This window comes from Pseudomonas sp. A214 (genome assembly GCF_900156295.1).
Lineage (GTDB): Bacteria > Pseudomonadota > Gammaproteobacteria > Pseudomonadales > Pseudomonadaceae > Aquipseudomonas > Aquipseudomonas rhizophila.
On the sequence record NZ_LT707062.1, the window covers coordinates 4447153 to 4561159 of the forward strand.

Below are 114007 nucleotides of genomic sequence, written 5' to 3' on the forward strand. Positions count from 1 at the left end.
CTGCTACGACGCGCCGTGCGTGAACGCCTGTCCGAGCGAGATCGACATCCCTTCGTTCATCCGCAACATCCATCAGGACAACGTCCAGGGCGCGGCGCAGAAGATTCTCTCGGCCAATATCCTCGGCGGCAGTTGTGCCCGGGTCTGCCCCACGGAGATCCTTTGCCAGCAAGCCTGCGTGCGCAACAACGCTCAAGAGTGCGCGCCGGTACTGATCGGCCTGTTGCAACGCTACGCCGTGGACAACGCCCACTTCAGCGAACACCCGTTCAAACGCGCCGCCGCCACCGGCAAGCGCATTGCCGTGGTCGGCGCGGGTCCTGCGGGGTTGTCCTGCGCTCACCGCAGCGCGATGCACGGCCACGATGTGGTGGTGTTCGAGGCCCGGGAAAAGGCCGGTGGCCTCAACGAATACGGAATCGCCAAATACAAGCTGGTGGACGATTATGCCCAGCGCGAACTGGACTTTCTGCTGGGCATCGGCGGCATCGAAATCCGCCATGGGCAAAAGCTGGGCGAAAACCTCAGCTTGAGCGACTTGCATCAGCAATTCGACGCTGTGTTCCTCGGCCTCGGCCTGGCCGCCAGCAAACAACTGGGCCTGAGCGATGAACAGGCGCCGGGGCTGCTGGCCGCCACCGAGTACATCCGCGAACTGCGCCAGGCTGACGACCTTAGCCAGTTGCCGCTGGCCGACCGCTGCATCGTCCTCGGTGCCGGCAACACCGCCATCGACATGGCCGTGCAGATGGCCCGTCTCGGTGCCCGGGACGTCAGCCTGGTGTACCGGCGCGGCCTTGAGGACATGGGCGCCACCGGCCATGAGCAAGACATCGCCAAGGCCAATCAGGTGCGTCTGCTGACCTGGGCCCAACCGCAACAAGTGCTGCTGGACGAGGCCGGGAATGTGCGGGGCATGCGTTTCTCCCGCACCCACCTGGAGAACGGTCGGTTGGTCACCGGCGCCGACACCTTCGACCTGCCCGCTGACGGGATTTTCAAAGCCATTGGCCAGGCCTTCGATGACCACGCGCTGGCGGACCCGCTGGCCCGTGAACTCAAACGCCAGGATGGACGGATCCTGGTAGACGAGCATTTGCGCACCAGCATCGCCGGCGTGTATGCCGGCGGTGACTGCACCAGCCTGGACCAGGACCTGACGGTGCAGGCCGTGCAGCACGGCAAGCTTGCCGCCGAGGCGATCAACGCTCAACTCATGCTCAACGTGGAGGCTGCGTAAATGGCCGATCTGTCGATTGTCTTCGCCGGCATCAAAGCCCCCAATCCGTTCTGGCTGGCCTCCGCGCCGCCGACCGACAAGGCCTACAACGTGGTGCGTGCCTTCGAGGCCGGTTGGGGTGGCGTGGTATGGAAAACCCTTGGAGAGGACCCGGCGGCCGTGAACGTGTCGTCGCGTTACTCGGCCCACTTCGGCGCCAATCGCGAGGTGCTGGGCATCAACAACATTGAGCTGATCACCGACCGTTCGCTGGAGATCAACCTGCGGGAAATCACCCAGGTGAAAAAGGACTGGCCGGACCGGGCGCTGATCGTGTCGTTGATGGTGCCGTGCGTGGAAGAATCCTGGAAACGCATCCTGCCCCTGGTTGAAGCCACGGGTGCCGACGGTATCGAGCTGAACTTCGGCTGCCCCCACGGCATGCCCGAGCGGGGCATGGGCGCAGCCGTCGGCCAGGTGCCGGAGTACGTCGAGCAAGTCACGCGCTGGTGCAAGAGCTATTGCTCGCTGCCGGTGATCGTCAAGCTCACGCCGAACATCACCGACATCCGCGTCGCTGCTCGCGCGGCCCATCGGGGCGGCGCCGATGCAGTGTCGTTGATCAACACCATCAACTCCATCACCAGCGTCGACCTGGACCGCATGGTCGCCCTGCCCATCGTCGGCAGTCAGAGCACCCACGGCGGCTACTGCGGCTCGGCGGTCAAGCCGATCGCGCTGAACATGGTCGCGGAAATCGCCCGCGACCCGCAGACCCAGGGCTTGCCGATCTGCGGCATCGGTGGCATCGGCAGTTGGCGCGACGCGGCGGAGTTCATCGCCCTGGGCAGTGGCGCCGTGCAAGTGTGCACGGCGGCGATGCTCCACGGTTTTCGTATTGTCGAAGAGATGAAGGACGGTCTGTCACGCTGGATGGACGACCACGGCCACGCCAACCTGCAGGCATTTTCCGGTCGCGCGGTGGGCAACACCACCGACTGGAAGTACCTGGACATCAACTATCAAGTCATCGCGAAGATCGACCAAGCGGCCTGCATCGGCTGCGGTCGCTGCCACATCGCCTGTGAAGACACGTCCCACCAGGCCATCGCCAGCCTCAAGCAAGCGGACGGGACGCACAAATATGAAGTGATCGATGAAGAGTGCGTAGGCTGCAACCTCTGCCAGATCACCTGCCCGGTGCAGGACTGCATCGAGATGGTGACGGTGGAAACGGGCAAGCCGTTCCTGGATTGGAACCATGATCCGCGTAATCCCTATCATGTAGCGGTCTGAAATTTGCGGTGTCTGGCCGGGCGCCATCGCGAGCAAGCTCGCTCCCACAGAGGATCGTGTCGTTCACAGATTTTGTGTACGCCAGAAATCCACTGTGGGAGCGAGCCTGCTCGCGATAGGGCCATCAGCCTCAACACAGATCTCAAGGCTCCAACCCAATCCCCCGCAAGATCACACTGGTCACCGTCTGCACTGCCCGCTCAAACTGCATGTCGGACAGTGGCTGGTGATCATTGAGGATGTTGATCTGGTGGTCGAAGTCGGCGTAGTGCTGGGTCGAGGCCCAGATCATGTAGAGCAGGCTTGAAGGCTCTACGGGGAGGATGCGTTTGTCCTCCACCCACTGGCGGATTTTTGCCTCTTTCATCTTGGCCCAGTCATAGAGGCTGGCATCCAGCGCCTGGCCCAGGGTCGGGGCGCCGTGGATGATTTCGTTGGCCCAGACCTTCGAGCCGTAGGGCCGGCTACGGGAGTGGTTCATCTTGGCGCGGATGTAACTGCTGAGCACCACCCGCGGGTCATCGAACATCTCGAAGCACAAGGCATCCTGCTTCCAGACCTCCAACAGATCGAACAGCACGGCGCTGTACAGCTCGCTCTTGGTGCTGAAGTAATAATGCAGGTTGGATCGGGGCAGTTGCACCTCGGCAGCGATGTCGGCCATGGCGGTGCCGCCGAAGCCCTTTTCGGCAAAGACCTTTTCGGCGGCCAGCAGGATTTTCTCGACGTTACTGCGACGAATCTCGATCTTGTGATTGCCCATGAGGGCTCCCTGACGACAGCGTTGGTCAAGACTAGCATTCACCCACTTCTGAAAACACCGGCGCTGCTTGTGGGAAAGCTTCTGTGGCGAGGGAGCTTGCTCCCGCTCGGCTGCGCAGCAGTCGTAAAACCGGCTGGCGCGGTATCCCTGGAAAACCGCGCCAGTTCATTTTGGGGCTGCTGCGCAGCCCAGCGGGAGCAAGCTCCCTCGCCACAAAAGCAGGTTCGGGTTGGCCTCTGGGGGTGTTCTTCAAAGGCCAGTTTCAAGGGGTGAGTCAGCTAGTGCGCTTCGACGTTATCCAGCACACGGTTCGCCAGCAATCCGCTCAATTCGATCAATTGCTGGATGCCCAGGGCGATGTGGCGCCTGGGACCTTCCAGGTCGAAGGCCAAGTCACTGACCATGGCATTGGCCGAGGCCAGGTTTTCGCTGAGGTTGGCGAGCAGGGTTTCGGTGTCGACGCCATTGGCGACGGTGAACAGTTGGCCGGGATCGGCCTCGGATTTGCTGGGTTTGGGCTTGAGGTAGTGGTCGAGGATGCGGTCGGCGGCTTTGTCGAACGCCTTGGAATTGGATGGATCTGTACCGGGTGGGTTGGGGGTTACTTTGAACATAGGTGAATCTCCAAATCGAAAAATGGAGCCATCACTCTCGCTACCAAACGAAGGGTGGCGGCCATACGCGGGTTGGTAGACCGGTGACTTGGAGAACCGGCGCGTCCGAAAACGCCCTGCGCATGACCGCCATAAAACAGATACCAAAACGGACTGTATGACAGGGGCTATGCGTCAAGTCAAAAGCCGGGCTACCAAACCCGATCACTGATTCAATCAGCGACCCGGAAACGATAGAACCCTGCCCCCCAGGCGCACAAGCCGGCGGATTCTGGCGCAGTTGTAGGCAACGGCGCAAGACAACGTAGCCCGACCCCGAACGATCCTACATCTGGATAAACACAAACCCGTTTGGACCCGGCATAGGGTTAAACAACACACCCTCGCCACAAGAGCCTTCTTGTTTGATCGTTCCCACGCTCCTGCGTGGGAATGTCGCCAGGGACGCTCCGCGTTCCGCTTCTGGAAGGTGACGCAGAGCGTCACTGGATGCATTCCCACGCCGAGCGTGGGAACGATCAAAAACACCGGCGCTGCTTGTGGGAAAGCTTCTGTGGCGAGGGAGCAAGAGCTCCCTTAAGACTTCCAATCGCCAGCATTCGACTAATGTCTTAGACCAGTCATCGCACAACCAAGCACCCTCCCCGCTACTCTCAAACCACGCTTCGACACGGCGCCACGGCCTGCAATCTTGAGCTCGGCCAGCGCCAGCCATTGAAACGTCTCATTTTGAGCACATCCGAGTTGGACAATTCCGATAATGGCCAGTTGACAACGAGGAGCAGCTTCCAAATAATCCACCTCATGTTGTACGACGACGTATGACAAATAAAAACAACAAAAAAGTAGGGAGCGTCATAGTGAGCACACGTGTCCGTTTTTCGCCCAACCACCGTCAAAATCGCCGTACCTTTCTCAACGCCAGCCCCGCCCTGGTCCTTCTCGGTTGCAGCAGCCTTGCCGCGTTCCTGCCAATGTCCGCCAGCGCCGAAGGCTTCGTCGATGACGCCAAGGTCAATCTCAACCTGCGCAACTTCTACATCAACCGCAACTTCACCAACCCGGCTAACGCCCAAGGCAAAGCCGAGGAATGGACCCAGAGTTTCATTCTCGACGCCAAGTCCGGCTTCACCCAGGGCACAGTCGGTTTCGGTGTAGACGTGCTGGGCATGTACTCGCTCAAGCTCGACGGTGGTCGCGGCACTGCCAATACCGCCTTGTTGCCGGTGCATGACGATGGCCGCCCGGCCGATGACTTTGGTCGCCTGGGTGTCGCACTCAAGGCCAAGGTGTCGAAAACCGAGTTGAAGGTGGGCGAATGGATGCCGGTGCTGCCAATCCTGCGCTCTGACGATGGCCGCTCCCTGCCGCAGACTTTCCGCGGTGGTCAAGTCACCTCCACCGAGATCAATGGCCTGAGCCTGTACGGCGGCCAGTTCCGCGCCAACAGCCCGCGTAACGACGCGAGCATGGAAGACATGTCGATGAACGGCCGCGGTGCGTTCACGTCCGACCGCTTCAATTTCGGCGGCGGCGAATACGCCTTCAACGACAAGCGCACTCAGGTCGGCGTCTGGTACGCGGAACTCTCGGACATCTACCAGCAAAAATATTTCAACCTGACCCACAGCCAGCCCATCGGTGACTGGACCCTGGGCGCCAACCTGGGCTACTTCATCGGCAAGGAAGAAGGCAGTGCCCTGGCGGGCGACCTGGACAACAAGACCGCCTTCGCCATGCTCTCGGCCAAATACGGTGGCAACACCTTCTACGTCGGCCTGCAAAAACTCAGCGGCGACGATGGCTGGATGCGCGTCAACGGCACCAGCGGCGGCACCCTGGCCAACGACAGCTACAACTCCAGCTACGACAACGCCCAGGAAAAATCCTGGCAAGTGCGCCACGACTTCAACTTCGCCGCCGTCGGCGTACCGGGCCTGACCCTGATGAACCGCTACATCAGCGGTGACAACGTACACACCGCTACTGTTAATGACGGCAAGGAATGGGGTCGCGAAAGCGAACTGGCCTACACCGTACAAAGCGGTGCGTTGAAGAGCCTCAATGTGAAATGGCGTAATTCAACGATGCGTCGGGATTACAGCAACAACGAGTTCGATGAAAACCGCTTGATCGTCAGCTACCCGATCTCGCTTCTTTAAGCCGGGATCGGTCGCCATGGTCGCTTTTCAAAAGGGCCATGGCGACGCGACAGCCAAAGGCAGGGACGCCGTTGTAGAGCGATTCGTCGATCAAACGTTGACAAGGTAGCGGTAGGATAAGGATATTCCCTCTCGGTCGTACGACAACTTATAACAACTGATACCTCTCACCGTTTGCTCAGGTAATTTCATGACTACGACACACATTCGCCACCCCTTCAATCGTCTGCTGCTGACCGGTGCTGCCGGCGGCCTGGGCAAAGTCTTGCGTGAACGCCTCAAGCCTTTCGCCCGCCACATTCGCCTGTCGGACATCGCCAACATGGCCCCGGCCATTGATGAAAGTGAAGAAGTGGTGCCGTGCGACCTGTCTGATAAACAGGCGGTGCATCAACTGGTGGAAGGCGTCGATGCCATTTTGCATTTCGGCGGTGTTTCGGTAGAGCGTCCGTTCGAAGAAATCCTCGGCGCCAACATCAGCGGCGTGTTCCACATCTATGAAGCCGCCCGCAAGCATGGCGTCAAGCGCGTGATCTTCGCCAGTTCCAACCACGTCATCGGTTTCTACAAGCAGGACGAGGTCCTCGACGCCCTATCCCCTCGCCGTCCGGATGGCTACTACGGCTTGTCCAAGTCCTACGGCGAAGACATGGCCAGTTTTTACTTCGATCGCTACGGCATCGAAACCGTGAGCATCCGCATTGGCTCGTCGTTCCCCGAGCCACAAAACCGCCGGATGATGAGCACCTGGCTGAGCTTCGACGACCTCACCCAACTGATCGAATGCTCGCTCTATACCCCGAAAGTCGGCCACACCGTGGTGTATGGCATGTCCGCCAACCGCGACGTCTGGTGGGACAACAGCCAGGCCGCGCACCTGGGCTACCAGCCCAAGGACAGCTCCGAAATCTTCCGTGACAAGGTCGAAGCGCAGCCGATGCCGGCCGCCGATGACCCGGCCAGGGTCTACCAGGGTGGCGCCTTTGTCGCAGCCGGCCCGTTCGACGACTGATTCGCCTGTTTTTCATGGGATACGAACGAACCAAGGAATCGCCATGCAAGCCGAATTGATTGTCGATGCACGCAACGCCGTCGGTGAGAGCCCAGTGTGGGTTCCCGAGGAGAACGCCCTGTACTGGGTGGACATTCCCAGCGGTGGGTTGCAGTGCTGGAATGCCGGAACCGGACAGCTCAAAGGCTGGGAAACCCCCGAAATGCTCGCCTGCATCGCCCGTCACCAGGACGGGGGTTGGATCGCCGGCATGGAGAGTGGTTTCTTTCGCCTGCACCCCTTTGATGACGGCAGCCTGGACAGCGAATTGTGCGCCAGTGTCGAGCACGCCCGCACCGACATGCGCCTCAACGATGGCCGTTGCGACCGCCAGGGCCGTTTCTGGGCCGGCAGCATGGTGCTGAATATGGGGGCCAACGCCGACCAGGGGCGGATGTACCGCTTCGATGGCGGACAGCGCGGGCCGGTCGAGGCACAACTGAGCGGGTTCATCGTGCCCAATGGCCTGGGCTTCAGCCCGGATGGGCGCACGATGTACCTCTCCGACTCACATCCGTTGATCCAGCAGATCTGGGCTTTCGACTACGACATCGACAGCGGCACGCCCTCCAACCGACGGCTGTTCGTCGACATGATGCCCCTGGCCGGACGCCCGGACGGCGCGGCGGTGGACGCAGAAGGTTGCTATTGGATCTGCGCCAACGATGCCGGCCTCATCCATCGTTTCACCCCGGATGGCCGACTGGATCGCTCTTTGGCGGTGCCGGTGAAGAAACCGACGATGTGCGCCTTTGGCGGCAGCCGTCTGGACACCCTGTTCGTCACCTCGATCCGCCCTGGCGACGACACTGATCCGCAGTCCCTGGCCGGGGGCGTGTTTGCCCTCAACCCCGGCGTCAAGGGCCTTGCTGAAACGGCTTTCGGAGGATCGAAACCCGCCGCCAACTGACCTGCATTGCCGCTTCATTCGATAGACATAAAAACAACAACACTGGAGATTGACCATGAATTTCAAACGCACGCTTCTGATCGCAGCCCTCCCCCTGGCCTTCCTTGCGCAAGCGGCACAGGCTCTTGAGATCAAGTTTGCCGATATCCATCCTGATGGCTATCCAACCGTGGAAGCGGAAAAAATCCTTGGCAAGACGCTGGTCGAGGAAAGCAAAGGCCAAAAAGACCCGTTCACCTTCAAGATGTATTCCGGCGGTGTGTTGGGCTCGGAAAAAGAAGTCATCGAGCAGCTTCAGGTCGGTGCCGTCCAGATGGCCCGCGTCAGCCTGGGCATCGTTGGGCCGGTGGTGCCGGACGTAAACGTCTTCAACATGCCATTCGTGTTCCGTGACCAGGCACACATGCGCAAGATCATCGACGGTGAAATCGGCCAGGAAATCCTCGACAAGATCACCAACTCCGAATTCAACCTGGTGGCCCTGGCCTGGATGGACGGCGGTACTCGCAACCTCTACACCAAGAAACCCGTGCACAAGCCCGAAGACATGCATGGCATGAAAATTCGTGTCATGGGCAACCCGATGTTCATCGAGACCCTCAACGCCATGGGCGGTAACGGGATTGCCATGGACACCGGTGAAATCTTCAGTGCTCTGCAGACCGGCGTGATCGACGGTGCGGAAAACAACCCGCCGACCATGCTCGAGCACAACCACTACCAGAACGCCAAGTACTACAGTTTGACCGGCCACCTGATCCTGCCGGAGCCGGTGGTGATGTCCAAGTTCACCTGGGAAAAACTCACCCCCGAGCAGCAAGCCCTGGTGAAAAAAGCGGCCAAACAATCCCAGCTGGACGAGCGCGAATTGTGGGACAAGAAGACTGCCGCCAGTGAAGAGAAACTCAAGGCCGCGGGCGTTGAGTTCATCACCGTCGACAAGAAACCCTTCTATGACGCCACCGCACCGATCCGGGCCAAATACGGTGCACCGTACGCCGACCTGATCAAGCGTATCGAAGCCGTTCAGTAACACCTCTCAATCTGTACTTGAAAAGGCCAGGTGCGCCCGATGTCACGGGCGCGCCCGGTTACGGTGGAACCCGATGAAGAATTTGCTGCTGCGCATCAACGACAAGATTTACATGACTTGCATCTGGGTCGCCGGCCTCTCTGTCCTGGCAATTGCTCTGATGATTCCCTGGGGCGTGTTCGCCCGCTACGTGCTGGGTACCGGCTCAAGCTGGCCGGAACCCACCGCGATTTTGCTGATGATCGTGTTCACGTTCATCGGCGCCGCCGCCAGTTACCGCGCTGGTGCGCACATGGCCGTGGACATGCTCACCAACCGCCTGCCCCCTCACTTGAAAACCGCGGCATCGGTGTTTTCCCAACTGCTGATGGCGGTGATCTGCATCTTCATGATCAGCGGCGGCACCAAACTCTGCCTGTCCACCTGGAACCAGTACATGAGCGCCCTGCCCACACTGCGGGTCGGCATCACGTACATGCCCATACCGGTCGGTGGTTTTCTGACCCTGATTTTTGTCCTGGAAAAACTCTTGCTCGGTGATCAGAGCAAGCGCCGGGTCGTGCAGTTCGACCTGGTCGAAGAAAGTGAAGGTGCCGCTTAATGGACGCTCTGATTCTGCTGGGCAGTTTTTTCCTGTTGATCCTGATCGGCATGCCGGTCGCCTACGCCCTGGGTGCCGCTGCGCTGATCGGCGCGTGGTGGATCGATATTCCATTCCAGGCCGTGATGATCCAGGTCGCGGGCGGGGTGAATAAATTTTCGTTGCTGGCCATTCCGTTCTTCGTCCTGGCCGGTGCAATCATGGCCGAGGGTGGTATGTCTCGCCGGCTGGTGGCCTTCGCCGGTGTGCTGGTGGGTTTCGTGCGCGGCGGTCTGTCACTGGTCAACCTCATGGCCTCGACGTTCTTCGGTGCCATTTCCGGATCCTCAGTGGCCGACACCGCCTCGGTGGGTTCGGTACTGATCCCGGAGATGGAACGCCGCGGCTACCCGCGGGAGTTCTCCACCGCAGTGACCGTCAGTGGTTCGGTACAAGCCCTGCTGACCCCGCCCAGCCACAACGCGGTGCTGTACTCCCTGGCAGCCGGCGGTACGGTTTCCATCGGTGCGCTGTTCATGGCCGGCATCGTGCCGGGCCTGCTGATGAACGCCTGCCTGATGGTGCTGTGCCTGATCTTCGCGAAGAAGCGCAACTACCCTAAGGGCGAAGTGATTCCCCTCAAGCAGGCACTGAAAATCTGCCGGGAAGCCATGTGGGGCATGATGACCATGTTCATCATCCTCGGCGGCATCCTCTCGGGTGTTTTCACCGCCACCGAATCGGCCGCCATCGCTGTGCTCTGGGCATTCTTCGTGACCATGTGCATTTACCGCGACTACAAGTGGAGTGAGTTGCCGAAACTGATGCATCGCACGGTGCGTACCATCTCGATCGTGATGATCCTGATCGGCTTCGCCGCCAGCTTCGGCTACATCATGACGCTGATGCAGATCCCGGCGAAAATCACCACCCTGTTCCTGACCATCTCCGACAACCGCTACGTGATCCTGATGTGCATCAACGCGATGCTGCTGGTCCTGGGTACGGTGATGGACATGGCGCCGCTGATCCTGATCCTGACCCCGATCCTGATGCCGGTGATCATGGGCATCGGCGTGGACCCGGTGCAGTTCGGCATGATTATGCTGGTGAACCTGGGTATCGGGCTCATTACTCCGCCGGTGGGAGCAGTGCTGTTCGTCGGCTCCGCCATTGGCAAGGTCAGTATCGAAAGCACCGTCAAGGCCCTGCTGCCGTTCTACGGCGTGCTGTTTCTGGTGTTGCTGGCCGTGACCTACATTCCGGCGATCTCGCTGTGGTTGCCGCGTCTGGTGTTGTAACCCTATAAATGAGCAAGCCCCCTTGTGGCGAGGGAGCTTGCTCCCGCTGGACTGCGAAGCAGGCCCATAGGTTTTTGACTCCGGGCGTCTGCTGCGCAGCCGAGCGGGAGCAAGCTCCCTCGCCACAAAAGCATGCACACAAGAGTCGTCCCGAAGTTTTTCCAACCCAGCAGACAAGCCAACATGACCCCGCCTCTTCTCCAACTCGAAGACGAACAGACTCGCCTGACCCTGGCCCCGCACCTGGGTGCCAGCCTGGTCAGTTGGACGTTGCGCGGCAGCGGCCAGCCGCTGTTGCGCCCGCCCGCGCCCCAGGCCGTGGAAAACGGCCTGCCCGGTAAGCTCGGCTGCTTCCCGCTGATCCCATGGTCGAACCGGATCGCCCAGGGCGGTTTCGATTGCCCCGGCGGCTGGCTCGGTCTGGACGCCAACAGCCCCAACGACCCGTTCCCGATCCATGGCAGCGCCTGGCAACAACCGTGGCAAGTGATAGAGCAAAGCGCCCAGGAAGCCTTGTTGCAACTCGACAGCCAACATCCATTCGCCTATTGCGCCAGCCTGCGGATTCGCTTGAGCGGCGGTCAGTTACAGATCGCGATGCACGTCACCCACCTGGCCGAACAGGCCGCGTGGCACGGGCTGGGTTTGCACCCGTACTTCCCGCGCACTGCTGGCACACGCCTGCAAACCCGTGCGACCGAAGTCTGGATGTGCGATGAGAAAAAACTGCCAACCACGTTGGGCAGCGTTCCTCGAATCTGGGACTTCCAACAACCCCGCTTGCTGCCGGACACACTGGTGGACAACGGCTTTGGCGGCTGGGACGGGCATTGCCTGATCCAGCAACCGGACCTGGGTTATGAGCTGGAATGCCGAGCCAGCGGCAGCGAATACTTCCTGCTGTACTGTCCCGTGGGCCTGGATTTCTTTTGCATCGAGCCGGTCAGCCATCCGGTCAATGCCCACCACCTGCCAGGGCGGCCAGGGTTGCGCTTGCTGGAGCAAGGGCAGTCAGTGACGCTGGGGTTTTCGATGCAGTGTCGACTCCTGTAACCCCTCCAGACAGGTTTCTCTCCCGCTCGGCTGGGCGTCAGGTCCCCAAGGTCAAACCGTTGGCCGGCAGAGGCAGCGCCGTCTTGTAACGCACCTGCTTGAGCGCAAAGCTCGAACGGATATTCGCCACCCCCGGAACCTTGGTCAGAAAGTCCATCATGAACCGCTCCAGCGACTGGATCGACGGCACCAGCACGCGGATCAGGTAATCCGGGTCGCCTGCCATCAGGTAGCACTCCATCACCTCCGGTCGGTCGGAGATCGCCTCTTCGAAGTGCTGCAACGCCTCCTCCACTTGTTTTTCCAGGCTCACGTGGATGAACACGTTGACATGCAGGCCCAGCAAATCGGCATCCAGCAGCGTGACTTGCTCGCGTATCACCCCCAGCTCCTCCATGGCCCGGACCCGGTTGAAGCAAGGCGTGGGCGATAGATTGACCGACCGGGCAAGCTCGGCGTTGGTGATGCGGGCGTTTTCCTGAAGGCTGTTCAGAATGCCGATGTCGGTGCGATCCAATTTACGCATGAGACAAATAATCCTGTTTTTTATCGTTGTGCAGATTTTTTATCTGCAAATGATCTGAACAGCAACCCAACAGAGAAAAATATTCTTCTGCGTCGAGCCTATGATTGTTGTAGGACAATTTTCCTTACCCGGGAAAGTTCGTCAGCTAGCGCGCCCACTACAAGAAATTCACAAGATCGAGCGTAGAAAGCCATGAACCCAGCGTATGAACCGCTACGCCTGCACGTCCCCGAACCCTCGGGCCGTCCCGGCTGCCAGACCGACTTCTCCTACCTGCATCTGAGCGATGCCGGCACGGTGCGCAAACCCTCCATCGACGTTGAACCGTCCGACACGGCCGACCTGGCCCGCGGGCTGATTCGCGTGCTCGATGACCAGGGCAATGCCCACGGCCCATGGGCCGAAGACGTGCCTCTCGAGATCCTGCGCAAAGGCATGCGCGCCATGCTCAAGACGCGCATCTACGACAACCGCATGGTGGTCGCCCAGCGCCAGAAAAAAATGTCGTTCTACATGCAGAGCCTCGGCGAGGAAGCCATCGGCAGCGGCCAGGCCCTGGCGCTGAACATCGATGACATGTGCTTCCCCACCTATCGCCAGCAAAGCATCCTGATGGCCCGTGAGGTGCCGTTGGTGGGCATGATCTGCCAACTGCTGTCCAACGAGCGCGATCCGCTCAAGGGCCGGCAGTTGCCGATCATGTACTCGGTCAAGGACGCCGGTTTTTTCACCATCTCCGGCAACCTCGCCACGCAATTCATCCAGGGCGTGGGCTGGGGCATGGCCTCGGCGATCAAGGGCGACACCAAGATCGCCTCGGCCTGGATCGGTGACGGCGCCACCGCCGAATCGGACTTTCACACCGCCCTGACCTTCGCCCACGTCTACCGGGCGCCAGTGATCCTCAACGTGGTCAACAACCAGTGGGCGATCTCCACCTTCCAGGCCATTGCCGGCGGTGAAGCCACCACCTTCGCCGGACGCGGCGTCGGCTGCGGCATCGCTTCGCTGCGGGTGGATGGCAACGACTTCATGGCGGTCTACGCCGCTTCGCGCTGGGCCGCCGAACGCGCCCGCCGCAACCTCGGCCCGGCGCTGATCGAATGGGTGACCTACCGCGCCGGCCCGCACTCCACTTCCGATGATCCGTCCAAATACCGTCCCGCCGACGACTGGAGCCACTTCCCGCTGGGCGACCCGATTGCGCGCCTCAAGCAGCACCTGGTGAAAATCGGCCACTGGTCCGAAGAGGAACATGCCGCCGTCACCGCCGAACTCGAAGCCGAGGTGATCGCCGCGCAGAAGGAAGCCGAGCAGTACGGCACCCTTGCTGGCGGGCAGATCCCAAGCGCCGCGACCATGTTCGAAGACGTCTACAAAGAGATGCCGGAGCACTTGAAGCGCCAGCGTCAGGAGTTGGGGATCTGACATGAACGATCACAACAACAATATCCAGCTGGACACCGCCATGACCACTACCACCATGACCATGATCCAGGCCCTGCGCTCGGCCATGGACGTGATGCTCGAGCGCGACGACAACGTCGTGGTGTTCGGCCAGGACGTGGGCTACTTCGGCGGCGTGTTCCGCTGCACCGAAGGCCTGCAGAATAAATACGGCACCTCGCGGGTGTTCGACGCGCCGATTTCCGAGAGCGGTATCGTCGGCGTGGCCGTGGGCATGGGCGCCTACGGGTTGCGGCCGGTGGCCGAGATCCAGTTCGCCGACTACGTCTACCCGGCCTCGGACCAGATCATTTCCGAAGCGGCGCGCCTGCGCTATCGCTCGGCCGGCGAGTTCACCGCGCCGATGACCCTGCGCATGCCCTGCGGCGGCGGCATCTATGGCGGCCAGACCCACAGCCAGAGCATCGAAGCGATGTTCACCCAGGTTTGCGGCTTGCGCACCGTCATGCCGTCGAACCCTTACGACGCCAAAGGCCTGCTGATCGCCTCCATCGAAAACGATGACCCGGTGATCTTCCTCGAACCCAAGCGCCTGTATAACGGCCCGTTCGACGGCCACCACGACCGCCCGGTAACCCCATGGTCGAAACACCCGTCGGCGCAGGTGCCGGACGGTTACTACACAGTGCCGCTGGATGTCGCCGCCATCACCCGCCCGGGCAAGGACGTGACCATCCTCACCTACGGCACCACGGTGTATGTGTCCCAGGCCGCCGCCGAAGAAACCGGCATCGACGCCGAAGTCATCGACCTGCGCAGCCTCTGGCCGCTGGACCTTGAGACCATCGTCAAATCCGTGAAAAAAACTGGCCGCTGTGTGGTCGTCCACGAAGCCACCCGCACCTGCGGTTTCGGCGCCGAGCTGGTGTCGTTGGTGCAAGAACACTGCTTCCACCACCTGGAAGCGCCCATCGAGCGTGTCACCGGTTGGGACACCCCCTACCCGCACGCGCAGGAATGGGCGTATTTCCCAGGGCCGTCCCGTGTGGGCGCGGCGTTGAAACGGGTCATGGAGGTCTGAATGGGCACGCACGTTATCAAGATGCCGGACATTGGCGAAGGCATCGCCGAAGTTGAACTGTCGGTGTGGCACGTCAAGGTTGGCGACATGGTGGTCGAAGACCAGGTGCTGGCCGATGTCATGACCGACAAGGCGATGGTGGACATCCCCTCGCCAGTACACGGTCGGGTGATCGCCCTGGGTGGCGAGCCCGGCGAAGTCATGGCGGTGGGCAGCGAACTGATCCGTATTGAAGTCGAAGGTGCCGGCAACCTCAAGGAATCGGCGCAACCCGCCGTCGCCGCGCCAGCGCCGAAACCCGCGCTGGTGGCAACGCCTGAGCCGACGATAGAACAACCCGCTGCGGCGCCACGCCCCGCGCCGCAAGCGCCGGTGGCCCGCGATCCGGACGAGCGGCCGCTGGCCTCCCCGGCCGTGCGCAAACATGCGCTGGACCTGGGCATTCAATTGCGCCTGGTCCAGGGCAGTGGCCCGGCCGGGCGTATCCTGCATGAAGACCTCGAGGCCTATCTGGCGCAGGGTTCAGCGACCCCGGCCAAAGGCGGCTCGGGTTATGCCGAACGCCACGACGAACAGCAGATCCCGGTGATCGGCATGCGCCGCAAGATCGCCCAGCGCATGCAGGAAGCGACCCAGCGCGCCGCGCATTTCAGCTACGTCGAGGAAATCGACGTCACCGCCCTGGAAGAGCTGCGGGTGCATTTGAATGAAAAGCACGGTGCCCATCGCGGCAAGCTGACCTTGCTGCCATTCCTGGTCCGCGCCCTGGTCGTGGCCCTGCGGGACTTCCCGCAAATGAACGCCCGTTATGACGACGAGGCCCAGGTCATTCACCGTTCGGGCGCTGTGCATGTCGGCGTCGCCACCCAGAGCGATGTGGGCCTGATGGTACCGGTGGTGCGTCACGCCGAAGCCCGTAGCTTGTGGGACAGCGCGGCAGAAATCTCGCGTCTGGCAACCGCGGCCCGCAATGGCAAGGCCAGCCGCGATGAGCTGTCTGGCTCGACCATCACCCTGACCAGCCTCGGTGCGTTGGGCGGCATCGTCAGCACCCCAGTGCTGAACCTGCCGGAAGTGGCGATCGTCGGCGTGAACAAGATTGTCGAACGGCCCATGGTGATCAAAGGCCAGATCGTGATCCGCAAGATGATGAACCTCTCCAGTTCCTTCGATCACCGAGTGGTCGACGGCATGGACGCGGCGCAATTCATCCAGGCCCTGCGCGGCCTGCTCGAACAGCCCGCCACGCTGTTTGTGGACTAATCATCAATGGAGCAGGCCATGCAAACTTTGAACACCACGCTGCTGATCATCGGCGGCGGCCCCGGTGGCTATGTGGCGGCGATTCGCGCCGGTCAGTTGGGCATCCCGACCATTCTGGTGGAGGGCCAGGCGTTGGGCGGAACTTGCCTGAACATCGGCTGCATCCCGTCCAAGGCGTTGATTCACGTCGCCGAGCAGTTCCATCAGACACGGCACCACAGCCAGGGCTCGGCCCTGGGTATCACGGTGTCGGCGCCAAGCCTGGACATCGGCAAGAGCGTGGAATGGAAGGACGGCATCGTCGATCGGCTGACCACCGGCGTCGCGACCCTGCTGAAAAAGCACAAGGTCCAGGTCATTCACGGCTGGGCCAACGTCGTCGATGGCAAAACCGTTGACGTCGGCGACACGCGCATCCAGTGCGAACACCTGCTGCTGGCCACCGGATCGAAAAGCGTCGAGCTGCCGATGCTGCCGATTGGCGGGCCGATCATTTCCTCCACCGAAGCCCTCGCCCCGACCTCGGTGCCCAAGCACCTGGTGGTGGTGGGCGGTGGCTACATCGGCCTGGAGCTGGGCATCGCCTACCGCAAGCTCGGCGCCGAGGTCAGCGTGGTCGAGGCCCAGGAGCGGATTCTGCCGGCCTACGACGGCGAACTGACCCAACCGGTGCACGAGGCGCTCAAGCAGTTGGGCGTGATGCTGTACCTCAAGCACAGCGTCGAAGGTTTCGATGCCCAGGCCAGCACGTTGCAAGTGCGCGATCCCGCTGGCGAGACGCTGAACCTGGAGACCGACCGGGTGCTGGTGGCCGTTGGTCGCAAACCTAACACCCAGGGCTGGAACCTCGAAGCGTTGGACTTGGCGATGAACGGTTCGGCGGTGAAAATCGACAACCGTTGCCAGACCAGCATGCGCAATGTCTGGGCCATCGGCGACCTGAGCGGCGAACCGATGCTCGCCCACCGGGCCATGGCCCAGGGCGAAATGGTTGCCGAGCTGATAGCGGGTCAGCATCGCGAGTTCAACCCGACGGCCATCGCAGCGGTGTGCTTCACCGATCCGGAACTGGTGGTGGTCGGCAAAACGCCGGACGAGGCCAAAGCCGCCGGGCTCGACTGCATCGTTTCCAGCTTCCCGTTCGCCGCCAATGGCCGGGCCATGACCCTGGAATCGAAAAGTGGCTTCGTGCGGGTCGTGGCACGGCGGGACAATCACCTGATCGTCGGTTGGCAAGCGGTTGGCGTTGGTGTGTCGGAGCTGTCCACCGCGTTCGGCCAGTCCCTGGAAATGGGCGCTCGCCTGGAAGACATCGCCGGCACCATCCACGCCCACCCGACGCTGGGCGAGGCGGTGCAGGAAGCGGCGTTGCGAGCGTTGGGGCATGCGTTGCATCTGTAAAAGTTGTGGGTGAATAACCTTGTGGCGAGGGGATTTATCCCCGCTGGGTTGCGCAGCAACCCCAAAACCTGTCACCGCCGGGCGTCAGATATCTGAGCTAATGGGGCTGCTTCGCAGCCCAGCGGGGATAAATCCCCTCGCCACAGGCTGCGAAACAGCCCCGGAATGAAGTATTGTTGTCCCCATCCAAAAAACGTCAGAAGCCTTGAACCGTTTCGACGGTTGTTAAGAAATAGAGGGTGTCATGGGTAACGAGAGCATCAATTGGGACAAACTGGGCTTTGACTACATCAAGACCGACAAGCGCTACCTGTCGCACTGGCGCGATGGCGCCTGGGACGCCGGCACCCTGACCGACGACAACGTGCTGCACATCAGCGAGGGCTCCACCGCCCTGCACTACGGTCAGCAGTGTTTCGAAGGCCTGAAGGCCTATCGCTGCAAGGACGGTTCGATCAACCTGTTCCGCCCTGACCAGAACGCCGCCCGCATGCAGCGCAGCTGCGCGCGCCTGCTGATGCCGCAAGTCGAGACCGAGCAGTTCGTCGAAGCCTGCAAGCAAGTGGTCCGCGCCAACGAGCGCTTCATCCCGCCTTATGGCACTGGCGGCGCGCTGTACCTGCGCCCGTTCGTGATCGGCGTGGGTGACAACATCGGCGTGCGCACCGCCCCCGAGTTCATCTTCTCGATCTTCTGCATCCCGGTCGGCGCCTACTTCAAGGGCGGCCTGACCCCGCACAACTTCCTGATCTCCAGCTACGACCGTGCCGCCCCACAAGGCACTGGAGCGGCCAAGGTCGGTGGCAACTACGCCGCCAGCCTGATGCCCGGCTCCCAGGCCAAGAAGGCCAGTTTCGCCGACTGCATCTACCTGGACCCGATGACCCACTCGAAAATCGAGGAAGTCGGCTCGGCGAACTTCTTCGGCATCACCCATGACAACAAATTCGTCACCCCCAAATCCCCTTCGGTCCTGCCGGGCATCACCCGCCTGTCGCTGATCGAACTGGCCAAATCGCGCCTGGGCCTGGAAGTGATCGAAGGCGACGTGTTCATCGACAAACTGTCGGACTTCAAGGAAGCCGGCGCCTGCGGTACCGCTGCGGTCATCACTCCGATTGGCGGCATCAGCTACAAGGACAAGCTGCACGTGTTCCACAGCGAAACCGAAGTCGGCCCGATCACCCAGAAGCTCTACAAAGAGCTGACCGGCGTGCAGACCGGCGACGTGGAAGCGCCGGCTGGCTGGATCGTCAAGGTCTAAGCAGCGCTCATGTGGCGAGGGAGCTTGCTCCGTCGCCACATGGGTTTGTCTCCCTTACTCCCGCCGCAAAACCAGCCATCGCCCCCAACGCTGGCGAAACCATCCGTAACCGCTGACCAGCAGAATCCCACTCAATACCAAAGCCGCGCCAACGATGAAGTTCGGCTCCAGCGGTTCATCCAATAACCAGACACCAAAACCGATGCCAAACAGCGGCGTCATGAACGACAGCACCCCCAACTGCGAAGCCAGGTAGCGGCGCAGCAGGGAAAACCAGATCAGAAAACTGGCGAAAGACACCAGCAACACTTGAAAGGCCAGGCTGGCCAGCAGTTGCGGTGTGGGGTTGATCGACGTTTGCCCCAGCACCACCGACATCCCTACCAGCAGCACCCCGGCGCCGACCAATTGGTACAACAACGTCTGGCTGGCGGGCAGGTTCGTCAAGCGTGAACAACGCACTGTCACCGTCGTAGCCCCCCAGAGCGCACCGGCCAGCAGCCCCATTCCATCACCCAGTAACGAACTGCCGTTCGCCGCCCCCGTCCCTCCGCTGAACGCCACAACAATACCGCCGAATGCCACGGCGATACCCAGCCATTGCAGAGGTTTTAGACGTTCGCTCGGCAGTTTCCAGTGCAGGCCCAGAGCGGCGAACATCGGCGCGGTGTAGAGGAAAATCACCATGTGCGAAGCCGTCGTATGGCGTAGGCCTTCACCCACCATCACGAACTCCAGGGCAAACAACAGCCCCACCAACAGGCCGGGACGCCAACTGCCATCGGCCAGGGACAGGCGTTCACCGCGCGCCAGCACCAACAGCCAGACCAGTACCGCAGCGATGGCCGAGCGCACGCCCAGTTGCAGCATCGGCGCCATGTCGGCGGCGCTGGCCTTGATCGCGACTTGCTGGAAACCCCAGATGGCACAGAGGCCCGTCATCAGGGCACTGACCTGGCCATCCAGGGCGCGGCGGGTGGTCATGGGAAAGGTCCTTGGGCAGAAATGGATGAAAGGATTGTCTGCCTGACACCTTTGCTGGATATAGTGATTACCCGACAAGCCATCCCGGTAATCCGCCATTACGGTCGATATGCAGCCTCCAGCTCAACATCTGAAGATTCCTCCGTTCGACGCGGCCCTGCCCTCGCCGATTTTCTTTCGCAGCGCCTGCATGCCGGCCCACGCCACTTACCCTCGGCACCGGCATGCCTGGGGAGAGTTCGTCTACTCCTACAGTGGGGTGATGGAAATCGAGATCGCCCAGCACCATTACCTGGCACCACCGCAGTACGGCATCTGGTTACCGCCGGACATGGAACACGTTGGGTTCAATCGGCATGAAGCCTGTCATTGTTCGTTGTACCTGGCGGCCGAACTGTGCGCTGCGCTGCCGGCCGTACCTTGCGCGCTGACCTTGAGCCCGCTGATCCGCGCGTTGCTGGAAGAGCTGCGCAGCGACCCGCCGAGCCAACCTCAGACGCCCGAGCAGCAGCGCTTGTTGCAGGTGCTGGTGGACAAGCTGATCCAGGCGCCCCATGCCGGCAGTTACTTGCCCTCCTCGGATGATCCACTGCTGGGCCCCGTGTTGCGGACCCTTGAGGCGAATCCCAGCGACCCACGCTCCTTGCCGCAACTGGCCCGCGCCGCCAACACCACCGAACGCACACTGATGCGCCGGGCCCAGCGGGACCTGGGCATGTCACTGGTGGAATGGCGCCAGCGCCTGAAGGTCATCGAGGCCCTGGCCCTGCTCGAACGTGGCCAGAGCGTGGAAACCATCGGCCTGGACCTGGGCTACAGCAGCGCCTCGGCGTTCATCAGCATGTTTCGCAAAATGATGGGCACCACGCCGGATGAGTATCGGCGCAGGCACATGGCTGGATAATGAGGGTGGTTCGGGAATGGCTATCGCGAGCAGGCTCGCTCCCACAGGGTCTGTCGGTGGCCATCGATCATGTGTTCAGCGCAGGTCCACTGTGGGAGCGAGCTTGCTCGCGAAGGACGTGGACCAGCTTGCATGGATGCTGGATGTGAAGGCCCCTTCGCGGGCAAGCCCGCTCCCACAGGGTTTGTCGGTGGCCATCGATCATGTGTTCAGCGCAGGTCCACTGTGGGAGCGCGCTTGCTCGCGATGGCGGTGGATCAGCTTGCATGGATGTTGGATATGAAGGCCCCTTCGCGGGCAAGCCCGCTCCCACAGGGTTTGTCGGTGGCCATCGATCATGTGTTCAGCGCAATTCCACTGTGGGAGCGAGCCTGCTCGCGATGGCGGTGGATCAGCTTGCATGGATGTTGGATGTGAAGGCCCCTTCGCGGGCAAGCCCGCTCCCACAGGGTCTGTCGTTGGCCATCAATCATGCGTTCAGCGCAATTCCACTGTGGGAGCGAGCCTGCTCGCGATGGCGGTGGATCAGCTTGCATGGATGTTGGATGTGAAGGCCCCTTCGCGGGCAAGCCCGCTTCCACAGGGTCTGTCGTTGGCCATCAATCATGCGTTCAGCGCAGGTCCACTGTGGGAGCGAGCCTGCTCGCGATGGCGGTGAATCAGCTTGCATGGATGTTGGATGTGAAGGCCCCTTCGCGGGCAAGCCCGCTCCCACAGGATCTGTCGGTGGCCATCATGTGTTCAGCGCAATTCCACTGTGGGAGCGAGCTTGCTCGCGATGGCGCCAGCAGGTCCGACATCCATCTCGACATCGACACCCAATCGCGCCGCCATTTCCTTGCGCCCACTGGTCGTCAACGCCAGCGCCCGGCTATCCAGGTCCTGGATCACCCATTTGCGCTTGATCGCCACTTGCAGCAACGCCGCGCCCAAGGCGCCCCCCAGGTGCGGACGGCGCATGCTCCAGTCCAGGCATGGACAGGCAAATCGGCGTCGCTGACCGGCAAGCGCCTGGACATCAATGCCCAGCCCTTGGAACAGCGCTTCGCCGGAGTCACTCAGGCGATACCCTTTGCCTTCCACATCCACCAGCCATCCAGCCTCAAGCATCCGATCATGCATGCGCACCGCCAGCGTGCCGGCCATGTGGTCGTAGCAGGTGCGGGCGAATTGCAGGCGATCCGGGGTGCGCGCGGTGAAGGTCGGGGCGGCGTTCTGGCCGATCACCATCAACGCTTCCAGCGCCTGGGCAACCCGCTTATCCGCCAGGCTGTAATAGCGATGTCGGCCCTGGACGTACAAACGCACCAAGGCCAGTTCCTTGAGCTTCGCCAAATGGCTGCTGGCGGTAGAGGCACTGACGTCGGCGATGCTCGCCAACTCCGTGCTGGTTCGGGCATGGCCGTCCATCAACGCGCACAGCATTCGGGTGCGGGCCGGTTCGGCAATGGCCGCGGCGACCTGGGACACCCCAAGGTCATGTTGCTCTGCATTCATATTTCGCCCCCCGACGAATCGAGCCATGGCAGGACTTCAGATAGTAGCAACACTTTCAATCGTCGCGGGTCAGCACTTCCAGCAGCTCGATTTCGAAAATCAGATTGGCGCCCGGCTTGATGTGAGCGCCCATGGACCGTTCGCCATAGGCCAGATTCGCCGGCACCCACAGCTTGCGTTTGCCGCCGACCTTCATGCCCATCAGGCCGACGTCCCAGCCCTTGATCACCCGACCGGTGCCAATCACGCACTGAAAAGGTTTGCCTCGACTGTAGGACGAATCGAATTCGGTGCCGTCTTCCAGCGTGCCACGGTATTGGGTGGTGATCAGCGCGCCTTTGACTACGCTTTTGCCGTCGCCCTGCTCCAGGTCGATGATGTGCAGTTCTTCGTTCATGGGCTACTCCCGTGTGGTTCAGGCGCGGGTTTTCGCAGAAATCCGCGTGTCTGGCAAACTTTTGTGTGTTGGGTGCACAAGGGAACCGCAGCGGTCGCTTCGGTTCACATGGGTATCGACCCTGTATTTCAGATAAGGATGTTCTGATGATCGACTTTCGCCCGCTCCACGGCTTCATTCCTCCCTATATCCTCAACCGAATCATCGCCCACGGTTCCGAACATCAACGCTCCAGCGCCCTCGGCACCCTGACCCACGTACGCAATCTGCGGCACAACCCCGGTCCGCCGCACACCCCGCCCGCCGCCGCAGCGCTGCCCAGGCCCGGCAAGCCCGGCCAACCCCAGCGCAGCGTGCATGACGCACAAAACACCATGGAACTGCCCGGCCAGCCGGTACGCCTCGAAGGCCAGGCCGCCACTGGCGACCCGGCCGTGGACGAGGCCTACGATGCCCTCGGCGCCACCTACGATTTTTTCTGGAAAGTGCTGGGGCGCGACTCCATCGACAACAAAGGCTTCGCCCTGGTGGGTAGCGTGCATTACGGCCAGGACTACGAAAACGCCTTCTGGAACGGCGCGCAGATGGTGTTCGGCGACGGCGATGGCGAAATCTTCCAGCGTTTCACCCGCTCCCTCGACGTGGTGGCCCACGAGTTGGCCCATGGCGTGACCGAAAGCGAAGCCGGATTGATCTACGCCAACCAGTCTGGGGCGTTGAACGAGTCCATGTCCGATGTATTCGGGGTGCTGGTCAAGCAGTTCGTCCTCGAACAGACCGCCGACCAGGCCGACTGGCTGATCGGCGCCGACCTGCTCACTGACAAGATCAACGGTGACGGCCTGCGAAGCATGTCCAACCCCGGCACGGCCTACGATGACCCGCTGCTGGGCAAGGACCCGCAACCGGCGCACATGCGTGAATTCGTCATCACCCGCGAGGACAACGGCGGCGTGCACATCAATTCCGGCATTCCCAACCGCGCCTTCTATCTGGCGGCCACCACGCTGGGCGGATTTGCCTGGGAAAAGGCCGGCCGGATCTGGTATGAAACCTTGTGCGACAGAAGACTGGCCAACGACGCCTCCTTCAGCGACTTCGCCCGCTTGACCGTCGAGCACGCCCGCCAGCGCTTTGGCATCCGGGAAGTGCAAGCGGTGCAGAACGGCTGGGCTCAGGTTGGCGTCGATTTAACCGAGGAGCACTGATGAAACCCCTTCCAAACCTCGATGATCACGCCGTGGTGCGGCTGTCCCGCCAGGGCGGCGTGGCGGCGATGCCCGGCTTGACTCGCCCTCGGGAAATCGATTTCGCCCAGTGCGATCTCGACCAGCGCACGCGTATCTGTTCGGTACTGGAAGGGTGCCTGCCGCTGGACTCGGCGGCACCGGGGCGTGGCGACCAGCGTTTTTTCCGGATCGAGGTGCGCTATCGCGCCAACGACCAGGACGACGAAATGGTGCTGCAGGTGCCTGAAGACCAGGCACCCGGCGAGCTGGTTCGCCTATGGGACAAAGGCGAAGTGAGCTCAAAGGACTAGCGTGTGGCGGGGGTGATTTTCAGGATCCGGCCGGAGGCAATCACCACCATCACGTATTTGTCATGGATCTGCACCCATTGCGCGCCTTCCTCGGGTGCTTCGAGCCCCTTCTCCTTCCAGTTTTTAATGGCCTTGTCCGAGCGCTGATATTCAGAAGGCGTCCGGTCGGCCTCCACCAACCGGCGACCATTGTTGGGTGAATGTTCCACCGCATCTCCGGTGGCCTCGACCGCTTGCGCCACAGGGCCAAAGGCTCCGAGACCGGCGATCAGGACCAGGCTGGCGATCAGGGTAGGCTTGCGCATAAAAACTCCAGTGATTTCGAGAATACTGAAATCTCCGACTTCAACGGCGGCGAATCATTCCTTTTACTGTAGCGACGAATCCGTCGCCGACTGTACGGGGCGGTGATGCCGACAACCGGCGTAGGCTGGCAAAAAAGCCATTTATAAAAACCGGGGCTCGCCATGCACATCGCCATTCTGACCTTCGACGGCTTCAACGAACTGGACTCACTGATTGCCTACGGCATGCTCAGCCGTATTTCCCTGATCGGCGATAAGGAGTGGCGCGTGAGCATCGCTTCACCTACCCCGCGCGTCACGTCCATGAATGGTTTGACCATCGACGCCCAGATCGACCTGGAGCAGGCCTGCAAGGCCGACGCCGTGTTGTTTGGCAGCGGCATGAAGACCCGGGAAGTGGCCGACAACCCGGCCATCATGAGCCGGCTGCGTCTGGACCCGACGCGCCAGTTGCTCGGTTCCCAATGCTCCGGCACATTCCTGCTGGCACGCCTGGGGCTGCTCGGCCAAGCACCGGCCTGCACCGACACCACCAGTAAACCATGGGTCGTGGCGGCGGGTGTCAACGTGGTCAACCAGGCGTTCCACGCCAATGGCAATATCGCCACCGCCGGTGGCTGTTTCTCCGCCCAGTACCTGTCGGCCTGGGTGCTGGCGCGGCTCAAGGGCCTGGAGACCGCGCGGGAAGTGCTGCATTACTTTGCCCCGGTGGGCGAGAAAGAGGCCTATGTGGAACGGGGGTTGGGGCATATCCGCCAGTATGTGAGTGAAGTGGCGCAAGTCTGAGGCCGCGGGAAGAACAACGATGTCCCTGTGGCGATGGCTACACATTGGCAGCCACATCCCCTATAAAGTCCAACACACCTCACCGCACGGATCCCGCCATGAGCAACGCCACCACCTCATCCCCTGCCCTCAAGGAAATCTTCAACGCCACACGCCTTGAGTACATCGCCAGTGAAATGAGCGCGGTGTATCCGGCTTTCGATAGCCGGGTGTTCCTGGCCATGGCCAATGACGGGCTGAGCGAGTTGTCGGTGATGCAACGCATGGCGCGAGTCAGTGAGTGCCTGCATGCAGTTCTGCCCTTGGAGTACGAGGCGTCGCTGGATGTGCTGCGGGACCTTGCGCCCCGACTCAACAGCATGTTTGTCAGCATGTTCCTGCCCCACTACGTGGCGTCCTACGGTCGGCACAGCTTCGACCTGTCCCTGGATGCGCTCAAGTATTTCACCCGGTTCGGCTCCTCGGAGTTCGCCGTGCGGCATTTCCTGCGCGATGACCTGGCGCGCACCCTCAAAGCCATGCACGACTGGGCGCACGACCCCAACGAACACGTCCGTCGCCTGGCCAGCGAAGGCAGTCGACCGCGCTTGCCCTGGTCGTTCCACCTGGAGCCGATCCAGGCCAACCCCGACCTCGCCGCCGCGATCCTTGAGGCCCTCAAGGCCGACAACAGTCTGTATGTACGCAAGTCCGTGGCCAATCATCTCAACGACATCACCAAGCAGCACCCTGACTGGGTGCTGGACCGGATCGAAGGCTGGCCCCTGCAAGATCGCCATACCGCATGGATCGCCCGCCATGCTTTGCGCAGCCTGATCAAACAAGGCAATTCGCGGGCACTGGCGGTTATCGGCGTCGGCGGCAAGGCGCACATCCAGGTGCTGGACTTACAGGTCACGCCGGCGGTGATTCGTCTCGGCGAACCGATTACCTTGTCGTTCAAGGTGCAATCAACCCTCGAGCAGAACCAGCGCCTGGTGATCGACTATGCCATCGACTACGTGAAAGCCTCGGGCGGCACCTCGGCCAAAGTCTTCAAGCTCAAGACCTTCGACCTGCCTGCCCTTGAGTGCGTCAGCCTCAGCCGCTCCCAGCATATTCGCGAACTGACCACCCGCCGACACTACGCGGGCCGGCATGCGGTGCATCTGCTGGTCAATGGCGAACGGCTGGGGAGCACGGCGTTCGACATCGTTCCCTGAGCGGCCGCTCAGGCCAGCGCCAGCCGTTGTGCCTTGCGAATGTCCTGCAGGAAGCGCTCGGCCGGCAGCGGGTGGCCCAGCAGGTAACCCTGCAGCGAATCGCAACCCAATTGAGTCAGGAAATCCTGCTGCACGTCGGTCTCCACCCCTTCGGCAACAATCCGCAGCCCCAGGGCCTGGCCGAGGGCGACGATGGCCGAGACAATCGCCGCATCATCACTGTCGTGCTCCAGGTCGCGGACGAAACCGCGATCGATCTTCAGCTCGTTGGCCGGCAAACGCTTGAGGTACATCAGGCTCGAATAACCGGTGCCAAAGTCGTCGATGGACAAATCCACGCCCATGTCCGAGAGCTGCTGCAGCACGGTCATGCTTGCATCGGCATCGCTCATCGCCGTGGTTTCGGTGATTTCCAGGGTCAGGCTGTTGGCTGGCAGATGATGAATTTCCAGCGCCGTGGCGACGCTCTGCACCAGGCCCACGTGACAGAACTGCAAGGCCGACAGGTTCACCGCGATGCGCCAGTCGGTGTAGCCGAGCACGTACCATTCGCGCATCTGGCGGCAGGCCTCGTTCAACACCCATTCCCCGATGGGAATGATCAGCCCGGTCTTTTCCGCAAGGTCGATGAAGGTATCGGGCATCAGCAGGCCCTGGGTTGGATGCGTCCAGCGCAACAAGGCTTCAGCCCCCACCGGACGGCCGTTGGCAGCGTCGAACTTGGGCTGGTAATGGAGGCTGAACTGGCGCTGCTCGACGGCGATGCGCAGGTCTTGCAGCAGTTGCAGTTGCTTGCGGGCGTTGCTGTTCATCGAGGCATCGAAAAAGCTGTAGCCGTTCTTGCCGGCGCCCTTGGCGTGGTACATCGCCGCATCGGCATTCATCAGCAACTCTTCGGCGCTCTGGCCGTTGCCCGGATAAAGCGCGATGCCGACACTGGCGGATATCTGCAGGTCATGATCGGCCACCCGGAATGTGCGACCGATCAGCCCGACCTGGCGGGCCGCCAGGCGCAACGCATCGTCAGGCTCGGCCAGTTGCACCAACAGCACGAACTCATCACCGCCGATCCGCGCCAGGGTGTCCTGGCTGCGCAAGTCTTCCCGCAGGCGCAGGGCCACGTCGCGCAGCAACAGGTCGCCCATGTGATGGCCGAAAGCATCGTTGACCGGTTTGAAGCCATCCAGGTCGATGAACATCAAGGCGAAACAGCCGCCCTGCTCATGCACCCGATGCATGGCCTGACCGATACGATCGGCCAGCAGCACGCGGTTGGGCAATTCGGTGAGGGGGTCGTGCAGGGCCAGTTGCGTCAGCTCACGGTTGGCCAGGGTCAGCGATTGGGCCAGCTCTGCGGTCCGGGCCTCCAGGCGCGCATCGAGAATCGACGTGAGCAAGGCGATGGCCAGTACCGCCAACGTGGTGATCAGCACCAGATTGTCCAGACCCTTGCCACTCAAGCCGTCCAGAGCACCGCAAAAGCTGCCGTCGCTGAAGCGCGCTGCGGCCATGCCGGTGTAATGCATGCCGACAATGGCCAGGCCCATCACGACAGCAGCGCAGGCGCGGGCCAGACGTACATGGGGGATGTTCTGGCGCAAGCGAAAGGCGATCCACAACGCAGCCGCCGAAGCGCCGACCGCAATCACCAGCGAAGCCCCGAACAACGAGGGGTCATAATCAATACCCGGCTGCATCCGCAGCGCCGCCATGCCGGTGTAATGCATGGCGCTGATGCCGGCGCCCATGATCAACGCGCCGAAAGCCAGTTGCCACGCCGGCAATTGCGGTTGACTGACCAACCACAGGGCAAAGCCGCATGACAGGATGGCAGTCAGCAGGGACAAGGCGGTGATCGACACATCGTAGCCAAGCTCCACCGGCAAGGTGAACGCCAGCATGCCGATAAAATGCATGGACCAGACCCCGACGCCCATTGCCAGGGAACCGCCGGCCATCCACCAATGCGCCGCGCGCCCCTGGGTGGTCGCGATGCGTCCGGTCATGTCCAGCGCGGTGTAGGAAGCCAGTACCGCAACAAACAGGGAAATAGAAACAAGGGCCGGTGAGTAGCTGCCGATGAGCATGGTTTTTTCTCGTGACTGGAAAGCCGAACTGCTTCCATGCCCGGTTGAAAGGCGGCGATTGTACTCAATTGCGGTACGGGCGTACCGACCAAATATCAAAAAGCCATCAACCCTGGAATATTTGCGACGAAGGACATCTTGTCTCCGGATGACTGAAGGCACCTGCGTCACAGGCCGTTCGGCTAAGCTGTGGTGGGCCATTTTTTCAGGAGACCCATCCATGACCGCCCCAACCACCGCGTTAGTGGTAATAGACGTTCAGAACGACTTCATCCCCGGAGGCCAATTAGCCGTACCGGGGGGTGACGAAATCGTGCCATTGATCAACCGCCTGGGTCGTTCATTCAGGCAGGTCATCCTCGCCCAGGACTGGCATCCGGCCGGGCATGCTTCGTTTGCCTCCAGCCATCCGGACAAGCAACCGTTCGACCTCATTCAACTGCCCTATGGCGAACAGAAACTGTGGCCCGACCACTGCATACAGGGCACCCAAGGCGCCGCGCTGCACCCGGCCCTGGACCTGCCGCACGCGCAACTGATCATTCGCAAGGGCTGCAACCCGGACATCGACAGCTATTCGGCCTTCATGGAAGCCGACCGCCAGACACCCACCGGCCTGACGGGCTACCTCAAGGAGCGCGGCATCGACACGGTGTACATGGTGGGGCTGGCGCTGGATTTCTGCGTGATGTTCTCGGCGCTGGATGCCCGGGCGGCGGGGTTCAACGCGCTTGTGGTGCTCGACGCCTGTCGGGGCATTGATATCGACGGTTCGATGGAGGCGGCAATCCGGCGGATGCAGCAAGCGGGTGTGGCGCTGATTGAATCGAGCGCAATAAACGCCTGACCCCTCCCCCCAGCCTCACCGCGTTGGCAACCACAAGCGCAATCGCGCCCCACCCAGCGGCGAAGCTTGCGCCGTCAGCGTACCGCCCTGGGCTTGCAGGGCGCGACGGCTGATGGCCAGGCCCAGGCCAAAACCACCCGTGGCGCGATCGCGACTGCGGTCCAGGCGATAGAACGGTTCGAACACACGCTCGCGCTCGCTGTCAGGAATACCGATACCGTCGTCGTCGACCCAGATCTCGCAGCCCTGGACGCCGACCAGCACGCCGACCTGGATCCGCTTTTCGCAATAACGCATGGCGTTGCGCAACAGGTTCTGCAACGCCCGGGCCGTCAGGCGCGGGTCCAGCACGAAACGCTCCAGCGTGCCGTGCAGCAGCACATCGATCACCACATCCGGCGCCGCCAGGTCCTCGTCGACACTGCCCAAGATACTGTCGATGAACTCGTCCAGCGCCACCTCCACGCGTTCGGGCAGAAGCTCGGGGTTCTGCAGACGGCTGTAAGACAGCAACTCCAGCACCAACTCATCCAGCTCGCGGATGTGCGTCACCAACCCTTGCAGCCGTTCGCGACTGGCCGGCGGCAGGTCATCGGACAGCGCCAGGGCCAGGCCGAAATCGAGGCGGGTCAATGGCGTGCGCAATTCATGGGACACTGCATTGAGCAGATCGCGCTGCTGGTTGAGCAAGCGCTCGATGTCGCCGGCCATTGTGTCGAACACGTGGGCCAGGCTGCCGATGTTCGAGCTGGAGCCAATCTGCGTACGTTCGCTCAAATGGCCTTTGCCGAAGCGTTCAGCCGTGCGTTTGAGCCGTTCCAGATCGCGCCAATGCGGCCGCAACCAAAGCAGCAGGCAAGCCAGCATCGTCGCACCGATCAACACGTTGATGCTCCAATACAGCCAACTGACCTCGGTCGGGTCCGGGGGCACAATCATCTTGACCGCCGTGCGCTCATCCAGCGGCGCGGCCGCCAAGGTTCGCCAGGCCCATTCGCCCAGGCGCACCACGTTCTCGCCGCGCTGCAGACGCGCCTGCTCGTCGGCGCTGAAACCCTCATCCTCGATGGCCGCCAGTTCGATGCGCAGCGGCTCGAATTCCTTGTCCATCTGTGCCGCCAGTGCCGGCCACTGCTCGCTGGGCACGTTATGGAACTGCCGGACCATCAAGGTTTGCAGGCCACGGGAATAATCGAGGTTGTAGTTCAGGAAGCGCTCATGAAACAGCCGCACCACCAGCTCCGGCATCAGATAGATCGCGGCGCTGTAGGACACGATGGTGACCAGGTAAAGGCGAATCAGCAGCTTCCACATCGACTCAGCATTCCCACTCGGAACGGCTGAACAGATAACCCTTGCCCCACACGGTCTTGATCTTGCGGGCTTCGCCGGCGTTGTCGTCGAACTTGCGCCGCAGCTTGGAGATCGCCACGTCCACCGAGCGGTCGGTGCCGTTGAACTCGATGCCGCGCAGACGCTGCAGAATCTGGTCGCGGCTCAGCACCTCGCCGCAATGCCGGGCCAGTACCACCAGCAGGTTGTATTCGCCGCTGGACAGCTCCACCGCTTGCCCGCGCCAGGTCACGGTGCGTTCGGACAGGTCGATGCACAGGTTGCCCATGAGAATGCGATCGTTGACCGTCTGCGGCTCGGTAAGGCTGCTGCGGCGCAACAAGGTCCGAACGCGTGCCAGCAGGACCCGGGGTTCACAGGGCTTGCTGACGTAGTCATCGGCGCCCATTTCCAGGCCCAACACCTGATCATGGCTGTCGTCCCGGGCGGTGAGCATCAGAATCGGCAGGGTCGCCGAATCGGCCCGCAACAAGCGGCAGACCTGCAAGCCGTCCAGCCCCGGCAGCATCAGATCGAGGATCACCAGGTCCGGCGGATCGACCCGCGCCCGTTCCCGCACATGATCGCCACGGCTGAGCACACTGACCCTGTAGCCGTTGCGCTCCAGGTAGCTGGCGATCAGTTCAGAGAGGGCGGTGTCGTCTTCCACCAGGAGGATGTTGGGCATGGTGTTTCCAGAGTGCTGGGGCGCCTGGCGGATCGCCTTCGCGAGCAAGCCCCTCCCACAATGTTCATGTAAACCTCTGTGGGAGCGGGCTTGCTCGCGAAGGCGACATAACAGGCACCAAGGAATCAAGCTGCCAAGGATATACGCCCTCACCCACCCACGAGCAAACCCCTTACACAATTTCACACAGCACCTACAAAGCTTTACCGATGCGCCCCCCTCCCCCCCTAGCATGCAACGTTCACTGTCGGAGAAGCACCATGCCAAAGAACTCCCTCGCCACTCCAGGGCACAAGCACATTTAAGAGTCAGCCCGCCTGAGAGCTACTCAAAAAATCATAAATAAAAGTGCTTGTAAACTGTCAGGAATGACAGTTTACAAGCCTTTAAAAAACGCGTTCTCTAGAGTTCATCCAGCATTAGGGTCAACACGGCCTTTGGACACCTTAGTTCTAGCAACGGAGACCGAATCCATGAATGCTGCCACTTATCAATTGAGCTTTGCTCCCGGCAACTATGTCACCGCGTCAGCTTTCTCCACCAATGGTAAAGACTTCCCCGAGTTTGTCGCCACCTCTCGGCTGATCGAAAAGAAAAAGGCAGGTATCACGCGAACGGAAGCCGTGGTGATTACCGCCATTGATCGGGAAGAAAAAAAGACGAGGGCGACAATCACTTCCACTCGTGAGCTCATTATCATCATTCCGGCAAATTTCGAGCCGGGTAGCTATGAGTTGAAAACACGGGATGATGTGGGCTTCAGCCTCAAGGAGTCCACCACTATTTACGAAGGTATTTCCGGCAGCATTGAATTGGTACCGGCCTCGGAGGGGAACGTAAGGGGCAACTTCAATGTTGATCTAGAACTGCCGGGAACCAATGGACAAACCATGCTGCTCAAAGGCCAGTTCCAGGTGCTCAAGGCTTGATAGTTCGCTGCCAACACCACGTAAAAAGGGAAGCCGAAGCTTCCCTTTTTTACATGACTCAGAATGAGTAGTGAGCGCCCAGATTGAAACCGATGTCCTTGGTGACATTGTCACCTTTGCTGGTATCGAGTTCGGCATGCACCTGCCAACGATCACTCAATGTCCATGAGGCTCCCGCCGCCACTTCGAACCGGGTACCGGACAAGTCGTTGTTGAACTTGTTGTTGTTGACTCGAACTTCGTTGTGCTTGGCGAACTCCTGGACCACCGCGGTGCGAATATGCGGTTGCAGTACGCTGCCATCGTCCAGGGTCATACCCCGTCCCAGTGTCACACCCACTTTGCCCAGCATGGATCGCGTGGTGTCGGCGTCCGCCTTCAAACCATTATCGAGGTTGAAATCCTTGCCCTGCACTGTCGCCATCTGCCACTGAGTAAACGGCTCCACATAGTAGCCATCCTTGATATCGATGTGTTTACCAAACTCCACCGACGCACTGGCCCCCAGGTTGTTGTAGCCGCCCTTGGTCCTGGTGCCATCGCTCATCGTCACCTTGGCGTCGTTACGGAAATGGTTGAGCTTGGCGACGGTATCCAGGTAGTAACCGCTATCACCCAGCCAAGTGCCGTACATACCCAGGGAGGTGCTGTCGATTTCGCCTGAGCTGCCACGGCTCAAATCGAGGTTCGACTTGCTGTAACCGGCGAATACACCCAGCAACACACGTTCGCCCGCGATCTGCACCGGGGTATCGACCCCCAGGGAGATGCCGTGTTGATTCTGACTGTAGCCGTTGCCGTAAGCGTTGGTGGTGACGCTGTATCGGTTACCGAACGAACGAATCCAGCCACCCGTCTGGCCGCCATTGACCCGCAGATCGCCCATCCGGGTGTTCAACAACGCCATCTCGCCATAGATCACTGTGGGCGCAGTACCGAAGATGGCCATGACCGAACGGGTCGGTGTGCTGATCACATCCTTATCAGGTTGCAGATACCAGTCATCTCCGTTCTTCACCAAGCGGTAGGTATAAGCGCCGACATCCACGCGATCATTGACCAGATCGTACTGGGCGCCTGAGGCGACACTCTGCACCACCTTGATCGAGTCATCATTGACCGGATCAAGACCGGTGCTGGCGACCAACAGCTGATGATTGCCGGTAGCGCTGCCCGTGATATTCAGCAGGTCACTGATGCCCTGATTGAAGTCGGTGCCTATTTCGAACCTGCCATTACCCGCCAGATTGGCCACGTCCAGTTGGAAATATTGCTGATTGCTCCCCAGCCGAACGGTCCCGCCAGAGTTGAGCGTAAGATTGCTCACCGCCTGGCTGTCGGTCATCTGCCACAACGCCTGATTGCTGATGGCGAAATTGGATACGCCGCTCACCTGGCCGGTCAGGTTGGCGCCGTTATCCAAGGTCAGATTGGACACACTGTCGGCAGCGCCCATTACATCACCGACCATTACGCTGCGGTTGTTGATCGAGACATTGGCGACATCTTGTAAGTTGCCGGTGAGCGTAGAGGCGTTGTTGATCACCACATTCGAGGCGCCCAGCACGTTGCCCGTCATACTCGCCTGATTGTTGAGGGTCGCACTGGTGACGTTTTGCATATCACCGGTCAACGACGCCGCGTTTTGCAGGACGACGTTACCCGAACCACCCTCATCCACCACGATATTACCGGCCAAGGTACTGTTGTCGACGAGTAAATCAGCCGCGGCACCGGTACGCACTTCCAGCAACGTACCGTTCCCGCCGATCAGGGTTGAACCGTTGCGGACCTGGATGTTGGCCACACCTGGAATATTGGCCGGACTGTAGCCGACGACAATGGCCGAACCGCTTTGACCTTCTACCTGGGTACTGTCCAGCACGATCGACGACTGGATGACCGTTGACGCGTTGGCATCGGTGCCCACGATCAACCCGTTCAGGCCACCAGTGATCGTGCTGCCGCTGGCGGACAGCGCTCCCTCATGCAGACGTATCCCGAAACTGTTGGCGCCGGTGCCCTCCACCGTGGAGTCCTGAACGGTCAGGTCGCTGAAACGGTTGCCAGCGAGCCCTCCCACCAAGCCTCGGACCACACTGTTGTTACCCAGGGTGACCTGCGAGCCGCCAGCACTGTTGATATTACGTGCGGCTAATATGCCAATTCCCTGAGCACTGGTCACCGTGGAGTTATTCAACGTCGCACTGGCGTTGGTCAGCGCAATGCCCTGGGTCAGGCCATTCACTCCGTCAGGGGTGACCATGGAGTTGGTCAGGTTAACCGTGGCACCTGCAACGCCAGTGATGCCTAAGGTCGAGGCCCCCGAGCCTGTTAACGTGGCGCCGGTTTCAACGACCCAGGTTTCCACCGGGGTATTAACGTCGATAGCCTGACTTTGCCCAGCGGGAACAGTGCCAGCTTGGGCCAGCGATGGATTGATCAGCAGCGGCATGAACAACAAGGCCGACACGCTGGTAGCTGTCTTGCGATAGGAAAATACAGACTTAGACGACATATTAATGAGTCCTACAAGATGACATTCCTTCAGGAACGAATGTCCGACTCAATGAGCGCGAGCCGGAATAAAAAACGGTCGCCAGACTAGTGTTTATCTATTCATCGCTATGTAGGATAAATCCGCATATGCATACGACTTTTCCCATTTAAATGTGGGATCTCTACTTCTGAATCTACGGAATCTCGCTTCAACAGTTAAAGACGACAACAACTGTCGTCATTAACTGTTTGTATCTGCAGCGAGATCAAGTTGTAGTTGAAGCCACATCAAGGCGTCTCTGGACGCTCCACTTCGCAATACACGAGGCTGGAGTTCAGGAGGGACACGCGTAGGGTGGCCGCTGATTCGATACCATTGACCGTGTAAGCGATATGGGCATATCTAAAGGGAGGGCGTCCCCCTGCTCCTGGGCTCGGCAACTGGATCTCGCGTATTTTGGCGTAATCATCCAGCCTGAACTCCAGGTCGCCGGTCGGCGGCATGACCGCTGAATCCGTAATGCGAGTATTGGGAATGGCCGGCGCCCCCACTGCGTCGGTTTCGCGCCCTTCGAATACCAATGCCACCGTGGCACCCGATGGAATATTGGGGTCTCGCCGGATGCGGATTCGCAGATTGCGTGGCATATAGGGAGGCATGGGGCCATCAGGCACCGCCGGATGGTTGAGGCTCGGGCAATTGATCAAGGTCTCGATTCGTTCCGGCACCACCGAACCGTTTGCACCTCTGTATGCCGATTTGACAATTTGTGGGGCGGGCAAGTTGATGACGATAGCCGTTACATCAACTTTGGTCGTTGGCGTCTGTTTCATCACGTTGTCACTGCCGGGGTATTCGATGGTGATGTAGGCCTCACGGGCGTTGCCACCTGCCACCGTGCCGTTACCCTCAGTTCGAATCGTTTCCCAAGGTAATGTTGTTGTGACCGTCGTCGCCCCTACCAACACAGGAACTGGACCGCCAACCTGTTTGTCTTGGTAGTAGAACTTGACGATTTCACGGCCTGTGACGGGCCGATTGGTGTCAACCCAAACGGGCCAGTTCATGGCCGCGCCCAAACCTGCCTGATCCGGCCCCAGAGTGTTGGGAGCGGGGGGAGTGGTGCCTGCGCCTTGAACCACTACCGGAGCTATGTTGATGTTTTCCGGGTCCGGCAGATTGGGGTTTTCCGGTCCGGCATAGGAAAAGTCGAGGACCGCGAACTGCATGGGAGTCGAAACGGGATTGGGGGTAAGAGTTGCGCGTTCCAGTTCATACCAGTATTCGATCTCGGTTTCGTCGGTTTTATTTTCATCTCCGAAGAACGGAGCCAAGGTCGCGTAGTCCAGATCGAACGTCAATGTTGCAGTCGTGGGGGGAGTCGGGATGACCTGTTCGGGCAAAGCGGTTGGCCCGCTTTCGGTTGAATAGATATAGGGAATGATTCGATCACCACCAAGCGCGTGACGCGGAGGATCTATTTCCATAATCGCCCGGGTGCCGGGAGGCGCCACCGTCGAGAAAGTAATCGGCACGCCACCATCGGTGACCGGGATCCTTGGCACATCGAGAATCGGTGCCGGCGCCTTGACCCGATTGAAAAGAAAGGTGACTGGAGCGTGATTACTGATATTTCCCGGCAGGTCCGTAAGGTTGTAGGAATAATAATAGGTCCCGTCCTCCAACCCTTCCAAAAAAGTGCGGGGAATGTTGATGATCCCGGTAGCAGGCAAAGGGCCGCTAAACGCCGGCGTTTCTGCCTGCATCAAGTTGAAGGTCGTTGCTTTCGAAATGTAGAAAGTGACTTTATCGTCAAGTGCTTCGAACTTTGTATAGGCATTGGGGATAACGATGTTCAATCCGTTGGCATTGGCTGGGTCATTTAGCCAAGCGTCGTCAATGGTGGCGGAAACCGGGGTTATTGCTAGTGGGCGTGCCCCCTGTCCGTTCCCTGGACCTGGCTGCCGTTGGTAGGGCGCGGTCAAATCAACGAGGACGTCGGTAAATGGGCTCGATGTGTCTCTGTTACCGTCATCGTCTTCCAGAACAAACGCCATTTCGTACGCGGCGTAATCACCAGCGATATCGAATACATCGACCAGGCTATCGACCGGTACATCAAACTCTATCGGGAACGTCCAGACATCTCCTGCCTCATCGGCCCTTATTTTTTCTGCAACTATATAGGTGGTAACATAGGGGTCGGGGTCAGCGACTTCACCTCGTGGAAATAAATGAAGGGTTATCCTTGCCCCCCCTCTTACTTTATCGTCGATGTCCGCAAGCTCAACTTTTAGCTGTCGATCTGTCTTGAGCTGTTGATAGGTGAGCCGGCCATCCGCCAATTGACCGACAATCACTGGAGATTCGGCAAATACACCACCACCTGACTTAACCTGTGTGTTCATGTTTGTAGACTCCATCGATGATTGATTCATTGAATTGCCAACTTCATGAAACGCTGAGGCGCCCTCGGTATCTGAACCCAACCCCGCCACGCTACCTGGGCCACAGGGACGCGCCTCGCCCGGGATGATTCGATCGATCTTTACCAACCCAGGTGGTGATTTTCCCAATGCGTTGCCGTTTCGATACAGCATGTAACTGGCCAAAGCCGATGCATTGCGTTCCATCGGCTTTATGTACTGTTCATATTTATCGCTGCCCAATACGAAATCGAATCCCTGCGTGGACGTGGCCTCTTCCTGGGTCAATAACTTAGGCAAGCGCAGCGCTGTACCCGGGATCGGGCCTACACCATTGAGCGTGGTAAAACCCTCCCAATTCAGGACGCACTCATCATCCTTGGCGAACCGTCCTGGTTGAGCGGGAACATGAACGAATATGCTTTCCCATAACTTCGGCTGCGAAGAGCAATTGAGATAGCCCCATAACGTAGCGCTGGGAAAATCTGGTTCGGCCAGATTCACAGGAGTAGGCCGTTTGACAATGAACACTTGCGGGGAGGATGTATCCTCGTTTCCATCATCCCCCGTCGTCACCCGATAACGCAGGCGAATATCCCCCTCTATTTGAAGGTATTGCGGCGGCAATAGAACAAAATCCGGAAAGACCACCGGCACAGGAAAGAAGTTGCTGTAGAACCGTATTTCAATCGGGGAACCCGGCGGCACCACCCACACTTCCAGCAAGTCACTTTTACCGGTTGTCTGGGACGGAGCCTCCCACTCCGGAATGAATAGTTTCGCGCCCACGATGGAAGCTTCTGGCGGAAGCACGCTGTCTGCGCCGACCCCTTCAATACTCAAAGGTCTTGCCAGGACACCGATATTTCTTCCACTTTTACTTGACGAAGACATTCACAATTCTCCAAAGCCTGGATTGATCTGGCCTGGAGAAATTAGATGCGGATTTGCCGGTGACGCCTACTGTCAGATCTGACAGGTCTGACGGCCGTTCGTCGGACTGATCACCGTGGCCGCCTTTTGCCAGAGAAGACAATCAAGCTTGGGCTTGCTCCAGTGTATCCGCCGCGCAACGGGTGATCCGATGGCAGGCCTCCTTGAGTTGTGGCTGGCCAACCACCAGGCCAATCCGTATATGCCCCGCCGCGCTCGCCCCGAACGCCTCGCCCGCCAGCACCGCAACGCCAAAGCCGTCCAGCAGCCGCTCGGCAAATGCCTGGGCACCGAGGCCGGTCGGGCGTACGTCGACCATCACGAACATGCCGCCATCGGGCCGCACAGGCTTGAGACCGGGACAGCCATCAAGCATGGCGCACACCAGGTCCCGACGCTGGCGATACTCCTCGTGCATCTGCGCCACTTCAGGCAAGTCCTGCTCCAGTGCCACCTGGGCCGCCCGCTGGACGAAATCCGGCAGACCGAACAGCATGCACAACGACAGGTTGGCCAGATGTTCGGCGAGCGGTTCGGGACCGATCACCCAGCCGATGCGCCAACCGGTCATGGCGTGGGATTTGGACAGGCTGTTGATCGTCGCGGTGCGCTCGGCCATGCCCGGCAGGCTGGCCGGGCTGATGTGTTCGCCTTCGTACAGCAGGTCGCTGTAGACCTCATCGCTGATCAGCCACAGATCATGTTCGATGCACAACTGCGCCAATGCTTGCCAGGTGGACAGCGGCAGGCTGGCGCCGGATGGGTTGTTCGGGCTGTTGAGCAGCATCGCCCGGGTACGGGGGGTAATCAGCCGGGCGACGTCGGCCGGGTCAACCCGAAAAGCGTTTTCCGGGCGCACCGCCACCGGCAGCACTTTCGCTCCGCAGGCACCAAATACGGCTTCGTAAGTGACATACATCGGTTCTGCGATGATCACTTCATCACCGGGGTTGAGCAGACATTGCGCAACCGCATAGACCCCACACTGCGCCCCCGGCAACACGGTGACATGCCCGGCGCCTACCGGCTGGCCACAACGCTGGCGATGGCGCCGAGCAATGCTGGCGCGCAGGGTGTGCAAGCCGCGCACGTCCGAATAATGCGTGTCTCCGGCGCGCAGGCTGGTCACAGCGGCGTCGATGATGGCGCGAGGGGTGTCGAAATCCGGGTCGCCCACCGATAACAGCAATACATCCATGCCCTGCTCACGCATGGCCAATGCCCGGTCGTGAATCTGCCACGCGGCGGCGCCGTCGCCGGTGATGCGGCGGGTCAAATCTGAAAAGCGCATGTACCACTCCTGTTTTGCGCGAAGTCCAGCCTCAACCCTATCTCAAATTCAACGCCGTGGGAGCAAAGCTTGCTCGCGATACGGGCTACTCGATTCCTGGGAGACCGCAACGCCTGTATCGCGGGCAAGCCTTGCTCCCACTGGTCTATCGGGCGGCCACTCGCCAAAGCCGGGCGATGTCCCGGGCTCGCTCAGTCAGCAGGCGTGGCGCGTCGCCACAGGCCTCCTGCAGGGTCATCGGCCCGCTGACCAGGGCAAAGGCTGCTTCGATGCCGTGCTCATACAGCGCCTGATAACCCTCCCCCAGCGTGCCGGCGATGACCACCACCGGTACGCCATGCTGGCGGGCGATGCGCGCCACGCCAAAGGGGGTCTTGCCACGCAAGGTCTGGGCGTCGAAACGGCCTTCGCCGGTGATCACCAGGTCAGCGCCGTTGATCGCCTCGGCCAACCCGGTCAACTGGGCGACGACGTCCACGCCGGTGCGAAATTGCGCGCCCAGGAACGCCTTGGCGGCGAACCCCAGCCCTCCGGCGGCGCCGCTGCCCGGTTCGTCGCGTACATCCTTGTTCAACGCCTGGGCACAGTGTTCAGCGAAATGCCCCAGCGCCTGGTCCAGTTGCTGTACCTGCTCAGGGGATGCCCCTTTCTGCGGGCCGAAAATCGCTGAAGCGCCGTGAGGTCCGCACAACGGGTTATCGACATCGGCGGCAATCTCGAAACTGACCTGGGCCAAGCGCGGGTCCATCTTGCTCAAATCGATGCGAGCCAGTTCGGCCAAAGCCAGGCCACCGGGTGGAAGCGGTCGGTTGTGTTCATCCAGCAGCGCCACGCCCAGGGCCTGCATCGCGCCGGCACCGCCGTCGTTGGTGGCGCTGCCGCCGATGGCCAGGATCACGCGCCCGGCGCCTTCGTCCAGGGCGGCGCGAATCAGCTCGCCAGTGCCATAGGTACTGCTGGAACAGGCATCACGTTGCCCAGGAGGTACCAGCTGCAAGCCGCTGGCCTCGGCCATTTCAATGATCGCGGTGTGGCTGTCGGGCAACCAACCCCAACGCGCTTCGACGCTGTCCCCCAGCGGACCTTTCACCCAACTGCGCCGCCACTGCCCGTTGCAGGCCGCCAGCACCGACTCCACCGTGCCCTCCCCGCCGTCGGCCATCGGGCACTTGATCAACTGCGCATCCGGCCAGACCTGGGCCAGGCCTTGGGCGACAGCATCGGCCACGCCCTGGGCGCTCAGGCTGTCCTTGAACGAGTCGGGGGCGATGACTATTTTCATACTTATTCTCCGGTTCCAGTGCACGGCACGGCAGTTGAGCGCAATTGTTCAAGTTCACGCAATCGGGTTGCCATCAACCTCGTTGTCGAGGCTGATGGCCTCATCGCGAGCAGGCTCGCTCCCACAGGGATCCGGGCTAGCTGAAACCTGTGGCCCAGGCAGATCAGTGTGGGAGCGAGCCTGCTCGCGATAGCGGTCTGCCTGTCAAATCTCTATCGAGTGCGTGGGTTGTTGTCCGGAGTGTAAGGGGTCGAGCGTGGCCTGCGATCTTTTCGTTTGCCACGCCCGGTTGTTCTGGGGTTTGATTGGGCCTTTCCCATCGATAAAAGGACCTTGTCATGAGCTACCGCACGCTAGGCCATTCCGGGTTGCAAGTCTCGACATTGACTCTGGGCACCATGATGTTCGGCGAACAGACCAGCACCGAGGATTCGCTGCGGATCATCGACAAGGCCTGGGACCAGGGCATCAATTTCATCGACACCGCAGACGTCTACACCAACGGTCGTTCCGAAGAGATCGTCGGCGAGGCGATTGCCAGTCACCGTCATGAATGGGTGCTGGCCACCAAGGTCGGCTTCGGCCCACCAGATGGTGTCCCCAACCGCAGCGGCCTGAGTCGCAAGCACATTTTCAATGGCATCGAGGCCAGCCTGACGCGCCTGGGCACCGATTACCTGGACATCTATTACCTGCACCGCGAAGACCACAACACCCCGCTTGAGGTCACGGTGTCGGCCATCGGTGACTTGATTCGTCAGGGCAAGATCCGCTACTGGGGCCTGTCGAACTACCGTGGCTGGCGCATCGCCGAGGTGATTCGAATCGCCGATCGCCTGGGCATCGACCGGCCGGTAATCAGCCAACCGCTGTACAACATCGTCAATCGCCAGGCCGAAACCGAGCAGATCACCGCCGCGCAGAACTATGGCCTCGGCGTGGTGCCTTTCAGCCCCCTCGCCCGCGGGGTGCTCAGTGGCAAGTACGCACCGGACGTGGCACCGGACGCCAACAGTCGCGCCGGTCGCCAGGACAAACGCATCCTGGAAACCGAATGGCGGGTCGAGTCCCTGCGCATCGCCCAACAGATCCAGCAATACACCCAGGAACGCGGCGTGGGCATTGTCGAGTTCGCCATTGCCTGGGTGCTGAACAACCGCGCCGTCACCTCGGCCATCGTCGGACCGCGCACCGAGGAACAATGGGATGGCTACACCAAGGCGCAGTCGGTGACGATCACGGCCGAAGATGAAGCCTTCATCGATTCGCTGGTGACCCCGGGGCATGCCTCGACGCCAGGCTTCAATGACGTGGGCCACTTCGTACCGGGGCGTGTGGCGCGTACGTCATAACTTCGTCGACTCCGACGAACACTGTGGGAGCATGGCTTGCCCGCGATGGCCGCGCTGCGGTTCAAGGGCTGAACCGAGTTATCGTTCATCGCGGGCAAGCCTTGCTCCCACAGGCCATGCGCCACAGATAAATTTTCCAGTCACAAGTCCGGGTGTCGATGATCACCCTCATGAGAACCACTGTGTCCAAAGGCATCGTTCTATCGGTCTCGGCCTCTGTGCTGTTCGCCGTCATGTATTACTACACCTCCCTGCTCTCGCCGCTGACCGGCGTGGAAATCTTCGGTTGGCGCATGCTGCTGACGATGCCCTGCATGACGGTGTTCATGCTGGTGGCAAAGGAGTGGAACCTGGTAACGGCGCTCGGTCGGCGCCTGATCGCCACGCCGCGTCTGTTGCTCGGTGCCATGGCGTCTTCGGCGTTGATGGGCGCGCAGCTGTGGCTGTTCATGTGGGCGCCCCTCAACGGCTACAGCCTGGACGTGTCGCTGGGGTATTTTTTGTTGCCGCTGTCGATGGTTCTGACCGGGCGCCTCGTCTATGGCGAGCGCCTGTCCTACCTGCAGAAAATCGCCGTGTTCTTCGCCACCCTCGGCGTGGTCAACGAGTTGTACCAGGTGGGTGGGTTTTCCTGGGCAACACTGTTGGTGGTGGTGGGTTATCCGATCTACTTCATCCTGCGCAAACGCCTGGGGACTGACAACCTGGGCGGGTTGTGGCTGGACATGACCCTGATGCTGCCGCTGGCGCTCTGGTTCGTACACAATGGGGAGCAGGGTTTCGCTGTTTTCGACCAGTACCCTTGGCTGTCGCTGCTGATCCCGTTGCTCGGGGTGATCAGTGCTTCGGCGCTGGTGGCCTACATCGTTGCCAGCCGGTTGCTGCCGTTCAGCCTGTTCGGGCTGTTGAGCTATGTCGAACCGGTGTTGCTGCTGGGCGTTGCCCTGCTGCTGGGAGAAAGCATCCAGGCCAGTGAATGGCTGACCTACATTCCCATCTGGCTGGCCGTGGCAGTGCTGGTGCTCGAAGGGTTCAAGCATCTGATGCGCCAGCGACGCCGGACCTGAAACTTACACGGACCTTGTGGGAGCGAGCCTGCTCGCGATATCGGCGGCACATTCAACATTGATGTATCTGAAAGGTCGCGATCGCGAGCAGGCTCGCTCCCACATTGGGATCTGCTGGCCAATAAAAAACCCGTACGGCAGTTACGCCGCACGGGTTGTCTGTTGCCTCAGCTCTTACTCAGTAGCCAACACACCACGCCGCACCTGGTCACGCTCGATGGACTCGAACAACGCCTTGAAGTTGCCTTCGCCGAAGCCATCGTCGCCCTTGCGCTGGATGAACTCGAAGAACACCGGCCCCATCAGGGTTTCCGAGAAAATCTGCAACAGCAGACGCTTGTCGCCCTGTTCGGAAGCGCCGTCCAGCAAAATGCCCCGCGCTTGCAGTTCATCCACCGGCTCGCCGTGGTTCGGCAGGCGACCTTCGAGCATTTCGTAGTAGGTGTCCGGCGGCGCGGTCATGAAGCGCATGCCGATGCTTTTAAGCTGGTCCCAGGTCTTGATCAGGTCGTCGGTCAGGAAGGCCACGTGCTGGATGCCTTCACCGTTGAACTGCATCAGAAATTCTTCGATCTGCCCGGCGCCCTTGGACGATTCCTCGTTCAGCGGGATGCGGATCATGCCATCCGGGGCGGTCATGGCCTTGGAGGTCAGGCCGGTGTATTCGCCCTTGATGTCGAAGTAACGGATCTCGCGGAAGTTGAACAGCTTCTCGTAGAAGCCGGCCCAGTAGGCCATTCGCCCGCGATACACGTTGTGGGTCAGGTGGTCGATGATTTTCAGGCCCGCGCCCACCGGGTTGCGGTCAACGCCTTCGAGGAACACGAAGTCGATGTCGTAGATGGAGCTGCCTTCACCAAAACGGTCGATCAGGTACAGCGGCGCGCCGCCGATGCCTTTGATTGCCGGCAGGTTCAGCTCCATCGGACCGGTTTCGATGTGAATCGGCTGGGCGCCGAGTTCCAGGGCGCGCTTGTAGGCCTGTTGCGAATCCTTGACCCGGAATGCCATGCCGCACACCGACGGCCCATGTTCGGCGGCGAAGTACGAGGCCACGCTGTGGGGCTCGTTGTTGAGGATCAGGTTGATCGCGCCCTGGCGATACAGGTGCACGTCCTTGGAGCGGTGGCTGGCCACTTTGGTGAAGCCCATGATCTCGAAGATCGGCTCCAGGGTATTGGGTGTGGGGGATGCGAATTCGATGAATTCAAAGCCCATCAGGCCCATCGGGTTTTCGTATAGATCTGCCATGTTGGCGCCTCATCATGCTTATCAATTAACGGAGCGTTAGTTGCCGGCCATGCTGAGGGCACGCGGTGGCGCGCAGGAAATGCCGCGAACGGTGCGGGCGAGGAAATCGCCGTAGATCAGTTGAAACCCGAATATCTTCATTGTCGACCCAAGGCTCTTGCGGGCGAGGCTTCTGCTGCCAGAAGACGTTTATTCTTATATGCGTAACTCGATTCTACACAGCGTAACCATGTTTGTCCGCCTTCGGTATCAAATCGTCTTTTGCGGCGACCGCGCAAGGGGTTTGTTGCACAGGAAAATCCCCGTCAGGATCAGCCCCGCACCTACACCCATCAAGACGGTGAGCCGCTCGTCCAACAGCAGCGCCCCGAACAGCACAGCGGTCAACGGGTTGAGTGCGATGAACACGCCGGAACGGGTCGCGCCAATCCGACGGATGCCGTCGTACCAGGCTATATAGGCCAACGCCGACCCCAGCACGCCCAAGTACAGCAGGCTCAACCATTGCCGGATGTCCAGCCCGCGCAATGCTTCGACGCGAACTTCGCCTGCGGCCGCGCAGGCTAGCCACAACATCAAGGTGCCCAGCAGAATCGACCAGGTCACGGTTTGCAAAGGCCCGAGGCTTTCATTCAGGTTTTTGGAAAACAAGGAATAAATGCCCCAGCCCAGCACGCAGCCAAAAATCAGCAGATCGCCCAGCCAGCCCTGCCCTGCACTCTGTAGCAAGGACGGATCGCGACTGACGATCACCAGCCCCGCCCCGCCGATACACAGCACGATGCCCGCAACTTTCGCCCGGCTCAGCCGTTCCTTGAACAGCCACCAGGACGCCAGTCCTATCACCGCCGGATTCAAGGCCACGATCAACGAGGCCCGCGACGCATTGATGTACTGCAAGCCATAGAAGAAACACAGGTTGTAGAAAAAGATCCCGAAGAACCCCAGCGCCGCCAATTGCAGCCCTTGTTTGCGGTTGGGCCTGGCCAGCGGGATCCCGGCCAGACCGAGAAACAGCAACAGCGCGAGACTGGCCAACAGAAACCGCAGGCTGGCGGCGAGCAGCGGGGTCAGGGCATCGGAAAGGATCCTGCCGGCAACGAAGGTGCCGCCCCAGATCATGGTGACCATGGCCAGTTTCAGGTAGACCGGCAGGTCCGAAGGGGTTGGAACGGATTGTTCGAGGGTTTTCATGGTTTCACCACATTGAAATAAAACGACTACCCGTGGCGAGGGAGCTTGCTCCCGCTGGGCTGCGAAGCGGCCCTTTTCTATGAGCGCTTCGCACTCAAGCGGGAGCAAGCTCCCTCGCCACAGGAAAGTGCGCTTGAGATACTCTATTGTTCGCCTCATGCTTGATCATCGTAAAATGAGTATTCCCTCATGACCCTCACCCAACTCGAAATCTTCTCCCAGGTCGCCGAGCTACGCGGTTTCACCGCCGCGGCGACGCGGTTGGGCATCAGCCAGTCAGCGGTGTCCCACGCCATCAAATCGCTGGAGCAGGAGTTGGGCGTAGAGCTGTTCAGACGTCATCAGACCCTCATCGAACCCAGCGACATTGGCCGGCAGTTGCTGCTGCGCGCCCGGGCCATGCTCGGGCTGGCCAATACCCTGCGCCAGGAAGCCGCCGATGCGCGGGGCATGCGCCGAGGCACCCTGCGCATCGGCTCGTTCGGTCCGACTTCGTCGATGAAGTTGTTGCCCGCCATCCTGCAACGTTACCGGGCTCTGCATCCGGGGATCGAAGTGCACATCGACGAAGGGCCGGACCGGCAAGTCATCCAGTGGCTGGATGAACGGCGGATCGACGTCGGTTTCGTGGTGCTGCCCGAAGACCGTTTCGACACGTTCGCGCTGATGCAAGACCAGATGGTCGCCGTGCTGCCCACCGCCCATCCCCTCGCTGCCCAAGCCAGCCTGAGTCTCAAGGACCTGTGCAACGACCCGTTCGTGCTCACCGAGGCCGGTTCTTCTGAACTGGTTTCGCGCCTGTTCAACGCAGCCCGGCTCACACCGAACGTGCGCTATCGTTGTTCGCAGCTGCTCAGTACCCTGGATGTCGTCAGCCGCGGCGAGGCCGTGACCCTGGTGTCCGAAGGTTCACTGCCGGGCGGCGACAACCCACGGTTCGTCACGCGGCCATTGTCGCCACAGGTTCCGCGTCAGATAGGCCTGGCGGTACTGGACAGCCGACAGGCCTCGCCCGCTACCCTGGCATTTATCGAGCTGGCGAGGCAGTCAGTCTGATCACCGGCAACCGAATACACTATCGAAGCTGTTCCTCAAGCCCTCACAGGTTATGCAGATGCCATTGACCGCCACTCGTTTGCGCAAGCGGCCCCGTCGCAACCTGATCACGCTGCTCTGCGGCGTGCTGCCGATACTGTCAGGGCTGGGCATTCTGTACATGCAGGCGGAACGGACACTGGAGCAACAGAGCCGACAGACCAGCGAAGAGTTGATCGGGCAGATCGAACTGATGCTCGACAACACCGCCCTTGCGGCGCGCGAACTGCTGCCTCTGGCCGGCCAGCCCTGCGAAGCGGTGAAACTGGCCTTGCGCGAACAGGTGACGCGTCGCCCATTCGTCCGTTCGACCAACCTGGTGTGGGACAACATCCTCTATTGCAGTTCGCTGTTTGGCGCCTTCGAGGAAACGCTTGATCCGAACGCCTACCATCAGGGTACGTTGTGGCTCATGAACGGCAACCCGATCACCCCCGACACCGCGCTGCTGATCCACCGGCTCAATGAAGGGCGGCAAGGGGCATTGGCAACGCTGGACGGTTATCACCTGGCCAATGTCTTGCGTCTGATCGGCGGCGAAACCCGGTTGTTGCTGCAAGTCGGGCCAAACTGGCTGACCGCGGACGGGAAGGTCCGAGCAGCGCCCCTGCCCGCGCTGCCGGTCGCCCGCAGCAACCTGACCTCATCGCGCTATGCCTTCAATGTTGAAGCCGGCTTCGATGAGGGGGAAATCTGGCGCTACATGGCCCGTGAGTATCCGCCGCTGTTCAGCCTGCTGATCTTCTTCGGTGTCATCGCCGGAACACTCGGCCATTGGCTGCAAAAACGCGCCTCATCCCCCAGCCATGAGCTGCAACGCGCGCTTGAGGCCGGGGAATTCGTGCCGTATCTGCAACCGGTCGTGCAGGGCGACAGCAAACGTTGGGCCGGGGTCGAAGTGCTGATGCGCTGGAACCATCCCAAGGAAGGCCTGGTGCGGCCGGACCTGTTCATTCCCTTTGCTGAACACAGCGGTTTGATCGTGCCGATGACCCGGGCATTGATGCAGCAAACGATGCGCTTGCTATCGCCCTTGGTCCCGCAACTGGAAAGTCCCTTTCACGTCGGCATCAACATCACCGCTCGCCATTGTCAGAGTCTGGAACTGGTGCAAGATTGCCGCGAGTTCCTGGAGGCCTTCCCACCAGGGGTCATTACCTTGGTGCTGGAACTGACCGAGCGCGAGCTGATCGAACCGACACCCACCACTCACCAGCTGTTCCAGCACCTGCGTGAACTGGGGGTGAAGATCGCAATCGACGACTTCGGCACCGGTCATTCCAGCCTGGGCTACTTGCGCCAGTTCAACGTGGACTTCCTGAAAATCGACCAGAGCTTTGTTGCCATGATTGGCGTCGATGCCCTGTCACGGCACATCCTTGACAGCATCATCGAACTGTCGGGCAAGCTGGACTTGGGTATCGTTGCCGAGGGGGTCGAAACCGTTGAACAAAGCAACTATCTGGCCGCTCACGGGGTGAACTTTTTGCAGGGTTATCTATTTGGTCGCCCGATGAGTGGCGCGGATTTCATTGCGGCGGTGTCCGTCATTGAAAGCCCTGGTGCTACGTCCCTCCACGGACAACCACAGTCGGACTGATAAAATTCGCATCCCTTGTTACATAACGAAAAAGTTACGATTTACACCCGTGGGTTTCACTACTACAATTTTTTTACCTGTGGCTAATAGCAGGAGCGTCATTATCACCGAGTCGCTTCAAGGCACTTGGCTTATAGCTTTGTTTGCGGTTGGTATCAGCCAAATATTCTGATTGGAGTAACGATATTGTCCAGACTCGCTGAATTTCGTAAAGCAGAACAGGACCTTCAAGAGCGGCTCAAGCAGCTGGAAAAGCTGAAGAATGATGCCGGGCTCAAGAAAGAAATCGAATTCGAAGAGAAGCTCCAGGGACTGATGAAAACCTACGGCAAGAGCCTGCGAGACGTCATCGCGATTCTCGACCCGAACCCGGCCAAGGGGGGCCTGCCATCGACCCTGCCTGTCAAAACCCGCCGTGCGCGAGTGGTCAAGGTGTACCAGAACCCGCACACAGGTGAACTGATCGAAACCAAAGGCGGCAACCATCGAGGCCTGAAAGCCTGGAAAGAACAGTACGGTGCAAAAACCGTTGACGCCTGGTTGCGCAGCTGAGAAAGCTGGCCGAATGAAAAAAATCCCTGAGCCTGCTCAGGGTTTTTTATGGGGCAGGATTTCTGGATTAAGTAGTTCTAATACCGAGGGCTTTATAGTTTCAGGCTATTTCGTACCGACTGTATTTCATCCTGGTTTTCTACAAACTCCTGAGCCTGCCCCGCATAGGACAGCACATTAGCCCTGCCCTCCTTTAGTGCAGCCACGAGTGTCTGAGATAACACGTGCCGACCGTTTTGCGTGATCGTGCAAGTGGTCTCCAGTGCGGCAACGTCGCCCAACATCGAAGAATGAATCTTATTACAGACACTTTGATAACCGCTCTGATAAAAGTCCTTTTGAATTGATTTGCGCATTTCCAGTAACACGCCTTGCAAGTTGACTTGATGACCCGGCTCGATGGGTGTCGTGGTCAGTTCCATGACCATCACCGCCGTGCCCGCTGAATCACTCTTTGTCGCCCGTTGCCGGGTCGTTCCCGGCGCTGCCGACGAGGTGCCAGCATCAGAGGGCAATGGTTCGATGACCCAGCCTGGGGGCCAGGCGACCTGCGGTTCGGCGGCCTGGACAGCGACATTTGCCATCGAGGCCAGCAGCAGGACAAACAGCGAAAGGAACGGTCGAATCATTGCATTGCACTCAAGGACGATTCGTAAAGTCTGAAGCCCGCCGCCCAGGCAAGCAATAGCCAGAGGCGTTTGGCGATGCCGCGCCCCTTGCGTATCATGGGTGCACCTGCAAGGAAGCCGTTTAGCGCAAGCCCAGGACCGTCGCAGCAAAGTTGCGATGCCGTTTGCCCCACTTATTTTCCGGAGGGCCCATGAGCCTGCACGAACTCAACACTTTCCCTGGCGTCACCGCCCAACCCGATACCGCCACGGCCAAATTCGTCTTCAACCACACCATGCTGCGGGTCAAGGACATCACCCAGTCCCTGGATTTCTACACCCGGGTGTTGGGTTTTTCCCTGGTGGAAAAACGCGATTTCCCGGAAGCCGAATTCAGCCTGTACTTCCTCGCCTTGGTGGACAAGAGCCAGATTCCGGCCGACGCTGCACAGCGCACCGAATGGATGAAATCCATCCCCGGCATCCTGGAGCTGACCCACAACCACGGCACCGAAAGCGACCCGGCGTTCGCCTACCACAACGGCAACACTGACCCACGCGGGTTCGGCCACATCTGCATCTCGGTCCCGGACATCGTGGCCGCTTGCGAGCGCTTCGAAGCGCTGGGCTGCGACTTCCAGAAGCGCCTGAACGACGGTCGCATGAAAAGCCTGGCATTCATCAAGGACCCGGATGGCTACTGGGTTGAAATCATCCAGCCTGCGCCGCTGTAAGCGCCACCGTAGGGTGTGTGGGCAATAAAAATCCCACAGCCCCCTGTGGGAGCGAGCCTGCTCGCGATAGCGGCAGCGCATTCAACATTGATGTACCAGACAGTCTGCTATCGCGAGCAGGCTCGCTCCCACAGGGTAATGCGTGATCCCCAAAAAAAACCCCATGAGCACTGGGCTCATGGGGTTTTGTTTTTCCCGCTATCGGCTATCTGTTTATGCCGGCGCGGAGGTACGGATCAGATGGTCAAAGGCGCTCAACGAAGCCTTGGCCCCCTCGCCTACGGCGATCACGATCTGCTTGTACGGAACAGTCGTCACGTCACCGGCGGCGAACACACCCGGGATCGAGGTTTCACCGCGGGCATCGACAATGATCTCGCCGCGTGGCGACAGCTCGACGGTGCCTTTGAGCCAATCGGTGTTAGGCAACAGACCGATCTGCACGAAGATCCCTTCCAGCGCCACGTCCCGTACTTCACCGCTTGGGCGGTCTTTGTAACGCAAGCCATTGACCTTCTGGCCATCGCCCGTCACTTCGGTGGTCTGGGCGTTGGTGATCACGGTCACGTTCGGCAGGCTGTGCAGTTTGCGCTGCAATACCGCGTCGGCACGCAATTGCACGTCGAACTCCAACAAAGTGACGTGGGCTACGATACCGGCCAGGTCAATGGCCGCTTCCACGCCGGAGTTACCGCCGCCGATCACTGCCACGCGTTTGCCTTTAAACAGCGGGCCGTCGCAGTGCGGGCAGTACGCCACGCCCTTGTTGCGGTACTGCTGCTCGCCCGGCACGTTCATTTCACGCCAGCGCGCACCGGTCGCCAGAATCACGGTCTTGGCCTTGAGGCTCGCACCACTGGCGAATTTGATTTCGTGCAGCGCGCCATCCTTGCCTGGTACCAATGCATCGGCGCGTTGCAGGTTCATGATGTCCACGTCGTACTGCTTGACGTGCTCTTCCAGGGCGACGGCCAATTTCGGCCCTTCGGTTTCCTGCACCGAGATGAAGTTCTCGATGGCCATGGTGTCGAGCACCTGACCGCCGAAGCGCTCAGCCGCGACACCGGTGCGGATGCCCTTGCGGGCCGCATAGATAGCCGCCGAAGCGCCGGCTGGGCCACCGCCCACCACCAGCACATCAAAAGCCTGCTTGGCGCTGATCTTCTCAGCCTGGCGTTCGATACCACTGGTGTCGATCTTGGCGAGGATTTCTTCCAGGCCCATGCGGCCCTGGCCAAAGTTCACGCCATTGAGATAAACACTCGGCACGGCCATGATCTGGCGTTCGTCGACCTCGGCCTGGAACAGCGCGCCGTCGATGGCGACGTGGCGGATATTCGGGTTCAGCACCGCCATCAGGTTCAGGGCCTGGACCACGTCCGGGCAGTTCTGGCAGGACAGCGAGAAATAGGTCTCGAAGTTGAACTCGCCTTCAAGGGAGCGAATCTGTTCGATGACTTCGACACTGGCCTTGGAAGGATGACCGCCGACTTGCAGCAAGGCCAACACCAGCGAAGTGAATTCGTGGCCCATGGGGATACCGGCAAAACGCAGGCTGATATCGGCTCCTGGGCGATTCAACGAAAACGAAGGCTTGCGCGCATCGGTGCCGTTGTCGAGCAAGGTAATCTGGTCACACAGACTGGCAACGTCTTTGAGTAACGCGAGCATTTCCTGGGATTTCGCACCGTCGTCGAGGGAGGCGACGATCTCGATCGGCTGGGTGACCCGTTCCAGGTATGACTTCAACTGAGCTTTAAGATTGGCGTCCAACATACGGGCGATTTCCATTTTTTGAATTTCAGAAAAAACAACGCCCGAGCGAATCTCGCCCGGGCGTTTTTTGGGGCGAAGCGGCTTGCTTGATTAAGAGCGGATCGCCCTCGGATGACTCACAGACTTAGATCTTGCCGACCAGGTCCAGGGACGGAGCCAGAGTGGCCTCGCCTTCTTTCCACTTGGCTGGGCAGACTTCGCCCGGGTGAGCAGCAACGTACTGAGCAGCCTTGACCTTGCGCAGCAGCTCGGAAGCGTCACGGCCTACGCCGCCGTCGTTGATTTCAACGATTTTGATCTGACCTTCAGGGTTGATCACGAAAGTACCGCGGTCAGCCAGGCCAACTTCTTCGATCAGCACGTCGAAGTTGCGGGAGATGACGTGGGTTGGGTCACCGATCATGGTGTACTGGATCTTGCCAATGGCTGGCGAGGTGTTGTGCCAGGCAGCGTGAGCAAAGTGAGTGTCGGTGGAGACGCTGTAGATTTCGACACCCAGCTTCTTGAATTCAGCGTAGTTGTCGGCCAGGTCTTCCAGCTCGGTTGGGCAAACGAAGGTGAAGTCGGCCGGGTAGAAGAACACCACGGACCACTTGCCTTTCAGATCGGCATCCGAAACCTGGACGAATTCGCCGTTTTTGAAAGCGGTAGCGTTGAACGGTTTAACTTGGCTGTTGATGATAGGCATTGATGACTCTCCGTCAGGGGTTGAAAAGTTGATGACGTGAATCTTAACCACTCATCCCCCGGCAGGCTCATTGGCAAACCTGATGTGAATGATTGGTTTTGGCTATCAGCCGCTTAATAGATAGAAGAAAACCTAATATGGCGAGCGGGCTCGCTCGCCATAGGTGGGTCCCAAGGATCAGGACGCTACGGGAGTTCGCATCGTGACGAATTCCTCGGCGGCAGTCGGGTGTACGCCGATGGTCTCGTCGAAATCACGCTTGGTAGCGCCAGCCTTGAGCGCGATGGCAAGCCCCTGGACGATTTCCCCGGCATCCGGCCCGACCATGTGGCAGCCCAGCACTTTGTCCGTGCGGGCATCCACCACCAGCTTCATCAGCGTGCGCTCCTGGCAGTCGGTGAGGGTCAGTTTCATCGGGCGGAAGCGGCTTTCGAACACCTGGACTTCCTTCCCCTCCTCCCTGGCTTGCTCTTCGGTCAGGCCGACCGTGCCAATATTCGGCAGGCTGAACACAGCCGTGGGGATCATCCGGTAATCCACCAGACGATACTGCTCGGGCTTGAACAGCCGCCGCGCCACCGCCATGCCTTCAGCCAGGGCGACGGGGGTGAGTTGTACCCGACCGATCACATCACCAATGGCCAGGATCGACGGTTCAGCGGTCTCGTACTTTTCGTTGACCTTGACGAAGCCCTTCTCGTCCAGCGTGACACCGGTGTGTTCAAGGCCCAGATTGTCGAGCATCGGCCGCCGGCCGGTGGCGTAGAACACGCAATCGGTGGCCAGTATGCGACCATCCTTGAGCTCTACCTCCAGGCTGCCATCGGCCAGTTTTTCGATGCTTTTGATGTCCGCGTTGAATTGCAGATCCAGGCCGCGACGGCTCAGCTCTTCGGCCAGATGCTTACGTACCGCGCCATCAAAGCCGCGCAGGAACAGCTCACCGCGATACAGCAACGAGGTCTGCGCGCCCATGCCATGGAAGATTCCGGCGAACTCCACGGCAATGTAGCCACCGCCCACCACGATGACGCGCTTAGGCAGTTCCTTGAGGAAAAACGCCTCGTTGGAGCTGATCGCGTGCTCACGGCCCGGAATGTCCGGTATCACCGGCCAGCCGCCTGTGGCGATCATGATGTGTTCGGCGGTGTAGCGCTGGCCGTTGATCTCGACCTCATGGGGTCCGGTGAGCCTGGCGTGGCCCTCGTGCAACACCACGCCGCTGTTGACCAGCAGGTTGCGGTATATCCCGTTGAGGCGATTGATTTCCCGATCTTTGTTGGCGATCAGCGTGGCCCAGTCGAAACTCGCTTCTCCCGTCGTCCAGCCATAGGCCGACGCTTGCTCGAGGTCCTCGGCATAATGCGCACCGTAGACCAGCAGTTTCTTCGGCACACACCCCACGTTCACGCAGGTACCGCCCAGGTAGCGGCTCTCCGCCACGGCCACCTTGGCCCCGAAACCGGCCGCGAACCGCGCAGCCCGCACACCGCCGGAACCGGCGCCAATCACATACAAGTCAAAATCGTAGGCCATTTTCTCTCTCCTTCGGCAGGCCATCAGCATACCTGCTGTTTTCACGCGAGGCAGCGTTGCGATGGTTATGGGGGCGGGAAATGAAAAAGCCAGGCGAAATGGGTAACACCGATCAGTCGGGCCAAAACCTGTGGGAGCGAGCCTGCTCGCGATAGCGGTGGGTCAGCTTGTGGTGATGCTGGATGTGCCGGCGCCATCGCGAGCAAGCCCGCTCCCACAGGGGTTTTGTTGGAGTGAGAGCATTATCCAGACAAAAAAACGCCCCGAACCGGTCGGGGCGTTTTTCAAGGTGCGGCGCAGGCGATCAGTACGCCTTACCCGTCTTGTAGAAGTTCTCGAAGCAGAAGTTGGTCGCGTCGATGTAGCCTTCGGCGCCACCGCAGTCGAAACGCTTGCCTTTGAATTTGTAGGCCATGACGCAGCCGTTCTGGGCCTGCTTCATCAGGGCGTCGGTGATCTGGATTTCACCGCCCTTGCCTGGCTCGGTCTGTTCGATCAGGTCGAAGATGTCCGGGGTCAGGATGTAGCGACCGATGATCGCCAGGTTCGACGGTGCATCTTCAGGCTTTGGTTTTTCAACCATGCTGTGGACGCGGTAGATGTCGTCGCGGATCATTTCGCCGGCGATTACGCCGTACTTGTTGGTTTCCTGCGGATCGACTTCCTGGATCGCCACGATGGAGCAGCGGAACTGCTTGTACAGCTTGACCATCTGGGTCAACACGCCGTCGCCTTCGAGGTTGACGCACAGGTCGTCCGCCAGGACCACGGCGAAAGGTTCGTCACCAATCAGTGGGCGACCGGTCAGGATCGCGTGGCCCAGGCCTTTCATTTCGGTCTGGCGGGTGTAGGAGAACGAACATTCGTCCAGCAGTTTGCGGATGCCGACCAGGTACTTCTCTTTGTCGGTGCCCTTGATCTGGTTTTCCAGCTCGTAGCTGATGTCGAAATGGTCTTCCAGGGCGCGCTTGCCGCGGCCAGTAACGATGGAGATTTCCGTCAAGCCCGCAGCAAGGGCTTCTTCGACGCCGTACTGGATCAGTGGCTTGTTCACCACCGGCAGCATTTCTTTGGGCATGGCTTTAGTCGCTGGCAGGAAGCGAGTACCGTAACCGGCTGCTGGGAACAAGCATTTCTTGATCATATAAGTCCTTGAAAAGGCGGTGTGTACGAGTTTCGGCGCAGTCTAATCAGGCCGCAGGCACCTTACAATGCCCAAGCTGGCCAACCGATGCCATCATAGAGAAATAAAAAATGGCGGATAGTTCAATCATCTTTCATTGCGAGGGCCAAGCGGTCTCACTGTACGCTCATGGGCGCTGTTTGCGAGCATTTGACGTATCATGGCGCTCTTGATCCCGCCAATGAGGCAGTTAGATGTCGGCAACAAAAAACGCAAACGGTTATTCGGTCAGCCAGGACAAAGACGGTCAGTGGTGGATCATCAACTACCACGGTGAACAGGTCGCCGGCCCCTTGCCCAGCAAAGCAATGGCGGTGGAAGTGGCCGCCGTGTTTCAGGACGAGCGCGCTGCCCCGGCAACCAAAGAGCGTGAAACGGCTCCAGCGCGCAGCCCCCGTCGTAAAAAGTAACGAGACAAGCCTCAAGTAAATGTCGCCTGGACATGGAACGGGGCTTTGTTTATCTGTACCGAAATGGCCATTCGCTATAACCTCGCGCCAGCCCCTTCCTTCTCGATGACGATTCCATGAAAAAATTTCTGGCGCTGTTTGCAGTCCTGGCCCTGGCAGGCTGTGCCACAGCCGAAAAAACCTACCTGAACACCGGCGAACAAGGCCTGACCATCGATTGCTCGGGCGAAGCGAACTCCTGGGCCACCTGTTATGAAAAGGCTGACGCCTCCTGCGCCGGCACCGGCTACCGCATCGTCGGTACCGATGGCACGCCGCAAGCCAAGGAAAGCGACAAGACCCTGGGTGTGGATGTCGGCAACTTCACCAGCCGCAGCGTCCTGGTGGTGTGTAAATAAGCCCGTGGTCTGACTCTCAGATGTGGATCTCGGCGAACTTGATCCCCAGGCCGCGGATGATCTCGATCAGGTCATCGAGGCGGCTGAAGGATTCAACTTCGTCCTGGTCGTCCACCAGAAAAAAGCTGCGTCCTGCGCTTTTCTTGAAAAAGACGATCCACTCCCCCGGGGTCGCCGGGTTCTGAATCACATGGGTGGCGCAGATAAGACCTTCTGCATGGCGCTCACGCACCTGCTCGCGCTTCATCGACTGACTCCATAAATGACAATGCCGCCAACGTCGACCGTGGCGGCATTTTTTGTCGAGGGCAGCAGTTTATCCGATGCCCGGCCTGCTCGTCAGGCCGAGCCCTGGCTCAACCGGAAATGCAGGCGTTGGCCGCGTCCTGCACATCACCCGGACGCACGGGCACGTTGGACAGGCTTTCGTGCAGCTTGATGCTGCTGCCACTGGAGCGCTCGTCAATATCGAACACCGCCGCCGGCAGCGTCGACAATTTGCCGGGGACGATCAAGCGCACGCCATTCTTGTGAGGTTCCATTTGCAGCGGACCCCGGGTGCTGGCCAGCTTGTCAGCGACGCACTTGGCATATTCGTGGGGTTTCTTTCCGGAGATGACATTCATGGTGGGCGGCGTCTGGTTGATGTCCGATACCGATGCACATCCACTCATGGCCAATGCCAACACCCACACACTGCGCTTCATATGATTCCTCCGATAAAGATCCTCCGACAATGCAAACGCTGCTTTTCTCCAGCATCCTGCGTCTTTTTTTGCGCATCCTGCGATAAATGAACAAAGCGTGGGGCGCAGGCCGGATATTAGCACCCGGTGCTGATAAACTGCGCAGCATTGACCTTGCTATCGTTTTGATTTGGTAGAAAAAGCCCTTCTGGAGGCGCCCATGAAATTCATACACCAGCGCGAACACCTCAACGAAGACGATATCGTCGTCATCGAATGCTCTCAAATGTGCAACATCCGCTTGATGAACGACGCCAACTTCCGCAGCTTCAAGAACGGCGGCCGGCACACCTATCACGGCGGCGCGTTCGACACGTTCCCGGCCAGGATCACCGCACCGAGCACCGGTTTCTGGAACATCACCATCGACACCGTCAACCGCCGTGCCATCAGCGTCACGCGCAAGCCGACCCTGACCCACAAAATCAAAATCATCCGGCGTTCCAGCTCGAAACTGAGCTGAGCATCGCCCTTCAAGACAGGCAAAACCGTGGCCCAGACAACCAAATACGTCATCAAGTACAAGCTCAACGGCGAACGCCGCTTCGAATTCGCGCAACTGGAAACCGGCACAAAGGAAGAAGCCATGGCAGCGCTGCAGGCGATCCATGGCCAGACCGATGATGTGATCAGCGACGTCAGGGTCAGTAAACCGTTGTAAAGGTTTCGTAGGCTCTTTGTGGCGAGGGGGCTTGCCCTGATTGGCGGCGCAGCAATCGTCAAGCCGGTGTACATCGCCTGCCGGAAGATTGCATCCTCCCCTTTGGACCGGCTGCGCCAACCAGCGCAAGCAAGCGCCCTCGCCACTAAGAATGCTTGCCTTATCTCAAATGTTGCACCGCAGGAAAATAAGACGATTTAAGTTGAAGAGTACTTCCCCCGGCTAAGTCTCTCACGATCCCATGGGTCTGATTCTCATGCCCGCGTCTCGCCCAATACCAAGAATTCGGCCAACCCAGTATCGAGGGTAAATCGCCTTCGTGCCGGTAGTTCCCAATGAAAGCATCATAGACAGCTTCCTCGAGTACCCCACCCTGCCCCCACATGACACTGACCAGAAGTGAGACTACCTGCACGCCCGAAACGGTAATGGTATAGGACGCAGTGATGCCGTCCCCGTCGGTGACAGTGATTTGCGCCTGGCCATTGCCCGCGGCACGCACATACCCCGTATCCGCGTCCACCACAGCCACTTGCGGGTTCGATGACGAGTATTTGTGGGGAGGAACCCCACCTACCGCGACACGCGTGTAACTCGCGTTGCTGGAGGGGATTGGATTGTTGGGCAATCGATGGTCCGCAATGACGTAGTTCTGCGTGGCCATGACATAGGCGTCCCCAAAACTCAGAGGGAACGCCACGGTCAGGTCTCTTGCCGACGACACCTGACCGCTACCGTAGAGCGCTTTCGCGGTGAAACTGTGCTCACCGATGGCCAGACCGATGACGGCGAAGTTCCAGATACCGTTGCTGCTGACGTGGGCAGAGCCTTTGAAATCCACAACGTCAAAAATATCCACTCCTTTATCGCCACTGGCGGTGCCGCTGAGCATGACGGCCGTTTCCACAGTGCTTGTGCCATGCGGAATTTCAACTTCCTTGCCGTCCTTCACTGAGGTAATTTCTGGCGGAGCAAGTCGGTTCAGGTGAATATCCAGAAAATAAACTGACGACTGACTGGAGTTGCCCAATTGGTCGAGCACCCTGAACTCGACCTGTGCCCTGCGGTTGTCACCCGCTTCCTGGAATTTGTCGGTGAACAGTGTCCTCACCTCCGGGACCGGGGCGCCGTCGGCTATCTCCCATTCATCGGTCGCATCGCCCAGCAGAAACTGAATACGATCGTAGGGCCGCCGGTTGCTGTAGTCGAAACCGAACGTCACCCCTTGCGCCGCCCGCTCGGCGCTGACCCCTTCGTCGATTACATCGGCTGGAATCAGCAGTTCCAGGCCTTCCGGCGCAGGTTCACCCGGAGCACGCAGGTGATACAGGAAGGTCAAGTCATCCGAGACCTCGTCGCCGCCGCTGGCGCGGGTCACTTTGTAGTACAGCCGGTTGACGCCATGACGCAACCGCCTGTGGGGTACATACAAGCGCATGCGCAGGCTTTCCTCCCCCGGCCGGACTGTATCGCCTGTCACGGGAGCGGGCTCGTCATTGAGATACAAGTCAGCCCGATCATCCGCTTCCAATGTCCAGGAATGACTCTGGGCCAATACCCATGGATCAATCAGACATTCAAGGCCCTTGGGCTGGTCGTCGTAAAGGCTTTTGGGGATACCCACCTGAGCAATGCCGGCCGGTCTCACCGGGGTGACCCAACCCATGATGATCACGGGGTACAACTTGAATAGTTCGTTCAATGTGCTGGATTGGATATCCATCATGCTCTCCTGGTGGGTGACAATCGCGAGCCTCTCGGGAACGTCGTTATCACACTCCAGGGCGGGGGAACTGGCTACTGTCAGATCTAACAGGTGTCGTGACGTTTGAGACAAATGGTTGGGTTGAGCTCGGTCAAGGGACATTGACCGCAAGCCCCGGAGTGCCGCAGACCTGAGCGCCTGCCAGACTGACCGCACTCTATTTGCCAGGTCTTCGATCATGCTCCCGAGCCTTCATGCGCCCTCGCTGGCCCAACACGTCAACACCCTTGACTGGCCCTCCCTGGAACAAGACCTCGACCAGGACGGCAGCGCAATCATCCGTAACCTGCTTACGGCCGAGCAATGCAGGATGCTCAGTGGCCTATACGCCGAACCCAACCTTTTCCGTTCGAAGGTGATCATGGCCCGCCACGGATTCGGGCGCGGGGAGTATCAGTATTTTCGCTATCCGCTGCCCGACCTCGTCCAGCAGTTGCGTCAATCCTTGTATCCGCCGTTGGTACCGCTGGCCAATCGCTGGAACGAATGCATGGGCCTTGAGGTGCGCTACCCCTCCGAGCATCCGGCTTTCATTGAACGCTGTCACACCGCCGGGCAACGGCGTCCTACGCCGTTGTTGCTGCAATACGGCCCGCAGGACTACAACTGCCTGCATCAGGACCTGTACGGCGAGCACGTATTCCCGCTGCAGGTGGCGATTCTGCTGTCGGAACCGGGCCAGGACTTTACCGGCGGCGAGTTCGTTCTCACGGAGCAGCGCCCGCGCATGCAGTCACGTGCGCAGGTTATCGATCTGAAACAGGGCGATGCGCTGGTATTTGCCGTGCATCAACGGCCGGTCAAAGGCGTTCGCGGTTATTATCGGGTGAACATGCGCCATGGCGTCAGCCGCGTGCACAGCGGTAGCCGGCATACACTTGGAATCATTTTTCATGATGCGCAGTGACGACACCCCTATCACGCTGGACCTGTTCGCCGACGAGACGCCGACGACACCCGGCCTGACCGAACAGATCGGCGAGCAAGCGTTTGTGTTGCGCGGTTTCGCCCTGCCCTGGCTCGAACGTTTGCTGCCGGCCCTGGAAGCGGTGTTGCTGGCCGCGCCGTTCCGGCAGATGGTCACGCCTGGCGGTTTTACCATGTCAGTGGCCTTGAGCAGTTGCGGCGCGCTGGGCTGGACCACCGACCGCACTGGCTATCGCTACACGGCCCATGACCCACAGACCGGCGCCCCCTGGCCCGACATGCCAGCGGTGTTCCGCGAACTGGCCCAGGCCGCCGCCCGGCAGGCCCACTTCGAGCACTTCGAGCCCGACGCCTGCCTGATCAACCGTTACGTGCCCGGCGCGCGAATGTCGCTGCATCAGGACAAGAACGAACGCTGCCTCAGCGCCCCCATCGTCTCCATGTCCCTGGGCTTGCCGGCGGTGTTCCTGTTCGGCGGATTCGAGCGCAGCGACAAAAGTCTGCGCGTTCCACTGTTCCACGGCGACATCGTGGTCTGGGGCGGCGTGGACCGGTTGCGTTATCACGGCGTGCTGCCGCTCAAGCAAGGCCAGCATCCGAAGCTGGGCGCCCAGCGGATCAACCTGACGTTCCGCACCGCCGGGTAACCGTGCAGAATTCAACCGCAAGACCCGGAGTGTTGCCATCTCACAGGCTCGCTATCTTAGCCAAAACGGGCCAATGGACATAACGACCATGAACAGCACTTCGAACACCCTCACCGCTGAACAGGATCCTCGCTGGGCCGCCGTGCTCGCCCGGGATCCGCGCGCCGACGGGCAATTCGTCTATGGCGTGAAAACCACCGGCATCTATTGCCATCCCAGCAGCCTGTCGCGCCTGCCCAATCCACGGAACGTGGAATTTTTTGACACGCCGGAACAGGCCCAGGCGGCGGGGTATCGTCCCAGCAAGCGAGTGGCCAGGGACCAGACCCAGCTCGCCGCCCAACAAGCGGCCCGGGTCGCGGCCGCCTGCCGACAGATCGAGGCTGCCGAAGAACTGCCTGGGCTCAATGAACTGGCGCAAAGCGCAGGCTTGAGTCCCTTCCACTTCCACCGGGTGTTCAAGGCCGTCACCGGCCTGACACCCAAGGGTTATGCCGCCGCCCACCGCTCGCGCAAGGTGCGCGAACGCCTGAGCGATGGTGGATCGATCACCCAAGCGCTGTACGACGCCGGTTTCAATTCCAACAGCCGCTTTTATGAAGCCGCCGACAAAGTGCTGGGCATGAAACCCGCCGATTACCGCGCCGCCGGGCAGAACACCGACATTCGTTTCGCCGTCGGCCAATGTTCCCTCGGGGCGATTCTGGTGGCGCAAAGCGAACGCGGTGTGTGCGCGATCCTGCTGGGGGACGATCCGGACGCGCTGGTGCGGGACCTGCAAGACAAGTTTCGCCGCGCCAACCTGATCGGTGCCGACCGCGAGTTCGAGCAATTGATCGCCCAGGTGGTGGGCTTTATCGAGGCACCGGCCCTGGGCCTGGACCTGCCGCTGGACCTGCAAGGCACGGCGTTCCAGGAACGGGTCTGGCAGGCCCTGCGGGATATTCCGCCGGGCAGCACCGCCAGCTATGCCGAGATCGCCCAGCGCATCGGCATGCCTAAAGCCGTGCGCGCCGTGGCCCAGGCCTGCGGGGCCAACAGCCTGGCAGTGGCGATCCCTTGCCACCGGGTGGTGCGCAGCGACGGCAACCTGTCGGGCTATCGCTGGGGCGTGGAGCGTAAGCGTCAGTTGCTGGCGCTGGAGCGCTCGTCCGCGGACTGAACGCCGATGTAGATCGCCACCGAGTCGGGGCCGCTGTAGACCTCGAAATCGGTGGTGAAGCGGCGCAACGTCTGCGGGTTGTCCACGAAATATGCCCAGATCAGGCCCCAGGTCTGGATCACGCAATCGGGCATCGGCCCCTTGGCCGAAAACATCAGGTAATCCCCGCCTTCGATGTCCACGGCGGCGTAGCCTGCGCTGGTCGCATCCACCTGCACCCCGGCCGTCACATCAAAGTAGCCGGTGGCGTCGGACTCATAGTTGGAATAGACCCCGTAGACAAACGATTCCGACTGCCTGGCGGGGATCTTGTCGAACAACCCTTCGCTGAAGAATTGCTGCCACATCGGGCCGATCCGTGCCATTTCAGGCTGCTGTTCGTCAGCGTTGCGCGTGTGTACCTGCAGGCCGGCCACGGTAAAGGGTTCGACTGCCTTGAGTTTGACGTCCATGGGTCAGGCTCCTTGAGAAATGAAGCGCGCATGGTAACCCGCTGGCCGTCGGGATCAAGTTGCCGCATCCGATTGAAAAACTCGACTGGCCCTGGCCGGGCCACACCTGCTAAAAACGCTGTTTTCCTCTGCCGTCGGAGACCTGTACATGAGCCAGTGGCCAGACACTCGCATTCTTGACCTGCTTGGCATCGAGCTACCCATCATCCAGGGGCCGATGGCCGGAGTGACGGGGCCGGCCATGGTGATCGCCGCCTGCAATGTCGGCGGGCTGGGTTCGATGCCGGCGGCGATGCTGGATGTCGAGCAATTGCGCCAAGCGCTGACGACGATCAGCGAACAGACCGACAAGCCGTTCAACGTGAATTTTTTCTGTCACCAGCCACCCGTGCTCGACGAGCCGCGCGCCGAGGCCTGGAAGCAGCACCTCAAGCCCTACTACGAAGAACTGGGCGCTGACTTCGACGCGCCGACGCCGGTGTCCAACCGCACGCCGTTCGATGATGCAGCCTGCCGGGTGCTGGAGCAGATGCGTCCTGCAGTGGTCAGCTTCCACTTCGGCCTGCCGGAGAAGTCCCTGCTGGATCGGGTGAAAGCCACCGGCGCTAAAGTCCTGTCGTCGGCCACCACCGTCGAGGAAGCCATCTGGCTGGAACAGCACGGTTGTGACGCGATCATCGCCATGGGCTATGAAGCCGGCGGCCATCGCGGGATGTTCCTCAGCGACGACCTCAACACCCAGGTCGGCCTGTTTGCCTTGCTGCCCCAGGTGGTGGATGCGGTGAGCGTGCCGGTGATCGCTGCGGGCGGTATTGGCGATGCGCGGGGTATCGTCGCAGCGTTTGCTCTGGGCGCATCGGCGGTGCAACTGGGCAGCGCCTATCTGTTCACCCCCGAGGCGAAGATCAGCGCGGCCCATCACCGGGCGCTGCGCACGGCCAAGGAAAGCCAAACCGCAGTCACCAACCTGTTCACCGGCCGCCCGGCCCGGGGCATCGTCAACCGGGTGATGCGCGAGATCGGGCCGATGAGTCCGATAGCGCCGGCATTCCCCCTGGCTGGCGGTGCGTTGCTGCCGTTGCGCGCCAAGGATGAAGAAGACTTCAGCAACCTGTGGGCCGGCCAGGCGTTCCCCATGGGTCGGGAGCTGTCGACCGCGGAGCTGACCCGGCGCTTGGCCGAAGAGGCACTGGTCCGATTCAACAACCGCGGTTGATCCTGAAGGAGCTCATTGTCTGTTGGAATGCCATCGCGAGCAGGCTCGCTCCCACAGGGGATCGGTGGTGAACACAACATCTGGGCACACCACTGGACCTGTGGGAGCGAGCTTGCTCGCGATGGCGGCAGCCCTCTCACGCCAACGTCCGCAAAATGCCGCGTTCCGTTTATCGTCCATTCGCTATATATTTCCGTATATAGCGAAACCGACCTTTCGGAGCCTTTATGCACCTCACCCGCTTCGCGCCGTTGCTGCTGACTACACTCTTTTGCGTTGGCGCCGTCCAGGCCGATGAGGTGCAGGTGGCCGTGGCGTCCAATTTCACCGCACCGGTCCAGGCCATCGCCGCCGGCTTCGAGAAAGACACTGGCCACAAGCTGGTGGCGGCCTATGGCGCGACCGGGCAGTTCTACACCCAGATCAAGAACGGCGCACCGTTCGAAGTCTTCCTCGCCGCCGACGACACCACCCCGGCCAAGCTCGAAAGCGAAGGCGACACCGTCAAGGGTTCGCGCTTCACCTATGCGGTCGGCACGCTGGCGCTGTGGTCGGCCAAGGACGGTTATGTCGACAGCCAGGGCCAGGTGCTCAAGGACAACGGCTTCCAGCACCTGTCCATCGCCAACCCGAAAACCGCGCCCTACGGTTTGGCCGCCACCCAGGTGCTGGACAAACTGGGGTTGTCCGGGCAAGTCAAAGGCAAGCTCGTCGAAGGCCAGAACATCACCCAGGCTTATCAGTTCGTTTCTACCGGCAACGCAGAACTCGGCTTCGTGGCCTTGTCCCAGGTGTACAAGGACGGCAAGGTGGCCAGCGGTTCGGCATGGATCGTCCCCGCCGAGCTGCATGACCCGATCAAACAGGACGCGGTGATCCTCAACAAAGGGCGAAACAACGCCGCCGCCTCGGCGTTCATGGATTACCTCAGAGGCCCGAAAGCCACCGCCATCATCCAAGCCTACGGTTATCAACGCTAAATGCCACTGACCAGTGCCGACTACGCCGCCATTTGGCTGACCCTGAAACTGGCCTCGCTGACCACAGTGATCCTGCTGCTGATCGGCACGCCCATCGCCCTGTGGCTGTCACGTACCCAGTCCTGGCTACGCGGGCCGGTGGGCGCGGTGGTGGCCCTGCCATTGGTGCTGCCGCCCACGGTGATCGGCTTTTACCTGTTGCTCGCCCTGGGCCCCAACGGCTGGATCGGCCAATTCACCCAGGCCGTCGGGCTGGGCACCCTCACCTTCAGTTTCACCGGGCTGGTGATCGGCTCGGTGATCTACTCCATGCCGTTTGTGGTGCAGCCATTGCAGAACGCATTCTCCGCCATCGGCAGTCGTCCCCTGGAAGTGGCGGCCACTTTGCGGGCCGGTCCCTGGGATACGTTTTTCAGTGTCATCCTGCCCTTGGCCCGCCCCGGTTTCATCACTGCGGCAATCCTCGGCTTTGCCCACACCGTCGGCGAATTCGGCGTGGTGCTGATGATCGGCGGCAATATCCCCGAAAAGACCCGCGTGGTGTCGGTACAGATCTACGACCATGTCGAAGCCTTGGAGTACGCCCAGGCTCATTGGCTGGCGGCGGCAATGCTGGTGTTTTCATTTCTTGTGCTGCTGGCGTTGTATTCCAGCCGCCGAACCCGGGCCGGTTGGAGCTGATCGATGATTCATGCGCGTTTTCAGCTCGACCATGGAGACTTCTCCCTGGACCTGGATGTGCAACTGCCGGGCCGTGGCGTGACCGCGCTGTACGGCCAGTCCGGTTCCGGCAAGACCACCTGCCTGCGCTGCATCGCCGGGTTGGACCGGCCGACCCGGGGGTTCATCGAGGTCAACGGCGAAGTCTGGCAGGACAGCGAGCGCGGGGTGTTCGTGCCGCCCCATCAACGGGCGCTGGGGTACGTGTTCCAGGAGGCGAGCCTGTTCGCGCATCTGTCCGTGCAGGCTAATCTGGCGTTCGGCCTCAAGCGCATCGCACCGGCGCAACGACGGGTGGACATGGACCAGGCCACCGAACTGCTGGGCATTGGTCACTTGCTCGATCGACAGCCACACAACCTGTCCGGCGGTGAACGCCAGCGGGTCGGCATCGCCCGAGCCCTGTTGACCAGCCCGCGACTGCTGCTGATGGACGAGCCCCTGGCCGCCCTGGATACCCGGCGCAAGAACGAAATCCTGCCTTACCTGCAACGCCTGCACGATGAGCTGGACATCCCAGTGCTGTACGTCAGCCACTCGCAGGACGAAGTGGCGCGCCTGGCCGACCACATCGTGTTGCTGGAGGCCGGTCGCGTGCTGGCCAGCGGGCCGATTGGCGAAACACTGGCGCGACTCGACCTGCCACTGGCATTGGGCGATGACGCGGGCGTGGTGGTCCAGGGCAAGGTCAGCGGGTATGACGCGGCCTATCAATTGCTGTCGTTGACACTGCCCGACAGCCTCTTGAACGTGCGTGTCGCCCACACGCCTCTGGCCATCGGACAGCCGCTACGCTTCAAGGTCCAGGCCCGTGACGTCAGCCTCAGCCTGGCGAACGATGCCCAGACCAGCATCCTCAACCGTTTGCCCGTTACCGTGGTCAGCGAACTGGCCGCCGACAACGCCGCCCATGTGTTGATTCGGCTGGAGGCTGCTGGCACGCCGCTGTTGGCGCGCATCACCCGTTACTCCCGGGATCAGCTGAAGCTTCATCCGGGGCAGTTGCTGTGGGCGCAGATCAAGGCGGTGGCGGTGTTGGCGTAGGGTATCGCCCCAGACAAATCCCTTGTGGAAGCGGGCTTGCTCGCGATCGCGGTGGTTCAGTCAACATGGGTGTGAACTGATCTGACGCTATCGCGAGCAGGCTCGCTCCCACAGGTCCGGCGGTCCAACCCTGATTCGTGGGTGTTGCGGGCCACCTCAGAAACTTGGCACGACCACAATGGGCTGCGGTCAATCGATCACAGGCCCCGGATTTGCTGCCAAGGATTCTTTCATGCCCGACACCCTGCCGCCGGAAGCGCTGCCGGCCGATCTGCATTATGTCGATGACACCGCCCCTGGTATCTCCCGCAAAAAGTTGCGGGGCAAGTTCTGCTATTTCGATCCTCAGGGCCAGCGGATCACCGATGCGGCCGAAATCCAGCGCATCAACGCCTTGGCCGTACCGCCGGCCTACACCGATGTATGGATCTGCACCGACCCGCGCGGCCATCTCCAGGCCACCGGTCGGGACGCTCGTGGGCGTAAGCAGTACCGCTATCACCCGCGCTGGCGGGAAGTGCGCGATGCCGACAAATACTCCCGAATGCTGGAGTTCGGCCGTACCCTGCCGCGCTTGCGCAAACGCCTGGAGCAGATCCTGGCCACGCCCGGATTCAGCCGCGACAAGGTCATGGCCACGGTTATCACGTTGCTGGACATCACCCTGATCCGGGTCGGCAACACCCAGTATGCCCGGGACAACCGCTCCTACGGCCTGACCACCCTGCGCAGCAAGCATGTGGAGGTCAACGGCAGCGCAATTGCCTTCCAATTCCGTGGCAAGAGCGGCGTCGAACACCAGATCACCGTGAAAGACCGGCGTCTGGCGCGGATCATCAAGCGTTGCCAGGAGATTCCAGGGCAGAACCTGTTCCAGTACCTGGACGACAACGGCGAACGCCACTCCGTCAGCTCGTCCGATATCAACGCCTACCTCAAGAGCCTCACCGGCGCGGACTTCACCGCCAAGGACTACCGCACCTGGGCCGGCAGCGCGGCGGCTCTGGCGGGGCTGCGACTGCTGTGCTGGGAAACCGAGAGCGAGGCAAAAAAACACCTCGCCGAGATGGTCAGGCAGGTTGCCCGGCAACTGGGCAATACCCCCTCCGTCTGTCGTAAATGCTACATCCATCCCGCCGTGGTGGAGGGTTTCCTGCTGGGTTCGCTGAGGGAGCTGCCCAACCCCCGGGTCCGCAAAGGCCTCAGCGAGGAGGAAGCCGCGCTGGCGATGTTCCTGCAACGCATGGCCCAAACTGCCGAAGCGTGCTGAACCCGGCGAACCACACCTGCTCGAACGCCAACATCCGGCCTCAGACGAGGAACATCCGCGCACCTGCGAACTCCCAACTGTACGGCGCCACCGCTGCGCAGACCGTTCAACGGGAAGTCGACAGGAGTTTGAAATGTCCGAACACATTGTCCATTTTCATTGCCAGATCGATCAGGGAACGACCGAGCGCTTCCGGGACAACTGCCTGGATGCCATTGAAAAAGGCGCCGACTCACTGATGCTCAACCTCTCGACGATCGGTGGCAGTACCAACTTCGGCTTTACCCTCTACACCTTCATCAAATCCCTTCCGGTGCCGGTGCGTGCCGTGAATGCCGGCAATATCGAGTCCATGGGCATCATCATGTACCTGGCCGCCAGCGACCGCACCACCACGCCTCACTCGCGTTTTCTGATTCACCCGATGAACTGGTATTTCGGCCAGAAGTCGGTGGATCACTCGCGTTTGCGGGAATACCTGTCCAGCCTGGACAACGACGTGGCGCGGTACGTGGAAATCTACGTCAAGGAAACCGCCGGCGCCGCCACTCAGTTGGACATTTTCAAATGTCTTTGCGCCGAAGAACGGGTCATCCCGGCCGAAAACTCTTTGGCCTTCGGCATCGCGCACCGGGTCGAGCAAGTGGTTTTCCCGGTGGATGCCAAGCATTGGAAAATCAGTGGTGGCGAGGACCAGTGACCCCGTGCCGTCAGTGCGTGCCGTTCGTCATCTGACGAAGTGTTTTCATTAAACTTTTGCCGGCCATTTCCTTTCACAAATTATGCGAGGCTCGTTGCTCGCGTAACCAAAATGAGGATGCTCGAAATGGCCAGTAGTGGAAACAAAAACCAAGGCAACTTCGCAAATGATCGGGAAAAAGCATCGGAAGCCGGCAAGAAAGGCGGCCATGCGTCGGGCGGTAACGTTGCAAGTGATCGTCAGAAAGGCACTGAGGCGGGCCGCAAAGGAACTGACCGCAACCAAGGCGCGGGCAGAAAATCGTAACCTGGAAAATCGCTGGGGCGCACGCCTGCTGCGCTCCGGCGCTTAATCTGTCATTGCCCTGAGGGGTCGATCAGCGTCCGCTATAAGCCTTTTTCACCATGTCGATCCAGATCGGGTCCAGCCGAGCTTGCTCGCTGTCGAGATTGAGCGCCTGCATCCTTGTCAGATGCTCATCAGCCTCTCGGGCGAGTGAGCCCTGGGCGCTGGAGTTGGCGTCCAGTTGATGCATCTGCGTCAATCCCAGATGATAAAACCGTAGCAGCTTCATGGCCGCCACGTCCTGGGCCTGCACACCGGCCTTCACCTGGTGCATCACATTGGTGATGCTCATCAGGCTGCGCTTGAGCTGCCAGCCGTACACCGCCGCGGCCATCCACGGCTGCGACCAGAAATACAGACGCATCAAGGCGACCATCACCAACACCGCGGCAATCACCCCGCCGAGATTGAAGCGAAAATTATCCCCCCCGGGTGTGCCGAACAGCATCACCGAAAGGCTGGACAACAGCATCGCCAGTGCCAGGAACGTCACGGCGACGATGAGGGTACTGCGTCGGGTCTGGCGTCGGTAGATTTCGGCGTCCCACGGCTTGAGCTCGAACATCGCGGTGCAATTTCCTTGTGCGGGGTAAAAAAAGTCCCGCATTATCGCCTGCCCGGTGGATTTAGCTATGCTGGAGCTCATTTTGTGTTGCAACCGACCCGAAGGATCCGGATCAAAGTCCATGGCGATACCGCAAGGATCGTGCGATCTTTCTGCGTGGACGTTTTTTTCAAGATGCCGTCGTTGTGAGTACGGCATCGTTTTCAAGGAAAGCTGAATGAATCAAAGACATGTAATCAACGCCTCGGTCAGCCCGAAGGGCAGCCTGGAGACTTTGTCCCAGCGCGAAGTCCAGCAACTGAGTGAAGCCGGTTCCGGCAGTATCTATACCCTCTTCCGCCAGTGCGCCCTGGCCATTCTCAACACCGGCGCCCATGTCGATAACGCCAAGACCATCCTGGAAGCCTACAAAGACTTCGAGATCCGTATTCACCAGCAAGACCGCGGCGTACGCCTGGAACTGCTGAACGCCCCGGCCGACGCCTTCGTCGATGGCGAAATGATCGCCAGCACCCGCGAGATGCTGTTCAGCGCCCTGCGCGACATCGTCTACACCGAGAACGAACTGGACAGCCAGCGCATCGACCTCAGCTCCTCCCAGGGCATCAGCGACTACGTCTTCCACCTGCTGCGCAACGCCCGCACATTGCGCCCTGGGGTGGAGCCAAAAATCGTCGTGTGCTGGGGCGGCCACTCGATCAACACCGAAGAATACAAATACACCAAGAAAGTCGGCCACGAACTGGGCCTGCGCAGCCTGGACATCTGCACCGGCTGCGGCCCGGGCGTGATGAAAGGCCCGATGAAAGGCGCCACCATCGCCCACGCCAAACAGCGTATCCACGGCGGCCGTTACCTGGGCCTGACGGAGCCTGGCATCATCGCCGCCGAAGCGCCGAACCCGATCGTCAATGAGCTGGTGATCCTGCCGGACATCGAGAAGCGCCTGGAAGCTTTCGTGCGCGTGGGCCACGGCATCATCATCTTCCCGGGCGGCGCCGGTACGGCGGAAGAGTTCCTCTACTTGCTGGGTATCCTGATGCACCCGGCCAACCAGGACCTGCCCTTCCCGGTTGTTCTGACCGGGCCCAAGAGCGCCGCGCCGTACCTTGATCAACTGCATGCCTTTGTCGGTGCGACCCTGGGCGAGGCTGCGCAGAAGCACTACCAGATCATCATCGACGACCCGGCCGAAGTGGCTCGGCAGATGACCCAAGGGCTCAAGGCGGTCAAACAGTTCCGCCGCGAACGCAACGACGCCTTCCACTTCAACTGGTTGCTGAAAATCGACGAAGGCTTCCAGCGCCCGTTCGACCCGACCCACGCCAACATGGCCAGCCTGGGCCTGAGGCGCGACCTGCCCGCCCACGAACTGGCCGCCAACTTGCGCCGGGCGTTCTCGGGGATCGTGGCCGGTAACGTCAAGGACAAGGGTATCCGCCTGATCGAAGAACACGGTCCTTACGAGATCCACGGCGATGCCGCCATCATGGAACCCCTCGACCGGCTGCTCCAGGCCTTCGTCGCCCAGCACCGCATGAAACTGCCGGGCGGCGCGGCGTATGAACCGTGCTATCGCGTGGTGACCTGACCGGTTCAACGATCACCACAGATCCAACTGTAGGAGCGAGCCTGCTCGCGATGGCGGCGGGTCAGATTGCATCATTGCTGAATGTGCCGACGCTATCGCGAGCAGGCTCGCTCCCACAGGGGGTCTGCTGCGATCACAGCGTCGGGTTCAGTCGCATCCGTCCGGCCTCATCCACCTCAAGGCCAAGCCCACGGTAATCCTTGATCAGCGGATGGGGGGTGGCCACCGGATGCGTATGCGTCGCCGTCACCACCCACACATCCGCTCCCGCCGCCTCGCCGGCCTTGATACCCGCTTCGGCATCCTCGAACACCAGGCAGTCCTGGGCGGCGACTTGCAGGCGCTCCGCTGCCAGTCGATAACAGGCCGGATTGGGTTTGCCGTCGCTCACATCCTCGGCGGTGACCATCACCGCCGGACGTGGAATGCCGGCCGCTTCCATGCGCCGCAAGGCCAGCGCCATGGGCGCCGAGGTGACGATGGCCCATTGCAGGGGCGGTAGGCTGTTGAGCAATGCCGCAGCACCGGGCACCGGCACCACACCTTCCACATCTTCGATTTCCTCGCGGGTAATCTGCTCGGCCTCGGCCAGGGCATCCACCCCTGGCAGGCGCTGGCGGGCAATGGTGTCGATGGCGCGCACGCCGTGGATGGTCGGCAGAAAGCTCGCCACCTCCACACCGTGACGAAGGGCCCAGCGCGTCCAGATCCGCTCGGCCGCGGCGATGGAATTGAGCAGCGTGCCGTCCATGTCGAAGAGGAAGGCGCGGTAGGAAACACTGGAGGGCGGGCGGGCAGACATCGAAATCCTCGGTGATGGCGGTAGGAGAATGCCGGCCACTGTAACATCGCCAGGCACCGAATCCCTGTGGGAGCGAGCCTGCTCGCGATGGCGGTGGGTCAGCGCGCATCGATGCCGAATGTGCCGACGCTATCGCGAGCAGGCTCGCTCCCACAGGTTTTTTGTTGTGTCAGAAAGCGCAGAGCTACACCAACCGCTCAATCCGCTGATGCTGCCAGACCATCTTGTAGTACAGGGTCTGCAACACCAGCATGCTCAAGTAAGCCACCGGAAACGCCATCCATACCCCTTGCAGGCCGAACTGCGCGTCCAGCAGGTAGGCCACTGGCAGCTGAACGCCGACGATGCAGAAGATCGAAATCGCCACCGGCATCAGCACCGTGCCGCTGGCGCGCATGATGCCGCCGACCACCGCCTGGAAGCCGAAGACCAGCAGGCTCCAGAGCATGATGTGCAGCAGATGTTCGGCCTGGATTCGCGCCGCCGGGTCGGTGATGAACAGCCCCAGCAGCCAGTGAGACAACAGATATCCCAAGACCACCAGCCCACCGGTGAGCCAGACGTTGATCAACAGGCCGGTGCGCAGGATCGGCCCCAGACGCTCCAGACGCCCGGCACCGATGGCCTGGGCGCCGAGGATCGAGGCGGTGATGGCAATCGACAACGCCGGGAACTGCACGTAATTGACGATCTGCGTCACCGCGCCATAGGCGGCCGTGGCCTGGGACCCGTGGCCATTGACCAGCGCCAGGATCACCAGCTCCGACAGTGAGATCACCACCATCTGCAACCCCGTGGGCAGGCCGATGCGCAGCACCTTGCCGAGGATGTCCATGTCCAGGCGCATCGCCGCGAACAACGCCCGGTCCGGCGCCAGGGCGTGCTCGCGACGGTTCAGGCGCCACGCGAGCATGACCATGGCCGACGCCGTACCCACCAGCCCCGCCAGCGCCGCGCTCTCGATGCCCATCTGCGGCAGCCCCAGCCAGCCGCGAATCAGCGCCGGCGTCAGCAGCAGCCCGACGCTGGTGGACACCAGCAAGGCCAGCATGGGCGACAGCGTATCGCTCACCCCGCGCAGCAACTGGGTAAACACCACGAACACCAGCAGTATCGGCAGGATCCACATCATCACCCGGGCATAGGACACCGCGTCCTCCAGCACATCGGCCGGCGTCCCCAGCCCCTGCAGCGCCTGGCGCGCGAACACGGTGCCGAGCACCGCCGCCACCAGCCCGATGATCGCCGCCAGCAATAACGTGGTACCGGCAATCGCCTTCACCGTGCCGGTTTCCCCGGCGCCGTAAGCCTGCCCGATCAACACCCCTGCTCCCGCGCCCAGGCCAATCACCAGCGCGATAAAGAAAAACAGGATGGGAAACATGCCTGATACCGCCGCCAATGCCTGGGTGCCGAGCATCTGGCCGATGTAGATGCTATTGAGTGTGCCGGACATCGATTGCAGGAAATTGGACAGGACCATGGGGGCCAGGAACAGGAGGTAGATTTTCCAGAGAGGCTGGGTGGGCATGAGGGCTCGTGATGGCAGGTTCAAAATCCGATGCGGGGTAATTTAGCTTATTCCCGGATGGTGGTGAGGGAATCTGTGGGAGCAAGGCGCAAGGGGTTGTGGGCGACTCATCTGTTCGTCAGGGCGCCTCGACATTTCAGCGACTGCGTCTAATCTCAGATAGCACAGTGCCACTCACTGGGCAGGTCAACGCCCTCGGCCATACCGGAATCGGACGACCGGTCTTAAAGTCCGGGGTGGGGTCGCAGATAACCAGTTATTCGCAAACAACCTGTTAGCAACACTGTTCAAGGACCGAACCATGACGTCGTATTCACACGGTCATTCCCATTCCCAAACTCCGCCGCGCATCCTTTGGTCCAGCTTGTTTGTGGCCCTGATCGCGAGCGTCGGCCTGTTGGTTCTCAACGGCCCAAGTACACAAAACCTGGGGTTGTGTGCCGTGCTCCTGGCCATTGGCGCCGGGGTCGGCGTGTGGGCTGCCCGCGCCCAGCACCAGCAGATCGACAGAGCCGTCGCCGCCGCCATTGCCCATCACGCGCTACACGCCGCCGACCACTTGAACCATAAGGCCAGCGCGCAACTCAACGAAGTCATCCTCGGTGCCATGCCGATCTGGGCCAAGCAGGTGGAAAGCTCCCGGCAGCAGACCGAAACCGCGATCGTCTCGCTGACCAATCGCTTCACCGGCATCTCTTCACGCCTGGAAGATACCGTGCAAGCTTCGCAACTGGCCGCCGGTGAGCTGGCCGGCAACAGCAGTGGCGGCGCCGTGCAGGTGCTGGCCCAAAGCGAAGGTGAGCTGGTCCAGGTCATCGACTCCCTGAAAGCCACCCAGGCCAGCCGCGATGAAACCCTGGCCCAGGTGCGTAACCTCACCGCCTACACCGGCGAGCTGCGAACCATGGCCGCCGATGTCGCGGCCATTGCCGCGCAAACCAACTTGCTGGCCCTCAACGCCGCCATCGAAGCCGCCCGTGCGGGCGAAGCCGGGCGCGGTTTTGCGGTGGTGGCCGACGCCGTGCGCAGCCTGTCGAGCAAGTCCAGCGAGACTGGCCAGCAGATGTCGGCCAAGGTCGACATCATCAATAGCGCCATCACTCAACTGGTCCAGGCCGCCTCCAGCGGCGCGGATCAGGACAGCCAGTCGGTCAGCGTCTCCGAGGACAGCATCCAGCGCGTGCTGGAACGCTTCAAGAGCGTCACCGGGCGGCTGGCCGAATCGGCCGACCTGCTGCAGCAGGAAAGCTTCGGTATTCGCGACGAGCTCACCGAAGTGCTGGTCAACCTGCAATTCCAGGATCGGGTCAGCCAGATTCTCAGCCACGTGCGCGACAACATCGAGGACCTGCATGTGCATATGCAGCAGGCCAGTCAGTCGCCCGACCAGGCCGTTTCCATCGATGCCCGCCAATGGCTGGCGCGCATGGAAACCACTTACGCCACCGAAGAACAACGCCGCAACCACCACGGCGAATCGGGCGCGCACCAGAATTCACAGGAAATAACCTTCTTCTAGGAGAGCCGTTCATGGCTAAAAGTGTATTGGTTGTCGACGACTCCGCGAGCGTCCGGCAGGTCGTCGGCATCGCGTTGAAAAGTGCCGGCTACGACGTGATCGAGGCCAGCGATGGCAAGGATGCACTGGGCAAGCTCAATGGCCAGAAGGTGCACCTGATCATCAGTGACGTGAACATGCCGAACATGGACGGCATCACCTTCGTCAAGGAGGTCAAGAAGCTGGCCAGCTACAAGTTCACGCCGATCATCATGCTCACCACTGAATCCCAGGAGTCGAAAAAACTCGAGGGCCAGGCGGCGGGTGCCAAGGCCTGGGTGGTCAAGCCGTTCCAGCCGGCGCAGATGCTGGCGGCGGTGTCCAAGCTGATTCTTCCTTGATTCGCGGAGAGTGAAATGCCCTTGCTGTACGAAACACAGGACGACACCGCGCAGGTGCAGATCGACGGCGAGCTGACGATCTACACCGCCGCCGACCTCGCCGCGCAGTTGCTGCCGCGCCTGGGGGCGACGCCGCGCATGGCGCTGGATCTGTCGCAGATTACGGAAATGGACGGCGCCGGCCTGCAACTGCTGATGATGGTCCAGCGCGAGGCTCCCAAGGCCGGTACCCGCCTGGAGATAACGGGCCACAGCAAGGCCGTCACGGAAACACTCGCCCTGTGCAACCTGGTTGTATAGAGACCTCGCAACACGTCGGACACGACAAAGGATATGAGCGTGAGCATCAATCTCGATCAGGCACAACAAACGTTCATCGTCGAGGCACGGGAACAGTTGCAGGCGATGGAAGAGTCCCTGCTGCAACTGGAAAGCGACCCGGGCGACGATGATGCTATTGGCGCGATCTTCCGGGCGGCCCATACGATCAAGGGCTCGGCCGGGCTGTTCGGCCTGGAACCCATCGTCAGTTTCACTCACATCGTCGAAGACGTGCTCGATCGGTTGCGCAATGGCAGCGTCGAAGTGGACGCCGGCCTGATCGCCGTGCTGCTCAAGTCCAGTGATCACATGCTGGAGCTGATCAATGTGGTGGCCAACCAGGGCGCGAAACTGGCGCCCCCGGCCCTGGCCCGGGAAATGGAGCTGTGCCAGATCCTTCAGGAATATCAGGCGCCCTCGCCTGCCGAAGCCCCGAAGCCCGCCGAAGCAAGCGACACACAAGCGCCCGCCGAAACGCGCCTCTGGCATATTGCCCTGCGTTTTGGCCCGGAGGTGTTCCGCAACGGCATGGACCCGCTGTCATTTCTGCGTTACCTGCAAACCCTCGGTGAGATCATCCACATCACCACGCTGACCGACGCAATGCCCTCGGCCGAAACCTGGGATGCCGAGTCCTGCTACCTGGGGTTCGACATTGAGTTCAGTTCGGCTGCCGGCCACGGGGCGATCAACGAAGTCTTCGATTTCGTGCGCGAAGATTGCCAGATCCAGATCGTCGCCATTGATGACCCCGTGCCGCAGATGAACACCGGGCTGGTTGCAACCACTCAAGAGCAGGCTGACCCCAACACGGCAATGGTCACCACCGGCGAACTGATGCCGGACCAGCGTTCGGCTGCGCGCATGCCCGCTCAGGTCTCGCCAGACAAGCAACCGGCAACCAGCGACGGCAAGGCCAAGGACGGCGCCTATGTGCGGGTCAACGCCGACAAGCTCGACGAGTTGATCAACCTGGTGGGCGAACTGGTCATCGCCAGCGCCGGCGCCAGCCTGCTGGCCCGCCACTGCAACGACGACTCGTTGCAGGAATCGACTTCAACGGTGTCCGGGCTGGTGGAAGAGATTCTCGACGGCGCCTTGCGTCTGCGCATGATCCCCATTGGTGAAACCTTCAACCGGTTCCGCCGGGTGGTGCGCGATGTCAGCCAGGAACTGGGCAAGGACATCGACCTGATCATCAGCGGTGCGGAAACCGAGCTGGATAAAACCGTGGTGGAAAAAATCGGTGACCCGCTCATGCACCTGTTGCGCAACGCCATGGACCACGGCATCGAAACCGCCGAGGCGCGGCTGGCGGCCGGTAAACCGGCCAAAGGTCATCTGCACCTCAATGCCTATCACGACTCAGGCAGCATCGTGCTGGAAATCGCCGACGACGGCGCCGGCCTGAACCGTGACCGGATCCTGGAAAAAGCCCAGGAACGCGGCCTGGTTGCCCTTGGCGCCAGCCCCACCGACCAGGAAATCTACAACCTGATCTTCGAGCCGGGTTTCTCCACCGCCCAGGCCGTCACCAACCTTTCCGGGCGTGGCGTGGGCATGGATGTGGTCAAGCGCAACATTACCCTGCTGCGCGGCACTGTCGACCTGGACAGCCAACCGGGCCAGGGCACCGTGGTGCGCATCCGCCTGCCGCTGACGCTGGCGATCATCAATGGCTTTCTGGTGGGCATCGGCCAGTCCACGTACGTCATTCCCCTGGACATGGTTCAGGAATGCATCGAGCTGAGCGAGGACGACGGGGTTTGCAGCCGCGAACAAGGCTACCTCGACCTGCGCGGCGAAGTGCTGCCGCTGGTGTACCTGCGCGATCACTTCAACCACGAAGGCCCGGCCTCGCGCCGGCAGAACGTGGTGGTGGTGCGCTACGCCGAACTCAAGGCCGGGCTGGTGGTGGATGACCTGCTCGGTGAATTCCAGACCGTGATCAAACCCCTGGGCAAGTTGTTCGGCGCGCTGCGCGGCATCAGCGGCTCGACGATCCTGGGCAGCGGCGCTGTGGCGTTGATTCTCGACGTGCCGGCGCTGCTCACGCAGATCGCCCAAATAGACAACCGCTACACCTCGACTCAATCACAACAAGCCACTGCTCGCTGACGCTTTAGCAATTCCATGGAGAGGTACTTCCCAATGAAATGGTTCTACGATCTTAGAATCGCCACCAAACTGATCACCTCGTTTCTGGTGGTGCTCGCGTTGACCGCCGTCATGGGGGTGTTCTCGATTATCCAACTCAACGAGGTCAACGGCACAACCATCGAGATCCGCGAAAACTGGATGACTTCGATGCGCGCCGCCTCGGGCATGCGCTTCTACGCGGCGAACTATCGCCTCAAGGAAAATCGCCACATTTCCGCTGACTCCGAGCAGGAGCGCACGGCCATCGAAAAAGAAGCGGACGAAGCCAAACAGGGTTTCGAAACGCGTCTGGCGACCTATGAAAAACTGCTGTCCAGTGCCGAAGATCGCCAGCTGTTCGACACTGCCCGCAGCGACTGGGCCGCGTACCTGGCCGTTAGCAAAGACCTGTTCGCACTGTCCCGACAAAATTTGCTCAACGAAGCCCAGACGTTGCTCAAGGGCGAATCCAAACGTCATTTCGACCTGGTGACCGCCGACCTGCAGAAACTGGTTGAGCTCAATGCCGCCGGGGCCGACGTGGCCAGCGCCCATGGTACGGAACTGTATGAGAATGCGCGTCTGTCGATCATCGCCGTGCTGGTTGCCGCCCTGCTGGTGGGCCTGGGCCTGGCACTGTTCATTTCGCGGATCATTTCCCGCCCCCTGAAACAGGCGGCCTTGGTTGCCGAGCAACTGGCCGAAGGCAACCTGAACGCGAAAATCGAAAGCGGCTCCAAGGACGAAACCGGCATGGTGCTCAACGCCATGCAAAACATGGTGGGCAAGCTGTCCCATATCATCGGTGAAGTGCGCAACGCCGCCGACAACCTGGCCAGCGCCTCCGAAGAAGTCAGCGCCACCGCGCAATCCATGAGCCAGGCCACCAGCGAGCAGGCGGCCAGCGTCGAAGAAACCAGCGCCTCCATCGAACAGATGAGCGCCAGCATCAACCAGAACACCGAAAACGCCAAGGTCACCGACGGCATGGCCAGCAAGGCCGCCAAGGAAGCCACCGACGGCGGTGAATCGGTGCAGCAGACCGTGGTGGCGATGAAGAAAATCGCCCAACGCATCAGCATCATCGATGACATCGCCTACCAGACCAACCTGCTGGCGCTCAACGCTGCAATCGAAGCGGCCCGCGCCGGTGAGCATGGCAAAGGCTTCGCGGTCGTCGCCGCCGAGGTGCGCAAACTGGCTGAACGCAGCCAGGTGGCGGCCCAGGAGATCGGCGAGCTGTCGTCCAGCAGCGTCGACATGGCTGAGAAAGCCGGGCACCTGCTGAACGAAATGGTCCCGTCCATCAACAAGACCTCGGACCTGGTGCAGGAAATCAGCGCCGCTTCCGAAGAACAGGCCGCCGGCGTGGCGCAGATCAACACAGCCATGACCCAGCTCAACCAGGTGACCCAGCAGAATGCTTCCAGCAGCGAAGAATTGGCCGCCACCGCAGAAGAAATGAGCAGCCAGGCCGAACAGCTGCAACAGGCCATGAGCTTCTTCACCCTGGACGCGCCGGCCAAATCGGCCAGCCAGCCACTGAAGGTGGACAACACGCCCGGCCCGTCCAGTCGCAAGACAGCCCGTGCGCCCGCGGCGGTGATGCCCAAGGCATTTGCCTACAACATGGCCAGCGCGCCAGACGAATCCGAATTCACCCGGTTCTGACGGTCCGGCCCTACGGGCTTCGCTTAAAAGGAGAAAAGGCATGGGCGCCATCGCGACCACACGTCAAGCCGCCATCGCGGTTGAGGAAGAAGCGCAATACCTGACGTTTATGCTCGGCACGGAGATGTTTGCCATCGGCATCCTGTGCATCAAAGAAATCATCGAGTACGGCAACCTGACGGTGGTGCCGATGATGCCGGCCTTCGTACGCGGGGTGATCAACCTGCGCGGCGCGGTCGTGCCGGTGGTGGACCTGTCGGCCCGGTTCGGCCGACAGAACTCGGCGATCACCCGGCGTTCGTGCGTGGTGATCATCGAGGCCAACACCGAGGACGGCCCCGCCCAGGACATCGGCCTGCTGGTGGACACGGTGTCGGCGGTGCTGGAGATCCCGGCTTCGCAGATCGAACCGCCACCGAGTTTCGGGGCGAAGATCCGCGCCGATTTCATCAGCGGCATGGCCAAGGTCGACGGCAAGTTCGTGATCGTACTGGAGGTGGACCGAGTGCTGTCCATCGATGAAATGTCGCAGCTGGCCCAGGCCAGCCCTGCCGCGCTGGAAGCTGAAAACCAATGAACGCAGACACCTGCAAGGAACGCACTGTGAACTCATTGGCGCTCAATGACCGTGAGTTCAGCCAGTTTCAAGCCTGGCTGTATCAAGCCGCGGGCATCAACCTGTCACCGGCCAAGAAGGCCCTGGTGGCCGGGCGGTTGTTCAAGCGCCTCAAGCACTATGAACTGGGCAGTTACGGCGAGTATTTCAAGCTGATCATGAGCGGCCAGCGCACCGAGGAATTGCAGGTGGCGCTGGACCTGCTCACCACCAACGAAACCTACTTTTTCCGCGAGCCCAAGCACTTCGATTTCCTGCGCGAACATGTGCTGCCCCATGCTACGCCGGGTAAAACCTTTCGCCTGTGGAGCGCCGCCAGTTCCTCGGGTGAAGAGCCCTACAGCCTGGCCATGACCCTGGCCGAAGGACTGGGCACCACACCTTGGGAAATCATCGGTTCAGACATCAGCAGCCAGGTACTGGCCAAGGCCCGTTCCGGACATTACCCCATGGAACGCGCCCGTACCCTGCCCCAACCGTTGCTGGTGAAATATTGCCTGAAGGGCACCGGCAGCCAGCAAGGCACATTCCTCATCGACCGGGCGTTGCGCAGCCGGGTCAACTTCATCCAGGTCAACCTCAACGACACCTTGCCGGAGCTGGGCGAGTTCGATGTCATTTTCCTGCGCAACGTCATGATCTATTTCGACCAACCCACCAAAAGCAAAGTGGTCGCCCGATTGCTCCCACGGCTCAAGTCCGGCGGGTATTTCATCGTGAGCCACTCCGAAAGCCTCAACGGCGTATCCGATGCGTTGAAACTGGTGGCACCTTCGATTTATCGCAAGCCATGAGCGCCGCGCTCAAGCAAATGCCCGAGGTGTATCTGGCGCCCGGCGAGTTTCGTTTCGCCACCAGCCCGACTCGCCTGCGCACCATTCTCGGCTCTTGCGTGGCCGTCACCCTGTGGCATCCGGAGCGCAAGATCGGCGGCATGTGCCATTACATGTTGCCCAGCCGGGCGCGCTGCTCCACGGCGCTGAACGGCATGTACGCTGACGAAGCCATCGAACTGTTCGTCCGCCAGGCAAAGGCCCATCGCACCGAACCCGAGGATTACCAGCTCAAGCTGTTCGGCGGCGGCGAAATGTTCCCGGAGCTGCAACGCCAGGTGCCGTTCGGCGACGTGGCGCGGATGAACGTCAACGCAGCGCTGGAAATGGCCGCGCTGTACCGCCTGGACCTGATCGCCCAGGACATGGGCAGCACGGGCTACCGAAGCATCATCTTTGACCTGTGCAGCGGCGACGTGTGGGTCAGGCATCAACCGATAAGGACCCGGCATTAACCATGTCAAAAAAGATAAATGTACTGCTGGTGGATGACTCTGCCGTGGTTCGCCAGGTACTGCTGGCGATCCTCAGCGACACGCCGGACATCCATGTGATGGGTGCGGCGTCCGATCCGATTTTCGCCATGGACAAACTGGCCCGGGAGTGGCCCGACGTGATCGTGCTGGATGTGGAGATGCCGCGCATGGACGGCATCACCTTCCTGAAGAAAATCATGAGCGAGCGTCCCACGCCGGTGGTGATCTGCTCGTCCCTGACGCCCAGGGGCGCCGAAACCACCTTGCAAGCCATGGCCGCCGGCGCGGTGGAAATCATCACCAAGCCCACCAGCGGCCTGAAGAATTTCCTGCTGGAATCTGCGCCGGAGCTGATATCGGCCATTCGCGCCGCCGCCCAGGTCAACGTCAAAAACCTGGGCCGGCGCCCTGCCCCGGCGCCGCTGACCCCAGCCACCAAACTCACTGCCGATGCCATGCTGCCAGCCGCCAACGGCCATGCCATGGCCCAGACCACCGAACGCATCGTCGCCCTCGGCACGTCCACCGGCGGCACCCAGGCCCTGGAAGCGGTGCTGACCGCCTTGCCACGGGTGTGCCCAGGCATAGTCATCGTCCAGCACATGCCGGAAAAATTCACCGCCTCGTTTGCCGCCCGACTCAACAGCCTGTGCCAGATTGAAGTACGCGAAGCCCGCAACAACGACCGTATCCACCCGGGCCTGGCCCTCATCGCCCCAGGCGGCAAACACATGATGGTGACCCGCAGCGGCGCGTTCTATCACGTACAAGTGGTGGATGGCCCCCTGGTCAACCGCCACCGCCCATCGGTGGACGTGCTGTTTCGCTCAGTAGCCAAATTCGCCGGCCGCAACGCCACCGGCATCATCATGACCGGCATGGGCGACGACGGCGCCCGCGGCCTGAAAGAAATGCTCGACGCCGGCAGCAGCACCGTGGCCCAGGACGAAGCCAGCTGCGTGGTCTTCGGCATGCCCAAGGAAGCCATCAAACTCAACGCCGCGCAGCGGGTGATGGGGTTGCAGGAGATTGCGCAGGTGATTTTGCATCGGTAGGCGCTAAGGACTGCTCCCCGATCCACACAGAACTCATTGTGGGAGCAAGGCTTGCCCGCGACGCAGGCGATGCAATCCTTCAGCAACCGAGGCGCCTGGTTCGCGAGCAAGCCTTGCTCCCACAACGGGGATAAATCCCCTCGCCACAAAAAGCGACCGGGTTTGCTTCAGTATTCCGCTGAAGCATTCCTTTGCCACAGGGCCACCTTGTCTGCGGGCTTGTGTCTACACCGGCGAAATCGTCGCCAGCACGCCAATCAAAAGGGTCAGTGCCAAAAAACCACCCAAAAAAATCGCCATCTTCGTCATGAGCCCTCCTGGAGCAGAAAACTGCGCTACACGGGCGGTTTGATAGGCAAACCGCCTGGCTATTCTGAGGTGGGAACTGGGTTGATTACAGCGGCAGCTTTAACAGAAAAATACGGATCAGACGAAACGCGTAGAACCGTGCCTCACGACCGTTGTGAAGTCAGCCGACGACTCTCGTTTTCGCCATTGCAACGGTTCGTCAAGCTGGAGTTGCCTTTCGCAACCCTCCGACGTCATTGCCTACAACCACTACAGAATCAGCTGGCATTTGCCCCCTTCACCGGCTCAAGATTCAACGCCAGCACGCTCATCAACACGATAACCGCCCCAACCACCACCATCACTGACGGGCGCTCGGCCAGCACCAAAGAAGCCATCAACATCGCGGTGGGCGGTATCAGGTAAAGCGCCATGGAGGCGCGGCTTACATTGCTATGCGCCAGTACGTAAGCCCATGCGAGGTACGCCAGCGCGCTGGGAAAAATACCCAATATCAGCATCGCCAGATTCACCGAAACAGAAGCGTGTTGTGCGTCAATTAGCAGTCCCGGCGCGAAAATAAATAGCAGGACTGTGCCCGACCAGACGGTGTAGCAAACCATGGTCAATCCATCGTATCGCTGGGCATGACGTTTCTGGAGAGAGAAATACAGACTCCAGGACAGCGCCGCCAGCAGGATCAAGAGTCCATGGGCGTTCATATCACCCAAGCCACGATCCCCCGCCACGACCACGGCAGCGCCAAACAAGCCGCACACTACGCACCCCCACTGCCAACCACTGACTCTGTCCTTGAAGAAAAAATGTGCGAGTAAAGCGCTGAACAAAGGCGTGGACTGGGCGAGCACACTGGCGGCCCCGGCACTGACGCCACGCTGACCGTAATTGAGCGCAATGTGGTGCAAGCTCACAGCGAAGAAACCCAGCACCGCCAGCAATGGCAGGTCCCTGAGACGCGGCCGGGAAATACCCTTGACCATCGCGACCAGGGCCATGAACACCGAAGCGATGAGAAACCGCATCAGCGCCAAGTGACCCGGCTCGTAAGCCTGCAAGCCGATGCGAATGCCAATCGGAGAATAGGCCCAGCAAAAAATCACGAACGTCGTCGCGAGGATAATTCCCGCACCGGGTTTGCTGGAGGAACCGTCGAACGACACACAACGCGTTTCCATTTAGAAGTCCCTGCCCCATTGAGCGTCTGCCGATTTGCCTCGAAGTATCGAAACCACCTCACATCAGCACAAGTGACTTAAACTCAACCCACCATTCACTTTGGGTGAGCTATGGAACTGTCCCAACTGCGCATGCTCAAGACGGTCTTCGACACCGGCAGCATCGCCCGTGCCGCTGAAGTGCTGCACTGTGTGCCGTCCAACATCACCGCACGCCTCAAGTCCCTGGAGCGGGAGCTCGGCACGCCGTTGTTCTTCCGCGAAGGTCGCGGACTGCGAGTCAGCCCGGCGGGTGAAGTGTTTGTGGGGTACGCGACAAAAATACTGAACCTGACAGAAGAAGCCCGCCGCGCAATAGCCCCTGACAGCGCGCCGAGCGGCCCGTTGCGCATTGGCGCGATCGAGTCCAGCGCCACGGGGCGTCTGCCCCAGTTGCTGGCCAAATACCACGCGCAATACCCGCAAGTATCCCTGGAACTGAGCACGGGCACCTGGGCTCAGCTGCTGGACGATGTCCAGCATCACCGGCTCGATGGCGTGATCGTAGCGGTGGACATGGAGCGACCTGGACTCAAACGAGCCGTGATGTACCGCGAAGACCTGGTGCTCATCGCCTCCGAGTCCCACGGCCCGTTACGCAGCGCCGCCGATTTGCAAGGCAAGGCGATCTTCATGTGGCCCACGGGCTGTCCGTACCGCTTGGCGCTGGAGCAATGGCTGCTACGCCATGAGCAAACGCAGCCGATCATCAGCATCGCCAGCTACGGCGCCATCGTCGGCTGCGTCAGTGCAGGTGCAGGTGTCTCGCTGGTGCCCCGTGGGATCTATGAGCAATACCGCCAGGGGGCTGGTTGGACGGGGTATGAATTCCCCGAGCTGGCGGGGATCGATAACCTTTTTTATTGGCATGAAAACACCGGTCGGCATCCTGCCAGGGAGGCGTTTTTGGGGATGCTGCAAACGGAGTTCGAGGGCTAGCTGCACCGCCCTCCCTGTGGCGAGGGGATTTATCCCCGCTGGACGTCTTGCACGCAACCGCTGATTACCGCATCCGTGTGGTGACTCAAGTACTGGAAAACATCGCGTTCCGATCCGAGATCGCCAGCGACACAGTGGTGCTTTCGGACTTGGCGCAACTTTTGGTAATTCCGTTGCGTGATGGGTGTGATTTGCTGGAAGTGATTGGTCGACGGCTTCAGGCGCAGGTTGAACATTGACAGCGTTTCGGGCGCTTAAAGCGCCCGTTTCTGCTTAGCTGGCCGATGAGTTCTGCACGGACTTCCCTCGTTGCATGCATTCGACCTTACCTGCCATTTACATCGGATTTGACCACCTATGATTGGCAGAGAATGGCCTTTGCTGCCCATCGCACGCCCTCACCGCACTGATGCCTGATAATCACCCAGAAGTACCGCGGCTTACTAAGCCGTTTCGCAAGAGCGAGCTCGCGGCAAATCACTGGACGAAGTTTCCGAGGGTGAAGTTGTAGCGAACTGAGTCGTTTCAGCTAGCCAACCCTCAGCGCGCCTCCCTGTTAGTCTTGCGCAGCAGTTCGTGGGCCATCTCGATGGCCTGCTCGCGTGAGGCGGCGAACAGCAGCGGGTAGCCCCAGACCTTGGCGAACAGGCCGGCGAATGCCTTGAATCCCAGGCGCTTTGCCGCGCTGGGTTCGACCATGATCAGGGCCAGAACCAGGCTGCGCAGTTGCGCCTTGTGCTTCTTCATCCACAGCGTGGTGCGTTTCTTTTCTTCTGGTGAGTGCTCATGGTCATCGCCGGGTGGCGTTTCGCTGAGCAGCACGAAGGGTTCGCCGCGCTGCAGGTTGGCTGCGAACTCGTCGAAGTCCTTCTGGGTATCGTGCCCGGGCTCGTGGGCGAAACTCATCCACACCAGCGGGAATTCAGCGCTATTCATCGGCATGGCGGGTTCCTTTGCGGTTGAGGTGACGCCAGCTGGCGGCGATGGCGAACACTCCGGGCAGGGTGATGAAGAATACCGCCGAGAAGGCGACGTACCAGCCGTCGCGCAGCCCGTCGGTGACTCCGCCCAGGGTATTGAGCACGACCAGCAGGCTGCCGAGGATCAGGACAGCCCACTGGGCCTTGCGGGTTTCGATCAGGGCGAGGAGCACCGTGACGATCCAGGAGCCATAGAAGGTAGGAAACACCCAAAGCATGCCGGGCTCGAAGGTAATCGCCGGGGCGGTGCCCTGTGCTCTCACAAAGTCGTTTACGTAGAAGAACAACTGGAAGGTCACGAAGAGCACTGCGCCAGCAGTAGTCGTCAACCAGAACAAGGTGACCTTGTTCGCATTCTGTATCGCCAATACGTGAACCGGGTTTTGGGTAGGCATGAGCACGTTCTCGATGTTCAAGGCGGTAGGGGCGCGAGTCGCCGGCAGCGATCCGCGTACTGCGGGCAATCAGTAGCGGTAGTCCAGCGTGGCCATCAGGTTGCGCGGGGCGCCATAGGTCACGGTGTCGAAGTCACCCTTCTGCAAGGCGTACTTCTTGTCGAATAGGTTGTTGACGTTGAGGCCCAGGTCGATGTTCTCGCTCAGGGCGTAACGCCCCATCACCGAGGTCAGGGCATAGGCGCTCTGTTCGCCGCCCAGCGTGCTGGTGCCAACGCCCGGCGCCTGGTAAAAGCGGCTCTGCCACTTCACGCCTGTGCCCAGGGTCAGCTTGTTCCACGCGCCAGGCAGCCGGTAGGTGGTGAAGAACTGGGCCGTGGTGCGCGGTAGCTGGGAGTTCAGGCGCTCGCCGTCGCCATCCTCGGCGGTGAAGTGGGCGATACCGGCGTAGATGTTCCAGCCAGTGGCCAGCTCGCCCTGCAGGTCGAACTCGATGCCGCGAGACTTGGTGCCGTCGGCGCCGGTATAGGCGTTGGCTCCGCCTGGGGTGAACGCGCCGGGGACCAGTTGCGCGGCGTTGTCCAGCTTGGTCTCGAACACCGCCACGGCAGCATTCAGGCGCCCGCCCAGATAGGCGGCCTTGAGGCCGACTTCCTTGGTCTTGCCCTTGGACGGCGTGAGCACGTTGCCGGTCGTGTCGCGGAAGTCGGTTTGCGGGTTGAAGATGCCCGTGTAGCTGACGTAAGCCGAGTAGGTACTGTCGATGTCGTAGACCAGTCCGACGTACGGGGTGAATTCGTTGTTTTTCTTGTAGTGCAGCGTGCTGCCGTTGGCGTCGTCGTCGACCTCGTAATAGTTCAGGCGCCCGCCGACGATGAGCTTCAGCGGATCGGCCAGGGAGAAGCGGGCCGCACTATAGATGCCGCTCTGCTTGACCTCGGTGCGGGTCGGGATATGCGGTATGGCATCAAAGTTGGGCCGTGGCGTGCCTGGGCTCAGGCTATGGATGTTGATCGGCGTAAAGCCTGCGAAGAACGGCGCTACATCGTCCTGACTGGCCTTGCGGCGTGAACTTGTCGCGCCGACCACCAGGTCGTGCTGGCGACCGAGCATTTCGAAGGGGCCGCTGGCCATCACGTCAAAGGTGTTCTGGCGACTGCGCCCCTCGGACGCCACTGCGAACGGGAAGGCGCCCAGCCCCGTGACGGGGTCAGGCCGGCCACCCAGGGAGACCAGTTCGGATTCGCTTTCGGTGCGGTACTGGTTGAACACGCCCTTGAGCGTCCAGCCGTTGTCGAAGCGGTGCTCGACTTCGGCAAAGGCGGTCTTGAGGGTGTTGTCGAAATGGCTCCAGTCCTGCCCATAGCTCTTGGAGCGGGAATAATCGATCTGCGAACCGTCGCTGTACCACAGCGGCAAGCCGCCCCAGGTGGCGCCCTTCGGCGTAATGTCCTGGTAGTCATAGCCCAGGCTCACCGTGGTATCGGCGGTCAGGTCGGCCTCGACGATGCCGTAGAACGCCTTGCGCTCGGGCTTGTAGCCGTCCAGGTAGGAGTTGCCGTCCTGATAGGTGCCTACCAGGCGCGCGCGGATGCGGCCGTCCTCGGTCAGCGGTGTGGAGACGTCGCCCATGCCGCGGTGGGTATCCCAGCTCCCGGCGCCGAGGGAGGCGGATGCGGCGAATTCAGGTGTCGGCCGTTTGCGCACCAGGTTGATGGAGGCTGAAGGGTTTCCGGTGCCGGTCAGCAGGGCCGAGCCGCCACGCACCACCTCGACACGGTCATAGAAGGCGGTGTCCAGGGCGCTGATGCCGCTGCCGTTGACGGCGTTGCCGATCACGGTGGGGATGCCGTCGTACTGCACGTTGTTAATCAGCAACCCCCGCGAATAGAAGCTGGTGCGCTCGCTGTCGGCCTGGCGCGCGGTGACACCGTTGGTGTTCTCCAGCACGCTCTGCACCGTGTTGAGTTGCTGGTCGTCCATGCGCTGGCGCGTGATCACGGTCACCGCCTGGGGCGTTTCCTTCAGCGTCATCGGCAGGCGCGTCGCCGCTGCCGTCTCGCCGGTGGTGTAGGAGCCGGTTCCCTCGGTGGTCGCGTTGTCCATTTGGCCTGTCACGCGGATTGCCGGCAGGGCCACTTCCTTCTGGGCTGAGTCTGCTGCCTTATTTTGCGGCTGCGCCGTCTCGGCGGCAAATGCGCCCGGCGCACTGAGCACAAGCGCTGCCGCAATCGCCGAGCCCAGCGCGCTGCAGGGCGCGTTTTTGAGGTGCCCGGCGAGCGGCGGGCAGACGACTGAATCGGCGCACAGAGCAAGAGACGAGCGAAACTTCCCTGTAATGGATGAAGTTTTCATTTAAGCAATACTCATTTGCATTTAGATGGCGCATTTAACAACAAAGGCAATGCGCCATGATGGTGAAATCAGGCCAGATTGTTATTCGATTCGGCCAATAATGATCACACCCTCCCGCTGGCCGTTTTGAGTAATAGTCATGGTTGATTACGGAATATGGTCGACTTGCCAGGCAGACTGACGAGGGGCAAACGGCCGGCGTGACATGCGGCGATGTCGCCGTTATGCGCGGTCGTCTTCCTGGGCGAGCGACGTTGCAGGGTGTGTGGGGGGTGCTGAAGTCCGCGGCTTTTTAATAAAGCAGCGCAGGCTTGCGTCAGGACAGGCGGATTGGATCAGAGGGCGATCGGATCGGGGAGCATGATTCCGGGCGCAGCTGCCGTCACCGCGCTGCCGGTGCGATCCGAAAGGTAGCGAGCCGGCGGCTTGCCCACCGCCTTGCGAAACATCGTGACGAAGCCGCTGGCGTTTTCGTAGCCCAGTTCCAGCGCCACCGTTTGCACGCTGTCACCCTTGGTCAGCCTTTGCAGCGCCAGGATCACGTGCAGCTGCCGACGCCAGCGCCCGAAGCTCATGCCAATTTCCTGCAGCAGCAGGCGGCTCATGCTGCGCTCGCTCATACCTATGCGCGTCGCCCAGGCGGTCTTCGACGTCTTGTCAGCCGGCGTCGCCAGGATCATTTCCGCGAGGCGACGCAAGCGTGGGTCACGCGGCATGGGCAGGTGCAGGTCCTCCACCGGCGCCGCCACCAGCTCGTCGAGCAACACCGCCAGCAACCGTTCCTCCCGTCCGCCTGGGGCGTACAGCTCGGGAACGGCGGTCGCCTTGAGCAGCAACTCGCGCAGCAGCGGCGATACCGAAATTGTGCAGCAGGTGGTCGGCAGATCCGGCGCGGCATCCTGCTCGACGAACAGGCAGTAGCACTCCACTTCACCGGAACCCCAGGCCGAGTGGGGCAAGTCGCCGGGGATCCACAAGGCGCACTGCGGCGGCACGATCCAGACGCCTTCTTCGATTTCGCAGTTGAGGATGCCGCGAACCGAGTAGATCAACTGCGCCTTGCGGTGCTGATGCGTGGCATTTTCCCAGTCCTTGGCGACCAATGTGGCACTCAGAGCCACAACCGGCCGCGAGACGCTGTCGACGTCCATGGTGGAGGTCAGATCGGTAACGGCGATGCTCGACATGAGGTGTAGAGACTCGGATAGAAAAGGAGGCCTTGGCCTAGCTGGAAAGTATCACGAGCCGCTAGTGTAATGACATCCGGCCTTCCCTCCACGTCAGCAGATGTGGATTTCGTGCACATGCGCGATTTCCAGTCCGGTTTTGAGTACCTGTCGCACTCGAAAACGTTTTTACACAGCCTCGGCCGAAAACAGACGAAAGCCCACCCCATCCCCCGATCTACTCCACAACCCCATTAAAAACAACAGTCCCATCCCCCTCCTTCTTAACCGTCAACCTATTCCCCTCCACCACAACCTCAACCAACTCAGAACACCCAGCCACCTCCCGCTTCCCATCAACACGCTCGACCTTGGCATCAAAACTAAAAACATAAGTAGACGCCGGGCAAGCATTCCCACCCTCCCCCGTGGAAACAACCACCACATACCGGCTCGGCCCAAACGTATAAGCCTTTTCAATCGCCACATACCCGGTGTACTCAGCCTCCTCGACAATTGCCTCCATGACATTCACCACCCCAGCGCGCGTTTGATAATTCAGCGCGGTCCCCGTCCCTTGGGTCTGGGTCGTGAAAGGCCCGGCACGCTCGGCGGTGACGGGCAAGGTTTCATAGGCAACACCCGGGGGCGCTGGGGGCGCGATTTGAGTCGTGACGGTGGGTTTTGCAACGAGGCTTTGTTGGGGTTCAGGAAGATCGCATAGGCCGTTTTTGCAAATGAAATCCCCTTGGCAATCGATATCTTCCGAGCACTGGTTGGTTTCTTCGAAGGTGCTCTGGTTGGCTTTGGCGTAGCCGACGACGGCCAGTGCAAGGAGGGTGCAGACGAACAGACGCTTCATCGGTGAAGTCCTTTTCTTGGATGGTGGCCGGATGATAACTGCAAACCTTCCGGGTTTGTCTCTGGTCACTTTCGATTTTGCAGTGTCGGGTGGTCCAACTTTGCTTTGAATACTAGCCTTGCAAACGTGCGCACAAGGAAGTCGAGAAACCATGACTGACCGCGATCAACTCCATCGAAATGGGTACGCTCTGCTCCGTCAAGCGATCCCAACCGAATGGCTGGAAGACCTGCGTGCCGTGTTCGATGCAGGTGTGAGGCCGTCGGACCAATGGCCCGTGCCGCGTGGCATGGACTGGCGTCATTCGCTGTTGGACGATGATGCGAAGGTTCAGGCTGTGTGTCGTCTGCCCCAGGTGCTGGCGGTCGCGGGGGAGTTGATCGAGGAGCGGTTCTTTCTGTCGCAGGTGGAGGGGCGCGAGCCTCTTGCCGGTGGCGGCCGTCAACCGCTGCACCGCGACTTGTCGGCCCAACGGCCAGGCGACATTGCCATGGCCCTGGCTTTTTTTGACGACTATGGCCCTGAGAACGGTGCGACACGCATCGTGCCTGGCAGCCATCGGCCCGAGCCGGGAGCGCCACCATTCGATTTCACCAACGAATCACGCTCCGTACAGCTTTCAGGTTGCGCCGGTGACATCCTGGTGTTCGATGTGGACTTGGTGCATGCGGGCAGCCTGAACTCGGTGGGATCGCGCCGTCGTTCGATTTTGATCAGTTATTTTTCGGAGCAGTTGTACGCTTCACACTTGGAAACCGTGGGGCTGCGTAATGTTCGTATGGCCACGAGTGAGCGGTTCGAGCCTTTGGATTTTGGCTTCGGTCTACGCTCGCCTAGGTAAAGATGCAGTCATTTGCGCATGACACACCGCCAGAATTTCATCGGCCAGCGCCGAGTCGTCAGGACAGGCGCGCGATAGCATGATCGCGCCGACCGCGTGCGCCAGCAGGTCGATCATTTTCCCCCTCGCCTCACCCGGCGCCGCATCCGGCCCGGTCGGGTATTTTTCGCCGAGTGTTTGCAACATGCGCTCGATGCCTTCAGCGAATGCCGCCTTCAAATCGTCCGACTGACGTGCCGCGTCACCGCACAACGCTGCCATGGTGCAACCCGTGGCGCGCCCGTCGCGATGGTCCCGCGACACATACACATCAATGAAGTCCTTCACGCTCAATGCGTCGACGCCGATCAGTGACTGCTCAAGACTCTTCGCCGAGGCTTCGGCCATCAGGTCAGCCTTCGAACCGAAATGTTTGTAGAAACCGCCATGGGTGAAGCCGGCGGCGGCCATCAGGTCGGCCACGCCGACCCCGTCAAAACCGCGCTCGCGAAATACGACTGAGGCTGTTTCGACGATGTGCTCCCGATTTGCCTGGGCCTGGGCTTTGGTCACGCGCATGTTTCGATACCTCGTTACCGCTGGAAATTCATCGACTGATCATACATTGATGTTGATCATAATCAAAACCGTTGACAGTTTAGATTTCGATCATCATCATAATTTCCAGCGATCAGACCAGTTACCAACGGACACGGAACAACCTCCCATGAGCGACCTGAATCTGTTTACCGCCTATACCTTGGCCCAGGCACTGGCTGATCGAGCCTGACTTTTTCTCATGCATCAATCCCAATCCATGTTTCTCACAAAGAGCTGACATCATGACTACTCGCCCTACCGTTCTCATCACTGGCGCGTCCACCGGCATTGGCGCGGTTTACGCTGAGCGTTTCGCCCAACGCGGACATGATCTGGTGTTGGTCGCCCGAGATCACTCTCGCCTGGAAACGCTCGCCGCGAAGTTGCGTGGCGAGCACAACGTCGCCGTTGAAGTGCTTCAGGCCGACCTGACTCAACTCACTGACCTGCACAGCGTCGAAGCGCGCCTGCGGGATGATGCGCGCATCGGCATCCTCGTCAACAATGCCGGCGCCGCACAGTCCGGCACCTTCATCGAGCAAAGCACCGACAGCGTTGCACAACTGGTAGCCCTCAACACCACCGCACTGGTGCGGCTCGCCAGCGCCATCGCGCCGCGCTTGGCCAAAGCAGGTGAAGGCGCGATCATCAACATCGGCTCGGTGGTGGGTCTGGCGCCTGAGTTCGGCATGACGGTCTACGGTGCGACCAAGGCGTTCGTGCTGTTCCTGTCCCAAGGCTTGAGCCTGGAACTGTCGCCTCAGGGTGTCTATGTGCAAGCCGTACTGCCCGCAGCCACCCGCACGGAGATTTGGGATCGCGCCGGTATCGACATCAACACTTTGAGCGAAATCATGGAAGTGGGTGATCTGGTCGATGCCGCCCTGGTGGGCTTCGACCGTCGCGAGCCGGTGACCATTCCTCCGCTGCATGAAGGCGAGCGCTGGGATGCCCTGCAAACCGCGCGTCAGGGTCTTTTGTCGCAGATCAGGCAGTCCGCCGTGGCGCAGCGCTATTTGACTCAAGACTGACCCATGCCGACAGGTCGGCCTCGCCCCACTCTCATTCCCCCGACAAGAGCAGCTGCAACATGAAGGCATTTTTTATCGACCGCTACGGCAAGCAGAACGGAATGATTGGCGAAGTGCCCGACCCTGTGGTCGGTGTGCATGACGTTCTGGTTCAGGTGCATGCAACCAGCGTGAACCCGTTGGACTCGAAGATCAGAACGGGGGAATTCAAACTGATCCTGCCCTATACGTTTCCATTGGTATTGGGCAATGACCTGGCCGGAGTGGTTGTTAGCACGGGTTCGGCGGTGAAGCGATTCAAGCCAGGAGACGAAGTCTATGCACGTCCTCCAGAGGCCCGGATCGGGACGTTTGCTGAACTGATCGCCGTGGACGAAAACGCGCTCGCGCTGAAACCCTCGAATCTCGACATGGCCGAAGCGGCTGCCATCCCCTTGGCGGCTTTGACGGCCTGGCAGGTGCTGGTTGAGACCGCCCAGCTGAAAAAAGGCCAGAAGGTGTTGATTCATGCTGGATCCGGTGGCGTCGGCACGTTTGCTATCCAGCTCGCCAAACACCTTGGCGCCTTCGTTGCGACCACCACCAGTACGGCGAATGTTCAATGGGTGAAAGCACTCGGGGCGGATGTGGTCATCGATTACAAACAGCAGGATTTTGCAAAGGAGTTGCGCGATTTCGACGTGGTGTTGAACAGCCTCGGCGCCGATGTACTGGAGAAATCGATCAAGGTGCTCAAGCCTGGTGGACAGCTCATTTCCCTTTCAGGGCCGCCGACCGTGCAATTTGCCCAAGAGCAAGGCCTGTCTTGGGTGCTGGGGCAAGTCATGCGCCTGCTGAGCAGCGGTATTCGCAGAAAAGCCCGCAGACATGGGGTGAGCTATGCGTTTTTGTTCATGCGAGCCAACGGGATACAACTGCAGAAAATCACCTCGCTTATCGAGGCTGGGGTCATCAAACCGGTCATCGATCGCTCCTTCCCTTTTGCATCGACCGCAGAGGCGTTGCGCTACGTCGAGCAGGGCAGATCAAAAGGCAAAGTCACCATAACAATCAAATAAGCGCACGACAAAAGATGTCAGTAGATGATGTGCATACCGCCAAGTACCCGACTGCGGCGCCTGAACCAGAGGAGCCGCCAGCGCACGACAAGTCCATAGAAGAGCAGTGCCACCGGAACCCGCACGGGTAGAAAAGCCGATCATCTTTTGGCGTGGTTTGATGCTTGAGCAGTAACCGGGAAACGGTTCAAAAAGCAGGCGGTCGGCCAGGTCGGAGTTGCACTGGGGTACCAGACCTGGCTGCATTTACACCCCCATGCCTACTCCACCGCCTCAGCCACGCCCTGATCCTCCCCCAGAAATCCGCCACTCTGGTGATGCCACAACCGCGCATAGGTGCCGTTTTTCCCGAGCAATTCGGTGTGGGTGCCTTGTTCGATGATGCGTCCATCATCCATGACGATCAGCCTGTCCATCGCCGCAATCGTGGACAATCGATGGGCGATGGCGATCACGGTCTTGCCCTGCATCATTTCATCGAGGCTTTCCTGGATGGCGACTTCGACCTCTGAATCCAGGGCGCTGGTGGCCTCGTCAAGCAGCAGGATCGGGGCATTTTTGAGCATTACCCGGGCAATGGCGACGCGTTGACGCTGGCCGCCCGAAAGCTTGATACCCCGCTCGCCCACCAGGGTGTCGTAGCCGCTGTGGCCTTGCTTGTCGCTCAGTTGGCTGATGAACCCATCGGCTTGGGCACTGGCCGCGGCGCTGCGGATTTGCTCGTCGGTGGCATCGGGGCGTCCATAGGCGATGTTGTCGCGAATGGAGCGGTGCAGCAGCGAAGTGTCCTGAGTCACCATGCCGATGGCGCTGCGCAGACTGTCCTGGGTGACGTGCGCGATGTTCTGCCCGTCGATGCGAATCTCACCCTTGTCCACGTCGTAAAAGCGCAGCAGCAGGTTGATCAGCGTGGATTTACCGGCACCGGAGCGGCCCACCAGCCCGATCTTTTCGCCCGGGCGAATGCTCAGGCTCAGGCCATCGAGCACCTGGCGTTCGCCGTTGTAATTGAAGCTCACATTGTCGAAAGTCACCGCGCCGCCCGTGGTGACCAGCTCCCTGGCGTCCGGGGCATCCTGCACCTTGGGGCCGCAGGCCAGGGTCGCCATGCCATCCTGCACGGTGCCGATGCTCTCGAACAGCGAGGTCATTTGCCACATGATCCAGTGCGACATGCCATTGATGCGCAACGCCATGGCAATAATCGCCGCCACCGCACCCGCGCCCACTTGACCTTGGTGCCATAGCCATAGGGCATAACCGCCTGCCCCCATGATCAACCCGACCACCAATGCCTGATTGACGATCTCGAACTGGCTGACCAGGCGCATCTGGCGAAAGCCGGTCTGCTTGAAATCCTCCATGGCAGCGCGCGCGAAGTGGGCTTCACGTTTGGAATGGGAGAACAGCTTTACCGTGGTGATGTTGGTGTAGGCGTCTGAGATACGCCCGGTCATTGATGACCGCGCATGGGCCTGCTCCTGCCCTACTTTCTCAAGGCGGGGTACGAAGTAGCGCATGGCAAGACCGAACAACGCCACCCAGACAATGAACGGCAGCATCAGCTTCAGATCAAAGCCGCCGGCCAACGCGATGATCGCAATGAAGTACACCCCGATCCCCGGAGCGATCTCGATAATGGTGAATAACACCTCGCGCACCGACAGCGCCGTCTGCATCACCTTGGTGGTGACCCGGCCGGAGAACTCATCGGAGAAGAACGAAAGGCTTTGCCGCAACATCAGCCGATGAAAATCCCAGCGCAGCCGCAACGGCAGGTTGATCGCCAATATTTGGTGCTGCACCATCGTGCGCATCGCTACCAGCCCAATGCTGGTCACCAGCACCACGCCGATGCCCCACAGCACGCGACTTTCCTGTCGGGCCGCATCGCCGCCTGCCTGCCAGATCGACAGCATGTCCACGACCTGCCCGAGAAAAGAAAACAGCCAGGCTTCGTAAATCGACACAGCGGCACTGAGCAACGCGAGCGCGAGAATATAACCGCGAGCGCCCCGGGTGCAGGCCCACAGGAACCGCGCCAGGCCGTCAGGTGGAGGGGGAGCTTCGTCGGGCGGAAAAGGGTCGAGCCGTTGTTCAAATGCGTGAAGCATGGTGATCTCCAAAACCATCTGGTAAAGAGATTCTGGCATTTAACGGTTGCTTTGAGGGGTTTGGGTGGAGGAAAGGTTGTTCGCCCGGCACAACGAGGGTGCACGGGAGCAGACGTTTCATGCCTCACAAGGAAACCGAGAACGCCATGATCGACCGCAAACAACTGCATCAGGACGGCTATGCCCTGTCCGCCAAGCGATCCCGGCCGAGTGGCTGGATGGCCTGCGTGCCGTGTTCGATGCCGGGGTGAAACCGTCGGACCAATGGCCAGTGCCGCGTGGCTTGGACTGGCGTTACTCGATACTGGACGACGATGCGAAGGTTCAGTCGGTATGTCGCCTACCACTGGTGCTGGCAGTGGTGGGAGAGCTGATCGGGGAGCGGTTCTTTCTCTCGCAGGTGGAGGGCCGCGAGCCTCTGATCGGTGGTCACCAACAACTGCACCACGACTTGTCGGCCCAACGGCCAGGCGACATCGCCATCGCCCTTATTGCCCGACGGGCCGCTCATACCGCCGCTGAATCCGCTCCACCTCGCCAGAGCGCCGCAACTGCTCCAAAGCCTTGCTCCACGCGGCCACCACCTCATCGTCAGAGTCAAGGCTGAAGGCGATGTACAGCGATGACCGATAGAGTTCGATGGGGATTTTGCGCAGTGTGCCCGGTGCGATATTCAACTGGCGGCTGTAGTAAGCCACCCCGGCATCGGTGTCACCTACGATGATCTTGGTCCGCCCGGCGAGCAGCATGCGGTAGAGCAGCTTGCTCTCGGTAGCACTTTTGTCCAGGTTGTTGAAGCCCAGCGACTGCAGCATCTGCGGCACCAGGCCGGCATGTCGCGTGGTGATCTGCGGGGCGTGCAGCAGTTGTTCCAGGGAGTTCACCGGCGGCGTACTGGCCAACTGATAGGCATGAATGGACTCTTCCACGATCGGCCCGACCCACTTGTACAACGGCTCGCGCTCCGCCGTGCGAAACAGCGAGAACATGATGGTCTTGCTTCGGGTCCTCAGTACCTGGGTGGCGCGCATGCTGGGCTGCAGCAGCACCTCGAAGTCATCCCCGGTCAGTGCCATGATGGCTCGCACGATTTCAGTGGTCATGCCGGTGAGCTGGTTGTTCTCCTGATAGTTGTACGGGGCCCATTCTTCGGTGACCACCTGATACGGCTCGGCCCTGGCAACGCCAGTACCGAGCAGCAGACAGAGCAGCGCTGCGACAGGTGTCGATTGTTTCACGGGTTCTCCTGATGGGCAGCCTGGTGTTTATGGGGGACCTGATAAGCATAGCCTTAAACACGCACCAAACAGTTGGTGCGCCCCCTTCAGCGGAGATAAATCCCCTCGCCACGGGCTCACCCAAGCGCGTCACTGCGCCCAGCCATTAGCCACAACGATGCGTCGTATAACCGAGGCAGGCGTTCCCCCCGCACCGCCGTCGACTTATCTTTGCTCCAGCGATCAATGAGGTTCGCGCTGCCCAGGATTCCTGCCATGCACACCCAATCCATTCTCCATCGCACAACATTGCTAGCTGCCCTTTTTCTCACGGCAGCGATCTACCCCCTGACTTCCACCGCAACGCCAATAGAAGCCTCGCGATCACACAAACCCCAGCTGCCGGGCGTCTACCGATTCCAAGTGGGTGAGGTACAGGTCAGCGCACTGAGCGACGGTACGCTACCGCTTAATCTTCACCCGCTGCTGCGGGGCATCAGCACCGGGCAAATAGACGCGCTGTTGCAGAAAGGCTTCGTCCGTAACCCGGTGGAAACCTCGATCAACGCCTACGTGATCGACACCGGTTCTCATCTGGTACTGGTGGATACAGGCGCCGGCGAACTGTTCGGCAATGTAGCCGGCAAACTGCCCCAGAGCCTGGCCGCCGCTGGCTATCGGCCAGAGCAGATCAGCGACATTCTGATCACCCACATTCACACCGATCATTCCGGCGGGCTGACGCGGGATGGGCAGATGCTATTCCCCAACGCGACCATTCACGTGGGTCAGGCCGATGTGGATTTCTTCCTGGATCCGGCCAACCTGAGCAGCGGACTCCAACCCAAGCACCTGGAAGAAGCGCGCAAGACGATTGGCACCTACCTTGAGGCGGGCAAGGTCAAGACGTTCACCGCAAAGACCACCCTCCTCCCCGGCATCACCGCCATCCCGACACCGGGCCACACGCCGGGCCATAGCTTCTACAGGGTCGAGAGTCAGGGTCAAAGCCTCGATTTCTGGGGGGATATCCTGCACGTCGGCCTGATCCAGTTCGCCCGGCCCGAGGTGACCATCAGTTTTGACGTCAATCAGGACAACGCACGAGCCCAGCGGCTGCGTCAGTTCGAAACCTCAGCCGATGAAATGCGCCTGTCTGCGGTCGCGCATTTGCCCTTCCCCGGTATCGGCCATATTCGACGCGAAGCCGGAAAGTATGAGTGGGTGCCGGCCCAGTATCGCAATCGCGACTGAAACGCTCGATCTTGTGGGAGCGAGCCTGCTCGCGAAGGCGGTGGCACATTCCCCATCGGCGCTGACTGACACACCGCTTTCGCGAGCAGGCTCGCTCCCACAGGGGATTTGCGGTGAATGAAGATTCTGCGGCTGGCGGTGATCGAGGGTGGGAGCGAGCTTGCTCGCGAAGGCGTAGGCACATCCCACATCTTTGCTGACTGACACACCGCTTTCGCGAGCAAGCTCGCTCCCACAGGGGATCTGCGGTGAATGAAGATTCTGCGGCTGGCGGTGATCAAGGGTGGGAGCGAGCTTGCTCGCGATGGCGGCGGCACATTCAACATCTTTGCTGACTGATACACCGATTTCGCGAGCAGGCCCGCTCCCACAGGGGATCTGCAGTGAATGAAGATTCTGCGGCTGGCGGTGATCAAGGGTGGGAGCGAGCCTGCTCGCGATGGCGGCGGCACATTCAACATCTTTGCTGACTGATACACCGCTTTCGCGAGCAGGCTCGCTCCCACAGGGGATTTGCGACAAATGAAGATTCTGCGGCTGGCGGTGATCAAGGGTGGGAGCGAGCCTGCTCGCGATGGCGGCGGCACATTCAACATCTTTGCTGACTGATACACCGCTTTCGCGAGCAAGCTCGCTCCCACAGGGGATCTGCGGTGAATGAAGATTCTGCGGCTGGCGGTGATCAAGGGTGGGAGCGAGCCTGCTCGCGATGGCGGCGGCACATTCAACATCTTTGCTGACTGATACACCGATTTCGCGAGCAAGCTCGCTCCCACAGGGGATTTGCGACGAATGAAGATTCTGCGGCTGGCGGCGATCAAGGGTGGGAGCGAGCCTGCTCGCGATGGCGGCGGCACATTCAACATCTTTGCTGACTGACACTCCGCTTTCGCGAGCAGGCTCGCTCCCACAGGGGATTTGCGGTGAATGAAGATTTTGCGGCTGGCGGTGATCAAGGGTGGGAGCGAGCCTGCTCGCGATGGCGGCGGCACATTCCCCATCGGCGCTGACTGACACTCCGCTTTCGCGAGCAGGCTCGCTCCCACCTGCGCAACGCTATACAAACCGGCACCTTGTTTGATTTCATGCCCGCACAGCAGCCTGTCTGATGGCGCTGATCGGGAGATGAAGATGAACTACACGGATTTCGACGGAGCGTTGCTGCTGGCACTCAAGGCGCTGCTGCAAGAGCGCAATGTCACGCGTGCCGCTGCCCAGTTGGGCATCAGCCAACCGGCTCTGTCGGCACGGCTGGCGCGTCTGCGGGATATCCTGGCGGATCCGTTGTTCGTCCCGGCGGCGAACGGTCGTGGCGTGGTCCCCACGCCCCGGGCGCAGGCACTGGAGCAAGAGTTGCTGCAAGTGCTCGAAGGGCTCAAACGCCTGGTCAGTCAACCGGAACGTTTCGATCCGGCCACCACGACCCGCACCTTCGTCATCGCCTTGTTCGAAACGCCGGCGGCCGTTCTGGCGCCGGATCTCTGCGCCCGTCTGAAGCATGAGGCAAAGCATGCAAAGCTGGCGTTCATCCATCCCCCACGCGACGTGTTCGAGCGTCTTGAGCAAGGCCAGATCGATCTTCTGATCACCGTGCCAGGCGCGCTTCGCGACGACCTCATGCAGCGACCTCTTTGGGAGGATGGCTTCCTGACCGCCCAGCGCAAGGGCCATCCTCGCGGCACGGGACCACTTGATCTCGAGACGTTTTGCGCCCTTGATCATGTGCTCGTGTCCTCGGAAGGCGGGCGTTTTGCCGGGGTGGTCGACGAGGCACTGGTGGAGATCAACCAGGTTCGCAACGTCGCCTTCTCCATTCAGAATTACGCACTGGCGCCGCTGCTCGTTGCGTCCACCGATACCCTGTGCACACTGCCCTCGCGCTTCCTCTGCCAGTACCGCGACCGGTTGGACCTGTTCGAACCACCCCTCGAGCTGACGGCGCTGCGCCTGGTGCTGGCCTGGCACCCGCGCAATAACAAGGATGCCGGCCATCAATGGCTGCGCCGCCAGGTCTATCTCAGCGCGGAACTGGAGCCCGCTTGAGTGCTCCAGCGTAGGGGGTCCATCCAAGCGCGCCGCAACCATCGGTTATGCGTATAGCAGCTATCGATAGCGCAGCGGTTCTCGGTAGCAGTCTCTCTCTCTAATCTGCCCACCAACGCGATCGACGGCGGTCGCGACAGGTCAAACCGACCCCTATGGAGAGAGACGATGAACACACTCAACCGCACCATGGCCATCGCGACGCTGGCACTGGCAACCCTCAGCGCCGAAGCTGCCTCCCCCGCCCAGACCGCTGCGAGCATGTCCGCCGTCGGCAGCATGATCCAGTCCGCCAGCTATATCACCACTCGGGATGGCGTGCAGCTGTACTACAAGGATTGGGGTCCACGGGATGGCCAGGTAGTCACCTTCAGTCACGGCTGGCCGCTGAACGCCGACAGCTGGGAAGCGCAGATGATGTTCCTCGCCTCGAAGGGTTATCGCGTCGTTGCCCACGACCGTCGCGGTCATGGCCGCTCCAGCCAGCCGTGGGAAGGCAACGATATGGATCACTACGCCGACGATCTGGCGGCGGTGATTGAAGCGTTGGACTTGAAGGATGTCACCCTGGTGGGGTTCTCGACGGGGGGCGGCGAAGTGGCTCGCTACATCGGTCGCCATGGTACAAGCCGGGTGAAGAAGGCCGTGCTGGTTTCCGCCGTCCCACCGCTGATGCTCAAGACCCAAACCAACCCCGGCGGTCTGCCCATCGAGGTGTTCGACGGGCTGCGCAAGGCGTCCCTGGAGAACCGCTCACAGCTTTACCTGGACATCGCCTCCGGTCCATTCTTCGGTTTCAACCGCGAGGGTGCCAAGCCATCCCAAGGGCTGATCCAGTCGTTCTGGGTGCAGGGCATGCAGGCGGGCAGCAAGAACACCTATGAGTCGATCGCGGCCTTCTCGGCCACCGATTTTCGCGACGACCTGAAGAAGTTCGATGTGCCGACGCTGGTCGTTCATGGAGACGATGATCAGATTGTTCCCATTGATGCTTCCGGTCGGGCCTCGGCGGCGCTGATCAAGGGTGCACGTCTGATCGTCTACCCCGGCGCGCCGCATGGCCTGACCGATACGCACAAGGACCGGCTGAACCAGGATCTGCTGACGTTTCTTCAGGAATAAAACAATGACATGCACTGCATGACCTGTGTGGGAGCGAGCCTGCTCGCGATAGCGTCGGAACATTCACGACCCCGGCCAGGCGACCTAGCGCCATCGCGAGCAGGCTCGCTCCCACCTTTGTCCAGGGGCGCCCAGATTCTGCGCCCACCTTGCAGAGCCCTTCTCAGGAAGGGCTTTTGCGTTCTACGCCTCTCACGTCAAACGGCTTGTGGTCGGCACGCTTATCAATTCATGTGAACCTAGCCGTCCTGCAACCCTCGGATATTCAAGACGTACCAAGGGTGATCCACATGACAATCGAAGACACTTTATTACGTCAACGCAAGGTACTTGCCGAGTTCGGCGAGCTGGCCCTGGTTTCAGACGATTTTGAACACATCCTCGACGAGGCGTGTCGTCTGGTCGGTGAAGCACTGGAAACCCATTTGGCGAAGTTCATGTCGCTGGAAGACGACGGGCTCACTTTCCTCGTGCGCAACGGTGTGGGCTGGTTGCCGGGGGTCGTCGGCGAAGTCCGGGTTCAGGCACTGGAAGGCACACCGGAACGGTATTCCCTGGACTCCGGCGGCGCCGTCATTTCCACGGACATTGCGACAGAAACACGCTTTCGCTATCACGACTTCCAAACGCGCAACGGCGTCCAGGCGTTCGTCAATGTGCTGGTATACGGCGCCACCGAGACGCGGCCCTTCGGCATCTTCGAAGTCGACAGCCGCAGCCCCCGGCAGTTTAGCGAGAGCGACATCGACTTTCTGCGCGTCTACAGCAACCTGCTGGGTGCGGCGTTGAAACGCGCCAAAACCATGCAGGCCATGCGCCTGACTGAAGAAAAATTGCGTGAAAGCGAAAGACACTATCGAATCGCCGCGCAGCTTAATCCACTCTGGCCCTGGACGGCCGACAGCCATGGCGCGGTGACATCACTGGATCAACGCTGGTATGAATACACCGCACGGTCGCCTGAGCAGACACTCGGGCGCCAGTGGCTGAACGCAACGCACCCCGATGACCGCATATCATTTGCCCGGTTGTGGAATCAGTCGCTGGCGAGTTTGCAACCCTTCGACGCACAGATCCAGTTGCGAAAATCCACGGGGGAATATCGATGGTTCAGAATCCGCGCGTTTTGTAGCCTGGATCCCGAGGGACGATGCGAGCGCTGGTATGGCACCGTCGAAGACATCAACGAGCGGGTGCAACTGGAGGCGGCGCTCAGGGACTGGAACGACCTGCTCGAAGACCGGATTGCAACCCGTACCCAGCAGCTTGAAGCCGAACAACAGGAGCGTGCGCTGGCCGAGTCGAAACTGCGGCAAAGTCAGAAGATGGAAGCGGTAGGCCAACTGACGGGGGGTATTGCCCACGACTTCAACAACCTGCTGGCTGGCATCAGTGGCAGCCTTGAGCTGATGCAACGGCACATCGACCGTCAACGCTACGACGAACTGTCTCGCTACAACTCCGTCGCCCTGACCTCAGCGACACGCGCCGCCGCACTGACCCAGCGCCTGCTGGCATTTTCCAGGCAGCAGTCGCTAGAACCGGAAGTTCTCGAACCGCGCAAAGTGGTGGCCGGCCTGGAAGAAATGATCCGACGCTCCGTGGGCCCGAGCATTCATGTCGAATGCGCTTTCAGGGGGCATGATCCGATCAAATGCGACCCCAATGGACTGGAGAACGCTCTGCTCAATCTGGCCATCAATGCCCGGGATGCGATGCCCGGTGGCGGAACCTTGAAACTTGACGTGCAACGCTGCGTTATCGACGCGACATCTTCCAGCGAAAAAATGATGCCGCCGGGCCCATATGTGGCGATCTCGGTCACCGACTCGGGCACGGGGATCAGCGCCGACATCCTGTCTCGGGTATTCGATCCGTTCTTCACCACCAAGCGCATTGGCGAAGGATCCGGCCTGGGCCTGTCGATGATCTACGGGTTTGCCCAGCAATCCGGAGGGCAGGTGAAGATTCAGAGCAGCGTCGGCGTGGGCACGACCGTGACAATGTATTTTCCGGTTGTCAGCCAGTCCCCCATCAGGGTGAAAAGCGCGCATCTGGATGACACCGCACCCTTGCAGCCCGGCGCCAACGAAACCATTCTGGTGGTGGATGACGAAGCGGCGATTCGCCAGTTGGTCTCGGAATTCCTGACTGAAACCGGCTATCACGTCATCGATGCGCTGGACAGCGTCTCTGCCCTCAAGCAGGCCGATAAGACCGAGCATATCGATTTATTGCTGACAGATATCGGCCTGCCGGGAACCATGAATGGCATCAGCCTGGCGAATGAAATGAAGGCCAGATATCCCTCGCTGAAAGTGTTGTTCATCACCGGATTTGCCGAGGGGAAAAATCTGGTTTCGGTCGACACCACGACCCACGTACTGGCCAAACCTTTCAGCTTGACTGACCTGGGCCGACGGGTGAGTGCGTTGATTCACGCCAGTGAGGACAGCGCTGGATGACGGGGCCCCTTTTCCTTTGAATCAGTGCCGCAACAGTTTGCGCAACGGAATCTCGTCCTTGCGCACAGGCGACTTGATGACGATGTAGCTGAAGTATTTGGAGATGCCGATGTTCTTGTCCAGCAGGCTTTCCATCACATCCTGGTAATCCTGGATGCTGCGGGTCATGAAGCGCACCAGGTAATCGTAGCCACCGCTGATCAGGTGACATTCGAGCACTTCATCCACCAGGCGGATGTTGGACTCGAATTTGGCGAAGTCCTCGCGCTTATGGTCGCTCAAGGTGATTTCGGTGAAGACCGTCACCGAGTCGGTAATCTTGGCCAGGTTCAAATGGGCCTTGTAGCTGGAGATATACCCCAACGACTCGAGCCGTTTGACCCGTTGCAGGCATGGGCTGGCGGACAAGCCAACGGCATCGGCCAGGCTGACGTTGGTCATGCGACCGTCTTTTTGAAGCTCTACCAGAATGCTGATGTCGATCCGGTCCAGTTTCGCTACACCTTCCATCACCTACCTCTGTCTGCCATTTGTAAGACAATCTTCTAACAAAATCAGCACCGTAAAGACAGCTGATGCTGAGCCACCAGATCGGCCATGCTGTTGATGCAATACTGGCCCGCGCACGGCTTGGGCGGGTTGTCGGGGTTGCGACAGATCAGGCAAACCGCCCCAACCTTGGCGGGACGGGCGCCAGGTCGGGTCACTTGAAGAATAGCCTGCGCATCGAGGTCGTTGGCCTTGAGCCAAACGGTATCGTGCAAAGGGTCACTGGCCAGTGAAATAAAATCCTCCGGCTCGATGCCCAGGCGCTCGCACAACGCACCCCGGTCTTCTGCATCGCGGTCGCCCAATACGAGCAGGCGATAGAACTTGCGCAGATAGAGCATCGCCCCCGGCGCATCCTCGAACAACGTCCAGGCGGCGGCCGAGCGGGCGAAGCTCATGCCCTCCTCCCAACTGACCTTGAGTTTCCAGCGCTCGGCCAACTGACGGTGGGCGAAACACAGCAAACCGCTGAAGCCCAACTCGCCGAAGCGCGGATACAGCGCTTGCAGTACCTCATCGAACTCGGCCAGCACCTGGTTTTTTTCCGGCGATTCGCCGTGGTTTTCCAACAGTGGCTGCAGCGCCGTCCAGATGGCGGAGTCCCGATCCACCAGGACCTCATCGCAGTCGATCAACAATGCCCGATACTCAGTCAACCTCATGGGTAAAGCCTCCGCTGATGTCCCACCGATCCACGCTCCTTTGATTTGCATTGGCGCTTGCCCTGGCAAACGCCATGAACACCAGGCCTTCAGCCCATGACCCGTGCCAGCGCAGCGTCGAGAATCTGCAAGGCCTCATCGACCTGCGCCTCGCTGGTCACCAGAGGGGCAAGGAAGCGCAATACGTTGCGGTACACTCCGCACTTGATAACCAGCAATCCACCGGCCCGGGCTTCGTCGATCAAGCGCTGGTTGAGGTCGGCATCCGGGGTGCGCGCCAGGTCATCCTTGATCAGTTCGATCGCCAGCATGAAGCCGCTGCCACGCACGTCGCCAATGCGCGGGTAGCGGGTTTGCAGACGTAACAGCCCCTGACGCAGACGCTCGCCCAGGGCTTCGCCACGGGCCAACAGGTGTTCCTGCTCGTAAGCGTCAATCACCGCCAGCGCCGCCGCGCACGACAGCGCGTTACCGCCATAGGTACCGCCCAGTCCACCAGGCAGTGGCGCATCCATGATTTCGGCCTTGCCGACCACACCCGACAGCGGCAAGCCGCCGGCGAGGCTTTTGGCGACGGTGACCAGGTCTGGCTGGATGCCGGCATGCTGGAAGCCGAACCATTTACCGGTGCGACCAAACCCGGTCTGGATCTCATCAAGAATCAGCACAATGCCGTGTTTTTCCGTCAGCGCGCGCAGGCTTTGGAGGAACTCGACGGGCGCCGAGAGGAAACCGCCGTCGCCTTGCACCGGCTCGATGATGATTGCTGCGACCCGCTCAGGTGCCACTTGAGTCGCCAACAGTTCGTCCAGCGCCTGGAGCGCCATTTCGCTGGTGACACCCCGATAGGCATTCGGATAGGGCGTATGAAAGACCTCCGGCGCGAACGGCCCGAAATTCTGTTTATAAGGCTGGCTCATGCCGGTGAGCGTGGTACCCAGCAACGTCCGGCCATGGAAGCCGCCGCGAAAGGCGATCACCGCCGAGCGCTGAGTGTAGGCTCGGGCGATCTTCACCGCGTTTTCTACGGCTTCGGCGCCTGAGGTAAAGAACGCCGCCTTATAGGCTTGCTCACCCCCGATCATTTCGCACAGGCGCTTGGCCAAGTCCAGATAAGGCTGGTAGGCCACGACCTGGAAACAGGCATGGGTGACTTTTTGCAGTTGGGCTTGCACCGCCGCGACCACCTTGGGGTGATTGTGGCCGATGTTCAGCACACCGATGCCGCCGACGAAGTCCAGGTAGCGCTTGCCGTCCACGTCCCACAACTCCGTGCCCTGGGCCCGGTCGATCACCAGCGGATGGGCAGTGACCAGTCCACGTGGCACGAACTGATCACGCTGACGGAGCAGACTTGGGGTTTCTTCGACTTTACTGTTCATGGCATTTCCCATCGTGAGCCTCGCAACCAGGAAGCGGCTGCGGTGTGTTCACAGGTTAAGCGTTCGACACGATTGTCTAAGCCGAACTTGGTCGTTGAGAAATTCGGATCGACTGTTTACACCCCGACAAACAGCAGAATCCTCCAAGGGCGCCTCGCACCATGGAATCTACCGGCAGAGGTGCCTTGCAACGCAGCCTCGTGCTGCTGCACAGGCCCTTTCGACAGATCCTGCTCTGACATTGAGGCATGCTTGATACTTCCCTTTTACATGCGAGAAATGCCCCATGGCCCTGCTGTATAAAGCTGACCCGGTCCGCGGCGAACAATGGCAGCGTCTGTTCGCCAAACATGCCCCGGATATCCAATGGCGTGCCTGGCCGGACATCGGCGATCCTCGGGATATTCGTTACCTGGCGGCCTGGCAGGCACCGGACGATATCGAAACCGTGTTGCCCAACCTAAAAGTGCTGTTCGCCTTGTCGGCGGGGGTCGATCAACTGGATCTGAGGCGCTTGCCGGCGACGCTGCCGGTGGTGCGATTGCTCGACCCCGGCATCAGTCAGGGCATGTGCGAATACGCCAGTTTCGCCGTACTCAGCTTGCACCGCGACATGGTGCGCTATCGCCAGCAACAGACCGAGCGGTGCTGGCAAGCACACCGGTTGGTGCCTGCGCAGCAGCGCCGGGTCGGGGTCATGGGCCTGGGGTTGCAGGCCCGTCACATACTCAACACCCTGAAGCCCTTTGGTTTCGCCTTGTCGGGCTGGGCGCGCAGTGAACATCACATTGATGGAGTGGAGTGCTTTGCCGGAACCGGGCAACTGCCGGCCTTCCTCAGCCAATGCGATATTGTGCTGTGTGTCTTGCCGCTGACCGAACAAACCAAGGGAATTCTCAACCGTCAGTTGTTCCAACACCTGCCCAGGGGCGCGGCCCTGGTCAACATGGGCCGCGGAGGGCATCTGGTAGAAGCGCATTTGCTTGAAGCGCTTGCCAGCGGCCAGCTGAGCGCGGCGGTGCTCGACGTACTGGAACAGGAACCGGCCGCGCCGGATCATCCGTTCTGGAACCATCGGCAAATAATACTGACGCCCCATATCGCAGCGATGACTCAACCCGAGAGTGCGTTTGGCGTGTTATTGGACAATATTCGCCGCCACCAACGGGGCGAAACGATGCTTGGCCTGGTGGACCGTGAGCGCAGCTACTGAACCGTGCGTGACGAGGTGCATCGAGCAAAAAACCATCCGGTATTTACTGCTGGCCCGGCCGCTGATTTGAGCAAGAAATGTGGCCGCAAGAGGCGTTGCAGAAGGAACCTGCCGAATCGTTTTGCGACCCTTGTCAGGCCTGCTTGCAGGTGAGATACAAGCATCACCCGCGGATAAATCCGACCGTTTACACCCTCTCTCAATGGTGATCTGCCATGTCCACTTCGAAACGCCCTGACTACGTCTATCGTGCCATGACCGCCACCGATGTCCCCTCGGCACACGCCTTATCCGTGCAGTTGAAATGGCCTCATCGTCTGGAGGACTGGGCGATGCTGCAGCGCGTCGCCCAAGGTTTTGTCGTTGAGAATCAGGGCCGCTTGATCGGCACTGCATTCACCTGTGCCCAGGGAGACTACGCCACCATCGGCCTGGTGATCGTCGATGACGAATACCAGGGCCAGGGGATCGGTCGCAAACTGATGGAACTGGCCATTGAAGCGTGCGGCTCGCGTACTGCCATCCTCAATGCGACGCTGGCCGGTGCCCCGCTGTATGCCAGCCAGGGATTCGTTGACTTTGGGCATATCCAGCAACATCAGGGCCTGGCTTTACCGCCTGTACCGCAGGGGTTGGCCGACGACGAACGCTGCCGCGCGCTGACCGAAGCCGATCACGCTCAAATGATCAGACTGGCCAATGCGGGAAGTGGCCTGGACCGTCAGGCCGTGCTCACCGATCTGTTCGATGTCGTTGAGCATGCAGTGGGTATTGAGCGGGACGGCCAGTTGTGCGCTTTCGCCCTGCTGCGCCCCTTCGGTCGTGGCCGTTGCATCGGTCCGGTCATCGCGCAGAACCCTGAACAGGCCCGGCATCTGATCGCCGTGTTGCTGGCACGGGTGCCGGATGCATTCGTTCGGATCGACATTCCCTCCGACACGGGGCTGGGCCCCTGGCTCGAAGAAGCGGGCCTCAAGCAGGTCGACACCGTCGCCCAGATGGCTCGTGGCACGCCCCCGCAAGCGACCGGCTCAGTGCGGCAGTTCGTGCTGGTGACCCAGGCCGTTGGCTGACAAATCCCATCGCTTATCCAGGTCTTTTTTGGAGAATCATGTTCATGCCCGAACCCACTGCAGTGCTGTTGGCGCATGCCGACGGCAGCCCCGCCTCAACCTCGTTCACCCAAGGCTCATTGGGGGCCAATGATCCGTTCGACAGGCTCATCGCTTATGCCGGGGCGGATGGCATCGCCGCTGGTGTCGTCCGGGCCAGCGGTCGGTTCAGTAGCGACCAGTATCCCTTCAGCGAAATGATCGTGGTGCATGCCGGAGGCGTTGAACTGCGCAGCCAGGCACAAACGCTGCGCCTCAGCGCCGGTGAAAGTGCGGTGATCGCCCGTGGTACGGCGGTTGAGATCGACGCGCAACCCGAGTCTTTCTGGGCCTTCTGTGCCGATACCCAGCGCGTGAATGCCAGCGAGCCCGGGCTGACAGCACTCCCGACGCACACGATGCTCTCGCCTTCGGCGGCCCCCGACGACGCAATACTGCTCAGCCCACCCCCGCAATGTCGCTCGCACAATCTGTTTGTCGAAAAAGCGACCAACCTGCGCATTGGGATCTGGGACTCAACGCCGTACACCCGCCGGACCAGGCCTCACAAGCTGCATGAACTGATGCACCTGATCGAAGGCAGCGTCACCCTGCAGACAGCCGACGGAAACGACCTGACGGTCAACGCCGGCGATACCGTATTCGTCCCCCTGGATGCACCCTGCGCCTGGGACAGCAGCGTTTATGTACGCAAGGTCTACGTCGTCAAATAGCACCGCTATCGCGAGCAGGCTCGCTCCCACAGGGGATCTGCGGTGGATGTGAATCTTGCAGCCACCCCGAAAAACTGTGGGAGCGCGCCTGCTCGCGATGGCCGCGGCACAGTCGAAATCCCCGGTGACTGACACTCCGCTATCGCGAGCAGGCTCGCTCCCACAGGGGATCTGCGGTGGATGTGAATCTTGCGGCCACCCCGAAAAAACTGTGGGAGCGAGCCTGCTCGCGATGGCGACGGCACGGTCAAAAACCCCGGTAGCTGACACCCCGCTATCGCGAGCAAGCCCGCTCCAACAGGGGATCTGCGGTGGATGTGAATCTTGCGGTCACCCCAAAAAAACTGTGGGAGCGAGCCTGCTCGCGATGGCGACGGCACGGTCAAAAACCCCGGTGGCTGACACCCCGCTATCGCGAGCAAGCCCGCTCCAACAGGGGATCTGCGGTGGATGTGAATCTTGCAGCCACCCCAAAAACAGTGGGAGCGAGCCTGCTCGCGATGGCGACGGCACTGTCAAAATCCCCGGTGACTGACCCTCCGCTATCGCGAGCAAGCTCGCTCCCACAGGGGATCTGCGGTGGATGTGAATCGTGCAGCCACCCCGAAAAAACTGTGGGAGCGAGCCTGCTCGCGATGGCGACGGCACTGTCAAAATCCCCGGTGACTGACCCTCCGCTATCGCGAGCAAGCTCGCTCCCACAGGGGATTTTGAGTTTTGCGATCGAACTCCAAAAAAAGCCCGCAGTGTGAGCGGGCAAAAAGGTGTCACAGGTTAGTAAAGCGTCAAAGCGCCGCAACGATGGCCCTGCCGACATCCTGGGTCGAGCCCTGTCCGCCCAGGTCGGGGGTGATCGGCCCTTGGGCAATCACTTGTTCAATGGCCTTGAGAATCCCGTCATGGGCGGCGCGATAACGTTCATCACCATTGCCCAGGAAATCGAGCATCAACGCCCCTGACCAGATCATCGCAATCGGGTTGGCGATGTTCTGTCCATAAATATCCGGCGCCGAGCCATGCACCGGTTCGAACAACGACGGGAAGCGTCGCTGCGGATCGAGGTTGGCCGACGGCGCGATGCCGATGGTGCCGGCGCAGGCCGGGCCGAGGTCGGAGAGGATGTCGCCGAACAGGTTTGACGCCACCACCACATCAAAACGGTCCGGCTGCAGAACGAAACGCGCACACAGGATATCGATGTGCTGTTTGTCCCATTGCACATCCGGATACTGCTCGGCCATCAACGCCGTGCGCTCGTCCCAATACGGCATGCTGATGGAGATCCCGTTGGACTTGGTCGCCGCGGTCAAGCGCTTGCGCGGTCGGGTCTGGGCCAGATCGAAGGCGAACTTGAGAATCCGATCGACGCCGCGCCGGGTGAACACCGACTCCTGGAGCACGAACTCATGCTCGGTGCCTTCAAACATCTTGCCGCCCACGGAGGAGTATTCGCCTTCGGTGTTCTCACGGATCACCACGAAATCGATATCCCCCGCTTCTCGCCCGGCCAAGGGGCACGGCACGCCCGGGAACAGTCGCACCGGGCGAATGTTCACGTACTGGTCGAAGTCGCGGCGGAACTTGAGCAGCGAGCCCCACAGGGAAATGTGATCCGGCACTTTGTCCGGCCAGCCCACGGCGCCGAAGTAGATCGCATCGAAGCCCTTGAGTTGCTCGAACCAGTCAGCGGGCATCATCTGCCCGTGTTCCAGGTAGTAGTCGCAGTGGGCCCAATCGAGCACTTCGATGCTCAACGACAACTGCCATTTTTTCGCGGCCTGCTCCAGTACCCGAAGCCCTTCAGGCAGGACTTCCTTGCCGATGCCATCGCCGGCGATGGCAGCGATTCGAAATGGTTTGCTCATCAATCGTGGCTCCCTGGTAGGTGTGCAAACAATGGACACATCACAGCCCACCGATGTGGAAGGCCTTGATTTCAAGGTATTCATCCAGGCCGTATTTGCTGCCTTCACGGCCCAGGCCCGACTGTTTGACACCACCGAAGGGCGCGACTTCCATGGAAATGAGTCCTGTGTTAAGACCGATCATGCCGAACTCCAGTCCCTCGCCGAACCGCCATGAGCGGCGCAGATCCTGGGTAAAGAAATAAGCCCCCAAGCCATACGGTGTGGCGTTAGCCAGCGCCAGCGCCTCTTCCTCGGTGGAAAAACGCATCAGCGGCGCAACCGGGCCAAACGTTTCCTCACTGGCCAGCAACATGCCAGCGTGGGCCTCGCCAAGCACCGTGGGCTGGACGAACTGGCTGTCACCCTCGGGAATGCCGCCACAGAGCAGACGCGCGCCCTGACTCAACGCATCATCGATATGCCGAGCGACTTTGCTCACCGCCGCCATGTTGATCAGCGGACCGATCATCACGTCGGCCTCCAGGCCATTGCCGACCTTGAGCTTGCCCACTTCTTGCACCAGGCGCTCGGCGAAGCGCTGGTAAATACCGTCCTGCACCAGGATGCGGTTGGCGCAGACGCAGGTCTGGCCAGCGTTGCGAAACTTGCTGAGCATGATCCCGGCCACGGCCTGCTCCAGGTCCGCGTCGTCAAACACAATGAACGGCGCGTTGCCGCCCAGCTCCAGGCTCAGGCGCTTGATGTGTTCGGCGCTCTGGCGCATCAGCAGGCGACCGACCGCCGTGGACCCGGTGAAGGAAATCTTGCGCACCGTCGGGTTGCCGGTCAGTTCTTCGCCGATGCCCGCCGGCATGCCGGTCACCACGTTGAACACTCCCGCCGGAATCCCGACCCGCTCGGCCAGCACCGCCAGGGCCAGGGCCGACAAAGGTGTCAGGTCCGACGGTTTGACGATCACCGGGCACCCCGCCGCCAAGGCTGGCGCGCATTTGCGGGTGATCATCGCGTTGGGGAAATTCCACGGAGTGATCGCCGCGCAGACACCCACTGGCTGCTTGAGGGTGAGCAGACGACGGTCGCCGCTGGGGGCCGGGATGGTTTCGCCATAAACCCGGCGAGCCTCTTCGGCAAACCATTTGGCGAAGCCGGCGCCGTAGCGGATTTCGCCTTTGGCTTCGTTCAGCGGCTTGCCCTGTTCAAACGTCATGATCAGCGCCAGATCGTCCAGGTTGTCGATCATGGCCTGATACCAACGCTCCAGCAGCACCGCGCGCTCCGCCGCCGGGCGCGCACGCCAGGCCGGCCAGGCACGCTCGGCGGCGTCGATGGCACGCCGGGTTTCCACTCCCTGCATGGCCGGCACCCGAGCGAGCACTTTGCCCGTGGCCGGGTTGATGACGTCGAGCGTGGCGGCGTCATCGGCACCGATCCACTGCCCGTCGACGTAGGCGAATTCTGCTAAAAGGCTGGGGTCTTTCAATTGATTCTTGAGCATGATCGCGTCCTGTTCCGAGGTATTTCCAGTCTAGGGAGATGCCGCGGATGAGGATGCTGAAAGCGGGTTTTGGGCAGTGTTGGATGCTGAAGTTTCGAGGTGGGACGGCAGGCTCTACCGAAGCCCCAGGCTAAACACCGAAACCTGTGGGAGCAAAGCTTGCTCGCGATTGCGGTGGATCAGACACTGATCAAGACCATGTCATCGTTCATCGCGAGCAAGCTGTGCTCCCACACGAGTACTCCCACATTTTGTTCTGTGTATGGCTTAGATTTTCAAGGAGCCCAGCAACCCTTCCAGAAACCGCTCCCCCGCTTCCATCTGGCTGATTTCAATGAACTCGTCGGGCTTGTGCGCCTGCTCGATGGAGCCCGGGCCGCAGACCACCACCGGCACATCCAGGCGCTGCTTGAACAGCCCTCCCTCGGTGCCGAAGGAAACCTTGGCGGTGCCGGTGTCCGCTGCGGCGAAGTTCTTCAGAAAGCGCACCGCCTCAACGCTCGGATGAGTATCCAGCCCCGGATAGACGTTCAGGGTTTCGATCTCGATGTCCGCCACGCTGGAGAGTTTCCTGGCCTCGCGCACGATCACTTCGGCGTGCTCGCGCAGTTGCTCGAGGAACTGATCCAGATCGTCG

106 protein-coding genes and 1 pseudogene (2 of these 107 running past the window's edge) are annotated in these 114007 nt (G+C 60.6%); 64 read left to right on the forward strand and 43 right to left on the reverse strand.

The window, feature by feature from the left end:
• Together BW979_RS19800 and preA are read left to right on the forward strand one after the other, a co-directional pair.
• Positions 1-1240 carry the 3' portion of an NAD(P)-dependent oxidoreductase gene (locus BW979_RS19800; protein ID WP_076385282.1) on the forward strand. It extends 128 nt beyond the left edge of the window, so the window shows 1240 of its 1368 coding nt (coding positions 129-1368); its start codon lies off the left edge, out of view; its stop codon occupies positions 1238-1240.
• Positions 1241-2515 (forward strand): NAD-dependent dihydropyrimidine dehydrogenase subunit PreA, encoded by a 1275-nt coding sequence (gene preA / locus BW979_RS19805; RefSeq protein WP_076385284.1) that lies wholly within the window; start codon positions 1241-1243, stop codon positions 2513-2515.
• A gap of 142 nt (positions 2516-2657) precedes the next feature.
• On the opposite strand, the gene BW979_RS19810 is transcribed toward preA, so the two are convergent.
• Complete coding sequence (locus tag BW979_RS19810; protein WP_047230182.1) at positions 2658-3278, reverse strand: TetR/AcrR family transcriptional regulator; 621 nt, start codon at positions 3276-3278, stop codon at positions 2658-2660.
• Between the two features lie 278 nt (positions 3279-3556).
• Positions 3557-3892, reverse strand: coding sequence for a DUF6124 family protein (locus BW979_RS19815; RefSeq protein ID WP_076385286.1), 336 nt, complete (start codon positions 3890-3892; stop codon positions 3557-3559).
• 974 nt (positions 3893-4866) lie between these two features.
• Here BW979_RS19815 and BW979_RS19820 point away from each other — a divergent pair.
• The 7 genes from BW979_RS19820 to BW979_RS19850 all read left to right on the forward strand — a co-directional run bounded on the left by BW979_RS19820 (position 4867) and on the right by BW979_RS19850 (position 11982).
• On the forward strand, positions 4867-6054 hold the full coding sequence (locus BW979_RS19820; protein ID WP_442962059.1) for an OprD family porin: 1188 nt from the start codon (positions 4867-4869) through the stop codon (positions 6052-6054).
• Positions 6055-6244: 190 nt separating this feature from the next.
• Positions 6245-7066, forward strand: coding sequence for an NAD-dependent epimerase/dehydratase family protein (locus BW979_RS19825; RefSeq protein WP_076385290.1), 822 nt, complete (start codon positions 6245-6247; stop codon positions 7064-7066).
• 43 nt (positions 7067-7109) lie between these two features.
• Positions 7110-8015, forward strand: a complete 906-nt coding sequence (locus tag BW979_RS19830) for an SMP-30/gluconolactonase/LRE family protein (protein ID WP_076385292.1) — start codon at positions 7110-7112, stop codon at positions 8013-8015.
• 55 nt (positions 8016-8070) lie between these two features.
• Positions 8071-9048: a TRAP transporter substrate-binding protein gene (locus tag BW979_RS19835; protein ID WP_047227599.1), complete on the forward strand. Its 978-nt coding sequence runs from the start codon at positions 8071-8073 to the stop codon at positions 9046-9048.
• A 73-nt stretch (positions 9049-9121) separates the two neighbouring features.
• The gene (locus BW979_RS19840) at positions 9122-9649 is read left to right on the forward strand and encodes a TRAP transporter small permease (RefSeq protein ID WP_047227600.1); all 528 of its coding nucleotides are present in this window, start codon (positions 9122-9124) and stop codon (positions 9647-9649) included.
• Entirely contained in the window at positions 9649-10929 is a 1281-nt protein-coding gene (locus BW979_RS19845; RefSeq protein ID WP_047227601.1) for a TRAP transporter large permease, read from the forward strand. The genes BW979_RS19840 and BW979_RS19845 overlap by 1 nt, the downstream gene beginning before the upstream one ends.
• Before the next feature lie 183 nt (positions 10930-11112).
• A complete protein-coding gene (locus BW979_RS19850) occupies positions 11113-11982 on the forward strand; it encodes an aldose 1-epimerase (RefSeq protein WP_076385294.1) in 870 nt (289 codons plus the stop codon).
• 37 nt (positions 11983-12019) lie between these two features.
• Here BW979_RS19850 and bkdR read toward each other — a convergent pair whose 3' ends face one another.
• Positions 12020-12508, reverse strand: a complete 489-nt coding sequence (gene bkdR / locus BW979_RS19855; protein WP_047227603.1) for a Bkd operon transcriptional regulator BkdR — start codon at positions 12506-12508, stop codon at positions 12020-12022.
• Positions 12509-12700: 192 nt separating this feature from the next.
• Here bkdR and BW979_RS19860 point away from each other — a divergent pair, with 192 nt between their 5' ends.
• From BW979_RS19860 to BW979_RS19880, 5 genes are all read left to right on the forward strand, one after another.
• Complete coding sequence (locus tag BW979_RS19860) at positions 12701-13936, forward strand: 3-methyl-2-oxobutanoate dehydrogenase (2-methylpropanoyl-transferring) subunit alpha (RefSeq protein ID WP_047227604.1); 1236 nt, start codon at positions 12701-12703, stop codon at positions 13934-13936.
• Between the two features lies 1 nt (position 13937).
• Positions 13938-14996, forward strand: coding sequence for an alpha-ketoacid dehydrogenase subunit beta (locus tag BW979_RS19865; protein ID WP_047227605.1), 1059 nt, complete (start codon positions 13938-13940; stop codon positions 14994-14996).
• The gene (locus BW979_RS19870) at positions 14997-16259 is read left to right on the forward strand and encodes a dihydrolipoamide acetyltransferase family protein (RefSeq protein WP_076385296.1); all 1263 of its coding nucleotides are present in this window, start codon (positions 14997-14999) and stop codon (positions 16257-16259) included. It begins immediately after the preceding gene.
• Positions 16260-16277: 18 nt separating this feature from the next.
• A complete protein-coding gene (gene lpdA, locus BW979_RS19875; protein WP_076385298.1) occupies positions 16278-17660 on the forward strand; it encodes a dihydrolipoyl dehydrogenase in 1383 nt (460 codons plus the stop codon).
• Positions 17661-17904: 244 nt separating this feature from the next.
• The gene (locus tag BW979_RS19880) at positions 17905-18924 is read left to right on the forward strand and encodes a branched-chain amino acid aminotransferase (RefSeq protein WP_047227608.1); all 1020 of its coding nucleotides are present in this window, start codon (positions 17905-17907) and stop codon (positions 18922-18924) included.
• 54 nt (positions 18925-18978) lie between these two features.
• On the opposite strand, the gene BW979_RS19885 is transcribed toward BW979_RS19880, so the two are convergent.
• Positions 18979-19908 carry a DMT family transporter gene (locus BW979_RS19885; RefSeq protein ID WP_076385300.1) on the reverse strand — a complete coding sequence of 310 codons (930 nt, stop codon included), beginning with the start codon at positions 19906-19908 and terminating at the stop codon, positions 18979-18981.
• 109 nt (positions 19909-20017) lie between these two features.
• Between BW979_RS19885 and BW979_RS19890 the strand changes: the two genes are divergently transcribed.
• A complete protein-coding gene (locus BW979_RS19890; protein ID WP_047227610.1) occupies positions 20018-20812 on the forward strand; it encodes an AraC family transcriptional regulator in 795 nt (264 codons plus the stop codon).
• Positions 20813-21553: 741 nt separating this feature from the next.
• Here BW979_RS19890 and BW979_RS19895 read toward each other — a convergent pair.
• Together BW979_RS19895 and BW979_RS19900 are read right to left on the reverse strand one after the other, a co-directional pair.
• The gene (locus BW979_RS19895) at positions 21554-22309 is read right to left on the reverse strand and encodes an ArsR/SmtB family transcription factor (protein ID WP_076385302.1); all 756 of its coding nucleotides are present in this window, start codon (positions 22307-22309) and stop codon (positions 21554-21556) included.
• A gap of 55 nt (positions 22310-22364) precedes the next feature.
• Positions 22365-22706, reverse strand: a complete 342-nt coding sequence (locus BW979_RS19900; protein ID WP_076385304.1) for an FKBP-type peptidyl-prolyl cis-trans isomerase — start codon at positions 22704-22706, stop codon at positions 22365-22367.
• Between the two features lie 146 nt (positions 22707-22852).
• Between BW979_RS19900 and BW979_RS19905 the strand changes: the two genes are divergently transcribed.
• Both BW979_RS19905 and BW979_RS19910 read left to right on the forward strand, forming a co-directional pair.
• Positions 22853-23914, forward strand: coding sequence for a M4 family metallopeptidase (locus BW979_RS19905; RefSeq protein ID WP_047227613.1), 1062 nt, complete (start codon positions 22853-22855; stop codon positions 23912-23914).
• A complete protein-coding gene (locus BW979_RS19910; RefSeq protein ID WP_047227614.1) occupies positions 23914-24246 on the forward strand; it encodes a protealysin inhibitor emfourin in 333 nt (110 codons plus the stop codon). The genes BW979_RS19905 and BW979_RS19910 overlap by 1 nt, the downstream gene beginning before the upstream one ends.
• On the opposite strand, the gene BW979_RS19915 is transcribed toward BW979_RS19910, so the two are convergent.
• Positions 24243-24551, reverse strand: a complete 309-nt coding sequence (locus tag BW979_RS19915; protein WP_047227615.1) for an RcnB family protein — start codon at positions 24549-24551, stop codon at positions 24243-24245. The two genes, BW979_RS19910 and BW979_RS19915, sit on opposite strands and share 4 nt — an antisense overlap.
• 162 nt (positions 24552-24713) lie before the next feature.
• On the opposite strand from BW979_RS19915, the gene BW979_RS19920 reads away from it, so the two are divergent.
• Entirely contained in the window at positions 24714-25337 is a 624-nt protein-coding gene (locus tag BW979_RS19920; RefSeq protein ID WP_047227616.1) for a DJ-1/PfpI family protein, read from the forward strand.
• 98 nt (positions 25338-25435) lie between these two features.
• Positions 25436-26539, forward strand: coding sequence for a DNA alkylation repair protein (locus BW979_RS19925; RefSeq protein WP_076385306.1), 1104 nt, complete (start codon positions 25436-25438; stop codon positions 26537-26539).
• An 8-nt stretch (positions 26540-26547) separates the two neighbouring features.
• Here BW979_RS19925 and BW979_RS19930 read toward each other — a convergent pair whose 3' ends face one another.
• Positions 26548-28626, reverse strand: a complete 2079-nt coding sequence (locus BW979_RS19930; protein ID WP_047227618.1) for a putative bifunctional diguanylate cyclase/phosphodiesterase — start codon at positions 28624-28626, stop codon at positions 26548-26550.
• A gap of 220 nt (positions 28627-28846) precedes the next feature.
• Between BW979_RS19930 and pncA the strand changes: the two genes are divergently transcribed.
• Positions 28847-29473: a bifunctional nicotinamidase/pyrazinamidase gene (gene pncA / locus BW979_RS19935; protein ID WP_076385308.1), complete on the forward strand. Its 627-nt coding sequence runs from the start codon at positions 28847-28849 to the stop codon at positions 29471-29473.
• Between the two features lie 15 nt (positions 29474-29488).
• Here pncA and BW979_RS19940 read toward each other — a convergent pair whose 3' ends face one another.
• The gene (locus tag BW979_RS19940) at positions 29489-30787 is read right to left on the reverse strand and encodes an ATP-binding protein (protein ID WP_076385310.1); all 1299 of its coding nucleotides are present in this window, start codon (positions 30785-30787) and stop codon (positions 29489-29491) included.
• Positions 30788-30791: 4 nt separating this feature from the next.
• Positions 30792-31493 carry a response regulator transcription factor gene (locus tag BW979_RS19945; RefSeq protein WP_047227621.1) on the reverse strand — a complete coding sequence of 234 codons (702 nt, stop codon included), beginning with the start codon at positions 31491-31493 and terminating at the stop codon, positions 30792-30794.
• A gap of 473 nt (positions 31494-31966) precedes the next feature.
• Here BW979_RS19945 and BW979_RS19950 point away from each other — a divergent pair, with 473 nt between their 5' ends.
• Positions 31967-32422, forward strand: a complete 456-nt coding sequence (locus BW979_RS19950) for a hypothetical protein (protein ID WP_047227622.1) — start codon at positions 31967-31969, stop codon at positions 32420-32422.
• Between the two features lie 58 nt (positions 32423-32480).
• Here BW979_RS19950 and BW979_RS19955 read toward each other — a convergent pair whose 3' ends face one another.
• The 4 genes from BW979_RS19955 to BW979_RS19970 all read right to left on the reverse strand — a co-directional run bounded on the left by BW979_RS19955 (position 32481) and on the right by BW979_RS19970 (position 40854).
• Complete coding sequence (locus BW979_RS19955) at positions 32481-34940, reverse strand: autotransporter outer membrane beta-barrel domain-containing protein (protein WP_076385312.1); 2460 nt, start codon at positions 34938-34940, stop codon at positions 32481-32483.
• Positions 34941-35209: 269 nt separating this feature from the next.
• Entirely contained in the window at positions 35210-38242 is a 3033-nt protein-coding gene (locus tag BW979_RS19960; protein ID WP_076385314.1) for a hypothetical protein, read from the reverse strand.
• 142 nt (positions 38243-38384) lie between these two features.
• Complete coding sequence (locus BW979_RS19965; RefSeq protein ID WP_076385316.1) at positions 38385-39572, reverse strand: pyridoxal phosphate-dependent aminotransferase; 1188 nt, start codon at positions 39570-39572, stop codon at positions 38385-38387.
• A 145-nt stretch (positions 39573-39717) separates the two neighbouring features.
• On the reverse strand, positions 39718-40854 hold the full coding sequence (locus BW979_RS19970) for a glycerate kinase (protein ID WP_076385318.1): 1137 nt from the start codon (positions 40852-40854) through the stop codon (positions 39718-39720).
• Positions 40855-41192: 338 nt separating this feature from the next.
• Here BW979_RS19970 and BW979_RS19975 point away from each other — a divergent pair, with 338 nt between their 5' ends.
• Both BW979_RS19975 and rarD read left to right on the forward strand, forming a co-directional pair.
• Positions 41193-42206 carry an aldo/keto reductase gene (locus BW979_RS19975; protein WP_076385320.1) on the forward strand — a complete coding sequence of 338 codons (1014 nt, stop codon included), beginning with the start codon at positions 41193-41195 and terminating at the stop codon, positions 42204-42206.
• A gap of 182 nt (positions 42207-42388) precedes the next feature.
• On the forward strand, positions 42389-43273 hold the full coding sequence (gene rarD / locus BW979_RS19980; RefSeq protein WP_076385322.1) for an EamA family transporter RarD: 885 nt from the start codon (positions 42389-42391) through the stop codon (positions 43271-43273).
• A 174-nt stretch (positions 43274-43447) separates the two neighbouring features.
• On the opposite strand, the gene hppD is transcribed toward rarD, so the two are convergent.
• Both hppD and BW979_RS19990 read right to left on the reverse strand, forming a co-directional pair.
• Positions 43448-44524 (reverse strand): 4-hydroxyphenylpyruvate dioxygenase, encoded by a 1077-nt coding sequence (hppD, locus tag BW979_RS19985; protein WP_047227629.1) that lies wholly within the window; start codon positions 44522-44524, stop codon positions 43448-43450.
• A 249-nt stretch (positions 44525-44773) separates the two neighbouring features.
• On the reverse strand, positions 44774-45718 hold the full coding sequence (locus tag BW979_RS19990) for a DMT family transporter (protein ID WP_047227630.1): 945 nt from the start codon (positions 45716-45718) through the stop codon (positions 44774-44776).
• Positions 45719-45907: 189 nt separating this feature from the next.
• Between BW979_RS19990 and BW979_RS19995 the strand changes: the two genes are divergently transcribed.
• The 3 genes from BW979_RS19995 to BW979_RS20005 all read left to right on the forward strand — a co-directional run bounded on the left by BW979_RS19995 (position 45908) and on the right by BW979_RS20005 (position 48965).
• Positions 45908-46774, forward strand: a complete 867-nt coding sequence (locus BW979_RS19995; protein ID WP_076385324.1) for a LysR family transcriptional regulator — start codon at positions 45908-45910, stop codon at positions 46772-46774.
• A gap of 58 nt (positions 46775-46832) precedes the next feature.
• Positions 46833-48413, forward strand: coding sequence for an EAL domain-containing protein (locus tag BW979_RS20000; RefSeq protein WP_076385326.1), 1581 nt, complete (start codon positions 46833-46835; stop codon positions 48411-48413).
• A 186-nt stretch (positions 48414-48599) separates the two neighbouring features.
• Complete coding sequence (locus tag BW979_RS20005; protein WP_076385328.1) at positions 48600-48965, forward strand: histone-like nucleoid-structuring protein, MvaT/MvaU family; 366 nt, start codon at positions 48600-48602, stop codon at positions 48963-48965.
• Positions 48966-49057: 92 nt separating this feature from the next.
• On the opposite strand, the gene BW979_RS20010 is transcribed toward BW979_RS20005, so the two are convergent.
• Positions 49058-49594: a DUF4946 domain-containing protein gene (locus BW979_RS20010; RefSeq protein WP_076385330.1), complete on the reverse strand. Its 537-nt coding sequence runs from the start codon at positions 49592-49594 to the stop codon at positions 49058-49060.
• A gap of 191 nt (positions 49595-49785) precedes the next feature.
• Between BW979_RS20010 and gloA the strand changes: the two genes are divergently transcribed.
• A complete protein-coding gene (gene gloA / locus BW979_RS20015; RefSeq protein ID WP_076385332.1) occupies positions 49786-50307 on the forward strand; it encodes a lactoylglutathione lyase in 522 nt (173 codons plus the stop codon).
• Between the two features lie 213 nt (positions 50308-50520).
• Here gloA and ahpF read toward each other — a convergent pair whose 3' ends face one another.
• The 4 genes from ahpF to galU form a co-directional block, all read right to left on the reverse strand.
• Entirely contained in the window at positions 50521-52083 is a 1563-nt protein-coding gene (gene ahpF, locus BW979_RS20020) for an alkyl hydroperoxide reductase subunit F (protein WP_076385334.1), read from the reverse strand.
• Between the two features lie 124 nt (positions 52084-52207).
• Positions 52208-52771, reverse strand: a complete 564-nt coding sequence (gene ahpC / locus BW979_RS20025) for an alkyl hydroperoxide reductase subunit C (protein ID WP_047227636.1) — start codon at positions 52769-52771, stop codon at positions 52208-52210.
• A 177-nt stretch (positions 52772-52948) separates the two neighbouring features.
• Positions 52949-54307, reverse strand: coding sequence for a glutathione-disulfide reductase (gene gorA, locus BW979_RS20030; RefSeq protein ID WP_047227637.1), 1359 nt, complete (start codon positions 54305-54307; stop codon positions 52949-52951).
• 304 nt (positions 54308-54611) lie between these two features.
• The gene (galU, locus tag BW979_RS20035; protein WP_047227638.1) at positions 54612-55451 is read right to left on the reverse strand and encodes a UTP--glucose-1-phosphate uridylyltransferase GalU; all 840 of its coding nucleotides are present in this window, start codon (positions 55449-55451) and stop codon (positions 54612-54614) included.
• 233 nt (positions 55452-55684) lie between these two features.
• Between galU and BW979_RS20040 the strand changes: the two genes are divergently transcribed.
• The gene (locus BW979_RS20040) at positions 55685-55900 is read left to right on the forward strand and encodes a hypothetical protein (protein ID WP_047227639.1); all 216 of its coding nucleotides are present in this window, start codon (positions 55685-55687) and stop codon (positions 55898-55900) included.
• A gap of 116 nt (positions 55901-56016) precedes the next feature.
• Positions 56017-56298: a hypothetical protein gene (locus BW979_RS20045; RefSeq protein ID WP_047227640.1), complete on the forward strand. Its 282-nt coding sequence runs from the start codon at positions 56017-56019 to the stop codon at positions 56296-56298.
• Between the two features lie 16 nt (positions 56299-56314).
• Here BW979_RS20045 and BW979_RS20050 read toward each other — a convergent pair whose 3' ends face one another.
• Together BW979_RS20050 and BW979_RS20055 are read right to left on the reverse strand one after the other, a co-directional pair.
• Positions 56315-56545 (reverse strand): hypothetical protein, encoded by a 231-nt coding sequence (locus tag BW979_RS20050; protein ID WP_047227641.1) that lies wholly within the window; start codon positions 56543-56545, stop codon positions 56315-56317.
• A 109-nt stretch (positions 56546-56654) separates the two neighbouring features.
• Positions 56655-57005 (reverse strand): hypothetical protein, encoded by a 351-nt coding sequence (locus tag BW979_RS20055; protein ID WP_047227642.1) that lies wholly within the window; start codon positions 57003-57005, stop codon positions 56655-56657.
• A 199-nt stretch (positions 57006-57204) separates the two neighbouring features.
• Here BW979_RS20055 and BW979_RS20060 point away from each other — a divergent pair, with 199 nt between their 5' ends.
• Complete coding sequence (locus BW979_RS20060) at positions 57205-57507, forward strand: DUF1883 domain-containing protein (RefSeq protein ID WP_003182962.1); 303 nt, start codon at positions 57205-57207, stop codon at positions 57505-57507.
• A 27-nt stretch (positions 57508-57534) separates the two neighbouring features.
• A complete protein-coding gene (locus BW979_RS27650; protein ID WP_172833800.1) occupies positions 57535-57705 on the forward strand; it encodes a hypothetical protein in 171 nt (56 codons plus the stop codon).
• A 160-nt stretch (positions 57706-57865) separates the two neighbouring features.
• On the opposite strand, the gene BW979_RS20065 is transcribed toward BW979_RS27650, so the two are convergent.
• On the reverse strand, positions 57866-59428 hold the full coding sequence (locus BW979_RS20065; RefSeq protein ID WP_155417172.1) for an Ig-like domain-containing protein: 1563 nt from the start codon (positions 59426-59428) through the stop codon (positions 57866-57868).
• Between the two features lie 220 nt (positions 59429-59648).
• Here BW979_RS20065 and BW979_RS20070 point away from each other — a divergent pair, with 220 nt between their 5' ends.
• From BW979_RS20070 to ada, 3 genes are all read left to right on the forward strand, one after another.
• Complete coding sequence (locus BW979_RS20070; RefSeq protein ID WP_076385336.1) at positions 59649-60377, forward strand: 2OG-Fe(II) oxygenase; 729 nt, start codon at positions 59649-59651, stop codon at positions 60375-60377.
• Positions 60364-61044 carry a DNA oxidative demethylase AlkB gene (gene alkB / locus BW979_RS20075; protein WP_372241384.1) on the forward strand — a complete coding sequence of 227 codons (681 nt, stop codon included), beginning with the start codon at positions 60364-60366 and terminating at the stop codon, positions 61042-61044. The genes BW979_RS20070 and alkB overlap by 14 nt, the downstream gene beginning before the upstream one ends.
• A gap of 88 nt (positions 61045-61132) precedes the next feature.
• Positions 61133-62206 (forward strand): bifunctional DNA-binding transcriptional regulator/O6-methylguanine-DNA methyltransferase Ada, encoded by a 1074-nt coding sequence (ada, locus tag BW979_RS20080; protein ID WP_047227644.1) that lies wholly within the window; start codon positions 61133-61135, stop codon positions 62204-62206.
• Here ada and BW979_RS20085 read toward each other — a convergent pair.
• Complete coding sequence (locus tag BW979_RS20085; protein ID WP_076385338.1) at positions 62170-62658, reverse strand: GyrI-like domain-containing protein; 489 nt, start codon at positions 62656-62658, stop codon at positions 62170-62172. The genes ada and BW979_RS20085 overlap by 37 nt on opposite strands.
• A gap of 148 nt (positions 62659-62806) precedes the next feature.
• Between BW979_RS20085 and BW979_RS20090 the strand changes: the two genes are divergently transcribed.
• The 7 genes from BW979_RS20090 (at position 62807) to BW979_RS20120 (ending at position 68894) form a co-directional block, all read left to right on the forward strand.
• The gene (locus tag BW979_RS20090) at positions 62807-63874 is read left to right on the forward strand and encodes an NAD(P)H-dependent flavin oxidoreductase (protein ID WP_076385340.1); all 1068 of its coding nucleotides are present in this window, start codon (positions 62807-62809) and stop codon (positions 63872-63874) included.
• A 227-nt stretch (positions 63875-64101) separates the two neighbouring features.
• Complete coding sequence (gene modA, locus BW979_RS20095) at positions 64102-64854, forward strand: molybdate ABC transporter substrate-binding protein (protein ID WP_076385342.1); 753 nt, start codon at positions 64102-64104, stop codon at positions 64852-64854.
• The gene (gene modB / locus BW979_RS20100; protein ID WP_047227648.1) at positions 64855-65535 is read left to right on the forward strand and encodes a molybdate ABC transporter permease subunit; all 681 of its coding nucleotides are present in this window, start codon (positions 64855-64857) and stop codon (positions 65533-65535) included.
• Between the two features lie 3 nt (positions 65536-65538).
• Positions 65539-66618, forward strand: coding sequence for a molybdenum ABC transporter ATP-binding protein (modC, locus tag BW979_RS20105; protein WP_076385344.1), 1080 nt, complete (start codon positions 65539-65541; stop codon positions 66616-66618).
• A 232-nt stretch (positions 66619-66850) separates the two neighbouring features.
• On the forward strand, positions 66851-67888 hold the full coding sequence (locus tag BW979_RS20110; RefSeq protein WP_076385346.1) for a DNA topoisomerase IB: 1038 nt from the start codon (positions 66851-66853) through the stop codon (positions 67886-67888).
• A gap of 133 nt (positions 67889-68021) precedes the next feature.
• Positions 68022-68588 (forward strand): ATP-dependent Clp protease proteolytic subunit, encoded by a 567-nt coding sequence (locus BW979_RS20115; RefSeq protein WP_047227651.1) that lies wholly within the window; start codon positions 68022-68024, stop codon positions 68586-68588.
• A gap of 126 nt (positions 68589-68714) precedes the next feature.
• Complete coding sequence (locus BW979_RS20120) at positions 68715-68894, forward strand: general stress protein (RefSeq protein ID WP_047227652.1); 180 nt, start codon at positions 68715-68717, stop codon at positions 68892-68894.
• Between the two features lie 70 nt (positions 68895-68964).
• Here BW979_RS20120 and BW979_RS20125 read toward each other — a convergent pair whose 3' ends face one another.
• Positions 68965-69498 (reverse strand): DUF3087 family protein, encoded by a 534-nt coding sequence (locus BW979_RS20125; protein WP_076385348.1) that lies wholly within the window; start codon positions 69496-69498, stop codon positions 68965-68967.
• 217 nt (positions 69499-69715) lie between these two features.
• Here BW979_RS20125 and ppnN point away from each other — a divergent pair, with 217 nt between their 5' ends.
• Positions 69716-71089 carry a nucleotide 5'-monophosphate nucleosidase PpnN gene (ppnN, locus tag BW979_RS20130; RefSeq protein WP_047227654.1) on the forward strand — a complete coding sequence of 458 codons (1374 nt, stop codon included), beginning with the start codon at positions 69716-69718 and terminating at the stop codon, positions 71087-71089.
• Positions 71090-71222: 133 nt separating this feature from the next.
• Here ppnN and BW979_RS20135 read toward each other — a convergent pair whose 3' ends face one another.
• Together BW979_RS20135 and BW979_RS20140 are read right to left on the reverse strand one after the other, a co-directional pair.
• Positions 71223-71891, reverse strand: a complete 669-nt coding sequence (locus BW979_RS20135) for an HAD-IA family hydrolase (RefSeq protein WP_076385350.1) — start codon at positions 71889-71891, stop codon at positions 71223-71225.
• A 184-nt stretch (positions 71892-72075) separates the two neighbouring features.
• Positions 72076-73422 (reverse strand): MATE family efflux transporter, encoded by a 1347-nt coding sequence (locus tag BW979_RS20140; protein ID WP_047227656.1) that lies wholly within the window; start codon positions 73420-73422, stop codon positions 72076-72078.
• Between the two features lie 607 nt (positions 73423-74029).
• On the opposite strand from BW979_RS20140, the gene BW979_RS20145 reads away from it, so the two are divergent.
• From BW979_RS20145 to BW979_RS20185, 9 genes are read left to right on the forward strand one after another with little or no spacing between them, the layout of a single operon-like run.
• The gene (locus BW979_RS20145; protein ID WP_409936848.1) at positions 74030-74941 is read left to right on the forward strand and encodes a methyl-accepting chemotaxis protein; all 912 of its coding nucleotides are present in this window, start codon (positions 74030-74032) and stop codon (positions 74939-74941) included.
• A gap of 11 nt (positions 74942-74952) precedes the next feature.
• Complete coding sequence (locus BW979_RS20150) at positions 74953-75321, forward strand: response regulator (RefSeq protein WP_047227658.1); 369 nt, start codon at positions 74953-74955, stop codon at positions 75319-75321.
• A gap of 15 nt (positions 75322-75336) precedes the next feature.
• Positions 75337-75621 carry an STAS domain-containing protein gene (locus tag BW979_RS20155; RefSeq protein ID WP_047227659.1) on the forward strand — a complete coding sequence of 95 codons (285 nt, stop codon included), beginning with the start codon at positions 75337-75339 and terminating at the stop codon, positions 75619-75621.
• A gap of 39 nt (positions 75622-75660) precedes the next feature.
• Positions 75661-77760 (forward strand): chemotaxis protein CheA, encoded by a 2100-nt coding sequence (locus BW979_RS20160; RefSeq protein WP_076386701.1) that lies wholly within the window; start codon positions 75661-75663, stop codon positions 77758-77760.
• A gap of 33 nt (positions 77761-77793) precedes the next feature.
• The gene (locus tag BW979_RS20165; RefSeq protein ID WP_047227660.1) at positions 77794-79452 is read left to right on the forward strand and encodes a methyl-accepting chemotaxis protein; all 1659 of its coding nucleotides are present in this window, start codon (positions 77794-77796) and stop codon (positions 79450-79452) included.
• Between the two features lie 40 nt (positions 79453-79492).
• Positions 79493-80029 (forward strand): chemotaxis protein CheW, encoded by a 537-nt coding sequence (locus BW979_RS20170; protein ID WP_047227661.1) that lies wholly within the window; start codon positions 79493-79495, stop codon positions 80027-80029.
• A complete protein-coding gene (locus BW979_RS20175; protein WP_047227662.1) occupies positions 80026-80862 on the forward strand; it encodes a CheR family methyltransferase in 837 nt (278 codons plus the stop codon). The genes BW979_RS20170 and BW979_RS20175 overlap by 4 nt, the downstream gene beginning before the upstream one ends.
• Positions 80859-81356, forward strand: a complete 498-nt coding sequence (gene cheD, locus BW979_RS20180) for a chemoreceptor glutamine deamidase CheD (RefSeq protein WP_047227663.1) — start codon at positions 80859-80861, stop codon at positions 81354-81356. Before BW979_RS20175 ends, cheD begins: the two co-directional genes overlap by 4 nt.
• A 2-nt stretch (positions 81357-81358) precedes the next feature.
• On the forward strand, positions 81359-82432 hold the full coding sequence (locus tag BW979_RS20185) for a protein-glutamate methylesterase/protein-glutamine glutaminase (RefSeq protein WP_047227664.1): 1074 nt from the start codon (positions 81359-81361) through the stop codon (positions 82430-82432).
• Positions 82433-82998: 566 nt separating this feature from the next.
• On the opposite strand, the gene BW979_RS20195 is transcribed toward BW979_RS20185, so the two are convergent.
• Positions 82999-83916 (reverse strand): DMT family transporter, encoded by a 918-nt coding sequence (locus BW979_RS20195; protein ID WP_076385354.1) that lies wholly within the window; start codon positions 83914-83916, stop codon positions 82999-83001.
• A gap of 111 nt (positions 83917-84027) precedes the next feature.
• On the opposite strand from BW979_RS20195, the gene BW979_RS20200 reads away from it, so the two are divergent.
• Both BW979_RS20200 and BW979_RS20205 read left to right on the forward strand, forming a co-directional pair.
• Positions 84028-84894, forward strand: coding sequence for a LysR substrate-binding domain-containing protein (locus BW979_RS20200; RefSeq protein WP_076385356.1), 867 nt, complete (start codon positions 84028-84030; stop codon positions 84892-84894).
• Positions 84895-84908: 14 nt separating this feature from the next.
• Entirely contained in the window at positions 84909-85133 is a 225-nt protein-coding gene (locus tag BW979_RS20205; protein WP_076385358.1) for a hypothetical protein, read from the forward strand.
• A 301-nt stretch (positions 85134-85434) separates the two neighbouring features.
• On the opposite strand, the gene BW979_RS20210 is transcribed toward BW979_RS20205, so the two are convergent.
• From BW979_RS20210 to BW979_RS20230, 5 genes are all read right to left on the reverse strand, one after another.
• Positions 85435-85836 carry a hypothetical protein gene (locus tag BW979_RS20210; RefSeq protein WP_076385360.1) on the reverse strand — a complete coding sequence of 134 codons (402 nt, stop codon included), beginning with the start codon at positions 85834-85836 and terminating at the stop codon, positions 85435-85437.
• Positions 85823-86269, reverse strand: a complete 447-nt coding sequence (locus BW979_RS20215) for a hypothetical protein (protein WP_076385362.1) — start codon at positions 86267-86269, stop codon at positions 85823-85825. Before BW979_RS20215 ends, BW979_RS20210 begins: the two co-directional genes overlap by 14 nt.
• Before the next feature lie 69 nt (positions 86270-86338).
• Entirely contained in the window at positions 86339-88375 is a 2037-nt protein-coding gene (locus BW979_RS20220) for a TonB-dependent siderophore receptor (protein ID WP_231990591.1), read from the reverse strand.
• A 584-nt stretch (positions 88376-88959) separates the two neighbouring features.
• The gene (locus BW979_RS20225; protein ID WP_028941359.1) at positions 88960-89811 is read right to left on the reverse strand and encodes an AraC family transcriptional regulator; all 852 of its coding nucleotides are present in this window, start codon (positions 89809-89811) and stop codon (positions 88960-88962) included.
• A 217-nt stretch (positions 89812-90028) separates the two neighbouring features.
• Entirely contained in the window at positions 90029-90652 is a 624-nt protein-coding gene (locus BW979_RS20230; protein WP_076385366.1) for a hypothetical protein, read from the reverse strand.
• A gap of 151 nt (positions 90653-90803) precedes the next feature.
• Between BW979_RS20230 and BW979_RS20235 the strand changes: the two genes are divergently transcribed.
• A complete protein-coding gene (locus BW979_RS20235) occupies positions 90804-91493 on the forward strand; it encodes a phytanoyl-CoA dioxygenase family protein (RefSeq protein WP_076385368.1) in 690 nt (229 codons plus the stop codon).
• On the opposite strand, the gene BW979_RS20240 is transcribed toward BW979_RS20235, so the two are convergent.
• Positions 91476-92051, reverse strand: a complete 576-nt coding sequence (locus tag BW979_RS20240; RefSeq protein WP_076385370.1) for a TetR/AcrR family transcriptional regulator — start codon at positions 92049-92051, stop codon at positions 91476-91478. The genes BW979_RS20235 and BW979_RS20240 overlap by 18 nt on opposite strands.
• A 263-nt stretch (positions 92052-92314) precedes the next feature.
• Between BW979_RS20240 and BW979_RS20245 the strand changes: the two genes are divergently transcribed.
• Together BW979_RS20245 and BW979_RS20250 are read left to right on the forward strand one after the other, a co-directional pair.
• The gene (locus BW979_RS20245) at positions 92315-93103 is read left to right on the forward strand and encodes an SDR family NAD(P)-dependent oxidoreductase (RefSeq protein ID WP_076385372.1); all 789 of its coding nucleotides are present in this window, start codon (positions 92315-92317) and stop codon (positions 93101-93103) included.
• Positions 93104-93162: 59 nt separating this feature from the next.
• Entirely contained in the window at positions 93163-94161 is a 999-nt protein-coding gene (locus tag BW979_RS20250) for an NADP-dependent oxidoreductase (protein WP_076385374.1), read from the forward strand.
• A gap of 260 nt (positions 94162-94421) precedes the next feature.
• Here the strand turns inward: BW979_RS20250 and BW979_RS20255 are convergent, their stop codons facing one another.
• Entirely contained in the window at positions 94422-96275 is a 1854-nt protein-coding gene (locus BW979_RS20255; protein ID WP_076385376.1) for an ABC transporter ATP-binding protein, read from the reverse strand.
• Between the two features lie 146 nt (positions 96276-96421).
• On the opposite strand from BW979_RS20255, the pseudogene BW979_RS20260 reads away from it, so the two are divergent.
• Positions 96422-96765: pseudogene (locus tag BW979_RS20260) on the forward strand (phytanoyl-CoA dioxygenase family protein); the annotation flags it as partial.
• Here the strand turns inward: BW979_RS20260 and BW979_RS20265 are convergent.
• The gene (locus BW979_RS20265; RefSeq protein WP_076385378.1) at positions 96764-97513 is read right to left on the reverse strand and encodes a substrate-binding periplasmic protein; all 750 of its coding nucleotides are present in this window, start codon (positions 97511-97513) and stop codon (positions 96764-96766) included. The pseudogene BW979_RS20260 and the gene BW979_RS20265 overlap by 2 nt on opposite strands.
• Positions 97514-97768: 255 nt before the next feature.
• Here BW979_RS20265 and BW979_RS20270 point away from each other — a divergent pair, with 255 nt between their 5' ends.
• The 4 genes from BW979_RS20270 to BW979_RS20285 all read left to right on the forward strand — a co-directional run bounded on the left by BW979_RS20270 (position 97769) and on the right by BW979_RS20285 (position 104376).
• Complete coding sequence (locus BW979_RS20270; protein ID WP_076385380.1) at positions 97769-98746, forward strand: MBL fold metallo-hydrolase; 978 nt, start codon at positions 97769-97771, stop codon at positions 98744-98746.
• Between the two features lie 1131 nt (positions 98747-99877).
• Positions 99878-100789 carry a LysR family transcriptional regulator gene (locus BW979_RS20275; RefSeq protein WP_083714446.1) on the forward strand — a complete coding sequence of 304 codons (912 nt, stop codon included), beginning with the start codon at positions 99878-99880 and terminating at the stop codon, positions 100787-100789.
• Between the two features lie 168 nt (positions 100790-100957).
• A complete protein-coding gene (locus BW979_RS20280) occupies positions 100958-101911 on the forward strand; it encodes an alpha/beta fold hydrolase (RefSeq protein ID WP_076385384.1) in 954 nt (317 codons plus the stop codon).
• Positions 101912-102201: 290 nt separating this feature from the next.
• Positions 102202-104376: an ATP-binding protein gene (locus BW979_RS20285; RefSeq protein ID WP_076385386.1), complete on the forward strand. Its 2175-nt coding sequence runs from the start codon at positions 102202-102204 to the stop codon at positions 104374-104376.
• A gap of 21 nt (positions 104377-104397) precedes the next feature.
• Here BW979_RS20285 and BW979_RS20290 read toward each other — a convergent pair whose 3' ends face one another.
• The 3 genes from BW979_RS20290 to gabT all read right to left on the reverse strand — a co-directional run bounded on the left by BW979_RS20290 (position 104398) and on the right by gabT (position 106969).
• Entirely contained in the window at positions 104398-104886 is a 489-nt protein-coding gene (locus BW979_RS20290) for an Lrp/AsnC family transcriptional regulator (protein WP_076385388.1), read from the reverse strand.
• Between the two features lie 44 nt (positions 104887-104930).
• On the reverse strand, positions 104931-105587 hold the full coding sequence (locus BW979_RS20295; RefSeq protein WP_076385390.1) for an HAD family hydrolase: 657 nt from the start codon (positions 105585-105587) through the stop codon (positions 104931-104933).
• A gap of 89 nt (positions 105588-105676) precedes the next feature.
• A complete protein-coding gene (gene gabT, locus BW979_RS20300; RefSeq protein WP_076385392.1) occupies positions 105677-106969 on the reverse strand; it encodes a 4-aminobutyrate--2-oxoglutarate transaminase in 1293 nt (430 codons plus the stop codon).
• Between the two features lie 286 nt (positions 106970-107255).
• Here gabT and BW979_RS20305 point away from each other — a divergent pair, with 286 nt between their 5' ends.
• The 3 genes from BW979_RS20305 (at position 107256) to BW979_RS20315 (ending at position 110007) form a co-directional block, all read left to right on the forward strand.
• Positions 107256-108182, forward strand: a complete 927-nt coding sequence (locus BW979_RS20305; RefSeq protein ID WP_076385394.1) for a 2-hydroxyacid dehydrogenase — start codon at positions 107256-107258, stop codon at positions 108180-108182.
• A gap of 215 nt (positions 108183-108397) precedes the next feature.
• Positions 108398-109255, forward strand: a complete 858-nt coding sequence (locus BW979_RS20310; protein ID WP_076385396.1) for a GNAT family N-acetyltransferase — start codon at positions 108398-108400, stop codon at positions 109253-109255.
• Positions 109256-109299: 44 nt separating this feature from the next.
• A complete protein-coding gene (locus tag BW979_RS20315) occupies positions 109300-110007 on the forward strand; it encodes a cupin domain-containing protein (protein WP_076386703.1) in 708 nt (235 codons plus the stop codon).
• Between the two features lie 785 nt (positions 110008-110792).
• Here BW979_RS20315 and BW979_RS20320 read toward each other — a convergent pair.
• From BW979_RS20320 to argE, 3 genes are all read right to left on the reverse strand, one after another.
• Positions 110793-111872 carry a tartrate dehydrogenase gene (locus BW979_RS20320; RefSeq protein WP_076385398.1) on the reverse strand — a complete coding sequence of 360 codons (1080 nt, stop codon included), beginning with the start codon at positions 111870-111872 and terminating at the stop codon, positions 110793-110795.
• Positions 111873-111912: 40 nt separating this feature from the next.
• On the reverse strand, positions 111913-113370 hold the full coding sequence (locus tag BW979_RS20325) for an NAD-dependent succinate-semialdehyde dehydrogenase (RefSeq protein WP_076385400.1): 1458 nt from the start codon (positions 113368-113370) through the stop codon (positions 111913-111915).
• 267 nt (positions 113371-113637) lie between these two features.
• Positions 113638-114007, reverse strand: the final stretch of a protein-coding gene (gene argE / locus BW979_RS20330) for an acetylornithine deacetylase (protein ID WP_076385402.1). It continues 788 nt past the right edge of the window; 370 of the gene's 1158 nt are visible here — the last part of the coding sequence; its start codon lies beyond the right edge, outside the window — the gene reads right to left on this strand; the stop codon is at positions 113638-113640.

Excerpts from the sequence above, each read along its gene's own strand:
- preA (WP_076385284.1), top strand. The coding sequence starts at position 1,241 with ATGGCCGATCTGTCGATTGTCTTCGCCGGCATCAAAGCCCCCAATCCG.
- BW979_RS19810 (WP_047230182.1), bottom strand. The coding sequence starts at position 3,278 with ATGGGCAATCACAAGATCGAGATTCGTCGCAGTAACGTCGAGAAAATC.
- BW979_RS19815 (WP_076385286.1), bottom strand. The coding sequence starts at position 3,892 with ATGTTCAAAGTAACCCCCAACCCACCCGGTACAGATCCATCCAATTCC.
- BW979_RS19820 (WP_442962059.1), top strand. The coding sequence starts at position 4,867 with ATGTCCGCCAGCGCCGAAGGCTTCGTCGATGACGCCAAGGTCAATCTC.
- BW979_RS19825 (WP_076385290.1), top strand. The coding sequence starts at position 6,245 with ATGACTACGACACACATTCGCCACCCCTTCAATCGTCTGCTGCTGACC.
- BW979_RS19830 (WP_076385292.1), top strand. The coding sequence starts at position 7,110 with ATGCAAGCCGAATTGATTGTCGATGCACGCAACGCCGTCGGTGAGAGC.
- BW979_RS19835 (WP_047227599.1), top strand. The coding sequence starts at position 8,071 with ATGAATTTCAAACGCACGCTTCTGATCGCAGCCCTCCCCCTGGCCTTC.
- BW979_RS19840 (WP_047227600.1), top strand. The coding sequence starts at position 9,122 with ATGAAGAATTTGCTGCTGCGCATCAACGACAAGATTTACATGACTTGC.
- BW979_RS19845 (WP_047227601.1), top strand. The coding sequence starts at position 9,649 with ATGGACGCTCTGATTCTGCTGGGCAGTTTTTTCCTGTTGATCCTGATC.
- BW979_RS19850 (WP_076385294.1), top strand. The coding sequence starts at position 11,113 with ATGACCCCGCCTCTTCTCCAACTCGAAGACGAACAGACTCGCCTGACC.
- bkdR (WP_047227603.1), bottom strand. The coding sequence starts at position 12,508 with ATGCGTAAATTGGATCGCACCGACATCGGCATTCTGAACAGCCTTCAG.
- BW979_RS19860 (WP_047227604.1), top strand. The coding sequence starts at position 12,701 with ATGAACCCAGCGTATGAACCGCTACGCCTGCACGTCCCCGAACCCTCG.
- BW979_RS19865 (WP_047227605.1), top strand. The coding sequence starts at position 13,938 with ATGAACGATCACAACAACAATATCCAGCTGGACACCGCCATGACCACT.
- BW979_RS19870 (WP_076385296.1), top strand. The coding sequence starts at position 14,997 with ATGGGCACGCACGTTATCAAGATGCCGGACATTGGCGAAGGCATCGCC.
- lpdA (WP_076385298.1), top strand. The coding sequence starts at position 16,278 with ATGCAAACTTTGAACACCACGCTGCTGATCATCGGCGGCGGCCCCGGT.
- BW979_RS19880 (WP_047227608.1), top strand. The coding sequence starts at position 17,905 with ATGGGTAACGAGAGCATCAATTGGGACAAACTGGGCTTTGACTACATC.
- BW979_RS19885 (WP_076385300.1), bottom strand. The coding sequence starts at position 19,908 with ATGACCACCCGCCGCGCCCTGGATGGCCAGGTCAGTGCCCTGATGACG.
- BW979_RS19890 (WP_047227610.1), top strand. The coding sequence starts at position 20,018 with ATGCAGCCTCCAGCTCAACATCTGAAGATTCCTCCGTTCGACGCGGCC.
- BW979_RS19895 (WP_076385302.1), bottom strand. The coding sequence starts at position 22,309 with ATGAATGCAGAGCAACATGACCTTGGGGTGTCCCAGGTCGCCGCGGCC.
- BW979_RS19900 (WP_076385304.1), bottom strand. The coding sequence starts at position 22,706 with ATGAACGAAGAACTGCACATCATCGACCTGGAGCAGGGCGACGGCAAA.
- BW979_RS19905 (WP_047227613.1), top strand. The coding sequence starts at position 22,853 with ATGATCGACTTTCGCCCGCTCCACGGCTTCATTCCTCCCTATATCCTC.
- BW979_RS19910 (WP_047227614.1), top strand. The coding sequence starts at position 23,914 with ATGAAACCCCTTCCAAACCTCGATGATCACGCCGTGGTGCGGCTGTCC.
- BW979_RS19915 (WP_047227615.1), bottom strand. The coding sequence starts at position 24,551 with ATGCGCAAGCCTACCCTGATCGCCAGCCTGGTCCTGATCGCCGGTCTC.
- BW979_RS19920 (WP_047227616.1), top strand. The coding sequence starts at position 24,714 with ATGCACATCGCCATTCTGACCTTCGACGGCTTCAACGAACTGGACTCA.
- BW979_RS19925 (WP_076385306.1), top strand. The coding sequence starts at position 25,436 with ATGAGCAACGCCACCACCTCATCCCCTGCCCTCAAGGAAATCTTCAAC.
- BW979_RS19930 (WP_047227618.1), bottom strand. The coding sequence starts at position 28,626 with ATGCTCATCGGCAGCTACTCACCGGCCCTTGTTTCTATTTCCCTGTTT.
- pncA (WP_076385308.1), top strand. The coding sequence starts at position 28,847 with ATGACCGCCCCAACCACCGCGTTAGTGGTAATAGACGTTCAGAACGAC.
- BW979_RS19940 (WP_076385310.1), bottom strand. The coding sequence starts at position 30,787 with ATGTGGAAGCTGCTGATTCGCCTTTACCTGGTCACCATCGTGTCCTAC.
- BW979_RS19945 (WP_047227621.1), bottom strand. The coding sequence starts at position 31,493 with ATGCCCAACATCCTCCTGGTGGAAGACGACACCGCCCTCTCTGAACTG.
- BW979_RS19950 (WP_047227622.1), top strand. The coding sequence starts at position 31,967 with ATGAATGCTGCCACTTATCAATTGAGCTTTGCTCCCGGCAACTATGTC.
- BW979_RS19955 (WP_076385312.1), bottom strand. The coding sequence starts at position 34,940 with ATGTCGTCTAAGTCTGTATTTTCCTATCGCAAGACAGCTACCAGCGTG.
- BW979_RS19960 (WP_076385314.1), bottom strand. The coding sequence starts at position 38,242 with ATGTCTTCGTCAAGTAAAAGTGGAAGAAATATCGGTGTCCTGGCAAGA.
- BW979_RS19965 (WP_076385316.1), bottom strand. The coding sequence starts at position 39,572 with ATGCGCTTTTCAGATTTGACCCGCCGCATCACCGGCGACGGCGCCGCC.
- BW979_RS19970 (WP_076385318.1), bottom strand. The coding sequence starts at position 40,854 with ATGAAAATAGTCATCGCCCCCGACTCGTTCAAGGACAGCCTGAGCGCC.
- BW979_RS19975 (WP_076385320.1), top strand. The coding sequence starts at position 41,193 with ATGAGCTACCGCACGCTAGGCCATTCCGGGTTGCAAGTCTCGACATTG.
- hppD (WP_047227629.1), bottom strand. The coding sequence starts at position 44,524 with ATGGCAGATCTATACGAAAACCCGATGGGCCTGATGGGCTTTGAATTC.
- BW979_RS19990 (WP_047227630.1), bottom strand. The coding sequence starts at position 45,718 with ATGAAAACCCTCGAACAATCCGTTCCAACCCCTTCGGACCTGCCGGTC.
- BW979_RS19995 (WP_076385324.1), top strand. The coding sequence starts at position 45,908 with ATGACCCTCACCCAACTCGAAATCTTCTCCCAGGTCGCCGAGCTACGC.
- BW979_RS20000 (WP_076385326.1), top strand. The coding sequence starts at position 46,833 with ATGCCATTGACCGCCACTCGTTTGCGCAAGCGGCCCCGTCGCAACCTG.
- BW979_RS20010 (WP_076385330.1), bottom strand. The coding sequence starts at position 49,594 with ATGATTCGACCGTTCCTTTCGCTGTTTGTCCTGCTGCTGGCCTCGATG.
- gloA (WP_076385332.1), top strand. The coding sequence starts at position 49,786 with ATGAGCCTGCACGAACTCAACACTTTCCCTGGCGTCACCGCCCAACCC.
- ahpF (WP_076385334.1), bottom strand. The coding sequence starts at position 52,083 with ATGTTGGACGCCAATCTTAAAGCTCAGTTGAAGTCATACCTGGAACGG.
- ahpC (WP_047227636.1), bottom strand. The coding sequence starts at position 52,771 with ATGCCTATCATCAACAGCCAAGTTAAACCGTTCAACGCTACCGCTTTC.
- gorA (WP_047227637.1), bottom strand. The coding sequence starts at position 54,307 with ATGGCCTACGATTTTGACTTGTATGTGATTGGCGCCGGTTCCGGCGGT.
- galU (WP_047227638.1), bottom strand. The coding sequence starts at position 55,451 with ATGATCAAGAAATGCTTGTTCCCAGCAGCCGGTTACGGTACTCGCTTC.
- BW979_RS20040 (WP_047227639.1), top strand. The coding sequence starts at position 55,685 with ATGTCGGCAACAAAAAACGCAAACGGTTATTCGGTCAGCCAGGACAAA.
- BW979_RS20045 (WP_047227640.1), top strand. The coding sequence starts at position 56,017 with ATGAAAAAATTTCTGGCGCTGTTTGCAGTCCTGGCCCTGGCAGGCTGT.
- BW979_RS20050 (WP_047227641.1), bottom strand. The coding sequence starts at position 56,545 with ATGAAGCGCGAGCAGGTGCGTGAGCGCCATGCAGAAGGTCTTATCTGC.
- BW979_RS20055 (WP_047227642.1), bottom strand. The coding sequence starts at position 57,005 with ATGAAGCGCAGTGTGTGGGTGTTGGCATTGGCCATGAGTGGATGTGCA.
- BW979_RS20060 (WP_003182962.1), top strand. The coding sequence starts at position 57,205 with ATGAAATTCATACACCAGCGCGAACACCTCAACGAAGACGATATCGTC.
- BW979_RS20065 (WP_155417172.1), bottom strand. The coding sequence starts at position 59,428 with ATGGATATCCAATCCAGCACATTGAACGAACTATTCAAGTTGTACCCC.
- BW979_RS20070 (WP_076385336.1), top strand. The coding sequence starts at position 59,649 with ATGCTCCCGAGCCTTCATGCGCCCTCGCTGGCCCAACACGTCAACACC.
- alkB (WP_372241384.1), top strand. The coding sequence starts at position 60,364 with ATGATGCGCAGTGACGACACCCCTATCACGCTGGACCTGTTCGCCGAC.
- ada (WP_047227644.1), top strand. The coding sequence starts at position 61,133 with ATGAACAGCACTTCGAACACCCTCACCGCTGAACAGGATCCTCGCTGG.
- BW979_RS20085 (WP_076385338.1), bottom strand. The coding sequence starts at position 62,658 with ATGGACGTCAAACTCAAGGCAGTCGAACCCTTTACCGTGGCCGGCCTG.
- BW979_RS20090 (WP_076385340.1), top strand. The coding sequence starts at position 62,807 with ATGAGCCAGTGGCCAGACACTCGCATTCTTGACCTGCTTGGCATCGAG.
- modA (WP_076385342.1), top strand. The coding sequence starts at position 64,102 with ATGCACCTCACCCGCTTCGCGCCGTTGCTGCTGACTACACTCTTTTGC.
- modB (WP_047227648.1), top strand. The coding sequence starts at position 64,855 with ATGCCACTGACCAGTGCCGACTACGCCGCCATTTGGCTGACCCTGAAA.
- modC (WP_076385344.1), top strand. The coding sequence starts at position 65,539 with ATGATTCATGCGCGTTTTCAGCTCGACCATGGAGACTTCTCCCTGGAC.
- BW979_RS20110 (WP_076385346.1), top strand. The coding sequence starts at position 66,851 with ATGCCCGACACCCTGCCGCCGGAAGCGCTGCCGGCCGATCTGCATTAT.
- BW979_RS20115 (WP_047227651.1), top strand. The coding sequence starts at position 68,022 with ATGTCCGAACACATTGTCCATTTTCATTGCCAGATCGATCAGGGAACG.
- BW979_RS20120 (WP_047227652.1), top strand. The coding sequence starts at position 68,715 with ATGGCCAGTAGTGGAAACAAAAACCAAGGCAACTTCGCAAATGATCGG.
- BW979_RS20125 (WP_076385348.1), bottom strand. The coding sequence starts at position 69,498 with ATGTTCGAGCTCAAGCCGTGGGACGCCGAAATCTACCGACGCCAGACC.
- ppnN (WP_047227654.1), top strand. The coding sequence starts at position 69,716 with ATGAATCAAAGACATGTAATCAACGCCTCGGTCAGCCCGAAGGGCAGC.
- BW979_RS20135 (WP_076385350.1), bottom strand. The coding sequence starts at position 71,891 with ATGTCTGCCCGCCCGCCCTCCAGTGTTTCCTACCGCGCCTTCCTCTTC.
- BW979_RS20140 (WP_047227656.1), bottom strand. The coding sequence starts at position 73,422 with ATGCCCACCCAGCCTCTCTGGAAAATCTACCTCCTGTTCCTGGCCCCC.
- BW979_RS20145 (WP_409936848.1), top strand. The coding sequence starts at position 74,030 with ATGCCGATCTGGGCCAAGCAGGTGGAAAGCTCCCGGCAGCAGACCGAA.
- BW979_RS20150 (WP_047227658.1), top strand. The coding sequence starts at position 74,953 with ATGGCTAAAAGTGTATTGGTTGTCGACGACTCCGCGAGCGTCCGGCAG.
- BW979_RS20155 (WP_047227659.1), top strand. The coding sequence starts at position 75,337 with ATGCCCTTGCTGTACGAAACACAGGACGACACCGCGCAGGTGCAGATC.
- BW979_RS20165 (WP_047227660.1), top strand. The coding sequence starts at position 77,794 with ATGAAATGGTTCTACGATCTTAGAATCGCCACCAAACTGATCACCTCG.
- BW979_RS20170 (WP_047227661.1), top strand. The coding sequence starts at position 79,493 with ATGGGCGCCATCGCGACCACACGTCAAGCCGCCATCGCGGTTGAGGAA.
- BW979_RS20175 (WP_047227662.1), top strand. The coding sequence starts at position 80,026 with ATGAACGCAGACACCTGCAAGGAACGCACTGTGAACTCATTGGCGCTC.
- cheD (WP_047227663.1), top strand. The coding sequence starts at position 80,859 with ATGAGCGCCGCGCTCAAGCAAATGCCCGAGGTGTATCTGGCGCCCGGC.
- BW979_RS20185 (WP_047227664.1), top strand. The coding sequence starts at position 81,359 with ATGTCAAAAAAGATAAATGTACTGCTGGTGGATGACTCTGCCGTGGTT.
- BW979_RS20195 (WP_076385354.1), bottom strand. The coding sequence starts at position 83,916 with ATGGAAACGCGTTGTGTGTCGTTCGACGGTTCCTCCAGCAAACCCGGT.
- BW979_RS20200 (WP_076385356.1), top strand. The coding sequence starts at position 84,028 with ATGGAACTGTCCCAACTGCGCATGCTCAAGACGGTCTTCGACACCGGC.
- BW979_RS20210 (WP_076385360.1), bottom strand. The coding sequence starts at position 85,836 with ATGCCGATGAATAGCGCTGAATTCCCGCTGGTGTGGATGAGTTTCGCC.
- BW979_RS20215 (WP_076385362.1), bottom strand. The coding sequence starts at position 86,269 with ATGCCTACCCAAAACCCGGTTCACGTATTGGCGATACAGAATGCGAAC.
- BW979_RS20220 (WP_231990591.1), bottom strand. The coding sequence starts at position 88,375 with ATGGACAACGCGACCACCGAGGGAACCGGCTCCTACACCACCGGCGAG.
- BW979_RS20225 (WP_028941359.1), bottom strand. The coding sequence starts at position 89,811 with ATGTCGAGCATCGCCGTTACCGATCTGACCTCCACCATGGACGTCGAC.
- BW979_RS20230 (WP_076385366.1), bottom strand. The coding sequence starts at position 90,652 with ATGAAGCGTCTGTTCGTCTGCACCCTCCTTGCACTGGCCGTCGTCGGC.
- BW979_RS20235 (WP_076385368.1), top strand. The coding sequence starts at position 90,804 with ATGACTGACCGCGATCAACTCCATCGAAATGGGTACGCTCTGCTCCGT.
- BW979_RS20240 (WP_076385370.1), bottom strand. The coding sequence starts at position 92,051 with ATGCGCGTGACCAAAGCCCAGGCCCAGGCAAATCGGGAGCACATCGTC.
- BW979_RS20245 (WP_076385372.1), top strand. The coding sequence starts at position 92,315 with ATGACTACTCGCCCTACCGTTCTCATCACTGGCGCGTCCACCGGCATT.
- BW979_RS20250 (WP_076385374.1), top strand. The coding sequence starts at position 93,163 with ATGAAGGCATTTTTTATCGACCGCTACGGCAAGCAGAACGGAATGATT.
- BW979_RS20255 (WP_076385376.1), bottom strand. The coding sequence starts at position 96,275 with ATGCTTCACGCATTTGAACAACGGCTCGACCCTTTTCCGCCCGACGAA.
- BW979_RS20270 (WP_076385380.1), top strand. The coding sequence starts at position 97,769 with ATGCACACCCAATCCATTCTCCATCGCACAACATTGCTAGCTGCCCTT.
- BW979_RS20275 (WP_083714446.1), top strand. The coding sequence starts at position 99,878 with ATGAACTACACGGATTTCGACGGAGCGTTGCTGCTGGCACTCAAGGCG.
- BW979_RS20280 (WP_076385384.1), top strand. The coding sequence starts at position 100,958 with ATGAACACACTCAACCGCACCATGGCCATCGCGACGCTGGCACTGGCA.
- BW979_RS20285 (WP_076385386.1), top strand. The coding sequence starts at position 102,202 with ATGACAATCGAAGACACTTTATTACGTCAACGCAAGGTACTTGCCGAG.
- BW979_RS20290 (WP_076385388.1), bottom strand. The coding sequence starts at position 104,886 with ATGGAAGGTGTAGCGAAACTGGACCGGATCGACATCAGCATTCTGGTA.
- BW979_RS20295 (WP_076385390.1), bottom strand. The coding sequence starts at position 105,587 with ATGAGGTTGACTGAGTATCGGGCATTGTTGATCGACTGCGATGAGGTC.
- gabT (WP_076385392.1), bottom strand. The coding sequence starts at position 106,969 with ATGAACAGTAAAGTCGAAGAAACCCCAAGTCTGCTCCGTCAGCGTGAT.
- BW979_RS20305 (WP_076385394.1), top strand. The coding sequence starts at position 107,256 with ATGGCCCTGCTGTATAAAGCTGACCCGGTCCGCGGCGAACAATGGCAG.
- BW979_RS20310 (WP_076385396.1), top strand. The coding sequence starts at position 108,398 with ATGTCCACTTCGAAACGCCCTGACTACGTCTATCGTGCCATGACCGCC.
- BW979_RS20315 (WP_076386703.1), top strand. The coding sequence starts at position 109,300 with ATGCCCGAACCCACTGCAGTGCTGTTGGCGCATGCCGACGGCAGCCCC.
- BW979_RS20320 (WP_076385398.1), bottom strand. The coding sequence starts at position 111,872 with ATGAGCAAACCATTTCGAATCGCTGCCATCGCCGGCGATGGCATCGGC.
- BW979_RS20325 (WP_076385400.1), bottom strand. The coding sequence starts at position 113,370 with ATGCTCAAGAATCAATTGAAAGACCCCAGCCTTTTAGCAGAATTCGCC.